This is a genomic window from Sphingobium lactosutens DS20 (assembly GCF_000445105.1).
GTDB lineage: Bacteria > Pseudomonadota > Alphaproteobacteria > Sphingomonadales > Sphingomonadaceae > Sphingobium > Sphingobium lactosutens.
In genome coordinates this window covers 1-112484 of record NZ_ATDP01000098.1, presented here as the reverse complement: position 1 = coordinate 112484, position 112484 = coordinate 1, and the positions used below count along the sequence as shown (strand labels likewise).

The following is a 112484-nucleotide window of genomic DNA, read 5'->3' as shown; positions in this document are numbered from 1 at the left end:
GGCGGCGCTGGGCATCGTCCGCTTTCGCGAAGGGCGCTCGGAACTCATGCTGGGCGGGCGGTTCGCGGATGTGCCGCTGCTCATCCCCGCCGGCATCGACCGCGACGCCGTGCAGATTGACCCGGTGCAGGGCCTGCTGGGCCTGGCGGTGGTCGGCACCGGCGCGATGCTGGACGATGACAATGTGCGCGCCGCGATCAACATGGCGATCGACCGGAGCGTCCTGCCCACTCTCTTCCCGCTTGGCGGCTGGACCACGACCGATCGCATCGTTCCGTCGGACCTGGACCTCGGCCGCGCCCCGACTGCGCCCGTCTGGGCCAGTCAGTCGATGGATGAACGCCGCGCCCGCGCCAGCGCGACGATCACGCGCTGGCGCGCCGATCATGACGATGTCCCCGCGCTGCGCATCGCCTTGCCCGAAGGCCCTGGCGCCACATTGCTGTTCGGGATGCTCCGCCGGGACCTGGGGGCGATCGGCCTTGCCGTCGATCGGGTCGCCATGACCGCCTCGGCCGACCTGCGCCTCATCGACGAAGTCGCCCCTTATGACAGCGCGCTCTGGTATCTTGGCCGCGTCGGTTGCGCGCGCAAGGTGCATTGCAGCGCCGCCGCCGATGCTGCCTTGCAGGCGGCCAGCCTTGCCAGCACGGCGGAAGAACGGGTGGCCCGGATCGCCGAAGCCGAAGCGCTGATGCAGGGGCATAATGGCTATATTGCGCTGGGCGCGCCGGTGCGCTGGTCGCTCGTCTCGCGCCGCCTTGGCGGCTTCATGCCCTCCCAGCGCGCGCGCCACCCATTGAACCACCTCCTTGCCTCCCCCAATTAGGGGAGGTGGAGGAGACGATTGATGGCGTTATCGCAGGACCAGTTCGACCATATCGTGCGGGACATGCCGGGCTTTGGCCGCGACCCCGCATCGGTGCGCCGCCGGATCGAGGCGATGGAGGCGATGCTGGAGGGGCTGTTCGTCATCCCCGGCACCAACCGCCGCGTCGGGCTGGACAGTCTGGTCGGCTTGGTTCCCGTGGTGGGCGACATCGCCACCGCGGCGATGGGGGCATGGATCGTCTGGGAAGCGCGCAACCTTGGCATGTCGAAATGGCATCTGACGCGCATGGCCGCTAATGTGGGCGTCGATACCCTGATCGGCGCGATCCCGTTCGCCGGCGATATCTTCGACTTTCTCTACAAATCGAACACCAAGAATCTGCGCATCATCCGTAAGCATCTGGACCGCCATCATCCCGCGACGGCGGTGATCGACCAGTAATCAGTCCGCCTCGCCATCCTTGGCAAGTGGCTGGACCTTGGGGTCGAGGTCCAGGATCAGGCCGGGCTTGCGCGCGGGGGCAGGGCCGGGTTCACCGCGCCGCGCCGGACGCGCGACAGGGATGCTCGGCCCCGGCTCGATCCGCAAATAGCTGGGTCCGGGCGCACCGCCCTGATGCGCGGGGCAGCGCGTATATTCCATTGCCCGGTCCATGCAGATCCACACTTCGCTCAGCCAATTGCCACGCACCGTGGTCACGCGCAGCATATCGGGCTCCAACCGCTTGTTCGCGGCGGCGAAGGCGGCGGCGAACTGCGCCACCGTCAATGTCTTGCGCCGCGCCAGCGCCCCCATGTCGGGATAGCGCAGCGATTGGTAGAAAGCGCGCGACAGGTCGAAATACAGCTCCGGCCTGGTCGTCATGCAGGTGCCATGCTTGGCCCATTCATGCTGGATCAGCTGCACCGACGGGGTGGCGCACAAATTGTCCCGCACCACGTCGCGCGGCACCAGGTCGGCCGGTCGGCAATATTGCGGCCATTGCTTGCCGACGCCATCGGGCCACAGGCCATGCAGGGTGAAGCCGAACGTGCCGTTGCGCCCGCCGCATTGCAGGCTGCCGCGATCCCGCGCGGTCGAACAATATTGCGGCGTCCAGCTGATCGCCAGCGTGTAGCTGCCGATCGGCAGCACGCGCTTGGGTTCCTTGGCGGTCGGCCCTTCGGCCGTGGGCCGGGGCAGGGTGGCGGGCATCCGGCATTGCGCCGACTGGGCCAGCGCCGCCGATGGCGCGAGTATGAGCAGCAGGGCAAGGATCAGCCTAGGCATAGTCGAAATCCAGTCCGATGTCGGCCGCCGGCGCCGACTGGGTCAGCCGCCCGACGCTGATATAGGTGACGCCGGTCTCCGCCTTGGCGCGGATCGTGTCCAGCGTCACGCCGCCTGACGCTTCGGTCGGCACCCGTCCGCCCACCAACGTCACCGCTCCCCGCAGCACGGGCGCGGCCATATTGTCGAGCAGCAAATGGGTCGCACCTGCGCTCAGCGCCGGTTCGATCTGGTCCACCCGGTCGACCTCGACGATGATGCGCTCGACCCCGGCAGCCACCGCGCGGCGCACCGCTTCCTCGACCGTCCCCGCGACCGCGACATGATTGTCCTTGATCATCGCCGCGTCCCACAGGCCCATGCGGTGATTGGTCGCGCCGCCCATGCGCGTCGCATATTTCTCAAGGCAACGCAGGCCCGGAATCGTCTTGCGCGTGTCGAGCAGGGTCGCGCCCGTGCCCATGATCGCATCGACATAGGCGCGCGTCATCGTCGCGATCCCGGTCAGATGCTGGACGGTGTTCAGCGCCGATCGCTCCGCCGTCAGCATCGCGCGCGCCTTGCCCCGGATTCGCATCAGGTCGGTGCCCGCCGCCACCTGATCGCCATCCCGGTGCAGCATTTCGATGTCGACCTGCGGATCAAGCGCACGGAAAAAAGCGACAGCGATCGGCAGGCCCGCCAGCGTCACCGCGTCGCGGCTGTCCATCACGCCGTCGAACATCGCGTCGGCCGGGATTACCGCCTCGCTGGTGACGTCCCGGCCATCGGGGCCAAGGTCTTCGGCCAGGGTGGCGGCGACAAAGGCGTCAAGGTCGAAGCCGGGAAGCGAAAATGCGTCAGGAAGAAAGCCGTTCATGGGTGCCGTCTTTCATGGCTGCCAGGAAATCGCAATAGCGCGCCTCCAGTTCATCGAGCGATGGCCCGGCCAGGTCCAGCCGCGCCTGCGCCATCAGCAGCGCGCCTTCCTCGCGCAGCCGCGCCCGCCGGCCGGTCAGGCTCAGCGTCGATCCCACGCCCAGCAGGCAATCGAGGAACTGCATCGCCGCGATCGGGCTGGTCGCCGCCGCCGCACGGATGCCGCCAAAGCCGCGCCGCACGAAATGATCGAAATCGTCGTTCATCGGCACGATCCGGTTCCAGTCATAATCGCCCCGATCCGGCCCGCCGCGCAGGTCCCGCGCGCCAATCTGCGCGGTCGCCGCGCCCAGCCAGTGCAGCGCGGTAACGGCGGTGAAGGGATCGTTGATGCCCGGCGACAGCGCCCGCAGCGCAATCTCCACCAGCTCGTCGATCAGGAATTCTATATCCTGCGAGGGCGATCGCATCGCGCCCAATGAAAAACAGTCGCGCAGCCGGTCGGCCATCGCATCATCCGGCTCCGCGCCGACGACCGCCAGCAACACCACGTCGGGATGGACGAAATCGCCCGGCCGCAGTCGCAACTCGATCCGGCATTCTATGTCCCGCGCGATCCGGTCTAGCCCGGCGAAATCGATGATCTGGATATAGCCCGTGCCGGTCGCCGCCACTGGCGTCCCCTGTGGCGGCTGGTCCTGCTGCTCGGCGTCGCAATGTCTGGGGAAGCGATCCCGCACGCTGCGGAGCAGCCGCTCGCCAATCCCTTCCAGCACTGCGTTGATGCGGATGGAGGCCGGCACATGATTGAGGAAATAGACCAGCACGACGATCGACGCCGCCATCAGGCCCGTGGCGATCAGCAGCGACAATTGCGGCACGAAGCCGGGGTCGCCCGCCGTTTCATAGGCGTCGCGCACCACGCGCAGCACCAGCACCGAATAGACGAAGGTGGCGATGAAGGTCGCCAGCGACAGCTGGTTGCCGCGATCCTCCATGAAATTGGACAGCAATCGCGGGCCATAGCTGCCCGATGCGTAAACGACCGCGGCGATGGTGATCGAAAAGACGGTCGATGCGACGCCGATCATCGACCCGGATATGACGTTCAGGACATTGCGCGCGCCCTCTGGCCGGGCTTCATCCACCCAGTCATGGCTTGTCAGCCATTGCGCCGCGCCATGGCGATCGAGCCAGACCGTCAGGATCGCCAGCAGCGCGGCGTTGGTGGTGAACAGCGCGGGGTAGAACCAATAGCTGGCCCGCGTCCCCTGCCAGAGCGCGCGCAGCCGCGCGATCATCGCGGATCAGGCCTCAGCTACGCGGGCCGACATCGCCCTGGCCCACCGTGCCGCTCGCCATGTCCAGCATCCGGTCCAGGCTCTTCTTCGCCTGCAACCGCAACGTCTCGTCCATTTCGATGCGCGGCTGGAGGTCGCGCAGCGCCAGATACAGCTTCTCCATCGTGTTGAGCGCCATATAGGGGCAGATATTGCAGTTGCAGTTGCCGTCCGCGCCCGGCGCGCCGATGAAATTCTTGTGCGGCACCGCCTTTTGCATCTGGTGGATGATATGCGGCTCGGTCGCGACAATCAGCGTGTCGCCCGGCATGGTCTTGGCGAAATCCAGGATGCCGCTGGTCGATCCGACATAATCGGCATGATCGATGATATAGGGCGGGCATTCGGGATGCGCGGCGATCGGCGCGTCCGGGTGCTGGGCCTTGAGTTTCAGCAATTCGGTTTCGCTGAACGCTTCATGCACAATGCACACGCCCGGCCACAGCAACATGTCGCGACCCAGCTTGCGCTTAAGGTAGCCGCCCAGATGCTTGTCAGGGCCAAAGATGATCTTCTGGTCGGCGGGGATCTGCGCCAGTATCTTTTCAGCGGATGAGGATGTCACGATGATGTCGGACAGCGCCTTCACCTCGGCCGAACAGTTGATGTAGCTCAAGGCGATATGATCGGGATGCGCCTCGCGGAACGCCTTGAACTGGGCGGGGGGACAGCTGTCCTCCAGGCTGCACCCCGCGTCCATGTCGGGCAGGACGACGATCTTTTCGGGCGACAGGATTTTCGCGGTTTCCGCCATGAAGCGCACCCCGCAAAAGGCGATGACGTCCGCGTCCGTCTCCGCCGCCTTGCGCGACAGCTCCAGGCTGTCACCCACGAAATCGGACAGGTCCTGAATCTCGGGCGTCTGGTAATAATGGCCCAGGATGACGGCGTTGCGTTTCTTGCGCAGCCGGTCGATTTCCGCGCGCAGGTCGATGCCCTGCGGGATGCCTGAAAAAGCGTTCATACCCTGTAACTCCTGCGTCCCGTTTGGCCGGGGTCTTGGGCTTGTGCCCTAGCGTTGCTGGCGCTTGTTGGCCAGCACCTCGTTGATCGGCGTGGTGACGTCCCATCGCTCGCGATTGTCGCCCTTGCGTTCGGGCGGGAAGGTGACGATTACGCGCGCGTCGCCATAGCCCATGGCGGCGAGCGGCGCGCTCATAAGCCTGGCGAGCGCGGTCCGTCCATATTCGCGCGCCTGCGCCATGCGTTCGGGCGACCGCGCCGACGCCTTCGCCCGCGCCTCGGCATGCGCCGACGCCCGGCGGCTCAGCGCCTCGCCAGCCTCGCGCGTGACGAACAGGCCGCTGGTGCGCACCAGCGTGCGGCGCGCCTCGTCCAGATTGGGCGTGTCGGCCTTCACGTCGGGGGCGTTGACGATTAGCGTGCGGCGCTGCTCGTCCCATTCCAGGTCGTTGGCGGACAGGCCCGACAGGTCGACGAAATAGTCCACCGTATAGGGCATCTTGACCACCTGGTCGGATTTCAGCCAGCCAAAGCCACGGACATCGCGCGCGGTGCTCTGGATCGTGCCGTTGAGCCGCGACACGCGCAGGCTGCTGCTGCCGGCGATCCGCTCGGCGATGATCTTCGTCACCGCCGATCCATCATCCTCCACGCTCACGACATAGTCGCGATTATAGCGTTGCCAGCCCACCAGCATTGCCGCCCCGACGATCAGGATCAGCAATGCCGCGCCCACCGGCCCGGCATAGGCTTTCAGGCTGCGCGCCACAGCCCGTCCTCCGCCGGGGCCGCCAGCCCCCGGCCGTTAAGGTCGATGAGATGCGCCAGCACCGACCGGCCTGCCGCGCCATAAAGGCGCGGATCGACGCCCTTGTACATTTCGGCCACCATGTCGGGGATCGCGCTGTCGCCATGGCGGGCCAGGAACCGCAAAATCTGCCCTTCGCGCTGCTTGCGATGGCCCATCATGCCGCGCACCAGCCGCTGCGGATTGTCGACGGGATCGCCATGGGCCGGGTAGTAGATCGCGTCGTCCCGCTCGACCAGCCGCTGCATCGAGCGCATATAGGCGGTCATGTCGCCATCGGGCGGGGAAATCACGCTAGTCGACCAGCCCATGACATGATCGCCGGTGAACAGCGCCTGTTCCTCGCGCAGAGCAAAGCATAAATGGTTGGACGTGTGGCCCGGCGTCGCCACCGCCTCCAGCGTCCAGCCCGGCCCTTCCACCGTCTCGCCATCGCCCAGCACCCGGTCGGACCGATAGTCCGCGTCGAACGCCGCGTCCGCGCGCGGGCCGTCATCCTCCAGCGTCAGCGGCGCGCAGCCGATGACCGGCGCGCCCGTCGCCGTGCTCAGCGGCCGCGCCGCCGGGCTGTGGTCGCGATGGGTATGGGTGCACAGGATCGCGATGACCGGCCGTCCGCCAATCGCCCGCGCGATCGCGGCGAGATGGTCGGCGTCGTCCGGTCCCGGATCGATCACCGCCACCGCCTCGCCGCCCACCACATAGGTCTGCGTGCCGGTATAGGTGAAGGGCGACGGATTGGGCGCCAGCACCCGGCTCACGAGCGGCGACAGCGTCATCGAAACGCCTATGGGCAGGTCAGCCGGATCGAAAGGGGATGCCATGGGACCCATGTGCCCATTTCGCACCCGATTTCAAGGGCCGCGCGTCGCCGCCCGTGCTCAGCGATTGCCGCCGATCAGGTCGCCAAATTCGCCCAGCAACGATCCTTCGCCCCTATTCTGCCCGCCCCGGCTGCCGGCCGCCGCCAGCATCCGTCCGGCGAGGCGCGAAAAGGGCAGGGACTGGATCCACACATGCCCCGGTCCGCGCAGCCGCGCGAAGAACGCGCCTTCGCCGCCAAAGATCATGGATTTGACGCCGCCCGCAGCCACCAGGTCGAAATCGACGCTGGGCGTCATCGCCGCCAGGCAGCCTGTATCGACATGCAGTTCCTCGCCCGGTGCCAGTTCCTTTTCCACCAGCGTGCCGCCCATCTGCACGAACACCCATCCATCGCCCGACAATCGCTGCATGATGAAGCCTTCGCCGCCGAACAGGCCGGTCATGATCCGCTTCTGGAAATGCACGCCGATCGCCACGCCCTTGGCGGCGGCCAGGAAACTGTCCTTCTGGCAGATCAGCGCGCCGCCATATTGGTCGAGCTTGAGCGGCAGGATCGACCCTGGCGTGGGAGAGGCAAAGGCGACCCGCGCCTTGCCATGGCCCTGATGGGTGAAGACGGTGGTGAACAGGCTTTCCCCCGTCACCAGCCGCTTGCCCGCGCCCAGCAGCTTGCCCATGAAGCCGCCGTCCGCGCCGCCGCTGCCGTCGCCGAACACCGTCGTCATGCTGATCGCGCCGTCCTTCCATACCATCGCACCCGCTTCGGCAACCGCGCTCTCGCCCGGGTCCAGCTCGATCTCCAGAAACTGCAATTCCTGGCCCTTGATCTCGAAATCGATGTCGTCGGACAGGCTGGCGCTGCGATGATGGCTCCAGGGGGAATTGGGCATGGACAGGCACTCCGTTGGATCGCGTCTTGGCCCTTCTTACCGGATCGCGTCGTGCGCGAAAACCATTCAGCTTTGGCCCCGCGCCTGTGCCATTTCAGGCCAGTCGCCGTGGCGGCGTTCGCACCCGCTTGGCGGCGCGCCTGCAAGCCTCTAAGGAGCGCGCCATGCGCTTCCTGTCCACCGCCCTGCTTCTGTCCGCCGCCGTCGCCGCGACCGCGCTCGCGCAGGGGCAATCCGCGCCCTTCACGCTGAGCGACTCGGGCCGCGGCTATGCCACCCTGTCGGACGCCCTGAACGCGATCGGTGATGGGCAGGGCACCATCCTCGTCGCCCCCGGCACCTATCGCCAATGCGCGGTGCAGCAGGGCGGCGTCGTCACCATCCGCGCCGCAAAGCCCGGCACCGCCATCTTCGACGGCGTGCCGTGCGAAGGGAAGGGGGCGCTTGTCGCGCGCGGCCGCGCCACCACCGTCGATGGCATTGTTTTCCAGAATATCCGCGTGCCCGACGGCAATGGCGCTGGCATCCGCCTCGAAAGCGGCGACCTCACCGTCACCAACAGCCTGTTCCGCAACAGCGAGGAAGGCATTTTGACCGGCGATTATGCCGGCGGCCGCGTCAGCATCGACAAATCGACCTTCCGCAAGCTCGGCCGCTGCGACCGCGATCTCGATTGCGCCCATGGCATCTATATCGGCCGCCTCGCCAGCCTCAGCGTCACCAACAGCCGGTTCGATGAAGGCAATGGCGGCCATTATCTCAAAACCCGCACGCCGCGCGTCACCATCACCGGCAACAGCTTCGATGACAGCGCCGGGCACCTGACCAATTATATGATCGACCTGTCCAACGGCGCGACCGGCACGATCAGCGGCAATGAAATGGTGCAGGGCAAGGACAAGGATAACTGGTCCGCCTTCATCACTGTCGCGCCCGAAGGCCGGGAAAACAGCAGCGCGGGCCTTGTCATCGACGGCAATCGCGCCGGTTTCGTGCCGGGGCTGGAGCGCGGCTCCACCTTCGTCGCCAATTTCACCGATGATGCCGTGCGCATCGGCCGCAACCAGCTTGCCCCCTCGATGAAGGTCAGCGACCGGCGCTGACTTGCGTCGCACTCGTTCCGCCGCGATAAGCCTCTGATGCGTAGCACCTATGACGGCGCGACCGTGCGCCTCTATCATCTGGGTGATGACGGTGGTGTCACCACTCTGCTTTATGGTCCCCTGACGGAAGCGCTGCGCGTCGCCGATCAGCAGCCGGCCGAGATGCAGGACGGCCTTTTCATCGCCACCGACAATGATGTCGTCGCCTATCTCGACCTGATCGAGCAATGAAGATTCACGCCTCCGGCCGGCTCCAGATCCAGCTGCCGCCGATCAGCGCGGCGGCGACCGGGATCAGGAACCAGGGCCAGGGCGACAGGATCAGCGCCAGCGCAATGCTGAAGCCGAACGCTGCCACCGCTGCGATTTTGCCGCGCCGGCTGATCGCGCCACGTTCGCGCCAGCGGCGGATATGCGGCCCGAACTGCCGATGATTGAGCAACTTCGCCTCCAGCCGCGGACTGGACCGCGCGAAGCAGAAGGCCGCCAGGATCATGAACGGCACTGTCGGCAACAGCGGCAGAAACGCCCCGATCGCGCCTAGGCCGATCGAAAGAAACCCCGCGATAAGATAGAGCTGCCGCCGCATGGGATTTTTATGTGGCCTTCTTCTCCCCTCCCCTCCCTGGAAGGGAGGGGAGGACGGTTGTTGCTCATCCCTGTCACGCCGCCGGCAGCCGCAGCCGCACCAGCAATCCGCCCAGGTCCTCGCTTTCCTCCAGAGCGACGGTGCCGCCGTAAATCTCCGCCACATCGCGCACGATGGCGAGGCCAAGGCCAGTGCCGGGCTTGCCCGAATCAAGCCGCACGCCCCGGTCGAAGATGCGCACGCGCTCCTCTTCCGGAATGCCCATGCCGTCATCCTCGACCTGGACCTCCACCATGCCGCCGCTGCGGGCGACCACGGTCGCGAACACGCTGCCGCCGCCATATTTGGCGGCATTCTCGATCACATTGCCCAGCATCTCGTCCAGGTCCTGCCGCTCCACGCGGACGGCCGCGTCCTTGTCGCCATCCATGTCGATCCGCGCGTCGGGGTAGAGGCGCTGGACCGCGCGCTCCACCGCGCCCAGGCTTTTCCACACATCGGCCCGGCTCTGCGCCGCGCCGCGGCGGCCGACGGCGCGCGCGCGGGCCAGATGATGGTCCACCTGCCGCCGCATCGTCGTCGCCTCGCGGATCACCGCGTCGCCCAGGTCCGGCGCCTTGGCGGTCGCGGCGTTCATGATGACGGTCAGCGGCGTCTTGAGGGCGTGGGCCAGGTTGCCCGCATGGGTGCGCGCTTCCTCCGCCTGCCGCTCATTATGGGCAAGGAGCGCGTTCAGTTCCTCCACCATCGGCAACACTTCGGCGGGCATCGGCTCTGTCACCCGGCTCTTCTCGCCCCCTCGCATCCGGATGATTTCCAGCCTGACCTTGCGCAGCGGCCGCAGCCCGTAGATCGTCTGCAACGTCGCCAGCACGAACAGCCCCAGCGCCAGCAGCGCGAAGCTCTTGAACAGGGTGGACCGCAACGTCTTTATCTGGGCGTCCAGGCCCGATCGCGCCTGCGCCACCATGAACAGCCAGCGCGTGTCCGATCCGGGCAGCACCACGGTGCGTTCCATGATGCGCAGGTCCTCGCCGGGAAACTGCTTGCTGTTGTAGACATGCAGGTGGCGGTCGTCATGCTCGGCCGGCGCCTTCAATGCCCGGTCCCATAGCGACCGCGACCGCCAATCCTCATGTCCTTTGGCGCTGATCTGATAATATAGCCCGCTATTGGGCTCCAGGAATCGCTGGTCGGCCAGTTCCCGGTTGAACAGCACTTCGCCATCGGGGCCGATTTCCGACGCGGCGATCATCGCCGTCAGCACATAATTCATGCCGTCGTCGAAATTGCGGGTGATCGCGTCCGACAGTACCCGGTCCAGCGCCACGCCACCGCCGATCAGCAGCACGCTGATCCACAGCGCGGCAATACCGATCATGCGCCGGCTGATGGAGCCGGTCGAGCGGACGGGGGGAGGGGATATCGCGTCGCTTGCCAAAAGGCCGTTCGCCCTGAGTAGCCACTGAGCGAAGTCGAAGTGGCCTATCGAAGGGTTCGTGCGAGGTGCTTCGATACGGGATTTCGACTTCGCTCAATCCCTACTCAGCACGAACGGTGGATTATCTGCCCGGCTCGTCCAGGCTGTAGCCCAGGCCCCGGATGGTGGTGATGACGTCGGCGCCCAATTTCTTGCGGATGCGCGTCACGAACACTTCGATCGTGTTGGAATCGCGGTCGAAATCCTGATCGTAGATATGCTCGATCAATTCGGTGCGGCTCACCACCTTGCCCTTGTGGTGGAGCAGATAGCTCAGCAGCTTATATTCCTGCGCCGTCAGCTTCACCGGATCGCCCTTCAGCGTCACCTTGCCCGACCGCGTGTCCAGCCGCACGTCGCCCGCCGTCAGCTCGCTCGACGCATTGCCCGACGCGCGGCGGATCAGCGCGCGCAGCCGTGCGATCAGTTCCTCGCTCTGGAAGGGTTTGGCTAGATAATCGTCCGCGCCCGCGTCCAGCCCGGCGACCTTGTCGGACCAACTGTCGCGCGCGGTCAGCACCAGCACGGGGAAGGTCTTGCCCTCCTTGCGCCATTTGTCGAGCACGGTCAGCCCGTCGATCGTGGGCAGGCCCAGGTCCAGCACCACCGCGTCATAGCTTTCGGTGGACCCCAGGAAATGTCCGTCCTCACCGTCCGTCGCCAGGTCGACGGCATAGCCCGCGCCTTCCAGCGTGGTTCTGAGCTGATGGCCCAGGCTCGGTTCATCCTCGACGATCAGCAGGCGCATGGGCGTGTATTTCCGTTTCTGTTATGACCAGTATGCGACGCGGGGTCAGCGCGCCATGCCGATAATATCGCCTGTCCGGCCGTCGGCATCAACCCACATGACCTTTCCGTTCTTCACATATTTCAGGCGATAGCGGTTGGATGACGGGTTGAACTCGCTGCCGACATAGGTTGCGCCGCCCACGGCGGCGTCGACACGGCGCTTGATCATGGAAAAGGGCATGACATGACCGTCCAGCATCGCGCGGCGGGCGGCATCCTGTTCATCGCGGCGTCCACCGGCGTCGGCGGCGGGGATCATCAGCATCGCGGCCATCAGCATGCCGGCACCGGCTGTCAGGCTTTTCCACTTCATCATCATGGGCATGCCATAGGTGCAGGCCATTGAACAGGTGGTGAATGATGGCATCGCGGTGGCGGCTGGAAAGCCGCGCCGCGCTCGATTATGGCGCTGTGTCATGAAGATGCAGGACGAAAGGCCCGTTGCCGATCCGCCACTCTGGCGCGCCGTGCCCCGCTGGTGGCGCGGCCATGTGATCCGCGAAATCGACCATCAGGCGGTGGTCGATCGCGTGCGCGAAGATGATGGGTGGAGCCCGCGCTACGCCTTCATGATCCTCATGTCGGCGGGCATCGCGGTGCTGGGGCTGTTGCTCTCCTCGCCTGCCGTGGTGATCGGCGCGATGCTTATCTCCCCGCTTATGGGGCCGATCGTTGGCCTGGGCTTCGCGCTCGCCACCGTCGATTCGCGCGAGATTCGCCGCACGCTTTTCACCCTTGCCGTCGGCGCGCTCATCGCCATCCTCTTCACCGCCTTCATCGTTCTGCTGTCCCCGCTTCAGACCGTGACGGCGGAAATCGCCGCGCGCACCCGGCCCAATCTCTTCGACCTCATGGTCGCGCTCTTTTCCGCGCTGGCGGGCGCCTATGCGATGATCCGGGGGAAGGCGGGCACCATCGTGGGCGTCGCCATCGCCACCGCGTTGATGCCGCCGCTCGCAACGGTCGGCTTTGGTGTCGCGACGCTCAACGCCACCGTGGCGGGCGGCGCCTTCCTGCTCTTCTTCACCAACTTCGTGACGATCGCGCTGGCGGCGGGCATCATGGCGCGGCTCTATGGCTTTGGCCGGGAACTCTCGCCCCGGCAAAGCTGGATGCAGAGCGTCTTCATCGGCGTCATCTTCTTTGCCCTCGCCGTGCCGCTCGGCCTGTCGCTGCGCCAGATCGCCTGGGAATCCAATGCCGCCCGCGAGGCGCGCGACGTCATCCGCCGCGAATTTGCCGATGATGCCCGCATCTCGCAGCTCGACATAGATTTCGACGCCCGGCCGCTGTCCGTTACCGCCAGCGTCCTGACCAGCCGCTATGAACGCAACGCGACGACGCGCGCCAGCCGCGTGCTCAGCGACATGCTGGGCCAGCCTGTCGCGCTCGATATCGAACAGATTCGCGTGGGTGAAGGGACCGACACCGAAAATGCCCAGCTGCTCGCCGTCCAGACCGCGCGGCGCGAGGTGCAGGGCCAGGTCGATCGCCTGACCGATCGGCTCGCGCTCATCGCCGGGGTCGATCCCGACGCCGTCACCATCGACACCGGGCGCAAGCGGGCGCTGGTGCGCGCGCGGCCGCTGCCAGAAGCGGGCCTTGCCACCTATCGCGTGCTCGAACAGCGCGCCGCCGCCATGGCGCCGGGCTGGACGATAGAGGTCGAACCGCCGGTGCTGCCCTTGCCCGATATTACCCTTGATGAGGATGGCGCGCCGGCCAATGCTGAAACGCTGGCGCTGGCGCTATGGGCGGCGCAGCGCGTCGGCCTGCCCATCGACATGGCCGTGCGCGGGGACGATCATCCCGCCCTGACGCAGCCCTTCGCCGATCGTGGCGTCGACGTGCGCCTGACGCAAGGCGCCAGCGCGGACCGGGCGGCCCTGCGCTGGCGCATCACGGAATAAGGACGGGTTCAGCGCCTTATTTTTCCAGCGCATATTGCACGGTCAGCGTCACCGACGCACTGACCTGCCCCGGCTCCACCGGCGTCGCCGGCGCGGCATCGGCCTTGAACCGGGCGCTTTGCATCATCGGCATGGGCGGCTGGCCGCCGCTGTTGCTTTCGCTGATCGACACCAGCCGCGCGGAGCGATAGCCGGCCGCCTGCGCATAATAGTCCGCCTGCGCCTTCGCGCTCTTCATCGCCGCGCCGCGCGCCTGCACCAGCATGGGCGACGGGTCGTCGATCGAGAAGGTCGGCCCGCTGATATTGGTCGCGCCCGCCGCCACCATGGCGTCCAGCGACGCGCCGACGCGCTTGATGTCGCGCAGCTTCACCGTCAGCTGGTTCGACGCCTCATAACCGATGAAGCGCGGCCCCTGCGGCTGGCCATTTTGATTGTTATAATCATATTGCGCGCTGAGATTAATGCCGCTGGTCTGGATATCCTTCTTGGCGATGCCGGCCCTGGCCAGCGCCGCGATCAGCTTTTCCGTCTGCGCCGCATTCTGCTGCATCGCCGCTTGCGCCGTCTGCGCGCGGGTCTGGACGCCGGTGCCCACCGTCGCGACATCGGGCGCGGCTTCGACGCTTTCGGTCACGTTCAGCGTCACGACCGGCGCTGTCTCGGCGATGGTGACGCTGGTCTGCGCCAGGCCGGCTGCGGGAATCGCGGCGGCGCTAAGCGCCATCAGGGCGAGGGCGGATTTCATCAACGGGTCTCCTCTGCAAAAATTCGCTGCATCCGTGATTGGCCGGGATGCGATGAACGGACGCTGTGCACCGGTGAAAGCCGTGCGACAGCTTTCGGGTTCCCCACTTGCTCTGTCGCCCCTTACCCCCTAGCTGCACCGCCATGGCGGCTCCCATCCTCTCCTTCGAAAATCTCGGCCTCAGCCAGGGTACGCACTGGCTGTTCCGCAACATAGACATTCATGTCGGCCAGCGCGACCGGCTGGCGCTCATCGGCCGCAACGGCGCGGGCAAGACGACGCTGCTCAAACTCATCGGCGGCCAGATCGAACCGGATGAAGGCACCCGCTCGGTGCAGCCGGGCGCGCGCGTCATCACGCTGGAACAGGACCCCGACGTCACGCCCTTCGCCACGCTGCATGATTTCGCATTGGCCGGCGATTATGCGCCCCCGGCGCATGAGGTGGAGGCGATTGCCGATCAACTGGGCATCGACCTGTCGCGCGAGGCGAAGACGGCGAGTGGAGGCGAGCGCCGCCGCGCCGCCATCGCCCGCGCGCTCGCCAGCGAACCCGACCTGCTGTTGCTCGACGAACCGACCAACCATCTCGACATCGCGGCGATCGACTGGATCGAAAACTGGATGGCGCGCTATAATGGCGCCTTCATCGTCATCAGCCACGACCGCGCGTTTCTGACGCGCCTCACCCGCCAGACGCTCTGGCTCGACCGCGGCTCGATGCGCCGCAACGAGATCGGCTTTGGCGGTTTTGAACAATGGATGGAGGCGGTCTACGCCGAAGAGGCGCGGGCGGCCGAAAAGCTGGACGCCAAGCTCAAGATCGAGGCGCACTGGCTGGAACGCGGCGTCACCGCCCGGCGCAAGCGCAACCAGGGCCGGCTCGCGAAACTTTGGGAGATGCGCGCCCAGCGCGCCGCCATGCAGGGGCCGCAGGGCACCGCCAAGATCGCCGTCGCCAGCGACGACAGCAAGACCAAGAGCGTCATCAAGGCCGAGCATGTCACTAAGGCCTTTGGTGATCGCACCATCATCAGGGACTTCACCCTGCGCGTGCAGCGCGGCGACCGCATCGGCATCGTCGGCGGCAATGGCGCTGGCAAGTCGACGCTACTGAAATTGCTGACCGGCCAGCTTGCGCCCGACAGCGGCGACGTGACGCTCGCCAAGACGCTCGACATGATCTTCATCGACCAGCAGCGCAGCCTGATGCAGGGCGACAAGTCCGTCCGCGACGTGCTGGCCGAAGGGGGCGACTGGATCGACGTGCGCGGGGTGCGCAAGCATGTCCACGGCTATCTGAAGGACTTCCTGTTCGATCCGTCGCTTGCCGAGGCGAAGGTCGGCACATTGTCGGGCGGCGAACGCTCGCGCCTGCTGTTCGCGCGGGAATTTGCCCGCGAATCCAACCTGCTCGTACTCGACGAACCGACCAATGATCTCGACCTCGAAACGCTCGATCTGCTTCAGGAAGTCATCGCCGATTATGACGGCACCGTCCTGATCGTCAGTCACGACCGCGATTTCCTCGACCGCACCGTCACGGTCACACTGGGCCTCGACGGATCGGGGACGGTCGATGTGATCGTCGGCGGCTATGCCGACTGGATCGCCAAGCGCGATCCGCGCAAGGCCGCGAAGGCGGAAAAGAAGGACGCCGCGCCCCCGCCGCCGCCCAAGCCTGCGTCCGCCAAGCTCAGCTACAAGGATCAGCGCGACCTTGATCTGCTGCCCGGGCGGATCGAGGCGCTGGAAGCCGCGATCGCCCGCGATGAGGCCGCGCTCGCCGATCCCGCCCTCTACACCCGCGATCCCGGCAAATTCGCCGCGCTCACCAAGGCCATAGAACAGGCCCGCGCCGACAAGGATGCGGCGGAGGAACGCTGGCTCGACCTAGCGGAAAAGGCCGAAGGCCTGGCGGGCTGACGCTGCCTCTTCAACGCTTGCTGGTCGCCGCCTGGCCGCGCCCGGTCGCCGTCCAGTAAATGCCGCCCATCAAATGCGTCAGATAGGTATAATCGCGGTACATCGCCCCTTCATGCCCCAGCGTGGTCACGAACACGCGCCCCTTTTCATAGTCATGATACCAGGCGATCGGATGGTCGCGGCCCATCGGCCGTGACACCTGGCCGGGCCAGATCTTGGTCGGGTCGTAACTGCTTTCATCCACGCCCAGCACGGTGTTGATCCGCACGTCAAAGGGATTGGTCGTGACGTAGAATTCGTCGCTCCACACCCATCGGTCGGGCAGGGCGAAGGTCGCGGGGAAATTGCGGTCTTCCACCGTGACGACGCCGGTCTGCACCATCGGATGCACGCCGACGCGCCGGCCCACCAGCTTTTCATACCAGGGCCATTCGCCCGGCGGAGTGATCGCGGCGCGGTGGACGATCATCGCATTGCCGCCTGCGCGCATATAGGCTTCGAACTTCGCCCGCTGCCCGGCGTTCAATTCCTCACCGGGCGAATTGAGGAACATGATCGCCGCATATTGACTCAGGTCTTCGTCGAAACTTTCCGGGTGACGCGTCCAGACAAGCTCGAAGCTGTGCAGCCGCGCCATCTGCTCCAGGCTCTCGCGCGCGATCGGGATATACTCATAATGATAGGTATTCGCCTTGGCGAAGACGAGCAGCTTGAACTGGCTTTCGGCTATGGCGCTCGGCGCGGCGAAAAGGGCGGCGATCGCCAGCAGGAGCCGCATCATCATTCCCATGGCCGTCCCTCCATCCGCCGCGTGAAGAGCGGGGCTTATCGCGCCCCATCGGACCGGCGCAATCGGCATGGGCCTCTTCTACGACTATGGTCGGAGGCTCTTTGCGCTCCATGCCATCGCGGGATCGACTTCGCACGTGCGTCGCGGCACTGTGCGCCTCCGAACCAGAAGGAATCCGATGGACAGCAGCACCACCGCCTCGCCGCATCACGCCGTCCATTATGTCAACCGCGTCGGCTGGCTGCGCGCGGCCGTGCTGGGGGCCAATGACGGGATCGTCTCGACCGCCAGCCTGATGACCGGCATCGCCGCGTCGGGCGCCACCGGCCAGTCCGTGCTATTGTCGGGCATCGCCGCGCTGGTCGCGGGCGCCATGTCGATGGCGGCGGGCGAATATGTCTCGGTCAGCGCCCAGTCCGACACCGAACGCGCCGACCTTGCCAAGGAGGAGAAGGCGCTGCGCACGCAGCCCCATGCCGAATGGGTCGAACTGCGCGACATCTATGTCGATCGCGGCCTGACCCCCGATCTCGCGGGGCAGGTGGCGCAGCAATTGATGGATGCCGATGCGCTGGGCGCCCACGCTCGCGACGAACTGGGCATTTCCGACCTTGCGACCGCGCGCCCGGTGCAGGCCGCGCTCGCTTCGGCCGCCAGCTTTGCCGCAGGCGCGACCCCGCCAGTGGTCGCCGCCGCTCTGGTCCCCGCCGCCACGGCGATTCCCGCCATCGTCGGCATCTGCCTCGCTTGCCTGGCGCTGCTTGGTTTCATCGGGGCGCGGCTGGGCGGGGCCAGTCCGCCGCGCTCGGTCCTGCGCACGCTCCTGTGGGGCGCGCTCGCCATGGCGGTTACGGCGGGCGCGGGGCATCTGTTCGGCGCGGCCATTTGATGCCAAGGTCGCGCCCATCATGATCTTACAGGAGACAGGACATGGCCGATATCCAGCAAATACCGCTCAAGACCATCAAGGGCGACGACGCCAGCCTGGCCGACTATGCGGGCAAGGTGGTGTTGGTCGTCAACGTCGCCTCCAAATGCGGCCTCACCCCGCAATATGAGGGGCTGGAAAAACTCTATCGCGATTACAAGGACAAGGGGCTGGTCGTCACCGGCTTTCCCGCCAATGATTTTGGCGCCCAGGAACCGGGCAGCAATGACGAGATCGCGACCTTCTGCACCACCAATTTCGGCGTCGATTTCCCGATGTTCGAAAAGATCGTCGTGACCGGCCCGGACAAGCATCCGCTCTATGCCGCCCTCACCAGTGCCCAGCCGGCCGCCCAGGGGGAGGGCGATGCGTTCCGCGAAAAGCTGGTGGGCTATGGCATCACGCCGGGCGATGCGCCCGAAGTCCTCTGGAATTTCGAAAAATTCCTGATCGCAAAGGATGGCAGCGTTGCCGCGCGCTTCGCGCCGACTACCAATCCCGACGACCCCGCCCTGATCGCCGCGATCGAGGCGGAACTGGCGAAATGATCCGCACGCTCGTTTGCGCCGCCCTGCTGCTGGGCGGCGCGCCGATCGCCCATGCCGCGCTCAGCCCCGCCGAACGCAAAATTGGGGAGAGTGTCGAGGCGGGCTATGAACCGTCCGTCGCGCTGCTTGAAAAGCTGGTGAACCAGAATAGCGGATCGATGAACATGGCGGGCGTGAAGGCCGTGGCCGACATGCTCCGCCCGCAGTTTGAGGCGCTGGGCTTTGCCGTCGCATGGAAGCCCATGGACGCGGCCAAGCGCGCCGGCCATTTTATCGCCACGCACAAGGGGCGACCGGGCACGACGAAAATGCTGCTGATCGGCCATCTCGACACCGTGTTCGAACCCGATTCGCCGTTCCAGCGCTTCACGCGCGACGGCGATTTCGCCACTGGTCCCGGCGCCGCCGACAATAAGGGCGGGGTCGCCACCATGCTGCTCGCGCTCCAGGCGATGCAGGCCGCAGGGACGCTCAAAAATGCGAATATAGAGGTGGTGCTGACCGGGGATGAGGAAGATTCGGGCGAACCGATCAGCATCGCCCGTGGCGACCTCATCGCGGCGGGCAAGCGCGCCGACGTCGCGCTCGATTTCGAAGGCCTCTCGCAGGAGGATGGCAAGGATATGGGCGCGATCGCCCGCCGCTCGTCCAATAGCTGGACGCTGACCGCCACCGGCAAATCGGGGCATAGCTCGGGCATCTTCTCGGCCAAGGCGGGCGATGGCGCGATCTATGAAATCGCTCGCATCATCACCCGCTTTCGCCAGGACCTGCCCGAACCCAATCTGACCTTCAATGTCGGCCTGATCGGCGGCGGCCAGAGCGCGGAGGTCGACAAGGACGGCGTGCGCATCGCCGTCACCGGCAAGACCAACATCATTCCGCCCATCGCCGTCGCCAAGGGCGATTTCCGAACCTTGAGCGAGGAACAAACCAAGCGCGTGCAGGCGAAGATGCAGCAGATCGTCGGGCAGGATCATCTGCTCGGAACATCGGCCACCATCGCCTTTGACCTTGGCTACCCCGCCATGGCGCCGACGCCGGGCAACCGCGCGCTGCTCGACCGGCTGAACGTCGTCAATCGCGACCTGGGCCTCGCCGACATGCCCGCGCTCGATCCGTTGAAACGTGGCGCGGGCGATATCGCCTTCGTCGCGCAGGATGTGGACGGGCTGGTCGGCCTTGGCCCTGCCTCGACCGGCGATCACAGCCCGGCCGAACGCGTCGACCTCGCCAGCATGAAACGCCAGGCCAAGCGCGCCGCCATCCTCATGAGCCGGCTCGCCAGCGAAAAGGGTGGAAAATAAACGCCATTCCCGGTCGGGCTGATCGCCGTCAGAGCCCTGTCCTATCCTTAAATAGGCAGGGGCCGAGCGGTCAGCCCGACCGGACCTAGTTGAAAGCCTATATGCTCCCGCCCACCCCCTCGCTTGCCACGTCCATCGGCCCGGTGCTCGAAACGCTCAGCATCGTCGGCACCTTCGTCTTCGCTGCGTCCGGTGCGCTGGCCGCTGCGAGGCTGCAACAGACGCTCGTCACCTTCGCCTTCTTCGCGCTGGTGACGGGGGTAGGGGGCGGCACGGTCCGCGACCTGCTGATCGGCGCGCCGGTCTTCTGGGTGGTCGATGCCGTGCCCGCGATGGCCTGCATGAGCGCGGCGGTCATCGTCTGGTTCACGCCGCGCCGCTGGTGGAGCGACCGCGCGCTCGACTGGCTCGACGCCATCGGCCTTGCCGCCTTTGCCGTATTCGGCGCGGCCAAGGCGTTGAGCTTCGGCGTCCCACCCTTCGTCGCGGGCATGATGGGCGTGGTCACGGGCTGCGTCGGCGGCATCATGCGCGACCTGCTGGCGGGCGAGCCGTCCATCCTGCTGCGCCCCGAACTTTACGTCACCGCCGCCGCCTTCGCTTCCGGCCTGTTCGTGGCGCTGCGCTGGATCGGCCTTGACGTGCCCGTCGCCGGCCTCATTGCCGCCACGCTGGGCTTTGCCCTGCGCGCCATGGCGATCGCTCGCGGCCTTGGCCTGCCCCTCTACCGCCAGCCAGCCGACTAAGCGCGTAGAACCTCACCCCTCACCAAAACCGAACGGCGCGCGCGTGCGGCGATAATCGTCGGGCATCATCTCGCGGCCGATCGGCGGGGCAGATCGCGCCATGCATTGCGCCCGATGGCACAGGCGACATGTGACACCGATCGGCGTTGGATCGCTCACCCCCATGTCGCGCGCATAGACCAGTCGATGCGCATGCTCGGCGGCGCAGGCCAGCGCGATCGCGCGATCGACTTTAGGCACGCCCCAGCCGCCGCCGCCCGCCGTCACCGTCCGCGCGATCGAGAAGAAACGCTGCCCGTCGGGCAGTTCCAGCCATTGGGTGATGACCTCGCGCGGCCGCTCGAACGCGCGATGCACCGACCAGAGCGGGCAGGACCCGCCATGCCGCGCAAAGGGAAATCCCGCCCCGTCCAGCCGCTTGCTGACATTGCCCGCCGGGTCGACCCGCAGGAAGAAGAAGGGCACGCGCTCCTGCCCCGGCTTCTGCAAGGTCGTCAGTCGATGCGCGGTCTGTTCGAAACTGGTGCCGAACTGGCGGCTGAGCGCCTCGACATCATAGGCGCGGGCCTCCACCGCCTTGGCGAACGCGCCATAGGGCATCACGATCGCCGCCGCGCCATAGCTCGCCAGCGCCCGCCGCGCCAGCCGTCGCCCGCTGTCTCCGCTGAACTGCCCCTCCTTCAGCAGCGCGTCGAAACTCTTGCGCATCTCCAGATAGGCGATCTGCAACGCCAGCTGGAATTGCGCGCTCGCCCCGTCCAGCGCATCGTCCAGCAGCACCGCGTCGCGATGCCGGTCCAGCCGCCGCACCGATCCTGCCATCACGTCGGACGGCAGCCGCCGCACGCGCAGGCCATGCCGCGCCTTCAGCCACGCCGCCAGGCCGCCTTCCGCCTCCGCCTCGCCTGCCAGTCGCTCGGCGGCATCGTCCAGCAGGGGAAAGCTGTTGCGTCGGGCCGCGAGGAACCGGCGCGATTCCGCCACCGGGTCGGGCGCATCGGCCGTATCCGCCCGCGTGACGCTGCGATCGGCCAGCGCCAGATGCTCCTCGCGATAGGCGGTGTAGAGACGCAGCAGCGCCTCGGTAACGCCGGGATAATTGACCGCCACATCCTCGCTGGCGAGCGGCGGCAGGTCGATGTCGGCGAACATCGGGTCTTTGAGCACCGCGCTTAGCCGCGCCGTCTGCTCCGCGCCGCCGTCGCCCGCCACTTCCGCCATGTCCAACTTGTAGGTGCGCGCCAGCCGCAACAGCATGTCGGCGGTCAAAGGGCGCTGGTTGCGTTCCAGCAGCGCGACATAGGATGCGCTGATCTCCAGGTCGGCCGCCATGTCCGCCTGGGTCAGCCCCAGTTCACGGCGCAACCGCCGCAATCTTGGCCCCATATAGACCGGCCGATCTTTCGCCACAAAGCCTCTCCGCTACAGACTTTACAACTATACACAGAAAATCTGTAAAGTTCGACAACTGAACGTCATGCCCCGTCCCGCATCCTGCTTTGCCTGTCTATGTCGCTGTCCATGATGTTCAGGTGAAGGGATGAGGACATGACCTATCATAGCGAGATTGCCAAAGCGGATGATCTGATCGGCGGCCAGACGGGATGGGATGGCATCGCCCCCGAATCCGTCGCTCGCATGCGCCTCCAGAACCGGTTCAACACCGGGCTGGACATCGCCCGCTACACGGCCAAAATCATGCGCGCGGACATGGCCGCCTATGATGCCGACCCGGCCGCCTACACCCAGTCGCTGGGCTGCTGGCACGGCTTTATCGGTCAGCAGAAGATGATCTCCATCAAGAAGCATTTTGGCAGCACCAAGGGGCGTTACCTCTATCTGTCGGGCTGGATGGTCGCCGCGCTGCGGTCCGAATTCGGGCCGCTGCCCGACCAGTCCATGCACGAAAAGACCAGCGTGCCCGCCCTGATCGAGGAACTCTACACCTTCCTCAAGCAGGCCGACGCCCGCGAACTGGGCATGCTGTTCCGGGATCTCGACGCGGCGAAGGCCGCGAAAGATGCGGTCAACACCCATCGGCTACTGCACAAGATCGACGACTATGAAACCCATGTCGTCCCGATCATCGCGGACATCGACGCAGGCTTCGGCAATGCCGAGGCGACCTATCTGCTGGCCAAGAAGTTCATCGAAGCGGGCGCCTGCTGCATCCAGATCGAAAATCAGGTGTCGGACGAAAAGCAGTGCGGGCATCAGGACGGCAAGGTGACGGTCCCGCATGAGGACTTCCTGGCGAAGATACGCGCGGTCCGCTACGCCTTCCTAGAGCTGGGCGTCGATGACGGCATCATCGTCGCGCGCACCGACTCGCTGGGCGCGGGCCTCACCAAGCAGATCGCCTATGTCCGCGAGGCCGGCGACATTGCGGATCAGTATAACAGCTTCCTCGACTGCGATCCGGTCGATCCTGCCACGATCGGGCATGGTGACGTGCTCATCACCCGCGACGGCCAGTTGCTGCGGCCCAAGCGCCTGCCCAGCAACCTCTACCAGTTCCGTCCCGGCACGGGCGAGGACCGCTGCGTGCTCGACTGCATCACCGCCCTGCAAAATGGCGCGGACCTGCTGTGGATCGAAACCGAAAAGCCGCATATCGGCCAGATTGGCGGCATGGTCAGCCGCATAAGGGAGGTCATCCCGAACGCCAAGCTGGTCTATAACAACTCGCCCAGCTTCAACTGGACGCTGAACTTCCGCCAGCAGGTCTATGACGCCTGGGCGCAGGACGGGCGCGATGTGACCGCTTATGATCGCGCACGGCTGATGAGCATCGATTATGATGATACCGAACTGGGCCGCGAGGCGGATGAGCGTATTCGCACCTTCCAGCGGGATGCCGCGCGCGAAGCGGGCATCTTCCATCACCTCATCACCCTGCCGACCTATCACACCGCCGCGCTCAGCACCGACAATCTGGCCAAGCGCTATTTCGGCGAGGAAGGGATGCTGGGCTATGTCAAGCAGGTCCAGCGAGAGGAAATTCGCCAGGGCATCGCCTGCGTCAAGCATCAGAATATGGCCGGTTCCGACATTGGCGATGATCACAAGGATTATTTCGCCGGGGAAGCGGCCCTGAAGGCTGGCGGCGCGCATAACACGATGAACCAGTTCGCCGCCTGATCCCTTACGGCGCGATCCCACCGCGCCCGCATCCACCGTTTCGCTCTGTCTGATCCCGATGACATGGCGGAACGGTGGATGCCCTCGCCGAAAGGCGCCCTCATTCGCGGCCACTTGCCCGCGAGACCGACCATCGCGCGGAGACATGCACACGGTCTTCGCGCGCGTGGGTGGAAGCACTGGACGGCCCGGCCACTACGCCGGGCCGTTTTTTTGCCCGATGCCGGCATCTGTCCCGGCGTCCTGCGCGCTCATCACCGCCGCCGCGGGCCGCGCCGACCGAAAACCCCTTTCAATGTAGGATTTCGTCTGATCTACCCTTGGCGATGCAACGCCGCGCCTCCCTCCGTCTCTCCTGCGCCTCCCTTCGCCATCCCCGCGCCTTCCCCCGTCATCCCCGCGCCTTCCCCCGTCATCCCCGCGCCTTCCACCGTCATCCCCGCGCAGGCGGGGACCCATATGTGGCCCGCGCCTTCGATCGCGTTGTCGTGAGCACTCCCGCCATCCGCCCGAATAGAGACGATGCCCGCAATTCCGGCCCGGTCCCGCCGCTGTTCGCCCTGCCGCGTCAGTGTCGCTTCGTGGTCGCCTTGCGGTCGCCTTATGGTCGCTTCGGCCCCGAAAATGCCCGACGACACTGTGAACTTCGCTCCTGTCGCCTTGTCGCCCTCTGCCGCCTCATCGGCATCGCATCAAAGCAGTCTGGGCGCGTCCGTCTCCAGCGGCGGCAGCGCCCAGTCGATGCCCCCGCGCCCCTTTGCCTCCAGAAAGACGTTGGCCCGCGAAAAGGGCCGCGATCCCAGAAAGCCGGCATGGGCCGACAAGGGGGAGGGGTGGGCGGATCGGATCACCAGATGCCGCGTCTCGTCGATCGCGCCCGCCTTGCGCTGCGCATGCGCGCCCCACAACAGGAACACGCTCGGCGCCGCTCGCTCCGCCACCTGGCCCACGATCGCGTCGGTCAGCTTTTCCCAGCCCTTGCCCTGATGCGACGCGGCCTTGCCCATCTCGACCGTCAGCACGCTGTTGAGCAGCAGCACGCCCTGCCGCGCCCAATGGTCCAGATGCCCGTGGCCGGCCGGCGCGATCCGCAGGTCCGCGTGCAACTCCTTGAAAATGTTGCGCAGCGACGGCGGCGTGCGCACGCCCGGCTGTACCGAAAAGGACAAACCATGCGCCTGTCCTTCGCCATGATAGGGGTCCTGGCCCAATATCACGACCTTGACGGCATCGGGCGGGGTGAGGGCAAGGGCGCGAAAAATATCGTCCGGCGCTGGAAAGACGCGCTTGCCCGCCGCCATTTCGTCTTCCAGGAACCGGGCGATGGCGCTGAGGCCTATGTCGTCGATCCGGCCGGCGAGCGCGGTGGCCCAGGCATCGGGCAGCAGAAGGGGGGCGTTCATGCCGCCGGGTGATGATCGGCCAATCGCGGCGCGTCAACCATCGGGCGCTGCGCAGGGGCTTGCCATGCGGCCCGGCTTGCGCAAGGACAGGGCCATGCCCTCCGCCTCTCGCTTTTCGCTGCCCGGCCTCTCGCTCCGCGGCCTGTCGCGCGTCAACCTTAGCCGCTGTGGCGCAGCGCTCGCCGGTCTTGGCCTTTTCTTCGCGCCCTTGCCCAGCGCCGACGCCTTCGGGCCGCCGCCGCGCCCGCTGATCGAACAGACGGCGCAGGCCAAGCTGCTGGGCGAATTTGAACGCTTCGCCACCCTGTCGGACGGCACGGTCGGAATAGCCGTGCGCGATTTGCAGACCGGCGAGACGCAGGCGATCAATGGCGACACGCTGTTTCCCATGGCCAGCGCCTACAAGGTGGCGGTCGCCGGGCGCATCTTCGCGCTGATCGACGCGGGCGATGTGCGGCTGGACGATCAGCTTACGCTCGACCCGGCGCTGGCGAGCGAGGGCGGCATCGCCTGGATGTTCTCCCGCCCCGGCGCGTCGCTGTCGGTCCAGCGGCTGCTCGAACTGATGCTGCAAAAAAGCGACAATAACGCCACCGACGTGCTCGTTGCGCGCGCCGGCGGGCCTGCGGCGATCACGCAGTTCGTCAGGGGGCTTGGCGTCGACGGGCTGCGCGTCGACAGCGACACCGCGCATCTTCTCTATCGCGCCATGGGCATCCATCCGCTGTCGGGCCGTTTCCGCGAGAATGCCGACGCCGCCCGTCGCGCTGATCCCTTGCTCGTCACCCGCGACCTGCGCGACCTCCCCAATCTCGCTTTCGCGGCTGAGATCGAGGATACGTCCACCCCGCGCGCGATGCTCGATCTGCTCACCGCCTATGAATCGGGCAAGGCGCTGTCGGCCGACAGCACGCAGCGGTTGTTCACCATCATGGCCCATTGCGAAACCGGCAAGGCGCGGATCGTCGGCATGCTGCCGCCCGGCACCGCCGTCGCGCACAAGACCGGCTCGCTCAACGGCACCGGCAATGATGTCGGCATCGTGCGCCTGCCCGATGGCCGCCGCTTCGCCGTCGTCGCCTTCGTCATGAAGGACAGCAAGGGGCACAAGTCGCGCGACCGCATCATCGCCGAAGCCGCGCGCGCGGCCTATGATTATTTTCTCTACGCCCCGGAAAGGGCGCACGGATCGGCGCAAAAGACTTAACGCCGCACGCCGGACGGCGTATCGAGGGGACAGAAAAGATCGGGGGAGAGTGATGCGTCATTTTCGCGACTTCTGGCCCTATTATCTTCAGGAACATGCGCGCCCCGGCACGCGCGCGCTGCATTATGCGGGCACCAGCCTGGTGATCGCGATGGTGGCCAGCGCGCCGCTCACCGGGGGCTGGTGGCTGGTCCTGGCACTGCCGCTTGCGGGCTATGGCTTCGCCTGGGCGGGCCATGGCCTTATCGAACGCAACCGGCCCGCCACCTTCCGCTATCCGCTCTGGTCGCTGGGCGCCGATTTTCTGATGCTGGCGCGCTTCCTGACCGGCCATATGCGCGCCGACCTGGCCCGCGCGGGCGTGCGCAGCGACGGCACCGTCGATCCGGCCCGGCGCATCACGGTCTGATCGGCCGCTTGACCCAAGGGCGCGCTCTGCCACAAGGGGCGCCATGTCCTATCATGCGAGTTTTTCCCGGCCCGACCGGGCTGCGCTGGCCCGCCGCTGGCAGGCGCTGGAGGCGCGATCGGATGCCTCCTTCTTCCTGCGTTGGACCTGGATCGGGGCCTGGCTCGACAGCTATGGCCTGGAACCCGAACTGCTGGCGGTGGTCGATGATGATGGCCGCGACATTGCGCTGGCGCTGGTGGGCCATGCCATGCAGCCGCGTCTGCTGGGACCGGTCGCGACGCTCAGCCTCAACCAGTCCGGTGATCCGGCCGCCGACCGGCCCTATATCGAATATAACGGCCTGCTCGCCGACCGCGACCGCGCCCCCGAAGCTGCCAGCGCCGCCATCGCCGCGCTCGCCGCCCGCCGCGACTGGCGGGCGCTGCGCCTCAGCGGCATGGCACCGGGCAGCCCCTTGCTCGACCTCCCCGCCCGCCGTCGCGTCCGGCGCGACGAATCCCCGGTCTATCAGGTCGATCTCGACGCCGTCCGCGCCGCCAATGGCAATTATCTCTCGCTGCTCAGCGCCAACAGCCGCAGCCAGATCCGGCGCGCGCTCAAGGATCGGGGCGGCGCGTTGCCCCGGATCGCTCACGCTGCACTGGACGATATCGGCCCCTGGGTCGAAGACATGGCGCAGCTCAATAGCGGCCGCCATGCCGACAATGCCTGGGACGATCCCGCATTCCGGGCCTTTGTCGAAACCCTGGCATCACGGGGCCATGCCAATGGGCAGGTCGACCTGCTCCGCCTCACCGACGGCGCGGATCTGGTCGGGCTTCTCATCACCTTCATCCACGCCGGCGTCGCGATGAACTACCAGTCCGCCTTCGCTCCGCCGCGCGGGGCCAAAGACAAGCCAGGGCTGCTCTGCCACGCCGCAGCGGTCGATCATTATGCCGGTCGGGGGCTGGGGCGCTATTCCTTCCTCGCCGGCAAGGATCGCTACAAGCAGAGCCTCGCCACCTGCGAGGAACGACTGGAATGGTGGATGATCGAGCGTTTTTCGCCCCGGCTGGAGCTGGAAGCGCTGCTGCGCCGGATGCTCAGGCGCCCAGCTTCCGCATGATGCGGTAGACCAGCCGGCGCAGGCCCTGCCGTTCCGGCCGGTCGCTGACCGCCCCGGTGGGCAGTCCGCGCTTGCGCAGCAGGGCGTTGAAACTGTGCAACTCGCCCTCCGCCACCGACCGGTCCGACCGCCAGGTGACGGACAGGCTGACCGATACGGCCGGGCCATTTTCGACGAAATGCGGCGCCTTCACCGGCACATGCACCGCGTCTCCCGGCGCGAGCGGGAAGGGGGTGCCCCGGGCCTTGAACCCGTCCTGCCATTCCAGATTGCGATGCCCGCCGCCGTGAAAATCCTCGCTTTTCTGCGCCGGGACAAGCACTTCGTCCCGCGCCGGGAAGATCATCATCGTCTTGTTGCCGATGATCTGAAGCAGGATATTATGTTCCGGGTCCATGTGGAACGGCGTCACGCTGCCCGGCGAACTTAAGAATATGAATGCCTCTCGGTGCAGCATCGGGCCGGTCTGCGCCACCACGATCGGCTCGAGTTCGGCCAGCGCCGCGTCGAGCAAAGCGCCATAGGCCGGGTCGCGCTCGACATTCTTGAGCACGGCCCAGCTGCCATTGGTTTCGATCGTGCGGATCGTTTCGCCCAGCGTCAGTCCGTTGGACGGCGTGTCTTCGGGTCGGACGCCCAGCGGCAGCTTGCCCAGATTATACTCGACCGATGCCGCCGGCATCCGTTCGGCCAGCGTCGCAAGCGCGTCCAGCGTCAGCAGGCTGTGACCGACCAGATCGTGGCTCAGCTTGACCGGCTGGTCGGGATAGGCCTTGGCAAAAGCCGCGCGCGCAGTTTGCGGGAAGGTGGCGGGATGGTGCGCGATGGCGGAATCCATGCTGGTCATGGCTGTCCTTTCAATGTCCTTGCGAGCGCTTCGCTCTTGTTTGCGAGCATGAACGCGGCTTTGCGGCGGAGGCCTTCCATGCCGGTTCCCCGCAACGCTACGCGATATTGCACGATTGTTCGCCGTTCTGCCCACAGGCTGTCGATCATGGGGTGGCCGGGCGCGGCGCAGCTGTCCATCCAGGCAATGGTGGGATCATTCTGAACCGCGTGGAGATTGGCGATTTCTATGAGCACGCCGGGTGAAAAGCGGCCCAGCGCCTCGTCGATGGCAATCTTGAAGGAAAAGGCGCCCTCGCCATGACGAAAGTTCACCAGCATCGCGATCGGCTGCCCATCCAGGTCGATGCGCAACATATGCAGGCGGCCGCCCCGGAATGCGTTGACGCAGGCCGCACGGAAAAAGGCGCCATCGCTTGGTGAGCATGACAGTGCGGTTCCCTGCTTGCCTTTCCAGCCCGCGGCCTCCAGCGCCAGAAAGGCGTCGATCCATTCAGGAAGTTGCGTTTCCTCGCTCAACAGACGCTGCTCGACCGTCCCGAGTTCGCCCAGCCTTTTTTGCAGGCGGCGCAACTCCTTGCGCTTCTTCGCGCGCACCTGGGTGTCCCAATAGCGCTCGGCGTCAAGGTCGGAATGCAGCATCGCGCGTTCGTAGCGATGGACCTCGCGCCAGCCCCGCCGCTGCTGGCCGCACATCGCTTCTAGGGCCGCAGCGTTTGCCCCGGCCGCATCCATCCCCTGAAGGTGCAGAAATCCCTGCGCCCACTGGGCGTCGTCCAGTTGCGCCAGAAAGGATCGCCAGGCTTCCTGCTCCAAGCCGCGCCGGACGATTGGCGCACCCAGGAAACAATGGTCATGCATCCAATTGCCGACGCAGCCGATCGGCAGCCGACCGTGCCGCGCGTGCCGCACGACAGGGAGGAGGCCGATCAATTCTTCACCCGCTACCGCTTCGACCACATGCACCTGATGCTTGCCGTCGAGATGATCCAGCGCCGCCACCAGCATATCGGGCGCATAGAAGGCGTTGGCCTCAGCGGCATCGAGCGCGAGAGCCATCCACCGCGCATCTCGCGATGCGCGTTGCCGGTCAGTGTCCGGATCGGCGGGATGGGAGGCCAGAAGCATAAGGGTGCGATAGCGGCGAATTGTTAGGGAATGGCTAAACCCCATCCTCTATGGGCAAGGCGGCGCATGGCGCTATACAGCAGCCGGCAGGACAGGGAAGGGTTCGGCGATACCCGTGTTGGAGACATTGGCATGACGATATTGGTCACGGGCGCGGCGGGGTTTATCGGCATGCATGTCGCCGACCGCCTGATGGAGCAGGGCCACGCCGTCGTCGGTATCGACAATCTCAATGACTATTATCCCGTCGCCTTGAAGCGGGCGCGACTCGACTTGCTGCGCGAACGTCATGGCAGGCTCTTCACCTTCCACGAGCTGGATTTCGCCGACATGGGCGCGGTGCAGGCGGCACTGACCGATCAGGTGATCGAGGCGATCGTCCATCTAGGCGCGCAGGCAGGCGTCCGTTACTCGCTCATCAATCCCCACGCCTATGTTCGGTCCAACCTGGCCGGGCATGTCAACATGCTGGAACTGGCGCGGGACCGTCATGTCCGCCACCTGGTCTATGCATCGTCCTCCTCTGTCTATGGCGGCAATGAGAGCCTGCCGTTCCGGGTGGAGGACAGGGTGGATCATCCTGTGTCTCTCTATGCCGCGACCAAGCGAGCCGACGAGCTGATGAGCGAAACCTATGCGCATTTGTTTCGTATCCCGATGACCGGCCTGCGCTTTTTCACGGTCTATGGGCCGTGGGGGCGGCCGGATATGGCCATGTGGATCTTCACGTCCAAAATATTGGCCGGGGAGCCCATTCCCGTATTCAACCATGGCAGGATGCAGCGCGATTTCACCTATATCGACGATATTGTCGAGGGCATCATCGGCTGCCTCGATCATCCGCCGGCCGATGACGGCGCGCTGAAGGCGGGAGGCAGTCGCGCGCCGCATCGACTCTATAATATCGGCAATAACCGGCCCGAAGAACTCATGCATCTGATCGCGGTGCTGGAGGAAGCGATCGGCCGTAAGGCGCAGCTGGATTTTCAGCCGATGCAGCCAGGAGACGTGCACGCCACCTATGCCGACATCAGTGCGATCGCGCGGGACATCGGCTTTTCCCCCAGCACCGCGATAGAAATTGGTGTGCCCCGATTCGTGCAATGGTATCGGCGTTACAATGATCTCGATTAAGTGCACGCGCGAATGCCCAAAAGGTTGCGCTGTTCGTCGCCCTAACTCTTCACCTCGTCTCACGGGCAAATTGTGATTTCCTGTTTTTTCGACGCTTTACCTCTTCGCACCTGCAAAATAGATTGCCATAAGTTGCTGAAACGGCGTAGACAGTCGCGTCACGCCGATAACTGATCGGCAGAAGGGTCGCGGAACGAGGAGAGATCACTGACCGAAAGCGGCAGATGATCGGCGCCTTTGTGCCGGCGAGACAGGGCTCGCGGCATCGGGCGGAACTAAAGGGCGAGCGCGTGTCGACATTAGCATCCAAGATTGTGCCATTTGGCTCGGGCAGCCGTATTGTCGATACGGCATGCCGAAGCCTGTCCATCGCGGCTGGCGGCTTGCAGGCGCTTGAGGCGCGGTTCAGCGAGCGGGAATTTGCCGCGACCTTCCTGCGTATGGTCGGCATGCTGATGAAAGTGCGTGGCCGCGTCATCGTGACGGGCATCGGCAAGAGCGGCATCGTCGCGCGCAAGATGACGGCAACCCTGACCTCGACCGGCACGCCGGCCATCTTCCTGCATCCGGCGGACGCTGGCCATGGCGATCTGGGCATGGTGACGCCCGATGATGTCGTGCTGATGCTGTCGCACTCGGGCGAATCTACGGAACTCGGTCCGATCATCCAATATTGCAAGCGATTCGCCATACCCTTGCTGGGCATGACGGCGCAGCCGCAGAGCACCGTCGCGCAGGCCGCCGACATCTGCATCTTGATGCCGGACGTGCAGGAAGCCTGCCCCAACGCCCTGGCGCCGACGACATCGACCACGGTGCAGATGGCGTTCGGCGATGCGCTGGCGGTTTCCCTGATGGAAATGCGTGGTTTTTCCGCGGATGATTTCCATAAATTCCACCCCAATGGCCGTCTGGGCGCGCAGCTTATCAAGGTACGCGAACTCATGGCGCGCGATGAGCAGGTGCCGATGGTGCGCGAAGACGCGTCGCTGCTTGATGCGACCATCGAAATGACGCGCGCGCGCCTGGGTGGCACGGCAGTGGTCGATCGCAATGGCCGCCTGATCGGCGCGTTCACGGACGGCGATCTGCGACGTACTGTCACGGGCAAGCAGAATTTGACCGAGCCGGTTGGCCGTTTCATGACCCAGACGCCGCAAGCCGTCGGACCCGATGAGCTGGCGTCCGAAGCGCTGCACATGATGCATGAGCGCAATATCATGCTGTTGTTCGTCTGCGAAAATGGTCGACTGACCGGGGCGCTGCATATGCATGATTTGTTGCACGCAGGGGTTGCCTGAACCATCTTGTCGTCATTCCCGCGCGCGCCGGATCGACCCGGCTGGCGCGCAAGCCGCTACGGCTGATCGCCGGGCGCACACTGCTGCATCGCACGATCGCCATGGCGCGCGCGGCGATCGCGGGCAGGGATGACGTTGCCTTGGTCGTCGCCACGGACGATGACGCTATTGCGGCCCATGCCCGTGAGGCGGACTGCCCGGCGGTCATGACCGACAGCGCCATTGCAACCGGCTCCGGCCGCGCCCTGGCTGCGGCCCTGTCACTGGCCGAAGCCCCGCGCTTTGTCATCAACCTTCAGGGCGATTCGCCGTTTCAGCCGGAGGGCGCGCTTACTGCCGTGTTGGGCGCGCTGGAGCGGGGCGCTCAGGTCGCGACTCCGGTGATCGCGCTCGATTGGGCGGCGCTGGACGCGCTGCGCGATCACAAGCTACGATCGCCCTTCAGCGGAACGACCTGTGTCCGGGCGCCCGATGGTCGCGCGCTCTGGTTCTCCAAAACGATCCTGCCTGCAATCCGGGATGAAGACCGATTGCGTGCGGCCCATCCGCTGTCTCCCGTATGGCGGCATGTGGGGCTATATGGCTATAGGCTCGATGCGCTGCGGCAGTTCGAGGCAAGCGCGCCGACGATGCTGGAGCGTCTGGAAGGGCTGGAGCAGCTGCGGCTGCTGGAATTGGGGATAGACATCATGACGGTCCCTGTCGATTCGCCCCGTTTCGACAGTTCCGGCATCGACACCGAAGCCGATATTATCAGGGTCGAGCGGCTGATTGCCGAACATGGTGACCCGACGCCGGCGCTCTGACGTCCATGCGCCGCATCTTCGTCATCCGACATGGCAACACCTTCGCTAGTCACGAGGCGCCCCGACGCATTGGGTCCGCGACCGACATTCCGCTGGTCGACAGCGGCCATGCCCAGGCGGCGGCGCTGGCGGACTTTTTTGGCGGGACGAAACTTCGCCTATTGCTGGCAAGTCCGCTGCGGCGTGCGCGTCAGACAGCGGCGCCGATTGCCGCCGCGACGGGCCATGCATTGGATGAATGCTGCGACTGGCTGGGCGAAATCGACCACGGCCCGGATGAGGGCCAGACCGAGGACGCCGTCATCGCTCGCATTGGCGCTGCGGCGCTGGCGCGATGGGAAGAGGACGCTGTCCCGCCGGACGGCTGGCACGTGGACGCGCCCGCGCGGATCGCCGCATGGCGCGCCTTTTTCGCTGAGTCGGGGGAAGGGGCCGACCTGCTCGTCACCAGCAACGGGGCGGCCCGATTCGCGCTGATCGCCCTCGGCCTGCCCCCCGCCAAACTGCGCACAGGCGCGTTTGGCGAATTTTCCGTCGATGGTGATGGCAGGGTGCGATGCGTGCGCTGGAATGTGCGTCCGCCTGAAGCCGCTTAGCTGACCGCCGGCTCCAGCAGCCTTATCGTCCCTGCCGTCGCGTCCATTTCCGCCGGCACGCCCAGCGGCAGGCTATATTGATTGGCGACATGGCCGAATTGCCCGCCCTGGAACGCCGGGATGCCCAGGGGGCCAAGATGCTGTTGCAGCACTTCCGACAGGGTGAAGCCCCCATAGCTGGGACCGGCAGCTCCGCAATCAGTGCATTGGCCAAAGACGACGCCCGCCAGCTTGTCGAGGATACCGCCCAGTTTAAGCTGTGTCAGCATCCGGTCGATTCGGTAGGGCGCTTCGCCAATATCCTCGATGAAGAGGATCGCGCCCGAAAAGTCGGGCAGCCATGGCGTGCCCATCAAGGCGGCAAGGACCGTCAGATTGCCGCCCAGCAACCGTCCGCGCGTTATGCCCGAACCAAATGTTCGGACCCGGCCGATCCTTTGCGCCAGGCGGTCTTCATGTCCCTGCGGATTGGTCAGCGTCGGCGTGCCCGCGTCGAACGCGACGGCGCGGAACGCATCCCAGCTATATTGGCCCCAGCTGCTCGATGCGTTGGGGCCATGAATGGTCGTGAAGCCGGCCTTGGCCGCAACGGCCAGATGCAAGGCAGTAATGTCGGAAAAGCCGATGAGCAGCTTGGGGTTGGCGCGGATGGTTCGCCAGTCGAGCAGCGGCAGAATGCGCGCGCAACCCCAGCCGCCGCGCACCGCGAAGATCGCGCTGACCGCCGGGTCGGCGAACATGGCGTTCACGTCCGACGCCCTGTCCGCATCCTTCCCCGCCAGATAGCCATAGCGATCGACCAGATGCGGCGCGCGTTTGGGTTTCAGGCCCATGGCCCTGATCGTGTCTTCCACCAGATCCAGGTCGAATGCGTCATCGGTAAATCCTGCCGGCTCGATCAGGCCGACGATATCGCCTTCCCGCAGCCTGCGCGGCTTGATGAGGCCTGGGGTGGTCGCGGCGCCGGCGGAGGATGCGTAAGCCGCCATCATCATGCTGCCTGCGCCCGTAACCAGAGCGCGGCGGTTCATCTCGATCGTCAATATCGTCTCCCATCCTTGTGCCGGAAGGCACCGCCAGACCATAGCAGGTCTACATCCGGATAATGGCAATCGCCCGATGGCGGCCGGCCAAAGGCCATGAAGGCGCAATCGGCGTCGCTTTCATTCACCAGATGATGGCCATTGGGCTCGCCCTTGGGGAAGGCGGCACAGTCGCCGGCATGCAGCACTGTTCGCCCGCCTTCTTCAACAAGTGTGGCTTGCCCGGCCAGCATCACCACGAATTCATCCTCATCCTCGTGCCAATGGCGCTGGGACGAAGCGGCCCCGGGTTTCAGCACGACATGGCTGACGCCGAAATCGGCGAGGCCGATGGCTGGCGCGATGCGCCGGACCCAACGCTGCTGGACCGGACCCGCATGATCAGCGGGATAGGTTGTGCCATTGCTCTGGACGATATCGTCCAGATCGATGCGGGGCATGGCGTCCTCCTTCCTGTGCGGCTGGCCAAGGGGCAGGGCATTCGCTAACGCGTCGCCATGAGCATGACCAGCACCAATGATGATGTCGTGGCCCTGGCGCAGCGCCTGCTGGCCTGTCCGTCCATAACTCCTGCGACCGGCGCGGTGTTTGACGAACTGGAATCGATGCTCGTGCCGCTCGGCTTCACGGTCGATCGGTTCACGGCCGGGAAAGCGCCCGATGGCCCTGTGGAAAATCTGCTGGCGTGGCGCACGACCGGCGCAGGCCCGCATTTTGCCTTTGCCGGGCATCTGGATGTCGTTCCGCCGGGCGCGGGGTGGAACAGCGACCCATTCTCTCCGGACATTCGTGGCGACCTTCTATACGGGCGTGGGGCCGTTGACATGAAAGGCGCGATCGCAGCCTTCGTCGCCGCGCTTGCCGATCTGCCGGACGATTTGCCCGGTACGATCAGCCTGATCATCACGGGCGACGAGGAAGGTCCCGCCACATATGGAACATTGGCCCTGATGGAGCGGATGGCGACGCGCGCGCTACGGCCGGACCTGTGCCTGGTGGGCGAACCGACATCGTCGCACCGCCTGGGCGATGTGATGAAGATTGGACGGCGGGGCTCGGTCAATATGTGGATCAGCGTCGCCGGATCACAGGGGCATGTCGCTTACCCGCATCTCGCGGATAATCCGATACCCGCCCTGGTCCGCATCCTAACGGCGGTCGAGGCGGAGATACTGGACGAGGGGACCGAGTGGTTCCAGCCCAGCAATATCGAAATCACTGATATCGAGGTCGGAAACCCCGCGCACAATGTCATTCCCGGCAAAGCCACGGCGCGCATTTCGATCCGGTTCAACGATCGGCATAGCGGCGCATCGCTGATCGACCGGATCACCGCGCTCGCCGCGCCGGAGGGCGGAACGGTGGAGGCCCGGATTAGCGGCGAATCCTTTTTGACGGCGCCTGGCATTTTATCGGATATTGTCGGCGCGTCGATCAGGGATGTGACGGGTGTCGAGGCGGAATTGTCGACCACGGGCGGCACGTCCGACGCCCGTTTCCTGTCGCGCCTCTGCCCGGTGGTCGAATTCGGCCTCAACAATGCGACCATGCATAAGCTGGATGAAGCCGTCGCGGTTCAGGACTTGCGCGATCTTCAACGCATCTATGCACAGATCGTGGATAGGGCGCTGCGGCTGTCCTGACGCTTAGCCGATAAGGCGTTCCTGCACGATCAGCGGAACGGCAAAACGGGTGAGATAGCTTTGCTCATCCATCGGCCGCGCAAGATGATAGCCCTGGAACAAGGTGCATCCGATGACGCGCAGCACGTCCATCTGCGCCTCATTCTCCACCCCTTCGACCACGACTTCCATGCCAAGGCCCTGGATCAGGCCGACGACGGCGGAGCAGATGGTGCGGGCTTCGGCCGAACTGGCGATGTCACGCACCAGGCTGCGGTCGATCTTGATGCGGTCGACTGGCAATTCGCGCAGGCGGGCGAGGTTGGAATAGCCCGTGCCGAAATCGTCTATCGCAATGCATACGCCCTCGGTTCGCAGGGCGATCAGTTGCTCCAGCACGCGGGGGTCCATGTTCATGGCGACGGATTCGGTGATTTCCAGTTCCAGCATCGACGCCGGCGTCTGATGAGTCGCCATGGCATGGCGAAATCGCAGGAAGAAATCGGCCTGCGACAGCTCCCGCGTGCTGATGTTGATGGCGATCCGCTGCCTTTGCCCGGCCTCCGCCCAGCGCGCGGCCGTTTCGCAGACGCGGCTCATCACCCAGTCGCCCAAGGCGACGATGGTGCCGCTCTCTTCAGCAACCGGGACGAAAGCGCCCGGCATGACCAGATCGCGTTCCGGGTGCGCCCATCGGACCAGGGCTTCGGCGGCGACCGCCTGGCCATTGGTGACGTCTATCTGAGGTTGGAACTCCAGCAGGAATTCCTCCCGCTGCAGGGCGAGCAACAGGTCGCGCTCCAATTCGGCGCGATCGGCCGCCTCCAGCGCCAGGTCGCTATTATAGATTTCCGCCCGACCGCGCCCCTGATGCTTGGCGTGATACATGGCGACGTCGGCCGCACGCAGCAACGCCGACAGGGTGTCGCCATGATCGGGATAGCAGGCAATGCCAATGGATGCGCCCAACTGAACATGCTGGCTGCCGAGGTCGAACCGTTCGCCCAGGGCAAATTGCACGGCGCGCGCGATCCGTGCCGCCGCGCTGGGGCCGGGCAGGAAGGGAAAGAACATGGTGAATTCATCGCCGGCGAGGCGGCCGATCACGGCGTCGCCGGTGCCCGCGCTCACCTGCGCCATGACCACTTCGCGCAACCGCCCGGCGACACGGGCCAGCAACTGATCGCCCGCAGCGTGGCCCAGGCTGTCGTTGACGCCCTTGAACCCATCCAGGTCGATGAAGAATAGCGCAGCCATGGCATCCGATGTTCGGCCCGTCAGATGCCGTTCCACCTGACGGCAGAAGCTGGTGCGATTGGCAAGGCCGGTAATCTGATCGAATAGCGCCAGGCTCTGCACATGATCCAGGTTCGTGCGCACCTGGGAAAACAGGCTTTGCATCGCGACGGACAGGTCCGGCAATTCAGCGCCGATATCGGGCGACACGGGGGATTGCAGATCGCCATGTGCGGCGGAGAGGAGCCGCTCTGTCGCGCTGTCGACGGCGGCGGCGGTCGAAGCCATGGATCGGCTGGTCGACGCCCAGCTCAACGTGCCGCACAAAATGGCGATGATCAGGGCGCGGCCGACCTGAATCAGATCATCCTGCTGGCCCGGCGTGTAGCCCAGCACCAGCGACAGGGTGAAGACCAAAGCCCCCGCAGCGCAGGCGAAGGCAGTGGCGCGGCTTTTCAACGTCACCCCCCGCATATGTCTCCTGCCTGCTTTACGCTCCGGTCAGGGAGCACCAATCCGATGCATATGGGACATGCTGGTTAAGAAACGGTCAGCGTTTGAAGCGGGCAGCAGATTATTTTGCGCGACGCAATATCACATAGAGCGCGCCGTCACCCCCATGGCGCGGATGGGCGATCCGCACGCTGGCGATCCGGTGGGCGTGGGGACTGGTTTCCAGCCAATGGCCAATCTCGCCGCGGATCGCGCCCCGGCGTGACGAGCCGGATTTTTCCGCCGTCTTGGGCGGCTTTCCCGTCACGACCAACAGCACCCGCGCCTGGTTCATCACGGCCGAGGCAAGCGCCTGGTTCAAGCGCGCGTGCGCGGCCGACAGGCTGTGCCCGTGCAAATCGATGCTCATGTCCGGGTTGATATTGCCGCCGCGAATGCGCCTTTCCCAGGTGCCGTCCAATATGGCGGCGGGCGCCGGGCGCGATGATGGCGGGGGGGCGGGAGGAGGGAGCGGCCGGGGACGGCTCGGGGGGGTGTGATCGACTGCCTGTGACGCGTCAGGGACGAGGACCGGGGCGGCTTGCGGTCGCAAAGGGCGGACGGATCGGATCAGCGCCGCCCAGAGCGCTTCCTCCTCCGCATTGAGCCTCCGCCTGGTCATGGCGGCGCCCGTCAGCGCCCGGTGAGGCGGGCCGCCGATCCGATCGGCAGCAGGATGAGGGCGCTGCCCCGCGCCGACATGCCCCCGGCAATCGCCCGGGCCCGCGCGCCCGCACCCCAGAAACTGTCGAAGCGATTCGCCCCCTTGATCGCACCACCTGTGTCCTGGGCGATCCAGATGCCGTTGGGTTCGGCGCGATCGAGCGATAACAGCACCGGCGCGCCCATGGGGATATATTTGGGATCGGCGGCGACGGTAGCTTCGGGCGTCACCGGCACGCCCATCGCGCCCAGCGGCCCTGGGCCGGTGAGCTCACGAAAGAAGACAAAACTTTTATTCTCATTCATGATCGCCGCGCCCTTTTCCGGGTTGGCGCGCAAATATCCCATAATGTCCTGCATCGACCCGGCCTGGATCAGTCCGCGATCCTTCATCAGCTTGCCGATGCCGGTATAGTCGCGGCCATTCTGCCCATCATAGCCGATGCGCATGACGCCGCCGTCAGGCAGCAGCAGGCGGCCGCTCCCCTGAATCTGAAGGAAGAAAAATTCCACCGGGTCCGCAGCCCATGCGAGTTCCAGTCCCCGGCCCGTTAGCGATCCCGCGACGATCTGGCTGCGCTCGTCATAGGGGATGAATTTGGTGCCCTGCACCTTGCCGCGAATCGAGCGACCTTTCAGGCTGTCGCTGAACAGGCCCAGATCCACGTCGACAAGGTCGGACGGACGACGATAGATCGGCACGGCATAGCCCGGCTGACGACTGCGCGACCCGGCTATTTCAGGCTCATAATAGCCTGTGACGAAGGCTGCGCCGTCGCCGACCTGAACGGCCTCGAAATAGCGGGAGAAAAATTCGCTTGCTGATGAATCGGGCCAGCTTGAAGCGGCCGAGCAGGCGGTGTTCCAGTCCGATCCGCGCGTCAGGCCGCTCTGGTCGGTGCGCCGCATCAAGCTGGGGCAGGACAGGCGAAACGCGACGAGCGCCTGCCGCGAGCGCGCGCCAGACGGCAGCAAGTCGGCGATGGCCGGCCCGCGCGTTACGCCCAGGCCCGCCGCCGTGGTCGTGTCGATGCCCGGCGGCGTCGCCGCGTCGACGGACAAAGTGGGGCGGGGCGTAGCCGGTGTGGGGCGCGCGGCGACTTCAGCCGCGGGCGAAGGACTTGTTGGCGTGGGTGCGGGACGGCCAGGCGCCGGGCCACCAGCGGATGGCGGAATGACGCTTCCGGCACAGGCAGACAGCAGCAATGCCGCCGCCACGACGCCCCCCTTGCGATGCCCCCTCATGCGCCGGTCAGGCCCGCAATCACGCTTCGTCGGTTTCGCTGAGTTTCCAGTTGGGATCGGCGCTGCGAATATCGCGCGTGAAGGTCCAGATGTCCTTCGTATCGATCGCATCCGTCATCGATCCGGCAATCACATTGCCGTCACGGTCGCGAGTGACAGCCGCAATATCAGCTTCGAAACGCATCGCGATCTCAGCGACGCGATCGCGGACGGTCGCCTCGACAATCTGTGCCTTCTCGATGCGGACCAGGCGGTTGTCGAGCACATGCCCTTCGGCCTCGCGCGTCGCGATCGCTTCTTCGAACGACGCCAGCACATCAGCGTCGCACAGCCAAGCCAGTTCTTCACGATCGCCGCGCCAGAAGGCCTCCAGCACCATCTTGTAGGCGCTCTTGGCGCCCTCGACGAACTGGGGAACGTCGAAATTACGATCGACGGAAATCAATGTCCGAACGCCGGTTTCCGCGCCGGGGGCAATCAGCCCTTCGGCAAGGCGGACCGTATCGCTACCCCCCTGGCTCATGGGGCCGGGCTGCAACACCGTGACTTTCGCGCGATCCTCGGCAGGACGCAGCGCGGGCTCCTGCTCGTGGCCCGTGCGCTTGCCGAGCACGGAATAGAGCCGAAGCGCCAGGAAGCCGGCGATCATGGCGAGGATGACGATCACATACACGGAAGCAAATACCCTTTGTTCGGGACGATGTTCCCGACAACATAGGCATGTTTCCCCCCAACTTCAAATAGACTGTGGCCGGCGCGGCATTGCCCTTGTTCCGCGCCCCTGCTAAGCGCGCGGGCACTGATATTCCGGGGGCCTGCGGCCGCCGGCCAACTGGGAAAGTCAAGGTAGGGATATGGCCGACGAAGCCGACATCAACAGCACCATCAACGTCCAGCCCAATGGCGCGGACACCGGGCCGCAGATCGCGCTCATCAGCCAATATGTGAAGGACCTGTCCTTCGAAAACCCCAATGCGCCGGCGGTCTATCAATGGCCCGACCAGCCGCAGATCGACGTCCAGTTCAACATCGGCGCCGACAAGGTGGGCGAGGAAGTGCTGGAAGTGTCGCTCAAGATCGAGGTGAAGGCAATCGCCCCGCAGGGCACGGCTTTCGCCGTCGAACTGCTTTATGCCGCCATTTTCGGCATGCGCAACGTGCCCGAAGACCAGATCCAGCCCTTCATGCTGGCCGAAGCGCCGCGCCTCATCTTCCCCTTCGCCCGCCGCGTATTGGCCGACGCCATCCGCGACGGCGGTTTCCCGCCGCTGCTGCTGGACCCGATCGATTTCGGCTCGCTCTACATGCAGCAGGCGCAGCAGATGCAGACGACCGCGGGCGAACCGGCCGGTCACGCCTGACCATAGGGCGATGAGCCTCGCTCCCGTTCGGGCTGAGCCCTTTGCAGTCCTGCCCCTGTCTGTCGCAGACGGGGATGGGCGGGCGAAGGGGGCTGTCCGGCGGGACGGGGCGGCATGATATGAAACTTGTCCGCGCTCTGGGATCGGTCGGTGGGCTGACGCTCGCCAGCCGGGTGCTGGCGCTGGTGCGCGATTCGCTGGCGGCGCGCTATGTCGGTGCGGGTTTTGCGTCCGACGCCTTCAACGGCGTCGCCTTCCGCCTGCCCAATATGTTTCGCGCGCTCTTTGCCGAAGGGGCGTTTTCCGCAGCTTTCATCCCGCTCTTCAACAAGAAGGCGGCGGGGGATGGCGGGCTTCCCGCCGGCTATGATTTTGCCGAGCGTGCGCTGGCCGTGCTGCTGCCGGTGCTCATCCTCTTCACCCTGATCCTGCTGGCGGCGGCCTGGCCGATCACATGGGCGCTGTCAGGCGGTTTTGCGCGGCAGAACCCGACGGCGGATCAATTCGCCTATGCCGTCACCCTGTCGCGGATCACCATTCCCTATCTGGCGCTGATCTCGCTCGCCTCGCTGTTGGGCGGCATCCTCAATTCGCTCGACAAATTCTGGGTCAATGCGGCCGCGCCGATCCTGCTCAATGTCGCGATGATCGTCGGCCTGTGGTTTTTCCATGGCGCCGACGAATATGAAACCGCCCGCGTCCAGGCCATCTCCGTCACGATCGGCGGCGCGTTGCAATTGCTGTGGCTGATCTTGGCCTGCCGCCGGGCTGGCGTCACGATCCGGCTCAAGCGGCCGCGCTTCGACAGCGACGTGCGCGAATTATTGCGCCGGGTCATCCCCGCAGCGGCGGGCGCGGGCGCGTCGCAGATCAATCTGCTCATTTCCACCGCCTTGTCCGGTTGGCTGCTCGCCTCCGGGTCGATTACCTATATTTATTATGCCGACCGGCTGAACCAGCTGCCTTTGGGCCTGATCGGCATCGGCCTTGGCACCATCCTGCTGCCCACCATTTCGCGCATGCTCTCGAAAGGGCAGGACGCGCAGGCGATGGAAACACAGAATCGCGGCATCGAACTGGCGCTGTTCCTGACGCTTCCGGCCACTGTCGCCTTCCTGGTCGTGGCGGAGCCGATCGTGCGCGGCCTGTTCCAATATGGCCGCTTCACCGCCGAGGATGCGATGCGGTGCGGATGGGCGCTGTCAGCCTTCTCGATCGGCCTGCCCAGCTATGTGCTGGTGAAGGTGCTGACGCCCGGCTATTATGCGCGCGGCGACACGAAAACGCCGGTCCGCTACGCGATGCTGTCGATCCTCATCAATATCATCGGCAATCTGGCGATGATTCCGACGCTGGGCCATGTCGGCCCGCCGCTGGCCACGGCGCTGTCCTCGACCGTCAATGTCGCGATGCTTTACACCACGCTGGTCAAGCGCGGGCATTTCTCTGCGGACGAAGGTTTGCGGCGTCGTATCCCGCGCCTTGCCCTCGCCGCGCTGATTATGGGCGCGGCGCTATGGGCGGGGGAGGACCTGCTCGACCCATGGCTGACCGGCTCCATGGTCCAGCGTTACCTCGCACTGGCGCTGCTGGTAGGCGCAGGTGTGGCGCTTTACGGGCTGGCCTCCTTCGTCACGGGGGCTTATCGGCTGTCCGACATCCAGGCGCTGATGCGCCGCAAACATGCACACTGAAGACAAGAACGGATCAACTATGCGCGTCCTTTCCGGCATCCAGCCCACCGGCAATCTGCACCTTGGCAATTATCTGGGCGCGATCCGCAACTGGGTGCGGATGCAGGATGAGATGGACGGTGAGAGCCAGTGCTTCTTTTTCCTGGCCGATATGCATTCCATCACCATCCATGAAGGGCGGGAGGCGCGCATCCGCAATGTTCGCGACATGGCTGCCGCCCTGGTCGCGGCTGGCATCGATCCGGATCGGTCTGTCCTGTTCAACCAGGCGCGCGTGCCGGCCCATGCCGAGCTGTGCTGGCTGTTGAACGGCACCGCCCGGATCGGCTGGCTGAACCGCATGACCCAGTTCAAGGACAAGGTCGGCAAGGATCGCGAGGGCGCCTCGATCGGGCTGTTCGTCTATCCCGTGCTCCAGGCGGCCGACATTTTGCTCTATAACGCGACTCATGTCCCGGTGGGCGAGGACCAGAAGCAGCATCTGGAACTGGCGCGCGACATCGCGACCAAGTTCAATACCGATTTCGGCGTCGACCTGTTCACCATGCCCGCGCCGATCATCCCCAAGGAATCGGCGCGAATCATGTCATTGCGCGATGGCAGCGCGAAAATGTCGAAGTCCGACCCGTCCGACATGAGCCGGATCAACCTGACCGACGACGACGACGCCATCATGCAGAAGGTCAAGAAGGCAAAGACCGATCCTGAACCGCTGCCTGAAACGGCCGAGGGTCTGACGGGCCGGCCAGAGGCAAATAATCTGGTCGGCATATTCGCGACGCTGGCCGGCAGGACGCCCGATGCCGTCTGCGCCGACTTTGCCGGCAAGGGGTTTGGCGCTTTCAAGCCCGCGCTAGGCGAAGTGCTGGTGGAAACGCTGCGTCCCATCCGCGAGCGGTTTCTGGCTCTGCGTACCGATGACGCCGCGCTCGACGCGATTTTGAACAAGGGCGCGGCGCGGGCAGCCGCGGCGGCCGAGCCAACCCTGCGCGCGGCCTATGACGCAATGGGCCTGATGCGCTGAGAAGATTAGGAGGAGGCGGCCTTCAGTCGCCTTCTTCGACCCTCTCCAATTTCGTCGTGATGCGCATTTTCTGCCGGATAGGATTGCCTGATGTGTCCTTCTGAATCGGAAAACGCTTGCCCATTATCGGCAGGCAACTTGACTGGTCGGGCGCTATATTTCCGTCGATCATCGTGCGGCAGTCGGACGGGCTTCCGTCCGGATTGATTGTGAACGTCGTTTCCGTGATGCTGGGAGATGAAAATAGAGCTGAGGCGTCGGGCAAACGCCAGTTAATCCGTGCTGTGAAGGTGCCGCTGACGGCGCTTCCGCTGGCATCCTTGGCCGGACTGAAGCGAGCCCGCTCCATCGCCTTCGCACAGGCCGTTTCGTCCAGAAGGGCCGATCCACTGCTGGATGTTGTCGTGCAATTCGTGGGTATGCCATCGCGATTGATGTCCAGTCGAAAGCTCGTGGACCCCTCGATTTCCTGCCGCATCGCTTCCATCGGATAATCGTCACTGGTCACCCAGGTTCCGGGGTTGCCAACGGGCGTTGCCCGCTGCGCTGGCTCGGAGGCGCTGGCTGCCACCGGAATGGCAAGCGAAGCGCATATGCAGAAGAAACGGAGCATCGGTCATCCTTGCCGCAAGCTCTGGATATTTGCCAGTGCTACGACGGGTTTACGCCTCCCCTGCCGTCCAAGGCCATGAGAACATGGTTTGCGCCCATTCGGTCTCTTCAAGCGTTCAAACGATGTTCAGTTGCCTTTTGCTACAGCAGGGCGCAAGAATGAACCCAGGCTTCATGCCTGTCACAGGACGCAGAAAAATGACCCGTATCAAGAAGTTCGGTCTGTTCGCGGCGCCCGCTCTGGCGCTGGTGGCGCTGTCGGGCTGCGCCACGTCGTTCAAAGCCGATGTCGCCCGTTTCCAGCAACTTCCCGCGCCGGCGGGGCAGAGCTTCACGATCGTCGCGGATGATCCCAAGCTCGCCGGGGGCCTCGAATTCGCGCATTATGCGGATCTCGTCGGCCAGCGGCTGGCGCAGACCGGCTATGTGCCAGCCAGCGACCCGGCCAGCGCCGATCTGATCGTTCGGGTTGCCTATGATGTCGACAATGGCCGTGAAAAGGTCCGCTCGACCGGCTTTGGCGACCCCTTTTATGGTGGGTGGGGCTGGCGCGGTCGCTGGGGCCGGCCATGGGGCTATGGCTTTTATGACCCGTGGCTGTTCGGGCCCAGCGGCTATACCGATGTGTCGAGCTATACGGTCTACACCAGCGATCTGAGGATGAAGATCGATCGTGCAGCCGACAATCGCCGTCTGTTCGAGGGAACTGCCAGCGCGCAATCCCTGTCGAACAAATTGACCTATCTGGTGCCCAATCTGATCGACGCGATGTTCACCAATTTCCCCGGTCAGAATGGCGAGAATGTGAAGATCACATTGCCGCCCGAAGGCCGCGGCTGATACACGGGCCTTAAGGTGACAAAAGCCCGGCGTTCCCTTGCGAGCGCCGGGCTTTTTGCTGTCTGCGGACATGGCATTAAAAAAAAGGGCTCGCCGTCTGCCCGGCGAGCCCATGCTAGGGAGGGGTCGTCAAATAGCGGAGAATTTAGTCCGCGGCATCTTCCACGGCCTTGCCAGCGCTCTGCACGTCACGGCCAGCGCCTTCGACGGTGTTGCACGCGGCAACCATCAGCGAACCGGTGAGCAGCAAGGCGGTAATGATTTTCTTCGCCATCGAAAAATCTCCTCAAGAAACGGTTGCCGCCTGATCGTTCAGGGCGGCGACGATGGGAAAAACCCGTGTTCCGAAAATCCGTTCCGGGGGCCAAACAATAAAGATCTTGTGGGAAAAACCGGCGCAAAAAAGTAGAGCCCGGAACGCGTCGGGGGGAGAAACGTTCCGGGCTCATATTTTGTGGATAGCAAGAGCGGGGGGCAAAAGATTTGCTATCCGGGGTAGAGAACCAACCGGAATGCCATTCGGTTCCAGCGGTCCCTCACGCCCTGCAAATTTTATTTTTCCGTCATTTCAATTGGGTGGATGGTAGCCCAGTTATTAACCGCAAGAAAATCAGATAAGCGGGCGGCCGCTGTTGCGATATTCGGGCTTGATCGTCGATTGCGGCAGCCGACTGTCCGCTGACGCGTCGCCCGGACTGCCCGGTGACGACCATGACGGCGCAGTCGCTGGGGGCAGCGCGCCATTTGGCAGAGGTATCGGCATCGCCTGCGCCTCGGCCGGTGCGACTGGTTTCGCGGGCCAACTGGTGCGCGCCGGACCGGAAATCAGTTCGCGACCGGCATAAGGGGCGTTGAACGCCGCCACCGTGCCGTTGAAGCCGTGATTGCGGTAGAAGATATGCGCGCCCACGACGGCGACAGCCTGCAAAGACCCCGACCAGTCCGGGCGAACGGCAAGCGTATGATAATGGGTGGCGAGGCCGACGGGGGCATAGACTGATCCAGCCAGCGCCTCCTGCGCGATTCGCCGCGCGCGCGCCCAGGCACCGGGCGCAGGCGCCCGCGTCATGGAGCCGTCGCAGCTGAAGGTGAACTGGCATTTGGCGTCGATCCGCTCGGACCCCTGATAGACGACGCCGCACACGCTGTCGGGCCAGAGGCGGCTGCGCACGCGGTTCAAGACGACTTGGGCGACTGCCCGTTGGCCTTCTTCGGGTTCGTTACCCGCCTCATAATATATGGCGTTGGTCAGGCAGTTGGCAGCGCGATAACCATCCAGAGCCGTAAGCCCGCGAAAGACGGCGGCCGGCGCCGCCTTGACCGCATCCAGCCCAAGCACATGGCGGCTCTGAACGATCTCCACTCCGGGCACCGGGGCGAACGCGCCTTCGGCGTAGAAAAAGGCGGAGCCCGGGAAATTGTCACCAGGTTGTTCGGCGGGGTCGACCGGCGCCGCGCTGCCTTCCAGCAAATCGAGCGGCGCGGCCGTAATCAGGCGCGGGGCGACCAGCGCGCATAGCGCCAGCAGGGCCATGCCGCCCTTTGCTCTTCTGCCCATTGCCTGCACGTCATTCGTTCCCAAGCCGCGCGCGTCATGCCGCGAAGACGCGCCCATACGCGAAATCCCGGTGCTTGGCTTCCCTCATTTTGGCGCGTGCCGGAATGAGACGGCCGGCCATGTAGAGGTTAACGTCGCGGCGAAAACACGACCTTTGGTCTGCGCATCATTCGCTTGCTTGGCAAAGCCGCGCCGGCTCCGCTATGCGTTGCGCCATGCTGCTTTCTCCCAATAGTCTCGCGCTGATCGGCAACACGCCGCTCGTGCGCCTTACCGGCCCTTCTGATGAGACGGGCTGCGACATTTTCGCCAAATGCGAATTTGCCAATCCTGGCGCTTCGGTCAAGGACCGGGCGGCGCTGTTCATCGTCAACGATGCCGAGGAAAAGGGGCTGCTGAAACCGGGCGGCACGATCGTCGAGGGGACGGCGGGCAACACTGGCATCGGCCTTGCCCTCGTCGCCAATGCCAAGGGCTATAAGACGATCATCGTCATGCCTGAAACGCAGAGCCGTGAGAAGATGGACACGCTGCGCGCCCTGGGTGCGGATCTGGTGACGGTGCCGGCCGCGCCCTATTCGAACCCCGGCCATTTCGTTCACACCTCCCGCCGGATTGCGGAAGAAACCGACAATGCGATATGGGCCAACCAGTTCGACAATATCGCCAATCGCAAGGCGCATATCGTCGGGACGGCCGAGGAAATCTGGACGCAGATGGAGGGGCGGGTCGACGGTTTCACCTGCGCGGCGGGCACGGGGGGCACGATCGCGGGCGTCGGCCTCGGCCTCAAGGCGCGGGACGAGACTGTCACGATCGCGCTCAGTGACCCGCATGGCGCGGCGCTGTACAATTATTACGCCCATGGCGAATTGAAGGCAGAAGGGTCCTCGGTCGCCGAAGGCATCGGGCAGGGGCGCATCACCGCCAATCTGGACGGTGCACCGATCGACACCCAATTTCGCATCTCGGACGAAGAAGGGCTTTATTGGGTCCGGCGCTTGCTGAGTGAAGAGGGCCTGTGTCTGGGCCTGTCGTCCGGTATCAACGTGGCCGGCGCCGTCGCGCTGGCCAAGCAACTGGGGCCGGGCAAGCGCGTCGCCACCATATTGTGCGACACCGGATTCCGCTATCTGTCGACCCTCTATAATCGCCAGTGGCTCGAATCGAAGGGCTTGACGGTCTTCCCCTGGCTCGCGCACACTGCATGATCGCCGACACGGGTCGCGGCGATGATGGGACCAAGAGCGCGAACATGGCCGATACGCCCCGCCGTCAGGAAGGGTTGCAGCGCGTCCAGATCGGATTGACCGGCCTGGCCGGCGTCGTCCTGCTCGTAGGCCTCGCCAATATCGTCATAGAAAAGGCGCGGGTGGACGACGCGGCATTAGCGCCGCCGACCGTGCCGACGCTGGAAACCAACGCCGTCGCGCCCAAGGAGCCGCTGGCTGAACTCGGCGTTCAGCCAGCGGCTGAGCAGGCCCCCGTCGTGCCGGATCTTCAGCCCGACCCCAATCTCAAAAAACCGATGGATCAGGACCCGGCGCAGCCGCTTAATTCGGATTCCGACGGTCAGCCCAACTGATCCCATGTCCGGGGGCAGGACGGGTCGCGTCATGGCGGCGGCTGCGAAGGCATTTCTTGGGTTATGGCTTCCGGCCATGGTCGTGCTGGTCGCGGGATTGGGGCGGGCTTGGCAGACCGGACAGGCCGATCCATGGGATTGGAGCATCGCTGTCGCCGCATTGATGGCGGCGGCCGGCTTTCTGTTGGCGCATCGCGGCATCATCGTACTGCTATGGGCGGCGATCGGAGCCTCTGCGCCGGTCCTCATCTTTTGTGTGCTGGCCGCAGGGCGGCTGGCGCTCTGGTCGGCGTTGGGCGTGACGGTCATTGCGCTGCTGCTCGTCGTTGCGGCCGCCTGGTTGCGCCATTCGCCGATCAGGCGGGGGCGGGTCGCCGCCCTGGGCATGATCGCCGTCGCGGGACTGATTTTCAACTTCGGCTCTGCGCCGCCCCTGGCGCCGGTCGATGCCAGGCCCAGGCTTGCCGTACTGACGGGGCTGCCCTTGTTCTGGGAAGAGCTGGGAGCGGTCGGGAAAGGACCGCGCGATGCACCCATCATCACGGTCCTGCGCACCCGCTTCACGATCCTGCCGCTTGACGACCCCCGCGATCTGCCTGGCACGGGCGCGCGCCAGCTTTTGATCGCGCAGCCGCGCGCACTTTCGCCCGAACAGCTGGTCGCGCTTGATGGTTGGGTGCGGGCCGGGGGCAGGGCGTTGGTCCTTGCCGATCCGCTGTTGCGCTGGCCCTCCGCTCTACCCCTCGGCGATCGCCGCCGGGCGCCGTCGACGACCCCGCTTGCGCCATTGCTGGCCCATTGGGGCTTTGTTCCTGGCCGGTTGCAGCCGCTGGAGGTGCGTCATTTCCTGGCCGACGGTCGGCTGATGACGGTATCGGGCGCCTGGTTGCCGCATGGTCAAGCAGTACCGCCACAGCCAGTGGGGCGCGGGTGGGTGCGGATCATGGGGGACGCTGATATGATCGACGACCGGCTCTGGCTGGCCGACCCGGCGCAGCCCCTCAATCCCCGCTTCTGGTCGGCCGATACACCGGCCGTCATGCTCCACTGGCTCGGCGCCTCCGCTCCTGAGGCCCGTCCCTGGATGCGTGGGCCAGCCGACCTGACGATCGCGCTGCGATGGGCGACTCTGGTCGGGACAGGCTGGGCATTATTGGGTGGGGCATTGCTGCGCCAGCATTTTCGCCGTAGAGATCAGGAACAAAAAGTGAAAACTTGGTCAGGAAAGCGAGCAAAATCAGTCTAACCCATTTTTGACCAGCTTTTCCCATCCTCTCCCGACTTTTCCCTTTTCAGTCGGCCCCATGCTTGGTAGGAAAACCGGCATTGGGGTTCGTCAGGCTTTGTGCAGTCCTGTGGTGTCGGATTGTCTGTTCGCGATTCCGGCAAAGGGCGGCCTGCGTCCCAGTCAAAAGGGGCCAATTTCAGGGTGTCGGACGTCATTCTCTATTCGGGCAACGCGTTCAGCGTCGCGGACGGCAAAGGCCGTTTCGTGCTGCCCCTGGAGATGCGCAAGCTGGTGGCCCAGGCTAGCGGCGGGCAGAACCGCCTGTGCCTGTCCGTCCACTTCGACAATGGCTGCGCCACCGGCTTTGGCCTGTCGCACAAGCAATTCCTGTTCGACGAGGTCGAGAAGCTGGAGCGTCAGGCCTATGAGGCCGGTCGCGATTTCAATGCCGACCTGGAGCGCGAAAACCGACTCGGCACGATCGAGGACGTAAATTTCGACGATGGCGGCCGATTCTTCCTGCACCCCGATATCAAGGAAGAGGCCGGCATCACGGACGCGGTGTTTTTCTACGGCGTGGGTCGCTATTTCCAGATCTGGAAGCCCGAGGCTCTGGTCGAAAGCCCCGATCGTCCTGCGCTGATCCGCAACAAGGTCCGCCGCTGGCTGGACCAGCGCACGGCCGGAGGCGGCAAGTGAGCGCCGCGCCCCATATCCCCGTACTGCTCGACGAGGTGCTGGACGCCCTGGCGATTGCGCCGGGGGAAATTCATGTCGACGGCACCTTCGGCGCGGGCGGCTATAGCAGTGCCATGGCCAAGGCCGGGGCGCGGGTCTTTGCCTTCGACCGCGATCCCGACGCGATCCGCGAGGGGAAGGCGCTGGCCGACGCGCATGGTATCACGCTCATTCCCGGCGAATTTTCGCGCATGGCGCAATTGCTGGCGGAACGCGATGTCGATCGCGTGGCGGGCGTTACGCTCGACATTGGCGTATCCTCCATGCAGCTCGACCGGCCCGAACGCGGCTTTTCCTTCCAGGCTGACGGTCCACTCGACATGACGATGAGCCAGGGCGGCATGAGCGCGGCCGATTTCCTCAACACCGCCCCGGAAGAGGATATTGCCGACGTCATCTACCGCTATGGCGAAGAGCCGCGTTCGCGCCGGGTCGCGCGCGCCATCGTGGAGGCCCGTCCGCTGGAGCGCACGGCGCAGCTGGCCGCGGTGGTCCGCAAGGCGCTGGGGCACAAGCCGCATGACAAGAAGGACCCGGCGACCCGCACCTTTCAGGCGATCCGTATTCACGTGAATCGCGAGCTGGAGGAGTTGGAGCGCGGACTTGAGGCGGCTGAAGAGCTGCTGGAGGAAGGCGGGCGCCTTGCGATCGTGACCTTCCACAGTCTGGAGGACCGTATCGTCAAGCAGTTCCTGCGCAATCGCAGCGGTGGCGAGGGTGCGGGATCGCGACATCTGCCCGAACGCACCGCCGGGCCGCAGCCGACCTTCGCCAAGCCGGCCAAGCCCGTGCGCGCTGGCGACGCGGAACTGGCGCGCAACCCCCGCGCCCGTTCCGCCACGCTGCGCAGCGCCGTCCGCACCGCCGCGCCGTCCCGGCTTTCACCCGCCCCCTCGTCGCCCCGGAGTAGCCACGCATGATCGCCGTCAAGAGATTGCAGAGCCTCATCTGGGTGATTCTGGTCGCGCTCGGCGCGCTGGGCGCATATATGGTGTCGCTCAAGGTTGCGACTGAACGCAACGAATTGATGCGCGTGCGTTCGCAGATCGCCGCCACGAAAGCCGACATTCGCTATTTGGAAACGGAATTCAGCGCGCGCGCTTCCATGCGCCAGCTTGAAAGCTGGAACCAGCATGACTTTCTCTACGCCACGCCCACCGCGCAGCAATATCTGGAGGGGGAAAGGGCACTGGCGCAGCTGGACGGCGTGCAGCCCAATGGCCCGGACTATGTCGCGCCCCCGGTGATGGTGGCGATGGTTGAAACCCCGGCCGATCTTCCGTCCGCTCCGCAAAAGACCCCCGAAAGTCCTGCGGCGACCCAGATTCGCAGCGACATCGCGATCATTCGCGAAGCCCATGCGGCCGATAATGTCGACAAGTTGCCCAAGCCTGCCCCAAAGCCCGCCGTAGTTCAGGCGAAGGCGGACGCCGATGTGTCGAAACCCAATCCGATCGCGCGCAAGGCGGAGCGGATGGCGATGCTGGACGCCAAGCTGCTGGACGACAGCACTTTGGGGGATCTGACGGCGCGGGCCGACCGCGAAAAACGCAAAGGCGCGCGCTGATGGCGACGATCATCGTTCAGCCCGGCGGCCCGCGCGCAGGGCGGCAGAGGGTCAACCTCACCGCCATGGCGCATAACCGGTTGATGCTGTTGCTCATCCTGTTCCTCGCCATCACCACCATATTGATCGGCCGGCTCTTCTGGGTCGGTATTTTTGCGCATGGGACGGGCGGGGACGGGGCGCTCGGGCCATTCGTGCCCGCGCGCGCCGACATCGTGGATCGCAACGGCGTACCGCTGGCGCGGACCATGGACGCCTATTCCGTTTCGGTGCGGCCCTCGAAGCTGATCGGCGAACCCGTCGAACTTGCCCGCAATTTGCACGAAATCTTCCCCGATGAATCCGAAGCGACCTTTTACAAGAAGCTGACGGGCAAGGGCTGGGCCTATCTGCGTCGCCGTGCTCTGCCCGAACAGGTGGCGGCGGTGAACGCGCTGGGGGAGATCGGCATCGAATTTCCGCGCGAGAAGGAGCGGCTCTACCCACAACGCACGCTTGCAGCGCATATTCTGGGCTTCGCCCCCAATAGCAAGGGCGTAGGCGGCATGGGCGCGGAGGCCGCCTTCAACGATCGGCTGATCGACCCGGCGCTGCGCGGCAAGCCCTTCGCCCTTTCCATCGACAGCCGGGTTCAGGGCGCGCTCGAAAGCGAGCTCTACACCCAGCTGGTCCAGACCCGCGCCAAGGGCGCGGGGGGCATCATCCTGGACGTCAATACCGGCGAAGTCATCGCCATGGCGTCGATCCCGGTGTTCGATCCCAACAAGCTGCAAAATTACGCGGGCAAGCGCTGTTCCGAATCACCGCTCTGCAACCATATGGTTCAGGCGCGTTACGAGCTTGGTTCCGCCTTCAAGCCGCTTTCGATCGCCGCGGCCATGGACGCCGGCGTCGTCACCTCGATGAGCGAGCGGTATGACGCCACCGCGCCGCTCGCCGTCGCCGGCTTCCGGATCAAGGACGACCATCCGCTCGGTCGCTGGATCAACGTGCCGGAAATTTTGGTGCACAGCTCTAACATCGGCACCGCGCGCATCGCTGACAAAATGGGCGCCGAGCCGCTGCAGAAGTTGTTCCGCAGCCTAGACTTTGATCAGCGCGCGCCGATCGAATTCAATGAGCGCGCAGGCGGGCTTTGGCCGTCCAACTGGGGGCGCATCACCAGCATGACCGTGTCCTATGGCCATGGCATCGCTGTGACGCCGCTGCACCTTGCCACCGCCTATGCAGCGCTGGTCAATGGCGGCATGTGGCGCCCCGCCACCGTGCGCAAGCTGCGCCCGCAGGATGTACCGCAGGGTCGCCGCGTCTTTTCCGCCGCCACCAGCGCGCGGATGCGGCAACTGTTGCGGATGATCGTGTCAGCCGGTACGGGGCGAAGCGCCGACGCCAAGGGATTCCGGGTGGGCGGCAAGACGGGTTCGGCCGAAAAGCCCCAGGAAGGCCGCTATAACAAGACTTCGCTGGTGACGACTTTTGCTTCTGCTTTCCCGATGGACAATCCCCGCTATGTCGTCGTCGCCATCATGGATGAGGCGACGGGCCAGTTCGGCCTGCGCACGGCTGCCTGGACGGCCGCACCCGTGGTGAAGCGCGTGATCGAGCGGACGGGGCCGATGCTGGGCATCATGCCGGACGAGCGGCGCGACGTCGATATTTCCGATCTGATGCCGCTGCTTCACGGTCAGAAGGAGAAGGAATAATGCGCCTCGGGTCGCTTATCGAGGAGCTGGATGCCGAGGTCGCCAAAGCGGTAAGCGCCGCTGGCGGCCTCGACACGTCCGTGACGGGTTTTGCCATCGACAATCGAAAGGTCGCACCGGGGACCATCTTTGGCGCTTTCCAGGGCCAGCGCGTCAACGGTGAAGACTATATTCCCGACGCCGTGCGGGCCGGCGCCATCGCCGTCGTCGCGCGGCCCGAAGCTCTTGTCGACGGGGCGATCCATATCGCCGCCGCCAATCCCCGTCAGCTGTTCGCCCAGCTTGCGGCGCGCTTCTTTGCGCCGTTCCCCGATGTGACGGTCGCCGTCACCGGCACCAATGGCAAGACCAGCACGGTCGAACTTGCCCGTCAGCTCTGGCGCATGATGGGCCATAATGCGGCTTCGATCGGGACATTGGGCGTCACCACCTCGGTCGATCAGGTGTCGACCGGCCTTACCACGCCCGACATCGTCACCTTCCTCGCCAATATGGCCGGGCTGCGCCGCGAAGGCATCACCCATGCCGCGTTCGAGGCATCGAGCCATGGCCTCGACCAGTATCGCACCGAAGGACTGCCTGTGCTCGCCGGCGCCTTCACCAACCTGTCGCGCGATCATCTCGACTATCATGGCGACATGGACAGCTATTTTGACGCCAAGATGCGGCTGTTTGACGAGGTCGTCGCGCCGCAGGGCAGCGCCGTCATCTGGGCGGACGACGACTGGTCGGACAAGGCGATCGCGCGGGCTACGAAGCGGGGGCTTCGTGTGCTGAGCGTCGGGGTGCAGGGGCGTGCTTTGCAGCTTGCCAACCGCACCCCGACTCAGTTGGGCCAGACGCTGGAAGTCGAGGCCGATGGCACGCTTTACAAGGTGAACCTTCCGCTGATCGGCGCCTATCAGGCCGCCAATGCCCTGACCGCTGCCGGCCTCGTGATCGCGACCGGCGGCGATACCGCCAGGGTCATGGAACTGCTCGGCCGGGTGCAGCCCGTGCGCGGCCGGCTGGAGCGTGCGGTGATCAGCCGGACAGGCGCGCCTGTCTATGTCGACTATGCGCATACGCCCGATGGGCTGCGCGCCGCGGTCGAGGCGCTCCGCCCGCATACAAAAGGGCGGCTCATCACCCTGTTCGGCGCGGGCGGCGATCGCGACGCCGGCAAGCGCCCGCAAATGGGCAAGGTCGCGGCCGACCTGTCCGATCATGTGATCGTCACCGACGACAATCCCCGGTCCGAAGAGCCGAGCGCCATTCGCGCCGCCGTGCTGGCGGGCGCGCCGCACGCGCAGGAAATTGGCGGCCGCCGCGACGCCATTGCCGCAGCCATCGCGCAGGCGGGCGCGGACGACATCGTGCTATTGGCCGGCAAGGGCCATGAGCAGGGCCAGATTATCGGCGACCGCGTCCTGCCGTTCGACGATGTCACCGTCGCGCGGGAGTGCGCGGGGTGAGCGACCTCTGGACCTCTGCTGAGATTGCCGAGGCCACAGGCGGCGCCGCGTCGGCGCCGTTCGTCGTTTCGGGAGTCGCGTTCGACAGCCGCGAAGTGAAGCCGGGCGACCTGTTCGTCGCGATGAAGGGGGAGGCGACCGACGGTCATCGCTTCGTCGACCAGGCGTTCGCGCAAGGGGCGGCAGGCGCGATCGTCAGCGACGCGATCGGCCATCCCCATATTCGCGTGACCGACAGCACCGCCGCGCTTCAGGCACTCGGCGTCGCGTCGCGCCGGCGCATGGACGGCAAGGTCATCGGCGTCACCGGATCGGTCGGCAAGACCGGCACGAAGGAGGCGCTGTATCTGGCGCTGGATCGCGCCGCGCCAGGGCAGGCGCATCGGTCGGTCAAAAGCTACAACAACCATGTCGGCGTGCCGCTCAGCCTGGCGCGCATGCCGCGCGAAAGCGCCTATGGCATTTTCGAGATGGGCATGAACCATGCCGGCGAATTGTCCGCGCTGACCCGGCAGGTGCGGCCCCATGCCGCGATCGTCACGGCGATCGCACCTGCCCATATCGAATTTTTCGGGACCGAGGCGAAAATTGCTGAGGCCAAAGCGGAGATTTTCGAGGGGCTGGAGCCGGGCGGCACCGCCATCATTCCCTATGACAGCCTGCATGTCGCGACGCTGTATAACAAGGCGGAGCGCCACGCGGCGCGCATCCTGACCTTTGGCATGAGCCCGCAGGCCGATGTGCATGCGCTTGAAACGGTGCCTGCGCCCAATGGCGGCACGCTGGTGACGGCGCGCCTACCCGACGCGGAGTTGTGCTTTACCGTCGCTGCGCCCGGCGATCATTGGGTGTCCAATGCGCTTGCCGTGCTGGCGGCGGTCGAGGCGGTGGGCGGCGATCTGGCGGCGGCCGGGCTTGCGCTCGCCGAAATGCCGGGGCTGCCGGGCCGGGGGGAGCGCCGCATCCTGCCGGTCGCGGGCGGCGAAGCCTTACTGATCGACGAAAGCTATAACGCCAACCCGCTGTCCATGGCCGCAACGTTGAAGCAACTGGGCCGCGAAGCCGCCGATCGGCGCATCGCGGTGCTGGGCGGCATGCGCGAACTGGGCAGCGCCAGCGCCGATCTTCATGCCGGGCTGGCCAAGCCTCTGGCCGATGGCGCGGTTGATTTTGCGGTGCTGGTGGGCGCGGAAATGGCGCCGCTGGCCGACGCGCTCGAAGGCACTATGGCCTATGCCCATGTGCCTGACGCTGCGAGCGCCATCCCCCTCATTGAAAAAGAAATGCGCGCGGGCGACGCGATATTGGTCAAGGGGTCCAATGGCATCGGGCTGTCGCGCCTGGTCGCCGCCCTGGGTCAGGCCGTCCGCGACGGAGAAACGAACTGATGCTCTACTGGCTCGCCCAGACCCTTGACTTCGCGGGTATCTTCAACCTGATCCGCTACCTGTCCTTTCGCGCGGGCGCGGCGATCGCGACCGCGCTTGTCATCGGCCTGGTGATCGGTCCCAAATTCATCGGCTGGCTGCGCGTGCGCCAGGGCAAGGGGCAGCCGATCCGCGACGACGGGCCGCAGACGCACCTCGCCAAGCGGGGCACGCCGACCATGGGCGGGCTCATGATCCTGACGTCGATGGTGGCGTCCGTGCTGCTGTGGATGGACCTGTCGTCCATCTATGTCTGGGCGTGCCTGTTCGTGACATTGGGGTTCGGCGCGATCGGCTTTCTGGACGATTATGACAAGGTGACGAAGGCCAGCCACAAAGGGCTGTCGGGCAAGATGCGCCTGATCTTCGAATTTCTGATCGCGGGCGTCGCGGCTTGGATGATCGTCAATCAGCATGGCAATACCGCGCTCTATGTGCCTTTCTACAACGGCCCCGCGATCGAGCTTGGTCCCTTCTATTTCTGTTTTGCCGCCTTCGTCATCGTTGCCTTCGGCAATGCGGTGAACCTCACCGATGGCCTGGATGGCCTGGCGACGATGCCGGTCATCATTGCCTGCCTCGCCTTCCTGTTGATCGTCTATCTGGTCGGCCGGGCGGACTTCGCCGAATATCTGGGCATCCCCCATGTTCCGGGCGCGGGCAACCTCACCATATTGTGCGGCGCGATCATCGGCGCGGGCCTCGCCTTCCTCTGGTTCAACGCGCCGCCCGCCGCCGTTTTCATGGGCGACACCGGCAGCCTGGCATTGGGCGGCACGATCGGCGTGATCGCCGTCACCGCGCATCATGAAATCGTGCTGGGTATCATCGGCGGCCTGTTCGTGGTGGAGGCGCTCAGCGTCATCATCCAGGTCTTCTTCTACAAGCGGACCGGCAAGCGCATCTTCCGCATGGCGCCGATTCATCATCATTTCGAGCAGCTGGGCTGGGCCGAGCCGACCGTTGTGATCCGATTCTGGATCATCGCTTTCGTGCTGGCGCTCGCTGGCCTGGCGACATTGAAGCTGAGGTAAGCGGATGATTGTTTCCAGCGCCTTTGCAGGGAAGACCTACGCCGTCCTCGGCCTCGCCCGCTCAGGCCTCGCTACTGTGGAGACGCTGGTGGCGAGCGGCGCGCGCGTCGTCGCCTGGGACAGCCGCGAAGAGGCGCGCGCGCTGGTCGAAGGAAAGGCTGAATTGGGCGATCCGATGGAGATCGACCTCGCCGGTTTCGATGGCATCGTCGTGTCGCCGGGCGTGCCGCTCAATCGGCATCCCATCGCCATGCGGGCCAGACTGGCCGGCGTGCCGATCATTGGCGACATCGAATTGTTCGCGCTCGCCCGCCCGACGCTGCCGCCGCACAAGGTGGTCGGCATCACTGGCACCAACGGCAAGTCGACCACCACCGCGCTCATCCATCACATCCTCGAACAGGCGGGCTATCCCACGGTCATGGGCGGCAATATCGGCCTGCCGATCCTCAGCCAGCCACCGCTGGAACCCAACCTCCATGGCGTGGGTATCTATGTGCTGGAATTGTCCAGTTACCAGATCGACCTGACCCACAGTCTGGACTGCGACGTTGCCGTGCTGCTCAACATCACGCCGGATCATCTGGATCGCTACGATGGGTTTGAGGGCTATGTGGCGTCGAAGGCGCGGTTGTTCTCGATGCAATCGGCCTGCCAGACAGCGGTGATTACCACAGAGGATGAGCCAAGCCGGTCCATCTTTGCTTCCGTCCAGCGCGCCGGCGAAGGGGCAGGCGTCATCGCAGTTGCCTCATCGGACATCGAAACCACCGACCAGCTCGGGTGGCCCTCGCTCCAGGGGCCACATAACGCACAAAATGCAGCTGTCGCCATCGCCGTCGCAAAAGCGCTCGGGATTGACGAGTCGACCATCACCAACGCGCTAGCCAGCTACGCCTCGCTCCCCCACCGCATGCAGGCGGTCCGTACCCTCAACGGCGTGCTCTACGTCAACGACAGCAAGGCGACCAACGCCGCCTCCACCGCGCCGGCGCTCGCCGCATGGCCGGCCAAGGATGGAAAGCCGCGCATCCACTGGATCTTGGGCGGGGTCGCCAAGTCCGACAATCTCGACGAATGCGCCCCCCATTTCGGCAACGTCGCCCACGCCTACACCATCGGCGAAGCGGGGCATATGTTCGCCGATCTGCTGCGCCCGCATATGGCGGTGGAAGACAGCGAAATGCTAAGCGCCGCCGTCCGCCGCGCGGCGCGCATCGCGCAGCCGGGCGACGTCGTGCTGTTGTCGCCGGCCTGCGCCAGTTTCGACCAGTTTCGCGATTTCGAAGCGCGCGGCGATGCCTTCGCCGCGGCCGTCGCGGCGCTGGAATAGGAAAGACTTAAGGGGCGATGAGCAAGAGGGGAACAGGGATGTCGAAGGCCGGTGAACTGGTGAAGGGTTTTCGCACCCGCACGGTTCCGCGCGAACGCACCGCGCTTGCCATCTGGTTCTGGGAAATCGACCGCGTTCTGTTGTCGCTGATCGTGACGCTGATGGCGATCGGGCTGGTCGCGGTCGCCGCCGCGTCCCCCGTCGCCGCGATCGACCGGTCGACGGCCGACATCGCGGTCAATCCGCTTCTCTATTTCTATCGCCAGCTGATGTGGGTGATGATCGGCCTGCCGATCATGCTGGTCATTTCCATGCTGCCCCGGCCGCAGGCGCGGCGGCTCGCCATTTTCCTCTGCGCCTTCTTCTTCCTGATGCTGCTGTTCGTGCCGATCCTGGGGTCGACCGTGAACGGCGCGCGGCGCTGGATCGACCTGCCAGGTTTCCGCTTCCAGCCGTCCGAATTTCTGAAACCCGCCTATGTGGTTACGCTTGCCTGGCTGCTGTCGCTGCGGGCGAAGGACCAGAAGCTTCCTGTCATTCAGCTGACCGGTGCTCTGACGCTTCTGATTTCCGCCGTCCTGATGCGCCAGCCCGACTTCGGGCAGACGGTGATCTTCATGGCCTGCTGGGGCGCGCTCTTGCTGCTGTCGGGTCTGGAAATGCGCTGGATCGCGATGCTGGGCGGCGCGGGCCTCGCGGGTTTGGTCGCCGTCTACATGTTCTATGAGAATGGCCGCCAACGCATCAACGACTTTCTGGGGATCGGCGTTCAGATGGACACCGGCCCGGATCAGACCGATCTGGCCTTCCGCACCATTACCCATGGCGGTTTCACCGGTGTTGGGCCGGGCGGTGGCCTCAACAAGTTCCGCCTGCCCGAAGCGCATACCGACTATATCTTTTCCGTCATCGGCGAAGAATTCGGTCTGCTCGCCTGCATCGCCATCGCCTGCGTGTACCTCGCCATCATCGTGCGCGTGCTGCTGCGCCTGCTGGACGAAGAAGACGTCTTCACCATCCTGGCCGCGGCCGGCCTCACCACCCAGTTCGGGTTGCAGGCGATCATCAACATGGGCGTCAATGCGCAGATATTTCCGTCCAAGGGCATGACGCTGCCCTTTATCAGCTATGGCGGCTCCTCTATGCTGGCGCTTTGCATCGGGGTCGGCCTGCTGCTCGCCTTCACGCGGCGCAATCCCTTCATGGGCCGGCACACGGTGGTCAAATGGAGTGGTCGATGAGCATTTCCCGTCACTTCGTCCTCGCCGCCGGCGGGACGGGGGGTCACATGATACCCGCCCATGCGGTGGCACAGGAACTGATGGCGCGCGGCCATCATGTCGCCCTCGTCACCGATGAGCGCGGCGCTAAGATACCCGGCATTTTCGAAAGCGCGCAGGTCCATGTCATGCCGGCGGGCCGGATGACGAAGAACCCGGCAAGCTGGCCGGGCGCGGTGAAGGCGATCCTCGCCGGGCGCGCCATGGCTCGCCGCCTCAACGAAACCTTCCGCCCGACCGCCGTGGTCGGCTTTGGCGGCTATCCCGCCATGCCCGCGCTGCTGGGAGCCTTGGCGGACGGCATTCCGACCGCCATCCATGAACAAAATGCCGTACTGGGCCGGGTCAATCGCCTGCTTGCCGGGCGAGTGGATGCCATCGCCACCGCCTATCCTGATGTTGCGCGCCTGAAATCCCGGCACGCCGGCAAGGTGCATCTGATCGGCAATCCCGTGCGCGAGGAAGTCAAGCAGTTGCGCGAGGAGGAGTTTCCCGCGCTGACCGACGAAAGCGTGTTTCGCGTGCTCGTCATCGGCGGCAGCCAGGGCGCGTCCATCCTGTCCAGCGTGGTGCCCGAAGGCCTGTCGATGCTGCCGGTCGCGCTGCGCCGCCGCTTGCAGGTGACGCAGCAATGCCGCGCCGAGGATATTGAGCGCGTGCGCAAGACCTATGCGGAGATGGAAATCCCCGCCGACCTGGCCACCTATTTTAACGATGTGCCCGAAAAGCTGGGCTGGTCGCATCTGGTGATCGCGCGCGCCGGCGCGTCGACGCTGGCGGAACTGACCTGCGCGGGCAGGCCCGCCATCCTTGTCCCGCTGCCGAGCGCCATGGACGACCATCAGACCGCCAACGCCCGTGAAATGACGCAGGCTGGCGGTGCGCGGACGATCCCGCAAAGCCGCTTCACCGCCATCGAGCTGGCCAAGCAGATGCAGAAGATGGCGATGGAGCCGGGCGCGCTCCAGAACGCGGCCAAGCGCGCCTGGAATTGCGGCCGCCCCGACGCCGCGCGCGACATGGCGGACCTGCTGGAAAGCATTGGCCGCGCGCCGATCATGAATGATCCGGTCAAGGTCGGCCCCACGCCCACTACGCTCAATCTCCAGGGAGTTCCCGCATGAAGGGTGTCGGCACCGACATCGGCACGATCCATTTCATCGGCATCGGCGGCATCGGCATGTCCGGCATCGCCGAGGTCATGCATAATCTGGGCTATAGCGTGCAGGGGTCCGACGTCGCCGAAGGCTATGTCGTGGAAGGGCTGCGGGCCAAGGGGATCAGGGTGATGATCGGCCACAAGGCCGAAAATCTGGGCGATGCCGCCGTGGTCGTGACCTCGACCGCGATCAAGCGCGGCAATCCCGAAGTCGAACTGGCGCTCGAAACCCGGGTGCCCGTCATCCGCCGCGCGGAAATGCTGGCCGAATTGATGCGCCTCAAATCCACCGTCGCGGTTGCCGGCACGCACGGCAAGACCACGACCACGTCGATGATCGCGGCGCTGCTGGATGCGGGCGGCGTCGATCCGACCGTCATCAACGGCGGCATCATCAACAGCTATGGCTCCAACGCGCGTCTGGGCAATAGCGACTGGATGGTGGTGGAAGCCGACGAAAGCGACGGCAGCTTCCTGCGGCTGGACGGCACCATCGCGGTCGTCACCAATATCGATCCTGAGCATCTCGACCATTATGGCAGCTTCGATCGCGTGAAGGACGCCTTCGTCGAATTTGTCGGCAATGTGCCCTTCTATGGTGCGGCGCTGCTATGCCTCGATCATCCCGAAGTGCAGGCGATCCTGCCGCGCGTGCAGGACCGGCGCATCGTCACCTATGGATTTTCGGCGCAGGCCGATATTCGCGGGGAGAATGTGCGGCCGGTGCCCGGTGGCAACCTGTTCGACGTGCTGATCCGCGACCGCGACGGACATGTCGAAAAGATCAGCGACATAATGTTGCCAATGCCGGGCAAGCATAATGTGTCGAACAGTCTGGCCGCGATCGGCGTCGCCCTGCAACTGGGCATCACGCATGGCGTCATCTGCACCGGATTTGAAAAATTCGGCGGCGTGAAACGGCGCTTCACCAAGGTGGGGGAGGTCTCGGTCGGCGATGGCGTCGCAACCGTGATCGACGATTATGGCCACCATCCGGTCGAGATCAAGGCCGTGCTCGCCGCCGCGCGCGAAGGGGCGCTGGGCCGCGTCGTCGCGGTCGTCCAGCCGCATCGTTTCACCCGATTGCGCGACCTGATGGATGAGTTTCAACAGGCGTTCAATGACGCCGACATCGTCTATGCCGCGCCCGTCTATGCCGCGGGCGAGCCGCCGATAGAGGGCGTCGACAGCGCGGCGCTGGTCGCGGGTCTGAAGCGGCGCGGACATCGCCATGCCGCGACCGTTGCCGATGCGGATGACCTTGCCACGCAGCTTGCCGCCGATCTTCAGCCCGATGACATGATCGTCTGCCTGGGGGCGGGCGATATCACCAAATGGGCGGCGGGCCTCGCCCCCGCCATTGCGGCTAAGTGCAAGGAAACCGCCTGATGTTCGAGCTTTTTGCCGTGGGCCTGGAAATGCAGAAGCGCATGATCGACGCGCAGATGCAGGGCGTGGAAGCCGCGCGTGACATGGTGGAGGCGGCGCAGCGCCAGGTCGAAGGCAATATCGCCGCAGCCCAGGCGAATGAAGCTGGCCTCAGCGCCATGAAGAAATGGATGAGCCTGTGGGGCATGCGGCCTTGATGACGGCTCTTGCCCTTCCTGCTGTCCGCGGCGTGCTCAAGCCTGATGCGCCGCTCGCGCCGCTCGTCTGGTTCAAGACAGGCGGCACGGCGCAGTGGTTGTTCGAGCCGCAGGATGCCGACGATCTGTCCGACTTTCTGGCGCAGCTTGACCCCGACATGCCGGTCATGGCGCTGGGCCTTGGCTCCAACCTGATCGTGCGGGACGGCGGCGTGCCGGGCGTCGTCGTGCGCCTTGGCAAAGCCTTCGCGAAGGTCGATCGGCAGGACGAAACAAGCCTGGTCTGCGGTGCGGGCGCATCGGGCATCCTCGTGTCGTCAACCGCGCGCGATGCGGGCATTGCGGGCCTTGAATTTTTGCGCTCCATTCCCGGCACGGTGGGAGGCTTCGTCCGCATGAATGGCGGCGCCTATGGGCGCGAAACGGCCGATATCCTGCTGGAATGCGAGGTGGTGTTGCGATCGGGAGAGCAGGTGACGCTGCTCAACCGCGACCTTGCCTATAGCTATCGCCACTCCAATCTGACCGACGGCGCGATCGTGGTCAGCGCGACCTTCCGCGGCCATAACGGCGAACCGGCCGCGATCCAGGCGGAAATGGACCGCATCGCCGCCGCGCGCGAGGAAAGCCAGCCGCTGCGCAGCAAAACGGGCGGCTCGACCTTCAAGAATCCCGATGGTCACAAGGCCTGGCAATTGGTGGACGAGGCCGGCTGTCGCGGGCTCCAGATCGGCGGCGCGCAGGTGAGCGAGAAGCATACCAATTTCATGCTCAACACCGGCGACGCCACCAGCAGCGATATCGAAGCGCTGGGTGAGGAGGTCCGCCGCCGCGTCCGGGACAAGAGCGGGATCGAGCTGGAATGGGAAATCCAGCGCGTGGGGTTGAGCAAATGAACGATACTCTCAACCCGTTCGCCCTGAGCCTGTCGAAGGGTTGCACTTTTCTTCGAGAAGGGCAGGGCTTCGACAAGCTCAGCCCGAACGGTTTTAGTCTGGAGCAAATCGCATGACGCGCGGCCCATGGCATGTCGCCGTCCTGATGGGTGGCTGGTCGGCAGAGCGGCCGGTGTCGCTGTCGAGCGGCGAAGGCGTCGCCAAGGCGCTGGAATCGCGCGGCCATCGGGTCACGCGGATCGACATGGACCGCAACGTGGCGCAGCGGCTCGCGGAAACGCAGGCGGACGTGGTTTTCAATGCGCTGCACGGCGTTCCCGGTGAAGATGGCACGGTGCAGGGCATGATGGACCTTATGGGCCTCATCTACACCCATAGCGGCCTTGCCACCTCCGTCATCGCGATCGACAAGCAGCTGACCAAGCAGGCGCTGGTGCCGCATGGCATTCCCATGCCCGGCGGCCATATCGTGGAGAGCGAAAGCCTTTTCACCGCCGATCCGCTGCCGCGTCCCTATGTGCTCAAGCCCGTCAACGAAGGCAGCTCCGTGGGCGTCGCCATCGTCACGGACGAAGGCAATTATGGCAATCCGATCGCCCGCGATGCCGTGGGACCGTGGCAGGATTTCCCCGAACTCTTGGCCGAACCCTATATTCGCGGTCGCGAGCTGACTACCGCCGTACTGGGGGATGAAGCGTTGCTCGTTACCGAATTGCGGCCCAAGAGCGGCTTTTACGACTTTGACGCCAAATATACCGATGGCATGACGGAGCATGTCTGCCCGGCCGATATTCCCGCCGAGATCAGCGAAGCCTGCAAGGCGATCGCGCTGCGCGCCCACCAGCTGCTCGGCTGCAAGGGTGCATCGCGCGCGGATTTCCGCTGGGATGATGAACGCGGGCTGGAGGGCCTCTTTCTACTGGAAGTAAATACGCAGCCGGGGATGACGCCGCTCAGTCTGGTGCCTGAACAGGCGGCGAAGCTGGGCATCGACTATGCGACACTGGTCGAAACGATCGTGGAGGAGGCGCTGAACCGCGCCGGGGCGGCAAACAGGACGGGGCAGGGGCATGGCTGAAGCACGAATAAGGCGCGGCGGCACTGCCCGCATGAGCAGCAAGGGCAGTGTCGCTGGCCGTGGCGGCCGCGGGCGATCGCTCAAGCGGCAAAGCTGGGTCGACAAGCTGATCGAGCATCTTCCGGTCAGCGAAGCTACGCTCCAGCGCATGGCGAGCTGGGCCATTGTGGGCATTTTCGGCGCGATCCTGGTCGCCATCTCCATCTATCTGGGCCTGCCGGACGTCGCGCGTCAGCAGGCGGCCGACATGGCCGCGCGTGCCGGGTTCGAGGTGGAGAAGGTCGAGGTGCGCGGGGTCGAGCGCATGGACGAACTGCCGGTCTATAATATCGCGCTGGGCCAGGTGGACCGATCCATGCTGTCGCTCGACCTGCCCCATGTGCGCCAGCAGATGCTGAAACTCGGCTGGGTCAAGGATGCGCGCATTTCGCGTCGCCTGCCCGACACGCTGGTAGTCGATATCGTCGAGCGTGATCCGGTCGCCGTGTGGCAGCATGACGGGCAGTTGCACCTGATCGACGTCTCGGGCGTGGTGCTGCAATCGGTTTCCGCCAGCGCGATGCCGGACCTGCCGCTGGTCGTTGGGCCGAACGCGAACCGGCAGACCGCCGGCCTCAACAAGCTGATGGAAAATGCGCCCGCGCTTAAACCTATGCTGGCTGGCGCGACCTGGGTCGGCAATCGCCGCTGGGACCTGCGCTTCCAGTCGGGCGAGACGCTGTCCCTGCCGGAAGGTGACACGCAATCGGCGTCCGCGCTGGTCAATTTCGCCCGGATGGACGGGGTCAATCGGCTGCTCGGACGGGGCATCGTCCGCTTCGATATGCGCGACCCCGATCGGTTCGTCCTGCGCCTGCCGCAGGGCCGCGTGGAGGAAAAGCCGATGGAGGGTGCCGCCAGCGCCGCCGCATCGTCGAGCGGCGAGGAGGGCTGAGCGCCATGCCGCAGCCCAAGGTCGAAAAGCTTATCACGGCCGTCGACATCGGTTCCTGGAAAGTGTCCGCGCTGATCGCCGGGCGCACCGATACGGGTGAACTGGCGATATTGGGCACGGGCCAGCGGGAAAGTCGGGGCGTCCGGCGCGGCTTCATCGCGGATATGGAGCGCACCGAACTGGCCGTGCGCGAAACCGTCGAGCAGGCCGAGCGCGTCGCTGGCACCAATATCGAGGATGTGTGGGTCAGCTTTTCGGGTGGCAGCCTAGTCAGCGACGTCGTCACGGTCGAACGCGACATGGGCGGCTATCGCATTGAGCAGCCCGATATCGACGATCTGCTGACGACCGGGCAACAGGGCATCGACCCTGACGGCCGCATCGTCCTCCATGCCCAGCCGACCTGCTTCACCATCAATGGCAAGGTGCCGGTCAAGAAGCCGCTGGGCATGCATGCCGACCTGCTGGGCGTCGATATCCACGTCGTCCTGGCCGATGGCGCGCCTCTCGCCAATCTCGACCTGTGCGTGCGCGGGGCGTATCTCAACGTCAATTCCATCGTCGCCTCGCCCATCGCGACGGGCCTTGCCTGCCTGTCTGAGGAAGAACGCGACCTGGGCGTCGCGCTGGTGGAAATGGGCGCGGGCGTAACCAATGTCTCGCTTTATGCAGGGGGCATGCTGGTCGGATTGCATTCGATCCCCATGGGTGCATCGGACATTACCGACGATATCGCTTCTTCCTTCGGCATTCGCCGTAGCCAGGCGGAACGGATCAAATGTTTCTACGGCTCGGCAATGCAGAATCCGCGCGATTTTCGCGAGATGATCGAGATCGCGCCGCCCCATGGCGACGTCGCCGTTCCGGGTCAGGCGGCCGGTCCCAATGCGGAAGGCGGCAAGATCACGCGCGCGGCGCTGGTCGGCGTGATTTGCGAACGACTGAACCAGATCATGACCGAAGTGAATGCGGCACTGGCCGGCATGGGCTTCAATTCGACCGGTCGGCAGGTGGTGCTGACCGGCGGCGGCGCGGAAATGAAGGGCATTGCCGACTATGCGCAGGGCGCGCTGGGGCGCGCGGTGCGGATCGGTCGCCCCCGCGGCCTGTCCGCCATGCCCGAAGCGCATAGTGGTCCGGCCTTTGCAACCTTGGCGGGGCTGGCGCTTTACGGTCATTCCAACCCGGTTGATCTCCGCACGATGGCGCCCGCGCCGCAGACCGTGCATCGGCTGGGAACGCCGCTCTGGTGGCAACGCATGATGCGCGCGATCAAGGCGAACTACTGAACGATTTTTGGCGAAGACGAAATTAGGTGGTGAATCCCCTATTTTCTGGTGTTAACGAATGATGACGATGTCGCTTCCTGACGAGGAAGCTGAGGGAGCAGAATATATGAGCATTGAGATCAGCCCGCCCCATGTGGACGAACTGAAACCGCGCATCGCGGTAATCGGTGTCGGCGGCGCGGGTGGCAATGCCATCGCCAACATGATTGCCGCTTCGGTCGAGGGTGTCGATTTCATCGTCGCCAATACCGACGCGCAGGCGCTTAACAGCTCGCCCGCCGAACGTCGTATCCAGCTTGGCCCGCAGATCACCGAAGGCCTGGGCGCGGGGTCGCGTCCGGAAATCGGCAAGGCGGCCGCGGAAGAAACCATCGCCTCGGTCGAAGAGGCGCTCAACGGTGCGCATATGTGCTTCATCACGGCCGGCATGGGCGGCGGCACCGGCACCGGCGCTGCCCCGGTCATCGCGAAGGCTGCGCGCGATCGCGGTATCCTGACCGTTGGCGTCGTGACCAAGCCCTTCACCTTCGAGGGCAATCGCCGCATGAAGTCGGCGGAAAGCGGCATCGAGGAATTGCAGAAGCATGTCGACACGCTGATCGTCATTCCGAACCAGAATCTGTTCCTGATCGCCAATCCGAACACGACCTTCAAGGAAGCGTTCCAGATGGCGGACGAAGTGTTGCAACAGGGCGTGCGGTCGATCACCGACCTCATGATCATGCCGGGCCTCATCAACCTCGACTTCGCCGACGTGCGGTCGGTGATGGGCGAAATGGGCAAGGCGATGATGGGTACTGGCGAAGCGGAGGGCGATGGCCGTGCGCTTCAGGCGGCGGAAAAGGCGATCGCCAATCCGCTGCTCGACGGCGTGTCGATGCGCGGCGCGAAGGGCGTCATCGTTTCCATCGTCGGTGGCGACGACATGCGCCTGATGGAAGTGGACGAAGCCGCGAACCATATCCGCGAACTGGTCGATCCCGATGCCAACATCATCTGGGGCAGCGCCTTCAACGACAATCTCAACGGCAAGATCCGCGTGTCGGTGGTCGCCACCGGCATCGACAATGAGGTGGGGAGCCAGGCCGCGCCGCTGACCCAGCCGTTCAGCTTCGCGAGCCGTCCGTCGGTTTCCGTTCCGCAACAGACGGCGCGCCCGGCAACTGCCGCTCCGGCCCCGACGTCCGCGCCGCAGCAGGCCGCGCCGACGCCGCCGACCGAGCCGGAGACGCTGGAACTGGACGTGCCGGCAGCACCGACTCCAGCGCCTGTCGCGCCTCAGGCTGCGCCGACACCCGCTGCGACGCCTTTCTCGCCGCCCAAGCCGGCTGCTATATTCTCCGACGACAATATGGAGGAGGACGAGCTGGTGCTGGGCGCCGATAATGCCGAACCGCCCGCACCGACACCCCCGCCTGCCCCGACGCAACCTGCGCCGCGCGTAGCCACCGGCGGCACGCTGTTCGAGCGGATGGCGGGCCTGACGCGCGGGTCGGAAAAGCCGGCCGGCGCCGGTTCGGACGATGCTGCACCCGGTGTCGATATTCCCCGGTTCCTCAACCGCCAGAACAACCAGTAACGCCAGGGGCGGCGACGTCCGCCTCCTGTGCAGGAAAGCGCGTCGTCGGCCAACCAGTGCGGCCCGGCGCGCTTTTTGTTCGCGTTGATTTCCCATTCAGCATGGCATCGGTTAAGGGGGAAATGTGACTAAGTCTCTTCCCTGGATTCTCTGCGCGCTTCTGCTTGCGCCCCCCGCCATTGCTCAGACCGATCAGGCCGACCTCGTCCGGCCGCTGGGTGCTGCCGACCTCAATAGCAATCTTGCGCGGCTGGCCTCCAACCCGCGCGATGTCGATGCGCTGATCGGCGCGGGCGAAGCCGCGCTCGCGCTGGATGACCCGCACGGGGCCGCCGGTTTCTTTGCCCGCGCCGATGCGATTGCGAGCGGAAACGGCCGCATCAAGGCAGGGCTGGCGCGGGTCATGCTTAAGCTCCAAAATCCGGCAGAAGCCGTCCGCTTGTTCGACCAGGCGCAGCGGCTGGGTTTTCCTGAGGCAAGCATTTTGACGGAACGTGGCCTTGCGCGCGATCTGACTGGCGATCAGGCGGGTGCGCAGCGGGATTATCAGGCCGCCCTGGCGCGGTCGCCCGACAATGCCGAATTGCGCCGCCGTTATGCCGCCTCCCTCGGCATTTCCGGGCAGGTGGATGCGGCGGAAAAGATGCTGGAGCCGCTGCTCTACAAGAGCGACCGCGCCGCATGGCGATACCGCGCGTTCATCTATGCCATGAACAATCGTCAGGCCGATGCCCGGAAAGTGGCGGAGCAGGCAATGCCCGCGCAGCTTGCCGCAGCGATCACCCCCTATATGCAGAAAATGCCCTATCTGACCGCGCAGCAAAAGGCGGCGGCGGTGCATTTCGGGCAGTTCCCCTCGCAGGTCGGCACCGCCGTCGCGGCCGTCACGCCAACTGCGCCGCCCCCCACGATGGCATTGGCAACACCCGCGACCAAGCCTGCCACGCAAGTCGCACAAGCGTCCGCGCAGACCGCACCGACGCGCGCTCGTCCCCTTAGTCGCGCCGAGCAGCGGCGGCAGCGCCGGGAGGCCGCGCGTCTGGCGCGCGCCGGAGCACAGAGGACGCCGACGCCTGCGCCGACGCCAGGCTTCTCGACCGCCGGCCAACCAGCCTCTACCGCTGCCGCCAGTGCGACGAACAACGCCCCTGCACCTGACGCGCCGACGCAAGTTGCGCAGGCGCAGACTGTCCAGCCCCTGCCGACGCGCGCCGCGCAGCCCGTGGTGCAGCCCTTGCCTCAGGCGCAAAGGTCAGCATCCGCATCCGCATCCACGCCGCCGCCGCAGCTGACGGCGCGCGTTGCTGCTTCGGCGGTGCAGGGGCCACCTGCGCCGGGCTTCGACACGATCGACGGCAGGACGCCCGCTGCCGCAACGCCGCCCCCCGCAACCAGCGCACAAAGCGATTCCGCCGCACTGGCCCAGGCGTCGCCGCCGCCCGCTGCGGCATCCACGCCGTCCGCGCCTCCCGCGCCCGACCCGCAAGCCACGCGCACGCTCGCCGACATCATTCGCGCGATCGATGTGCCTGATGCGGAACGGCAGCCGACCGTGGCGGCGGTAGACCTGAACGAGATCGCGGCCATGCAGGCAGCCCGCCGCGCCGAGCGACAGGCTGCCGCCGCGGCTGCTGCGGCCAAGGCGAAGAAGGAGGCGGCCGCCAAGGCAAAGGCCGAAGCCGACGCCAAGGCCAAGAAAGAGGCCGAGGAGAAAAAGCGCCTTGCCGCCAATCCGTCGCGCAACTGGTTGCAGGTGGGGGTAGGGCAGAGCAAGTCCGCGCTCGCCTTCACGATGAAGCGGCTGCGCGGCAAATATGACAGCATCGCGCCGCAGGATGCGTGGACGGCCGGCTGGGGCCAGACCAACCGGCTGCTGGTCGGGCCATTCCCCAGTTTCACTCGCGCCAAGGAACTGGAAACCAAGCTCAAGGCCGCTGGCGCCGACGTGTTCGCGTGGAAAAGCGATGCGGGAGAGGTAGTCGAGAAGCTGGCGGGCGAGTAAGGCGCAGGGCATGACGATGCTCGCCCCCTATGCCTGCCACCCCGCCGCCAGTCGCGGCCGCCTACATGCCGAACCGGGCGGGGAGATGCGCGGGCCGCGCGACATTTTCCAGCGCGACCGCGACCGCATCATTCATTCGATCGCTTTCCGCCGCCTGCGTCACAAGACGCAGGTGTTCGTGTCGCCCGATGGTGACCATTATCGGGTCCGCCTGACTCACAGTCTGGAGGTTGCGCAGATCGGGCGCACCACCGCGCGGACGTTGGGCCTTAACGAGGATCTGACGGAAGCGTTGTGCCTGGCGCATGACATCGGCCATCCGCCCTTCGGCCATGCCGGGGAGGATGCGCTGGAGGCTGCGCTGGATCAGCATGGCGGTTTCGATCACAACGCCCATACGCTGCGCACGCTGATGCTGCTGGAAAGTCCCTATCCGCGGTTTCGTGGGCTGAACCTCAGCTGGGAAATGCTGGAGGGCCTGGCCAAGCATAATGGCCCGGTCGTTCGTCCGGGCTGGGCGATGCGGGAATTGAATGCGCTCTTTCCGCTTGACCTCACAAGCCACGCCTCATTGGAGGCGCAGCTTGCGGCGATTTCCGACGACATCGCCTATGACAATCATGATATCGACGATGGCCTGCGCGCCGGGCTTTTGACGCTGGAGCAGTTGCTGGAGGTGCCGTTCGTCCAGCTTTGCTGGGACCGTGTCCGCGCCCGCTATCCCGACGTATCGCAGGACCGGTTGCTGCGCGAACTGGTGCGCGAACAGATTGGCGTGATGGCCAATGATCTGCTGGAAACGACCCGGCTGAATATCGCGGAGTCGCGGGTTGAAACCGTTGACGATGTGCGCGCGCTCGGCCGCACGCTCGTTGGTTTTTCGCCCGACCTCGCCGCGCAGGAACGCGCACTCAAGCGGTTCATGTATGCAACGCTCTATCATCATCCCGACCAGTTGGCCGCCGCTGATCGGGCGCGGGTGATCGTCACCGACCTGTTCCGGGCCTATCAGGATGATCCTGCGCTGATGCCGGCCGAATGGCGCGACGAGTGCGCGCTGGAAGAACCGACCCGCAGCCGCCATATCGCCGATTTCATCGCGGGCATGACCGATCGCTATGCGGAAAAGCGGCATCGGGAAATCTTCGGGGCGCTCGCGCTCGCCGATTGACGCGCCCCGTCCTTTGTCGCAATGCGCTGTTTGTCTCCGGCGGATTCGTCCGTCGGGCATGATGCGGGAGAGCATGGGGGGCCTTTTAGGCACAGCCCGTCGCCGAAGGAGCAACCGCCCCGGAATCTCTCAGGCCAAAGGACCGCATCGCGCGCAAGGCACTCTGGAAAGCGGACGCGCTTCTCGCCCGTCCCACCGAAGGGGTAAGCTGGTCGGCCACAAGGCCGCTGGTCAAAGCTCTCAGGTTCCGTGACAGAGGGGGTGCAGCAATCCGGCCTATCGAGCAGGATGACGCTGTCGCCATATCCTCATGCACGGAGGCCGCATCCATGTCCGGCACTGACGACGTCACCCATATCGAAGAAGAGCTGCCGTTGCAGACATTGCCGCTCGATGCCTGGCATCGCGACAAGGGTGCGCGCATGGTCGGCTTTGCCGGCTATCACATGCCGATCCAGTATGAAGGCATCATGGCCGAGCATGGCTGGACCCGTGAACATGCCGGCCTGTTCGATGTCAGCCACATGGGCCAGCTGACATTCACGGGCGAGGGCGTCGACGCCGCGCTGGAGCATCTGCTGCCCAGCGACATCAAGGGATTGAAGCCCTTTCGCCAGCGTTACTCGATGCTGCTGGACGACGAAGGCGGCATATTGGACGACCTGATGGTGTCGCGCCTGGGTGACGGCGCGTTCGACGGGGCGGACATCTACATGGTCGTCAATGGTGCGACCAAATATGACGATATCGGCTGGATGATCGAGCATCTGCCTGACGAAGTCACCATGAACCATATGGACGAGCAGGCCTTGCTGGCGCTTCAGGGGCCAGAAGCCGGCGAAGCGCTGGCCAGCCTGATCCCGGATACGGCCGACCTTCTGTTCATGCAATCAGGCCTGTTCATCTGGCGCGGCGTGTCGCTGTGGATCAGCCGGTCCGGCTATACTGGCGAGGACGGCTTTGAGATCAGCGTACCGGGCGAGGATGCCAGGTTGCTGGCCGACGCGCTCTGCGCGCTGCCTCAGGTCAAGCCAATCGGTCTTGGCGCACGCGATTCGCTGAGGCTGGAGGCGGGTCTGCCGCTATACGGCCATGACCTGACGCCCGCCATCAGCACGATCGCGGCGGATCTGGGCTTTGCCATCCAGAAGCGCCGGCGTGAGGAAGGCGGCTTTGTCGGCCATGCCCGCGTGATGAAGGAACTGGCCGACGGACCGGGCGCGCGCCGGGTGGGGCTGCGCATCGATGGCCGCCTGCCCGCGCGCGAAGGCGCCAGGATATTTGCCGGGTCGGTCGAGGTCGGCGAAGTCACGTCGGGCGGTTTTGCCCCTACGATCGGCGCGCCGATTGCCATGGGCTGGGTCAGTACGCCTTATTCGGCAATCGACACGGCGTTGGAAATAGATGTGCGCGGCAAGCGTATTGCCGCTGTGGTCGCACCGATGCCGTTCGTTCCGCACCGGTATCGCCGCAAGCCCTGATTTCATCACCTTTGCGAAGGGGAACATGCATATGAGCCGTTATTTTACCGACGAACATGAATGGATCGACGTAGAGGGCGAAATCGCCACGGTCGGCATCACCGACTATGCGCAGGAGCAACTGGGCGACATCGTCTTCGTCGAACTGCCCGCCGAAGGCACGACGTTTGAAAAGGGCGACGATGCCGCCGTCGTCGAATCGGTGAAGGCCGCGTCGGACGTCTATGCGCCGATCTCGGGCGAAGTCGTGGAAACCAACAGCGCGCTGGAGGACGAGCCCGCGCTGGTCAACAGCGACGCCGAAGAAGATGGCTGGTTCTTCAAGCTGCGGCTGACCGACGCCAGCGAGCTGGAAGGCCTGATGAACGAGTCCGCCTACAAGAAGTTCGTGGCCAGCCTTTGACGCCTGGATAAGCCTCTCCCAACAGGGAGGGGGAAGGGGTGGGTGGCAAGCGAGGCAAGCCTTGCGACCTGACCTTACAGGCAATGCCAGCGATTGCCGGGCAATCGCACCCACCCCTGGCCCCTCCCCGCAAAAGGGAGGGGAGTGGAGAATGACATGCGCTACCTACCCCTTACCGACAGCGACCGGCAGGCGATGCTGGCGACGATCGGCGCGGCATCCATTGACGATCTCTTCGTCGATGTACCCGCCGAAGCGCGTTTGGCCGGCACGATTCCCAACCTCCCCGACCATGCCAGCGAAATGGCGGTCGAGCGGCACATGGCCGCGCTCGCCCGGAAAAACCTGTCGGCCGGGGAAGCGCCCTTCTTCCTGGGTGCGGGTGCGTATAAGCATCATGTGCCCGCCAGCGTCGATCATCTGATCCAGCGCGGCGAGTTCCTGACCGCCTATACCCCTTATCAGCCGGAAATCGCGCAGGGCACGCTCCAGGTGCTGTTCGAATTCCAGACGCAGGTCGCGCGACTGCTGGGCTGCGACGTTGCCAATGCGTCCATGTATGATGGATCGACCGCCTGCTGGGAAGCGATCGTCATGGCGCGGCGCATCACGAAGCGGGGCAAGGCACTGCTCTCGTCCGGGCTCCACCCCCATTATGTCTCGGTCGCGCAGACGATGGCCAAGTTCACGGGCGACGATCTGGCCTATGAAACGCCCGAACTCGACAGCAAAACCGACAGCCAGAAGCTGATCGCGGCGATCGACAAGGACACAAGCTGCGTTGTTGTCCAATATCCCGATATTCTCGGCCGAATTGAGGACCTTACCGCATTGGCGGACGCGGCGCACGCCGCCGGCGCGCTGTTGGTTGCCGTCGTCACCGAACCGGTCGCTCTTGGCGCGATCAAGGCGCCAGGTGCCATGGGCGCGGACATCGTCGTTGGCGAAGGCCAGTCGATCGGCGTCGGGCTGCAATTTGGGGGGCCCTATCTTGGCCTGTTCGCGTGCAAGCAGAAATATGTGCGCCAGATGCCCGGCCGCCTGTGCGGCGAGACGGTCGATGCGGCTGGCAAGCGCGGCTTCGTGCTGACGCTATCCACCCGCGAACAGCATATCCGCCGCGAAAAGGCGACATCGAACATCTGCACCAATTCAGGCCTCTGTGCCTTGGCGTTCAGCATCCATATGACGCTGCTCGGCGAAAAGGGGCTGCGTGCCTTGGCCAGCCTCAATCACGCGATGGCGGTAGAGGCTGCCGACCGCCTTGCCGCGCTGCCCGGCGTGACGCTGATGAACGACAGTTTTTTCAACGAATTCACGCTGGTCCTACCCAAGGACGCCCGGGACGTAGTCCGCCGTCTGGCCGACCGGGGCGTGCTGGGCGGCGTATCGCTCGGCCGCCTTTTCCCGACCGCGCCGCAGATCGGGAACGGCCTGGTCGTCGCCGTGACCGAAACCGTGACGGCGGAGGATATCGACATCTTTGCCAAGGCGCTTGAGGAGGAACTGGCATGACCATGCTCAAGGAAGGCCGCCCCACCGCCCCCACGCCCGTTGAGGAAGCCCATATGGCCCCCGCCACCGCCACCGGAAACCGCGCGCTGATGCTGGAGGAAAAGCTGATCTTCGAGATCGGCTCGACTGACACCACAGGCGTCGACTTCGCTGTCGCTCCCAAGGGCGAAAATCGCCTGGGCGACCTTGCCCGCGCAGATGCGATCGGCCTGCCGGGCCTTTCCGAACAGGAAACGGTGCGCCATTATACGCGCCTTAGCCGCCAGAATTACGCCATCGACCTTGGCCTGTTCCCGCTCGGCTCCTGTACGATGAAGCACAACCCGCGCCTCAATGAAAAGGTCGCGCGGATGCCTGGCTTTGCCGACATCCACCCGCTCCAGCCGCAATCAACGGTGCAGGGCGCGCTGGGCGTCATCAACGAACTGGCCGTCTGGCTCATCAAGCTCACCGGCATGCACGGCGTCGCCATGACGCCCAAGGCGGGTGCGCATGGCGAACTGTGCGGCCTGCTCTGCATCCGCGCGGCGCTTGAAGCGCGCGGCGACGCGCGCCAGGTCGTGCTGGTGCCCGAAAGCGCGCACGGCACCAATCCCGCCACGGCGGCCTTTTGCGGCTACAAGGTCGAGGATATTCCCGCCACCCCCGATGGCCGCGTCGACCTTGAAGCGTTGAAAGCCCGGCTCGGTCCCGATGTTGCGGCGGTGATGATCACCAACCCCAACACCTGCGGCCTTTTCGAGCGCGACATGAAGGTGATTTCCGATGCGGTCCATGCCGCCGGTGCCTTCGTCTATTGCGACGGCGCGAACTTCAACGCCATCGTCGGCCGCGTCCGCCCCGGCGACCTGGGCGTCGACGCGATGCACATCAACCTGCACAAGACCTTTTCCACCCCCCATGGCGGCGGCGGGCCCGGCTCAGGCCCGGTCGTGCTGTCCGAAGCGCTCGCGCCCTTCGGCCCGCTCCCTTACACTGCGCGCGTGGAAGACGGCTCGATCCACCTTATCGAGGAGGAGAATGTCGGCGAGGAAATGCCGCAGAGTTTCGGTCGCATGTCCGCCTTCCACGGGCAGATGGGCATGTTCACTCGCGCCCTCGCCTATATCCTGTCCCATGGCGCTGACGGCCTGCGGCAGGTGGCGGAGGACGCGGTGCTCAACGCCAACTATGTGCTTCGCAGCCTGGACGATGTGCTCGACGCGCCCTTCGGTGGCAGCGGCCCGTGCATGCATGAGGCGTTGTTCAGTGACAAGGGGCTGGCCGATGGCTTCACCACGCTCGACATTGCCAAGGGGCTGATCGACGAGGGCTTCCACCCCATGACCATGTATTTCCCGCTGGTCGTCCATGGCGCGATGCTGGTCGAACCGACCGAGACGGAGAGCAAGGCGGCGCTCGACCAGTTCATCCTGGCGCTGCGCAGCCTGGCGGAGCGGGCGAAGGCGGGGGACGAGGCGCTGAAGGGCGCGCCCTATCATGCGCCGCGCCGTCGCCTGGACGAGACACTGGCCGCGCGCAAGCCGGTGCTGAGCTGGAGTGAGCCGGATTTGGCGGCTGCCGCCGAGTGACGATCTGGGTTCCCGGTGAGGCGGGGGCGGGGGGCGCTGAACCATGCGATCCCCGCCGTCATGCCCCCGCCACGCTGCGGAACCGTGACGATATCGTAACGAAATTGCGCGATATGCTGCCGTCCTCCGGCCTAGTGCTGGAAGTCGCCAGCGGCAGTGGCGAGCATGCTGTCCACTTTGCTGCCGTCTTTTCCGAACTTGACTGGCAACCAACAGACCCTGATCCCACCGCACTGGCGTCCATCGCGGCCCGGCGAGCGGATGCGGCGCTTCCCAATCTACGCCTGCCCCTGCAACTGGATGCAAGCGAGGCCAGCTGGCCAATCGACCGGGCGGACGCGGTCCTGTGCATCAACATGGCGCATATCAGCCCGTGGGACGCGACGGTCGGGCTGTTCACGCACGCCGCGCGCCTGTTGCCGCCGGGCGCGCCGTTGATCCTGTACGGCCCCTGGATTCGCACCGACACGCCGACCGCGCCCAGCAATCTGGCGTTCGATGCCGACTTGCGCGCGCGCGATTCCCGCTGGGGGCTGCGCAGGGCCGAGGATGCCGGCCTTCTCGCGGAGCGCCACGGCTTTGGTCCATGTCAGCTGTCTGCCATGCCCGCCAATAATGTCATGCTGCTCTATCGCCGGACGACTGCCAGCGTCAGCGACCTGCCATAAGTCGCAGCTTCCGCGTGGCAGGGCGGGCGATAGGCTCTGCCTTCGTCGCGAGGGAGAGGAGCATGGACGCTGCGATACCGGCGCATGTGCCAGCGGATCGAGTGGTCGATTTCGACATTTTCAATCCGCCGGGCGTGGAGGAGGATTATTTCGCCGCCTGGCAGGCGTTGGCGCGCCCGGGTGGGCCGGGCATCGTCTGGACGATCGCCAATGGCGGCCACTGGATCGCGACGGCTGGACCCATCGTTCGTGACCTCTGGGCCGATAATCGACGCTTGTCGAGCGCGGTGCTGGCCGTGACGCCGGGCTTGGGGGATGTCATGCGCTTCATCCCGTTGCAGCAGGACCCGCCCGTGCATCAGCCATTCCGCATGGCCGTGATGAAGGGGTTTGCATCCCGCCATATTGTCGCGCTGGAACCCCAGGTGCGCGCGGTCGCGCGGGAACTGGTGCGCGATCTCGCGCCGCTGGGACAATGCGAATTTACCGAGCAATTTGCCGAAATCCTGCCGCTCCATATCTTTCTGACATTGATCGACGTGCCGCTGGAGGATCGCCCCCGCCTGCGCGCGCTGGGCGCGCAGTTGACTCGCCCGGACGGGTCGATGACCGTCGAGCAACTGCGCGACGCGGCCGACGCCTATCTGGCGCCCTATATTGCCGAGCGCATGGCTGCGCCGGGCGAAGACCTGTTCAGCCGCATCCTGTCAGAGCCGGTCGCGGGTCGTCCCTGGACGCTGGACGAGGCGCAGCGGATGTGCCGCAACCTGCTCTTTGGCGGGCTGGACACGGTGGTCGCCGCCGTCGGCATGGCGGCGCTTCATCTGGCGCGCTATCCTGACGATCAGGCGGCGTTGCGCGCCGACCCCGCGCTGATTCCCGATGCCGCTGACGAATTGCTGCGCCGCTATCCCACGGTGTCGGTCAGCCGCAATCTGGTCGAAGATGTCGACGTGGACGGCGTGACGCTCAATCGAGGCGACATCATCTATCTGCCCAGCCTGTTCCACAATCTGGATGCGACGGCTTTCGATGCGCCCGATGAGGTGCGGTTCGACCGGCGCTTGAACGCCACCCGCCACAGCACGATGGGCGCGGGCGCGCATCGCTGCGTTGGCGCGGGGCTGGCGCGCATGGAAATGATCGTCTTTCTGGAGGAGTGGCTGGCGGGCATCCCGTCCAACCGCCTGGACCCGGCGCATCCTGTGCGGATGAAGGGCGGCAATGTCGGGGCCTGCACCCGTCTGCCGCTTCGGTGGGACTGAACGCGCTTCATTTTCTACATCGGCCACGATAGGGCCGGCATCATGACCCGCCGCCTTATCGACCTTGTGCGTGACGAATTGCTCCAGCCCGCCGATCCGCGCGCCGCTGCGATGGCGGGCGCACTGGCTGCGCGCTATCCCGACGCGTCTCGCGCCGTCCTCTTTTACGGATCGTGCCTGCGGGAGGCCAATCTCGATGGGCTGATGCTCGATTTCTACCTCATCGTGTCCGACTATCGGGCGGCCTATGGGAAAGGTTGGCTCGCGCATGCAAATTCCCTGGTGCCGCCTAATGTCTTTCCGTTCGAACATCATGGTCTGGTCGCCAAATATGCCGTGCTGTCGGAAGCGGATTTCGCGCGCCTGAACAGTCCCGCCGCCGACAATGTGTCGGTGTGGGCGCGCTTTGCCCAGCCCGCGCGACTGCTCTGGGCATCGGACGATCTGGCGCGGCAGCGCGCCGTCGCGGCGGTGGCACAGGCGGCGCCGACCTTGCTGTCGCTGGCGCAGCCGATCGCGTCAGCCGGGGAAGGCATATTGGGCCTGTGGCGTACCGGTTTTGCCCTGACCTATGGTGCGGAACTGAGGGCCGAGAGGAAGGGGCGATCCCTGTCCATCGTGGACGCCGACCCCGAACGCTATCGGCGCTTTGGCGAAGCCGCGCTTGCCGATGGACTCCCGCCAGTGCCGGCCGATGCGCCTGACCGCTGGAAGCACCTGCAGCGCCGGGGCAAGCGCCTGTCCGTCATTCGCCTGGCCAAGGCGAGCTTCACCTATGCCGGCGGGATCGATTATCTCGCCTGGAAGATCAATCGCCATGCCGGCACGCAGATCATGATCAAGCCCTGGCAACGGCGCTGGCCGATCCTGGGCGCGATCACTCTGCTGCCGCGGCTGTTGCGGGGCGGTGCGATCCGTTGAGCGCGGTGCCAACGGCCTGGGCGAGGGCGGCAAGGGTATAGGGCTTGCGCAGCACGGCATGGCCGCCGAAGTCGGCCTGATCATTGCCGTCGCCGGTGAACCCGGTGACGAACAGAACCGGCAGATGATGGAAGGCCGCCGGCAGGGCGCGGACCATTTCCGGCCCGGTCATGTCCGGCATCAGGACATCGCTCAGGATCAGGCCAATGTCACTATTGTTGCCGAGCAGCCGGGCCGCCTTGGTCGGGTGGTCGCAGGCGATGGGCAGATGGCCCAATTCGCTGAGCGCCGCCATTGTATGCCGCAGAACGCGTGGATCATCCTCCACCACCAGGATGCGCGTGGGCGGATGCTCGACGGGCGCGCGCGCCAGTGCCAGGCTATCGTCCGCCAGAGGCTCCGCCTGCGTGATGCAACGCGGCAGATAGAGGGTCACGGTGCTGCCGCGCCCCGGTTCGGATTGGATGCGAATGTCGCCTTCGCTTTGTCGAACCAGGCCGAAAATCTGGCTGAGGCCAAGGCCCGTGCCTTTGCCCACGGGCTTGGTCGTGAAAAAGGGTTCGAACACGCGCGCCATGATTTCGGGCGTCATCCCACAGCCATCGTCCGTCACGCTCAGGCAGACATAGTCGCCCGCCGCGCATTCGCCGATGTCGCCTTGCGCCAGAGAGACGCGCCTGGTGGCGAGCGTCAGGCGACCGCGCCCTTCCATGGCGTCACGGGCATTGACGCACAGGTTCAGGATCGCATTTTCCATCTGATGCTGATCGACGAAAATCTGCCAGCCCTGCGCTTCATGCTGGAAGGTAACGGTGATCTGATCGCCGATCGTGCGGTCGATGAGGTCCGCCATGCCCGCGATCAGGGCATCAGGGTCCACGGCGCTGGGCAACAGCGGTTCTGACCGGGCGAAAGCCAGCAACCGGCGTGTCAGCGCAGCGGCGCGGTTGGCGCCTTCCGTCGCATTGTCGAGATGGCGTAACGCTTCCTCGGGCTGCGCCTGCATCTTGCGCCGCGCCAGTTCCAGACCGCCCACCACGACCGCCAGCATATTGTTGAAATCATGGGCGATGCCGCCTGTAAGCTGGCCGATGGCGTCCATTTTCTGCATCTGGCGCAGGCTGTCCTCAGCGGCTGCGCGCTCGGTCGCCTCGCGCTTCAGCTGCTCATAGGCGGCGGACAGTTCGGCGGTGCGCGCGCGCACGGCCGCGTCGAGCGCATCGGCCCGATCAGATTCCAGCTCCGCCTGCCTTCGGGCCTTGCGCCGGTCGGTGATGGCGATATGTGCGAACCAGGCGGCGAACAGCACACAGACCAGCAGCACCAGGCCGAACAGCCGCCATGTCTTGCCGATCCATTCGGTCCGATCGCCGGCCAGCGACACGGCAAGGCTGCGTTCGCGCAACCGTGCATTCTCCGCCGCGATCACGCGGTCGAGCAGGCTGGTAATGCGCTGCAAATCCTCGCTCTTGCCCGCTTCGTGAAATTTGGCGAGCGCCGTCATCTTCTGGTCGTAGGTGGTGCGAAGGCCGATCTCGCTCAGCCTTTTGCCCCGGTCCGCAAAGGCGCGCCGCAGCGCTTCGACATTGCCCCTTTGCCAGTCGGCGCCCCGGGTCGCGTAAAACAGCGCGCGAAGCTGACTGTTGGCGCTGCGCCATTGTTCCTGGAACAGGCGGCCGGTGTCGGGTTCAAGGCTGATGACATAGCGGGCCAGCGTCACTTCCGCCCGTGCGATGCGCGCTTCGAACCCACGCGCCAGCGCGATGACCTCGAAACTACGCTGCTGCTCCGCCAGCGCCAGCGCGTGATCGCGCGAGGCCGTCCGGGCGGTATAGAGCAGCGCGCCCAGCGAGCCGACAAGCAGGATGACAAGCAGCCACGGCACGATGCGACGCAGCGCGGCAGGCCAGTCCATGCCGCGCTGATCGGGTTGCCGGGTGTCGAAAATGCCGTCCGCCATGGCTGCCGACCTTAGCCCAACAGAATCGAAGGCGAAATATCCTGCGCTGCATTTCCGGCCGTTAGCGTTTCACCTATTGGCCGGAGGCGCAGCGTCAGGTGCCGGGCCGGGTCAGCCGATCGCGCCCGTCGCCTTGCCCGCGGCATCGAACATGGCGATGATCTGTTCAACCTGATCGTCGCTATGGTCGGCGCACAGCGAGCAGCGCAGCAGGAAAGTGCCGGCGGGCGTTGCCGGCGGACGGGCCATGTTGACGTAGAGGCCCAGCTCCAGCAGCGCTTGCCACATTGCGACGGCCTGAGCCTGATCGGTCAGGATGACCGCGATGATCGCCGATTGCGGCGTCTTGGTCCCCAGCGTGAAGCCCAGATCGGTCAGCCCCTTGTGCAGGCGCTGGCTGTTCTTCCACAGATGCGCGCGCTTTTCGCCCGCATGCATCAGCTTGCGGATGCTGGTCGCGGCGGTGGCGACGACGCTGGGCGGCAGCGACGCGGTAAAGACATAGGGGCGGCAGACGAGGCGCAGCACTTCGAACTTGGGGTGATTGGACACGCAAAAGCCGCCGACGGTGCCGACCGACTTGGAAAAGGTGCCGACGACGAAATCGACGTCCTGCTCGACGCCCTGTTCCTCGTACACGCCGCGACCATTGGGACCGAAAAAGCCCATGCCATGGGCTTCGTCGACCAGGATCATGCAATTGGGATGCTTGCGGATCGCGGCGACCATGTCGGGCAGGGGGGCGATGTCGCCCAGCATCGAATAGACGCCCTCCAGCACCACGAGCTTGAGCGCATCGGCGGGCAGGCGGCCCAGCCGCTTGTCCAGATCCTCGACGCTGTTGTGGCGGAACCGGACGATGTCGGCGTCGCCCAGGAAACAGCCATCATAGATGGACGCATGGCTGTCGGCATCGAGCACGACATAGTCGCCCTTGCCCGCGAGCGTAGAAATGATGCCAAGGTTCGCCTGGTAGCCGGTCGAAAACACCATGGCGCCGCTGGTGCCGTAAAAGTCCTTGAGCGCGTCCTCGACCTGCTTGTGCCCCTGATAGGTGCCGTTCAGCACACGGCTGCCGGTCGTGCCCGCGCCGAATTCATCGAGCGCCTTCTTGCCCGCTGCAACCACATCGGGATCGAAGGTCATGCCCATATAGTTATAGGTGCCAAGCAGGATCGTGTCCTTGCCCTTGATGACCGCTTGCGTCGGGGATTTCACCTCGTCCATCACGATGGCGAAGGGATCGCGCACGCCGGTTGCCAGCAGCGCCTCGCGCTCCGCGATCAGCGCGTCGAATTTGGAAAACAGGTCGCGCGCGGCGGGTGTTTCCACCGGAGTGCGCGCGTCGTTCGCGGTTGCGGCTGCGTCGGTCATATGTCTATCCCTCAACCCGTTCGTGCTGAGTAGGGACTGAGCGCAGTCGAAGGCCCATATCGAAGCATCCCGCTGTGCCCGATCCTTCGATACGCCGTTTCGTCCTTCGACAGGCTCAGGACTTTCAACGACTACTCAGGACGAACGGAGGTTCAAATTTTCAGGCGGCCTTGAGCTTCTGCACCGCGTCGACCAACTGGCCCACGGTTTCGATCTCGGCCTGCATGTTCATGGTGATGATGATGTCAAATTCATCTTCGATCGCCGCGACGAAATCCATCACGGTCAGGCTGTCCCATTCCAGATCGCCGGCAAAGCTGGTTGTCTCGGTCAGCGCGATACCCTTTTTGTTGAAGGGTTCGATCTGCGCGGCGACGCTGTCGAAAATTGCGGTGCGATCCGTCATTATCGTGAAAATCTTTCCGTCAAAACGCGGCTTGTGCCGCCTATGTCCGCCCCTTGGCAAGCGAATAAGGCGTCAATCGGGCAGCATCGCGCCCGATTGTGCAAGCAAAATGCGATGGCTCAGCGGAAATTGTCGGCGTAGGCCTGAATTTTCAGCGTCTTGGGCGGGGTGGGGATGAGCGTATAGGCAATGCCATATTTGTCAGCATAGGCGATGGCGGCGTCCTGCGTGGCGAAGGTCAGCTTGACCTGGCTTTGCGTATCGCCAGACCCTGCCCAGCCGGTCAGCGGATCGGGCGTCTTGGCTTCGGCCTGCGCGAATTCCAGCACCCATTTATGGGTCAGCGCCTTGCCCGACTGCATGGCGTTTTTCTGGATCTGATAAATGCGCGCGCTCATCGCGTGGAAACTCCGTTCAAGACCGTGCTGCGTTGCACCAGCCGCGCGGTTCAAGTCAAGACTTGGCGCGGGCATCGGCCCTTTTGGTGCGCAAAGTCGCACTGGCGGCGGCGGGATCGTCGGGCCAGGGGTGGCGGGGGTAGCGGCCGCGCATTTCCTTGGCCACGTCGCGCCAGTTGCCCGCCCAGAAACTGGGCAGGTCGCGGGTCGTCTGGATCGGTCGTCCGGCAGGCGAGGTGAGCGAGAGGACAAGCGGAATATGCTGGCTGCCGATCGTCGGATGCGTGGCCAGGCCAAAGAGCGCCTGCACCCGCAATTCGACGCGCGGGCCGCCGTCGGCCGCATAGTCGATGGCATGGGTCGAACCGGCAGGAGAGCGAAAGTCGGCGGGAGCAAGACGGTCGAGCTGCTGCTTGCCGTCCCAGCCGATCAGCCCGTCGAGCACGCCGGACAATGAAGACCGGTCTATGTCCGACAGGCGCCGTTTGCCCTGGAGCAGTGGCGGCAACCAGTCATCCAGCGTCGCCAGCAGCGCCTCGTCCGACAGCGCGTTGACGCCGGCAAAGGCGGCGCGCGTCCGCAGGGATATTGCCGCATCGGACCAGGGGAGCAGCGACAGGCCGCCTTGCCGGACGCCATCAGTCAAGGCGGCGGCAACAGCGTCCGGATCGGGCCGATCATCCGACCCCGAAGACAGGCGCACGGAGCCCAGCCGCCGTTCCCGCAGCGCCTCGATACCGCCATTGGCGCTGCGGAAGCGCACGGTGCGATGCTCTTGCAAGCGATGACCAAACAGCGTCAGAATATCGGCTTCCGCGATCGGCGCTGCCGACAGGATGCGTGCGCCCGCGGCGCTGCCCTGCACTTCGCCCACCGCCAGCCATTCCTCACGTGCAAGCGGGGAGAGCGGATCGAGCCGAAAGCCGCGCCCGCCTACACTGGCCCAGTCCGCGCCGTCGGCGGAGCGGCGTCGTGCCACGCGATCGGGGAAGGCGAGGGCGAGACACAGACCGACCTGATGGTCGGATGAGGCGGGAAAGGATGGGCGGTGACCGTCCGAAACACGCGTGTTGGAACCTCTTTCGCCCTCGTCGGCCGGGACGAGCCTGGCCCAGCGGCGCGCCATCGCACGGGCGGCGTCCGCTCGTTTGCCGCTTTCTCGTCGCCAGCGTTGCCGCCGAAGCGTCAGGTCGATGTCCTGCCCGCCAATGCCGCGCTCGCTCAGAAGCACGGCCACATCGGCGGCGATGTCGGCCAGCCCCATGTCGCCCGCGCGCACGAGCATATGCGCGATGCGGGGCGACAGCGGCAATTTCGCCAGCGTCTTGCCATGTGCGGTGATGCGGCCATCGCCATCCAGCGCATCGAGCGTGAAAAGCCGCCGGCGGGCTTCGTCAACCGCCGCAGTCGGCGGCGGATCGAGCCAGCGGAGCGAGGCGGGATCAGTCACGCCCCAGAGCGCGCAATCGAGTATCAGACTGGAGAGGTCGCTTTCCAGGATTTCGGGCGGATCGAATGGCGGCATGCCGGCAGTCGCGGCCGCTTCCCACAGGCGATAGGCGACCCCCGGCCGCTGCCGCGCCGCGCGACCGGCGCGCTGGGTCGCTGACGCCTGGCTGGCCCGTTCGGTGACAAGGCGTGTCACGCCCGCCGCCCGGTCGTAACGCGGGCGGCGGGCCAGGCCGCTGTCCACGACGATGCGGACCCCGTCGATGGTCAGGCTGGTTTCGGCAATCGACGTCGCCAAGATCACCTTGCGATGCCCCTCGCGCGATGGACGGATGGCGAAGCGCTGGGCTGCCGGATCGAGCGAACCATGCAGCTTGTGCACGTCCGCCGGCGCGCCCTCCACCCGCTCGGCCGTGCGCTCGATTTCCGCAACGCCCGGCAGAAAGGCGAGTAGATCGCCTTCTTCCTCCTCCACCAATGCGCGGCGAATGGCGGCGGCCATGTCGTCCTCGATCCGTTTCTCAGGGGTGCGGCCGATATGGCGCAGATCAAGCGGCTGGATGCGGCCTTCACTTTCGACCACCGGCGCGCCGCCCAGCAGGTCGGCGAAGCGCGCGCCGTCCAGCGTTGCCGACATCGGCACGATGCGAAGGTCGGGTCGCAACGCAGCCTGCGCGTCGAGCGCGAGGGCAAGGCCGAAATCAGTATCGAGACTGCGCTCATGCACCTCGTCGAACAAGACAGCGGATATGCCCGTCAGTTCCGGGTCATCTTGGATGCGGCGGACAAATATGCCTTCGGTCAGTACCAGCAGGCGGGTGCGGGCCGACTGCCGGCTGTCCATGCGCGTGGCATAGCCGACCGTGCCGCCCGGCTGCTCGCCCATCATCTCGGCAATGCGTTCTGCCGCTGCCCGCGCCGCCAGCCGGCGCGGCGACAAAAGCAACACCTGGCCCGAGCACCATGTCTCGGCCAACAGGGCCGGCGCGACGGCCGTCGTCTTGCCCGCGCCAGGCGGTGCCACAAGCACCGCGCTGCTGCCCGCCCGCAGGGCGGCGAGCAGGTCGGGCAGCACGGCGTGGATGGGCAGCGTCGTCATCGCTTCAGCCTCTCGCGCCGAAATGGCGTCAGCGCAAGCGGCGCAAAAAATCCGGAGGCCAAGGAAAGAGTTGCGTGCGGGAACGTTGCAGCGGCACGGGTTCAACTGAACGTGCGATCAGTCGGCATATGATAGTGAACAGGTGGTGGAGACGATGCCCAATTTGACGGGGAATGCGGAACGCTATCGCACCCTGTTCGAATCGATGGATGAAGGTTTTTGCATCATCGAATTTCTGGACGGGCCACATGGTCCCTTGAGCGACTATATTCATGTCGAAGCCAACGCCGCCTATGAACGGCATGCCGGCATCGCCAATGTCGTGGGCCAGAAAGTCCGCGACATGGTGCCGGACGAGGCGGATGGCTGGGTGGAGCTTTATGGCGGCGTTCTCCACAGCGGAAAGCCGATCCGGTTTCAGCGGGAACTGGTCGCGACCGGTCATCATCTGGAGGTGCACAGCTATCGCATTGGCCCTTTCGAAAGCCGGCAGGTGGCGGTGCTGTTCAAGGACATTACCGATCGCATCCAGGTGGAACGGGCGCAGCGCGAATTGCAAGAGACGTTGGAAGCGCGCATCGCCGAGGCGCTGGCCGAGCGTGAGGAAGTGGAACTCGCCTTGCGGCAAGCGCAGAAAATGGAGGCGGTGGGTCAATTGACCGGCGGCCTGGCCCATGACTTCAACAATCTGCTGGCCGGCATCACCGGCGCATTCGAGATGATCAGCGTGCGCTTGGCGCAGGGGCGGGTGGGCGACGTCGAAAAATATCTGGCGGCGGGGCAGGGAGCGGCCCGACGCGCGGCCGCACTGACCCATCGGCTGCTTGCCTTCTCGCGGCGGCAGACATTGTCGCCCAAGCCGATTGTCGTGAACCGGATGCTGGGCGACCTGTCCGAACTGGTGCGACGCACGGTCGGCCCGCAGATCGAGGTGCAGACGATTGCCGCCGGCAGCCTGTGGCCCGCAATGGTGGACGTCAATCAGCTCGAAAATGCTTTGCTCAACCTGTGCATCAACGCGCGCGATGCGATGCCCGATGGCGGCAAGATCACGATCGAAACCGCCAATCGTTGGCTGGATGACCGCACCGCGCGGGAGCATAATCTGACCGCCGGCCAATATGTGACGGTCTGCGTCAGCGATACGGGCACCGGCATCGACAAGGCACTGCTGGACAGGGTGTTCGATCCTTTTTTTACCACCAAGCCGATCGGGCAGGGGACGGGCCTTGGCCTGTCCATGGTGTATGGCTTCGCGCGGCAGAGCAATGGCCATGTCCGCATCTATTCCGAAGTCGGGCAGGGCACGATGGTGTGCATCTACTTGCCCCGCCATCTGGGCGATGAAGAGGCAGAGGTCGTCCTGCCGATGGATATGCCGGCGACCGTCGATGCCGGGGAAACGGTACTCATCATCGATGACGAGCCATCGGTGCGGATGCTGGTCAGCGATGCGCTGACGGAGTTGGGCTTTTGCTGTCTGGAGGCGGGCGATGGCTCGGCGGGCCTGCGCGTGCTCGAATCGGAGACGCGGATCGACCTGCTGGTGACGGATGTCGGGTTGCCGGGCGGCCTCAATGGCCGGCAGGTGGCGGACGCGGCGCGGCGATTGCGCGGCGACCTGCGCATCCTGTTCATCACGGGCTATGCCGAAAATGCCGTGCTGAACCACGGCCATATCGAGCCGGGCATGGAAGTGCTGACCAAGCCCTTCGCTGTGGACGACCTTCGCCGGCGCGTCGCTACGCTATTGCAGGCGCAGTGAGGCGCAGGCTCAGCTAAACAGATAGAGATGGATCGGGTTTTTGGGGTCGATCAGCATCTTGGCCGTCAGGGCGAGCGACATCAGGACAAGCAGCGGCTTGATGAGGCGCGATCCGAAGCGCATCGCCAGATGCGATCCGATCTGCCCGCCGACGATGCTGCCGCACGCCATGGCGAGGCCGGCGATCCAAATGACATGGCCGCCCGCCAGCATCGTCAGCAAACCCGCGATATTGCTCGCGAAATTCGCCGCCTTGGTCTGCGCAGTCGCGCGCAATATCGACAGGCCGCCCAGCGCCAGGAAAATGGTCGTGTAGAACGCCCCCGCGCCGGGACCGAAAAAGCCGTCGTAAAAGCCGATCACGCCGATCAGGCCGGACAATCCCGCTATGCCGATGCGGGCGTGGCGGTCGGCATCGCCCAGCTTGGGTGAAAAGGTGAAATAGGCCGCCATCGCGACCAGCAGCGCAGGCATCAGCCCGGCCAATATCGACGGGTCGACCCGTTGCAACAGCCATGCGCCGCCCACCGACCCGATGAATGCGGCGATCACCGGTCCCTTGTAGCTTTTAAGGTCCATATGCCCGCGCCGGGCATAGGCGACGCAGGCGCCGAACGTGCCAAAGCAGCTTTGCAGCTTGTTGGTCGCGACAGCCTGCACCGGTGGGATGCCGGCCGCCATCAGCGCGGGCAGGGTGATGAGCCCGCCACCGCCCGCCATGGCGTCGATACACCCCGCCATCGATGCGGCCGCGACTAGGAAGGCAATCGTTTCGAGGGAGAGGATCATGGCATGTCCGGTTCAGCAAATTGCTCGGAGGGACCAAGCATGTCGCACGGGATTGTCGGGGACGGACAGGCCAAATGGATCGACCAATCCGCGTGAAGGGGGCTGTGGGAGAAACGAACGGCAATGCCGCCCGTTCAATAGGCCCTTGCTATCGCAAATTCCACGGCTTCGGTAAGAGCCGCTTTGGCCCGGCCGGCATCGAACATCCCCAGCGCGTCGATCGCCCGCTGGCCATAATGACGCGCGCGCGCCAGCGTGTCGGCGATGGCGCCCGTCTGGCGCAGCAGGCCGGTGGCGTGAGCGAGATCGGCGTCGCTGACGCGGTGCCCGGCAATCGCCGCCTTCCAGAAAGCGCGATCCTCCTCGCTGCCCCGCGCATAGGCAAGGATGACGGGCAACGTCACCTTGCCGTCGCGGAAATCGTCGCCCGCATCCTTGCCCATCGTCGCTTCGTCCGATTCATAGTCGATCGCATCGTCGATCAGCTGGAAGGCGATGCCAAGGTTACGGCCATAGACGTCCAGCGCCTGCTCCTCGGCCTCGCTACGATCGGCAACGACGGCGGAAATGCGGCAGGCGGCCGCGAACAAGGCTGCGGTCTTGGCGCCGATAATGTCGAGATATTGCTCCTCGCTCGTGTCGATCTTGCGCTGTGCGGTCAACTGGTTGACTTCCCCCTCGGCGATCACGGCCGATGCGCCGGACAGGATTTTCAGCACCTTGAGCGATTCCGCCTCGACCATCAACTCGAAGGAACGGGAGAAGAGAAAGTCGCCGACCAGCACGCTGGCGCTGTTGCCCCAGATGATATTGGCGGTCTTGCGGCCCCGGCGCATGCCAGACCCATCGACGACATCGTCGTGGAGAAGCGTGGCGGTGTGAATGAACTCGACGGCGGCCGCCAGCTTGTAATGGCGCGCACCGGCATAGCCGACCAAGTCCGCACAAGCGAGGGTCAGCATCGGCCGCAGCCTCTTGCCGCCACCGGCGATCAGGTGCCCCGCCAGTTCCGGGATCAACGGGATGCGGGACTGCATCCGATCCAGGATCACGGCATTGACCTGATTCATGCCATCGGCGACCAGGTTCATGATGGGGTCGAGCGACGGCGCGCTGAACGCGCGGCCGATCGGATGGACGTTACCGGGGGCAGGTGCTGTCATGACCGCGATCATGTGGCGGTGCAAAAGCGCAAAGGCAAGCGGGAATAGCTTGCACGCCGGCCCGCAAGCGGCAAAAAGCGCCGCGACCGACAGGAGGAGCCGCCAGATGGACGAGACGTTGAAACGCTATCGCGAAAGCATCGATAATATCGACGCGGCGCTGGTGTTCATGCTCGCCGAACGGTTCAAGGTGACGCAGGCGGTGGGCGAGTATAAGGCGACCCATGACCTGCCGCCGGCCGATCCGGGTCGGGAGGAGCGGCAGATTGCGCGGTTGCGGCAATTGGCGGCCGACGCCAATCTGGACCCCGATTTCACCGAGAAATTCCTGCGCTTCATCATCGACGAGGTGATCCGCCATCACGAACGCCTGCGCGAGGGCTGATTAGCCCGCGGGATAGCTTTCATGGCCTGCATTGGGCCAATGAAACCCTGTATAGGTCAGCATGGTCGAGAAGCTCTCCGATCGCACCTGATGCCACCAGCCGATGGGGATGAAGAGCAGGTCGCCAGGCGTCAGCAGCACCTCATAGCGCAGCACGTCGCGGGCCTGGGGGAAGCGCGCGAGCTGGGCTTCATCGGTAATATCGCGCACATCGCTGAAGACATGGGCGCGGTGCGCGAGCCGGCGTGTCTGCGACGGCGGGATCAATATCAGCCGCTTGGTGCCGGTAATCTGTGCCAGCAGATTATTGGTGAGGTCGAAATGCAGCGGCGTGAACGCGCCGGCTCCTCCGATCCAGAGCATGCCTTCGGGCCTGCGCAGATAGGCGCTCAAATGGCCAAGATCGGCATTTAGGGGCATGAGCGCGGGTGCATTGGTGGCGCTGTTCGACGCGGTGAGATAGGCGTCGTTGCCGCCCGCCTGCGCCAGCTGGATGAAGCGGCGAAAGGGCGCGCGCTTGCGATGACGGTCCTTTTTCACTTCATAATCGGACGCGCGGGATCGGCCGCCCTGATATTCGATTTCCGTGTCCCCAATCATGTCGGCGAGATAGTCCGGTGTCCAGCGGCGAAGCGCCGGCCAATCGGCCATCGCGCCTTTGATCAGCACAGGCCTGCCCGGCGCGTAGAAACTGTGGAGAAACTCCTCGCTCGACAGATTTTCCGCCGTCAGCAGGCCGGAGGCGATCGGCGACAAGGCCCGCTGCGCTTCCTGCACATCACTCAACCATTGGTGCCGGCGCAGCGCCAGACGATGCTCGTCGGTGGGGGATGTAGACGCTGCCGGCTTTGCGGGCGTAGCAGTTGAACGCGGCGCAGGCGCGCGATGGAAGTCGATCTGGCGCAGCGCCATCTGCATCGCCATATCGGCGGCCTGAGCGGGAAGGGACTGCGGAGGTTTGCTCATAGCGTCCCATAATAAGCGATCATGACGGCGATGTTGCAGATCTTGACGCTATGATGACGGTCAGGCTGGTTCAACCAACGCGGCAGGCGTTTTCGGCTTGGCCCGACCGCGTGATCGACCGAGTAGCACGCCGCCCAGCGCCAGCACGAACCCGACTAGCTGCACGGGACCGAGTCTTTCGCCAAATAAGGCCCATGCTTCGATCGCGGCGAGCGGCGGAACGAGGAGGAGGAGCATGGACATGGCGGTTGGCCCCTGATGCCGGACCAGCCAGACCAGCAGGCTGAGGCCTGCGGCGGACAGGCCGAATATGGACCACCCCAGGCCGATCCACAGAACCGGGTCATTATCCCATCGCCATTCACCGACGATTAGCGTTGCCGCCGCCGCCACGATGGCACCGCCCAGATTTTGCGCAGCACCCGACATCAGGATCGGGTCCCCCGCAATCTGGCCGCGCTGGATGAGCGTGCCCCCGGTCATGGCGATGATGGCGAACAGCCCGGCGAGCACGGGAATCACTGGAACGGCGGTTGCGCCGCTGCGCTCGATCGCGGGCATCAGGACGCAGGCCACGCCGACGATGGCAATGAACAGGCCCAGCCAGCTGCGCATCGGCAGGCGATCGCCCAGCAACGCAACGCTCGCCACCGCAACCATCAGCGGCTGGGTGGCTCCCAGAAGCGACATGATCCCGGCCGGCATACCCCGGCTGACCGCCCACCAGCTGACCGTCAGATACAGGCCGTGCAGCATCGCGCCAGCGGCCAGATGCAGGCCCAGCCGCCGGCCGCGCGGCCAGCTTTGCCCGGCAAGGGCGGCCGCTCCGGCGAGCAGGAGCGTCGTCGCGGCAAGCCGAACCGCCAGCACCAGTTCGGGCGCGCCATGGGTTACGACCGCCCGCGCGACGATGAATCCGGTGGACCAGATGAGGACGAACAAAAGCGAAGCAACAAGGCCGATCATCCGTCGCCCTTGGCGCAACCGACCGTTCCTGTCGAGGCGCACCAGTCCGACCGATCGCGCCTAACGTCTTTTCGCGATCGCGTCTGTTAGCGCACGGGCGTCCAGGTCTGCGTCTTGCAGAAGAAGGCGATGCAACCTTGCACCTTGAGCGTGCCGTCCTTGTTGCGGCTGACCTTGCTGCTGTAGCTCTTGCCGCTTTCCGGGTCGTAGATCGTACCCTTCCAAAGATCGCCGGCGTCGGTGAAGCCCGACAAGAGCGCAAGGCCGACCAGCGGCTTGGACCGCAGCGCGGGGTCGGGGTTCTTGATATCGGTTTGCGGGCGGCCGGGCGTCGGCTTCACGATCTTGTCGATCCGGCCGCACATCTGCTTGCCGCAGGGTGCGATAGCAACGATCGCCTTGCCATCCACGGTGGCCCAGCGGCCCGTGATCGGCTGCGCCGCCTGGGCGGGCAGCGCGGCGAGGGCGCCCAGCGTCAGTGCGGCGAGGGGGGCGATGGTGCGAATGATGGACATGCAATCCTCTCTTCTTTCCTTTTACGTTAGCGTAAAATAGAGGAGGAAATCGCGACGCGCCAGCGCTTTATCCGTGAGCCGGCGACGGCGCGGCCTGACGCTACGGCAACCCGGCCACGACCGGCGCGCCTTAAAAGGCGGCGCTGATCGAGCAGGCGGCCGGGCCCAGGATGACGACGAACAGGGTCGGCAGAATGAAGAGAATCAGCGGGACGGTCATGATGGCCGGCAGGCGCGCGGCCTTTTCCTCCGCGCGCATCATGCGTTCATGGCGGAATTCGGCCGACAGCACGCGCAGCGCGGACGCGAGCGGCGTCCCGTATTTTTCCGTCTGGATCATCGTCGTGACGACGCCCTTCACCGCGTCCAGCTTCACGCGCGACGCGAGGTTTTCGAACGCCATGCGCCGTTCGGTCAGGAAACTGAGCTCAATCGCCGTCAGGTGGAACTCGTCACCCAGCTCGGGGTATGCCTTGCCCAATTCGCGGGCGACGCGGGCGAAGGCTGCGTCCACGGTCAAGCCCGCTTCGGCGCAGATGACCAGCAGGTCGAGCGCATCAGGCAGCCCCTTGCGGATGGCGGCCGACCGTTTCTGAACCTTGTTGTCGATGAACAGGTCCGGCGCCTTGTAAGACAGGAGAAGCGCGACCGCGAAGGCAAAGAAGCGCTTCATCGGGCCCCATTCGGGCAGGATGCCAACGCCATAGAGCAGGATCGCGGCCATGCCGCCAATCACGATCGGCAGGATCATCCGGCCGAAAATCACCGCAACAGCCAGATCCTTCGAGCGGATGCCGGCCTGCGCGAGGCGCACCTGCACATCCTTGAGCTGGTCGTCCTGCAGCACCTTGAGGCTGGAGAGGAAGGACCGCATATGGTCCGTCGTCTGGTTGGTCTTGACCAGCTTGGCGCGGCGCTTGGCGGTCGAGGCGGTGATGCCGGCCTTCAGCTGTTCGCGCCGTTCGTTCAGCGCCTTGACCCGCTTGGCCATGGGATCGCGCACCGTCATCACGGCATAGAGCGCGAACAGTACCGCGAGCGTCGCCAGGCCAGCCAGCAGCGTTCCGAAATCGGTGGCGGTCATGCCGAACAATGTGCCGGCGGGGGTCGGGGCTTCCATATCCTAATGCCTCGCCATCAAATTTCGAAATTGATCATCTGGGCCATGATGAATGCGCCGATGCCCATCCAGCACATGCCGCCGATGCCAATGACCTGCATCGTGCTCAGCCCGAAAATCCCCGCCGGATCGGGCGTGAAAAAGGGCTTCATATATTCAAAGTTGATGTAGCAGATCATGCCGAACACCAGGAATGGCAGCACACCGATAATATAGGCCGACGCCTTGGACTCCGATGACATGGCGCGGATCTTGAGCTTCATCTGCGACCGCTGGCGCAGCACGGTGGCAAGGTTCGACAAAGTTTCGGCCAGGTTGCCGCCCGTTTCGCGCTGGATCGACAAGGTGATGACGAAAAACTGGAATTCCGCCGTGCCCAGCCGATCGGCGGTTTCCTGAAGCGCCTGCTCCATCGTCCGGCCGATCTTGATGCGTTCGGTGATAAGCTTGAATTCCTCGCCCACCGGGCCGGGAATTTCATTCGACACCACGCCCAGCGTCTCGGCGATGGGCAGGCCCGACCGCAGACCGCGCGTCAGCAATTCCAGTGCATCGGGAAATTTCGCATTGAATTGGCTGACTCGCTTGGTGATCAGCCGTCCGACCCACCGGTGCGGCAGGCCCAAGCCAGCCGCCGCGCCGACCAGCAGGGCGAAGAAAAACGGAAATCCGCGCAGTGCCAGCAGGGCGGTAATCAGCAGGAAGATGATCGCGCACGCCGTCATATACTGGCTGAGCGTCCACTTCTTGCCGGTCATCTTGATGCGCTTGGCCAGATTGTCCGGGTTGGGAACCAGGGACACCAGCATCTTGGCTTCGGCACCGGTGGGACGATTGGAAATCGCCCGGCGCATGCGCGCCTCCAGCAATGCTTCGGCCGATTCACCATAGCGGCCGCGGATCGTCGCGACGCGGCGCTTGCGCGCCTTTTCGGGCGACGGACCGGCAAAGGCCATCGCCACCATCCCCAGCATCGCTGCCAGCAGCACCGCGATCAAGATGACATTGCCGTCCATGCATTCGCCCCGTCCGCTATCGGCCGCCCTTGGCTAACAGGCCGTTGACGAAGTCGGCGGTGGCTGATTCAGTGCGGCAGTGGGATTGTCTGGCGGGTTAGCGGCGATGGCGATGGGGCGTGATAGCGAGGTCCAGTCCGATTTGATCGTGACGTGGGCGGAGATACCGCGTTCACCGGGGCATGTTTTCTACGACAAGCTCCAGAAGCTGCTGGCCGAGGCGGGCTTCGATGGCTTTGTCGAGAAGACGTGCAAGCCCTATTATGCGCCGCGGATGGGAGCCCCGTCGCTGCCGCCGGGCCGCTATTTCCGCATGCTGCTGATCGGCTATTTCGAGGGCATCGACAGCGAACGCGGGATTGTCTGGCGCTGTTCGGATTCGCTGTCGCTGCGGGAGTTCCTGCGACTGTCGAGCCGCGACAAGGTCCCTGATCATAGCTGGTTGTCGAAGACGCGGAGCCGCCTGCCGCACGAGGTACATGACCAGATCTTCGGCTGGGTACTGGCCCTCGTCGCCGGGCACGATCTGGTGAAAGGCGAGCGGATCGGCGTCGATGGCTCGACCATGGAGGCGAACGCCGCGCTGCGTACCATCGTGCGGCGTGACAATGGCGAGACCTACCGCGAGATGCTGGTGCGCATGGCGCAAGAGAGCGGCATCGACACGCCGACGATCGACGACCTTGTCCGGCTCGATCGCAAACGCAAGGGCAAGAAGCTGTCGAATGCGGACTGGGCGAGCAAGACCGATCCCGACGCGAAGGTCGCGCGGATGAAGAACGGCTCGACGCGTCTGGCCTACAAGCCCGAACACGCGGTCGATCTCGACACGGGTGTTATCGTGGCAGCGCCGATCCACCCGGCCGACAAGGGCGACACGACAACGCTCGACGCCACGCTGGAGACGGCAGCACGCAACCTCGCCGACATTGGCCTGGCGCCGACGTCCGGGGATCCCTGCGATCTTGTGACCGATAAAGGCTATCATTCGCGCGAGCTCCTCAAGGGTCTCGACGGCGACATCTGGAAGACGCGCATCGCCGAGCCGGCACCGCCGAATGGATATCTGCGCTGGCACGGCGACGAGGCTGCCCAGAAGGCCGTCTACGCCAATCGGTCTCGCCTGAAATCCGCCGTCGGACGCAAGGCGATGCGCAAGCGTGGTGAGATGGTCGAGCGTAGCTTTGCCCACGTCCTGGATCGCGGCGGCATGCGCCGCGCGTGGCTGCGCGGGCGCGAGAATGTTCACAAGCGTTATTTGATCCACGTCGCCGGGTTCAATCTTGGCATTCTCATGCGCGCCCTGTTCGGTTGCGGCACTCCGAGGGGCGCCAGGGGCGCATCCAAGGCATTCTTGTTCGTAGTTCAGACCGATGTTGCGCTCGTCATCGCCCTCGTCGCCGAGTTCGACGGAGAAAGGGCCATGCTCCTCATCGTTTTTACCCCTGAAGGCGCTGACAGACCCGGCTGAAAACCGACTTCGTCACCGCGCTGCTAAGGGCGGCGCGCATTCTTCAGTCTTCGCTCGCGACCTTGTCCTTGCGGCGCGCGGCCAACATGCCCTTGAGGTCGATCTTGTTCAGCAGGGATTCGCCCTTGCCTGACGGACGCGCATCGCCGTCCTTGTCTTCGGAACCCAGCGCTTCGTTGAGCAATGCAGTGCAGGCCGCGCCCACCTTGCTGCCCTTGGCGACTTCGGCCAGCGTCTTGCCCAGCTTTGCCGCCTGCGACGCGACGCGCAGATCGAACGGGATCAGGATATCGACCTTGCGCTCGATCGACTGCTCGAAATCCTTGCGGCTGATTTCCGGCGATCCGGTCTGCACCTTGTTGGCGACGACGACCGCGCGCGCCTGGGGCGCATTGGTCTTGAGCCAGGACAGGATGCGAATGGTGTCGCGCGCGGCCGCCAGCGTCAGTTCGGTCACGATCAGCGCGGTGTTCACATCGCCCATCAGGTGCGGATGCTGAATAAGCATGCCGCGCGGCAGGTCGATGACGCTGCATTCGAACGCGGTGTGGAATTCCTCCAGCAATTGGTAGAAAGCGCCGCCATCGGTCAGCATCGGCTGGCTGATCGGCGCCTCGGCGGACAGGATCGCCAGCGTGTCGCTGGCGCGGACCATCGCGCGTTCAATGAACAGGCCGTCGATGCGGCTCGGATTTTCGATCGCGTCGGTCAGGCCGCGACCCGGTTCCAGGTCCAGCGCCAGCGCGTTGGTGCCGAAATGCACGTCCAGGTCCAAAAGGGCGGTCGCCCGCTTCTTCTTGTCCGACAGCATCCAGGCGAGCGAGGTGGCGATGCTGGACGCGCCGACGCCGCCGCGCGTGCCGATGACCGCCATGGTGCAGTGCGGCCGTTCCGGGCCCGTGTCACGGGGCGCCATGAAGACGGCCTGTGCCTGCGCCAGCGCATCGCGCAGCTGGTCAGCGCCAAAAGGTTTCAACAGATAATCCTGAATGCCGCTGGCGACGAGATCGCGATAGAGGCGGACGTCGTTTACCTGACCGGCCGCGATCACCACAGTGCCGGGCTCGCACACTTCGGCAAGGCTGTTGATGTCATTGAGCGGATCGCCGCTCTCTGACATGTCGACGAACAGGATTTGCGGCGAGGCTGTGATGGACAATGTCTGGACGGCATTGCGCATGCCGCCCTTGTTCACCTTTTCAGGCGCCCAGCCCATTTCGGCGGCGACGGCGCGCAGCACGTCGAAGCTGTGATCGTCGCAGACAAAGGCATGAAACGGATCGCGCAGGGCGCCGCCCGGTTTCCAGGGTGCGTTCATGTTATTGCTGGCCTCCCGCCTGAAGCTGCTTGAGATCACCCGCGCCCGTGGGCGCCTTTTCGCGATAGGTGGAAATGGCGCGGTTGGACGTCGCTGTCCGCAGATCGCTGTCGCTCGACTGGCCGCGCACCAGATCTTCCGGGTTGGCGACCATGGCGGCCAGATTGCTGTTCACGCCGCAGCCGAAGTTGGACGAGGTGCCTAGCGTCATTTCGCTTTCCTGCTTGGCGCTCCAGTCGGGGCAGCCCGGCACGCTGGCGGTGGCGCGGCGCACGATCAGGCGGATGCTCCCCTGTGGCGCTGCACCAGCGACGGCCGAGCTGTCCTCGCCGACCAGCAGGCCGTGGCGCGCCACGACATTGGCGATGCCTTCGCGCAGCGCCGGGCCATGATAGCCGTCGTTCACAATGGCGACCTGATCGCCATAGCCAAGGCCGATCGACACGAACCAGTCGTTGAGGCGCGCGGCTTCGGCCGGGGGCAGAGTGTCGCCGGACCCCGCCATCACATCGAATGTGTATGCGGCGTGGCTTACCACCGGTTGATGGACCGATTCGACGCCGCGATTGGGGCTGTCGGACGTGCAGGCCGCCAACGGCAGCGCCAGCACGGCCAAGGCGCCCAGGGTCTTGAGGGACAGAGAGGTCATTTCCTTGGTCCTTCCGTCAGAAACTGAAGCCGGGAGCGGCATCGCCATCCTTGCTGGCGACGACCGGCGGCGATGCGGCCGATGCTTCCGGGCCGGGTGTCGGCATCGGAGCGCCGGGCGCGCGGCTGGGCATCGGGCGGCGCGCGCCGCTGGTGCCGCTATGGCTGCGTTGCAGGAACAGGCCTTCGCCAAGGTCGGCGTTGCGATAGCCGTCGGTCGGCAGGCGCACGTCCGACGCATTCATCGGCTTCACCAGATAGGGGGTGACGACGATGACCAGCTCGGTTTCATTACGCTGGAACTGGCGCGACTTGAACAGGCTGCCCAGGATCGGCAGGTTGCCAAGGCCCGGAACCTTGTTGACGTTGTTCGACGCTTCGTTGTTCAGCAGGCCCGCGATCATGAAGGCCTGCCCCGAGCCCAGCTCGACCGTCGTTTCGGCGGTGCGGCTCTTGAGCGCGGGCACATTGGCGTTGATCGAAAAGTCGAGGCTGGACACAGTTGGGCGGACGCGCAGTGAAATGCGGCCGTCGGCCAGCACCGTTGGCGTGAAGGCCAGCTGCACGCCATATTGCTTGAATTCGATGCTGTTGCCCTGAAGCCCGTTGGACACGGTGTAGGGATATTCGCCGCCCGCCAGGAAGCTGGCGGTTTCGCCCGACAATGCGGTCAGGTTGGGCTGCGCCAATGTGGAAGCAAGCCCGCTCGATTCGGCAAGGTCCAGCGCGCCGGCAATGTCCATACCAAGGATGCGAGCCACCCCGCCCAGGCTGTAGCCGCCATCGGTCGGGTTTGTGAATTCCCAAGTGTTGTTGTCAGCGTCGAATTGCGCGAAGTCGCGCAGGCCGCCGCCGACATTGCCCAAGACCTTACCGCCGCTTCGATCTATGCTCGCGAAATTGGTGCCGATCTTATGGCCGACATCCTTGGCGACTTCGGCGATCTTGACCTGGAGCATGACCTGCAGGGGCGTCGCCATGCGCAGGCGGCTGACGACCGTCACATCCTTGCCGACAAAGGCCTGGGTCAGCCTTTCGACCTCGGCCGCATCCTCGGGCGCCTGGATCGTGCCGGTGAGCAGCACCATGCCGTTCATCGTGTTCACGGCGATATTCGCGCCAGGCATGGCGATGCGCAGCATATCGTCGATGCTGGTGATGTTGTTGCCGACCCGGACGGTGCCGGAAAAGAGCACCTTGCCGTTGGGAGCAGTAGCGAAGACCGTGGTTTCACCCGCCTTCTTGGCGATCAGATACAGCTGGTTCTGCGAGCGGACATGGACGTCGACCACTTCGGGGTCGGCGATCACAACGTCCGACATCTTGGCCGGCAAGTTGATGACGCGGCTGCCGCCCACGGACAGCAGGATCGCGTTGTCCTGCATGCTGGAGGTCGCGGCATTCAGCGCGCTGGTGGGTGCCGCGGCGCAGGCGACCGCCAGGCCGATCGCGATCGCGGGACCGGCAAGCTTGTGCATAGGCTTCATCTTACTTCCCCCCGACCGGAACTTCGGTCACTGTGGTGCCACGCGCCACTCGGATCGTCGGCCCCTTGAAGGCGACGGTGCCGACCGGCGCGCCATTGGCGGCCATGGCGGGCGGCACGGGTGCCTCGGCCTTGGCGGGCACGGAGCTCCGCTGATAGCGTGATACGTCGGCGCCCGTAGAATAGGTGCTGCCCCGATCGACCGGCCGCGCCGCGAGCTTGGCGAGGATGGCCTTTTCAGCAGCCGGGCTCGCGCCCTCGGGCAGGTCGACGTCAGCGCCGGCGATGGCGGCGTCCAAGTCTGATGGCGTGTCCGCCATGGACCGCAGCGACATCGACAGTGAACCGACCGTCTGCGCCACCGCGATTTTCTCGGCGATCTTGGGCGTGACTTCCAGCGTGACGTTGGAATAGGTCTGGACAACGGGTTTTCCGTCGGGGCCAAGCGCATCCATCCGCTGATCGGTCGCCAGCACGCGCAGGTTGCGCAGGATGGTTTCCGACACTTTGAGCGGTTCGCCATCGCCGCCGCCCGCAACGCTTTGCGTCAGGACCAGGTCGATGCGGTCGCCCGGAAAGACGAAGCCGGCAACCGAAGTCTGGGCCGACACCGGCACCGTGACCGCGCGCATGCCCGGCGCCAGTGCTGCCGCCAGGAAACCGCGATCGCCGGGCTTCACCAGTGCGCCTTGCGTCAAGGGCTGACCGGCCGTGATGGCGGTGCGTACGACGCTCCCCGCCAGCTTGGTCGGATCGGCTTGGCCACGCAGATAATAGGCCTGCTCGACCAGATCCTTGGGCCAGGGCTGGAAGCGGAAGCTTTCCGCATCGAGGATGGTCCCCACCGGCAACGCCTTGACGGCCACCAGCACATGCGGCTGATCGGCCTCGACCGGCATATTCGCAGCATTAACAGATGGCGTGCTCGACGAACTCAGCATGTTGCGCGCGAGCAGCGCTGTTGTAACGGCTATGATCAGCGCGCCAACAAGCAGCACGATCTTCTTAGCATCCATGACGAAAAACGCCTCCCTCGAGCGGGTGCCATGCCCCCATTGCCCCACTCATCACGCAAATTGGTTAAGATATCGTTCGCCAATTACCCACAATCCTGCGAGCGATATGGCGACACCGTAAGGAATCTCGGGTTGTCCCGGCTTTTTGGCGATCCGGTGGTGGATCAGGACGACAAGCGTCACCGCACCGCCCAGTACCGCCATCAGCATCACCAGCGCCAGCAGCGCCTGCCAGGGAAACCATAGCGCCAGGGCACCGAGCAGCTTGACGTCGCCCCCGCCCATCATGCCGAGCGCGAACAAGGCGGCGAACAGTGCGAAGACGATGAGGCCAAGCAACAGCTGGGTCGCCATGCCCGGCCAGACGTCCAGCCCGCATGCCAGCCACCAGAGTGGCGCAAGCAAGGCGACGGCCAGGTTCAGGCGATTGGAAATGATGCGCGCGCGCATGTCGGTGATCGCCGCAGCGACCAGCAGCGCGCAAAGAGCGATCATAAGCGCCCACTGGAAATATTGCCCCGACATGCGCACTATTCCCTAGACCGCATGGCTTACCAAACCTTTACCAAAATTGGCTGTTTTTCGCGGCTGGTCGGGTTTCCAATCGCAAAACCACCCCGATAAATATCAATATGATGGCCTGAAACTTTCAAACTTTTTGACGTCGGATTTTATGTCGCCGACGGCATATGCATGGCTGCGAGGCAGGATCGGGAAGATGCTGCCGAAGTCGTCGCGAGGCGGCGCGGCTGGAACCTGGGCGCGTGGTTCAGACTTGCGGGACGGGGCAGGGAGGACGGGCGTTGATCCATCCACAGTGATGTGCACAACGCATCCATAAGTATCGGCGCTTCGAAAGATCGCGCGGGCGACTGCCACCAGCCCAGCGACCTCTTGCGACCGGTCAGGAAAGATATAGCCCAGTTCATCGCCGTTCTCTGAATAGACCCCCACCATCGGCCGGCCGCCTCGCGCACCTGATTCTCGGCGTAGGATGATGGTATCGCCAGGATGCATAAGGCTGATAGCGGCGCGGCGCTGAGCAGCGCGCGCGCTCGATCCGTCGGCGCCGACCACCGGCAAGGAAAATGCACTGTCGAACATATCAAGAACATATGCCCAAGCGCAGGTCAACCGGCAAGCGGGGTTGATGCAGTCAGTCTTCTGGCCCTCTGATGCCCGGCGCTCCCTCAATCTTGAGGCGATCCGACAGCGCATCCAGCATCATTGCCCGTTCCTGTGTAAGGCGATGCAGGTCAATCCAAATGCCATCCGGCGGATCATTTACCCCTGCCGCCCAGCGCTGGATCGTCCGCACGTTGCAGCCTAGATCGCGGGAAAGGGGCGATTGCCATTGAGGCCCATAAAGGGCCTCGCCGGTTTCTGTGAGCAGACGGCTCATCAGTAGCCGTTGGCGGCATCAGTCGCCGCGCTCGTGACATCCCGGCCGTTGCTGTCAATCACGCGGCGGAGGTTGCCGGTATGTGCGGCCTGATAGGCCTTCCCTGCAGCCTTGAGCGTTCGATGGCGCGAGACCAGCGAAGTGTCCTGCTGATCGATGTTGGCGAAAACCGAGTAGATCATGATGGCCTCCTTGCCATTTTCGAGCGGCCCAACGCCGTCTCTATGTCGTAGATTTACGACATTGCATCACCACCGTCAACAGGAAATTTAGTCGATCAACCCGAAACGCCGGAGAACCCAAGCGCACACCCATGCAACCGGCACGCGCCCTGCAAACAAACGCGAAAATATTGGAAGGCACCGGTCACGCCGCTTGACCGAATCGAGAACATTGCGCGAACAGGCTGCATGCCCGTCCTGCCCGATCATCACCCGCTGACCGCTGAAATGAACGCGCTGATGAAGCAGATCGACGCGGGAGTTTACGTCCACCCGATGGAGATATGGGAGCTGGCGCAGGCGTTGCGGGAGGAAGGCGCGGAAACGTGGGCGGACAGACTTGCGGATTATCTGCCTCGGTGACAGGTTCGCCCCTAACTTAATGAATGGCACGATCGCGATAGCGGCCGGTTTTCCAGACGTAAGTCAGGTAAGGTCCAACAGCACATTATTTGCCAGGTCTCTCCGACCATGACGGCACTAAGCCCAAGAAGGCCTGAGCGTACCGCCGCCCCAATTCTCGCTCACTGGCTGCATCGAAATGGAGCGCGTCTTTTTGTTTCAATCCGGCGGATGATACCACTGCCACGTTACTCATTCGATTTGGCAAGCTGTTGATCTGAGCGTTTATCGTTCGAGCATAAGGCTTGCGGAGAAATGTGCCGACCTCACCTGCGATAATCGGCACATTTCCGGCCCTCGCATCCCTGCGAAGCTGCCTCATCATCGCCACCCATTTCTCGGCATACGCATTCGCACGTCGGGCGTTGCCAGCGTCCGATTCTCCCTGGTGCCAAAGAATGGCGACCAGTTTTCCCGATCTCTTTGCCTTCCGCAGAAATAACAACGCCCTGTTGTAAATCCTTCCACCGGGTGCCCATTGCTCCAAAGTCGTACCACCCACAGCAGCGTTTACCAGCCCGATGCGGGCCGACGGGCGTGCGCGAAGAAGTTCCTTGGCAAAAGCACGGCCTGGGCCGACACCAATTGCGCGAGGGCCATCATGGTTTATGGGGTCCTTTGCCGGCGCCCAGGCAAAATGACTATTCAGCTTGTATGCACCTTTGATCGGCTCCAAATCCTGTGGCTCTATTTTGCCTTGCCCAGTCATATTGGACTGACCGATCATCAGCACGATATCATATTTAGCGGGTTGTTCGGCCTGCGCAGGCGAGGCGAACAACGCTAACAGAAGAACGATCCAAACCTTCATGCCGTTCGCAACCCGGGTGTTTAGCGTTGAAACATGCCACCGACACGCCTCCGCGCGGCAACAACGATATCGCCGATAACGCCAGAGCGGATATCTGTTTCCAAAGGCGACACATCTGAATCCGGATCATTGATTTCGTCTCGCCACTCCAATGGCAGTTCATCCAGGTCGGCATCGCGTGTCCAATGCACTGACTCACGCACCTTTTTCGCGGGGATGCCGGCATAGATGCAGTTATCATCAAGCCGACCAGACGCTATGGCGCATTGCCCAATAATCGAGCCGGAACCTATCGTGGCCCCCTTATTGACCCTTGCGCCATTACCCAGCCAGACGTGATGACCGATGGACACGTCCGCGGGAAGGTTAAGCCTTCGCCCGGTTTTCTTGTCCCATATGCCATGACCATCACTTGTGCGAACCACAATATTGCTCGAAAACATGCAATCATTCCCGGCGACTATGGCTCTGCCGCGATCACAGATGAAGGCTCCACTCTCCCAGGTGGTGCCGCCACCGATCGCGACGAGGCAATTGTCTTTCGCAAGCACAATCCGCGCCGCTTTCAGCTGCACATTAGGCCCGATCAGGACTCGACACCCATTGCCCTTGATCCGAATTTTCGAACCGAGAAGTTTTGAATTATCGCTAAGTATTATGAGGTTATCGCTGCCGGCACTCTCAATGTCGGAATAAGCAATCGCATCTCTGCCAACCAGAAAATCACATTGCCCTTCGACCTTTATTTTCATCCTAGGATGTACTGGCGGCGGCTTGAGATTGTCGTGGCAGCCTAAGTCGAGGCTGGGACATAATTCCATCGCGCGGCCATGTTTGAGATCGAGCACGCCATTCTCCGAATCGTTTCTGGCATTTCAATAAGCATAACGATCACGCGCGTTCGCTGATAGCGCGGGAATGCGAGGGCGATGAGTATTGGCTAAACACGGCCCAAGGCACAAGGGCGGCTAGAGGAAGACCCAGAAACCTGGGCAAGCCGGCTTGCGGATTTCCTCCCTCGATGACAGGTTCGCCGCATGCTCAACGAATGGTCCGATCGCGATCCTGATCCGCCCCGTTCGGCATGGCGCGACAGGATTATCATGGCCCTTGCCGCCTTGACCGGCATCACCTTGCTAGTGAATATCGCTCAACGCTTCGGCCTGCTGTATCGGGCAAACCCGATCGAGCGCGCGCAGCGCCAGAGCCGCCGCCGCGCGCACCCGGTCGGCATTCTCACAATTGACCGCCGGCATGGATTGGCATGCGGTGAGCAGAAATAGCGGCGCCAGCCAGCGCGCGGCCTTCATTCCTCGCCCCAGCTGAATGGCGGCAGCGGAACCGTCTGACCCGCGAGCGCATGGCTACTATCGGCCAGAAACAGGATACGCCCATCGGTGACGAAGGAGTGGCATACCTCCGGCGGATCGCCAGGCTCGGGCTTGAAGTTCGGGTCCACGGCGCGACCCGTGGTTACCAGAATCGACGGGGTGAATGTCGGCGCGTCCGGATTGCCGTTATAGCCCCAGCGCGGCCCAGCGCCTTCGCCCACCTTGATGCCGTGGACGGCTTTGCAGCCGGGGCACATGAACAAAATGCCGCCATCGGCCGAGCCGCGCAGCGTCGACGAAAGCGCGTTCACTTCGCCACCTCGCCCGTTTTCGCTTTCAGCCAGCCAATGAAATCCCCGACCGTCTTGTCTTGCAGGATCGACGGATTGGCCTCTGTCGCTGCCTTCCCGGCGATCAGGTCCGCGCGCTCTTCCTTGCCCGCCGCCAGGATCGATCCGGCCGTGACCGCGCCCAGGAAATGCGCGGCATAGAGCGTCGCCCGATTGATCGGCACGCCACGCGACCGCAGATAGGCGGCATTCTTTGCAGTGAAGGTCCGCGCGCGCATCAGCTGCTCCGCAGGCGATGGCTTGAGGCCGCCAAATGCCGGTCGCAGGGTCGGCCCCCATGTGCCGCCCTCACCGATCCAGGTCGACCGAATGAACTGATATAGGCCTGATGCGCTGGACGTCGGCGCCTGCGCATAGGGCTTGTCGCTGCTCTCGATCCGGGAGAGCATCGGCCAGTAACTGTCCGGGATGCCGGCCGCGTCGATGGGATCGATTACGGGCGGCTTGAGGCTGTCCAGCATCGCGATCGTATCGCGACCCGCCCAGCCGTCGATCTTCAGGCCATGCTTACCCTGGAACAGACGTACGAAGGCATCGTCATCGACGGGCAGGCGACCGGGCGCTTTGACGCCCAGATGGCCGATCGTCACAGTCCCGGCGATGCCGTCCTGTTCAAGTCCATAGCGCGCCTGATACAGGCGCACGAAAGCGTCATCAGAAATGATGGTCATAAGTTCCTCGCAATGTTGAAGGAGTTCTTCGGCGTCAGGACTTCATGCCGAAGAAGGCATCGATCGCGGCGCGCACCCGGCCGCCAACCGCGCCCTTGGCGATGCCAATGATGCCCGCGCCCAGGCTGCCGACGCCGATGCCGGTGATGCCGGCAGCCAGCAATTCAAGCTGCTGATCCTGCACCCACAGAATCGCGACCAGCAGCGAGAGAAGCGTGATGGAGATATCCAGCGCCACCTGCGCGCGCCCCTTGGCCTGGAGGCCGATGATGACGCGGGTGATGATGACGGCGCAGATGCAGACGATGGTGGGGCCAGCGTGAAATGGCTCGCCGAAGATCCACCAGATCACCGGCTCGCGAGATGCTACAGAGGTCATTGCGGCTGCCCCCAGCGCCGCGCCCAGTCTCACCGCAGACATACGGCAGCCAGCGCGGCCACGAAGCTTAGAAGGATGACAGCGCCCGCACGGACCAGGACGGGCCAGCGCGACCACATATCGACGGGCAGAGGGGCCTTGCGCAGCTGATGCTCGATCCCAGGTTCGCCGAGGATGACGATCGTCATCCACATCAGGCCAAAGCCGATGGCGATAGGGTCGATCCAGCGTTTCGCCATGGACACCCGCGCGGAGGTGACCACGTCCGCGGGGTTCCAGCCCCACAGGAACATGGCCTCCGCCCCACAACGCAGCGTGATGCCCACGCCCGCGCAGAAGGTGACGGCGCGGTAGAGGGTGACGGGATGCAACGGATGATCCCAGAATCGCTGGGTCCAGATGCGGCCGCCCTGCTTGCCGACCAGCATCGCGCCCAGGAAAGTCGTTGCCGTCATCAGGAACAGGTTGAAGAGATACAGCGACGCGCCATTGTCGAAACTCGGCGGCGTCGCTGTAGGCGGGCTCCGCTCGATCATGTTGGCGATGGCGCTACCCGCCGCGCCGAGGATTGCGATCACCATGGGCGGCTTCCAATTTCAGGCATCGCAGATGCTCCCTGTTGTGTGTTCGTTTTTGGAGGGCAGCGAGGGTCAAACATTTGCCACGGTGCCGCTGCTGTTTTTCGACTTCAGGACACCGCCTTCGAAAAACAAAGCGAAAGAATTGGCGGCAGGAGTAGGAACATCAGCCGATGCGAGCACTGGGATAACAAGCGCCTTCTGGCACTTCACCTGATCTGAACGCGCGTCGAGAATGACCGCGCCGTCCACTTGGATGGATGCTGCGACTGCGGAGCCATTTGTCCCGGTCGCCCGCGCACCAATACGCACGCGCTCGCCCGTCGGTCCGCTGGCGTCGTCAGTTTCGTAAATCTGTCCGCCCAGCCAGCTATCTTCGCCTGTCCATCCGCTGTCATTGGCGGTCGCATGATAATAGTCGAACAGTTTGCGTTGCGCACGGCGATATCGGGCGCGGTCGTAGGGCACGCCATCACGGCTGAAATTATAGCGTGTGAGCGCCCCGGTGGTGGTCCCTTGATTGGGCACTTCGATCATCTTGAGGCTGATTTCGTTGCGATCACATAGTTCGCCTTCGATTAGGCCGGTATTCACCCGCCTGACGGTGCCAAAGATGACATTATCCGTAGCGCCTTCATCCTGGCCAGTGTCTTCGTTGACCGTCCGCTCGATCCGCACGGCGGTCGTCGTTGCAACGATGCTCGGATCTTCGTTGTCGATTACGAAATCTATCCGCGAGCGGCTTGTGCCCAGCAGCTTGACGATATTGACCTCTGCTGGCGACGTGCCGTCAGGGTAGCGGCCAATCGTCCCGGATATGACCGCATCGACATGGCTATCATAAGCGCGGCGGAGGTCGATGGCCGACGAAATCGGATTGTCGATCTGCGCGCCCTTGACCGAGACTTTGCGCGCCGCGTTGGTGAAGCCGGTCACCGGGTTGGAGGATGACGCCGGCGCGGTAGAGAAGCTGTTGAAGCAGTTATCGAAATACTCGCCGACCGACCGGATATATTCGAAAGCCCGTTTTGCAGCCCAGCCACCGCGACAGCCATAATAGTTATTGCCAAGGAAGAGCGCGCTGGTGTTGTCGAGCGTCCCATCCGGATTGGCGGTCAGGTAACAGCCGGCGTCAAGGAAACCGTAAAAGTTGGAGCGCGACACAACCACGCGGGCGCCGCGAATGCCGACACCAGCATCCCCCTTGGTGCTGCCATAAAAATGGTCCGCCGCGTATAAATCGCACTGGTCGATATGCGTGAGGCGGAAACCATTTAGATTGAGGCAATCTGCGCTGGTAAGGTTGCCACCTGGTACGAAGCGAGCGTCAAACTTGATATTGTTAACGATGGCGTCGATTGAGCGGGCGAAGGTCTCTCCGACATCCGCAATGTTTGACGCTTTGACGATAGGACCTACAACACCAGGACCGCCGATAATGCTGCCCTCGCCCATGCCGATGATTTTTAACAACGTGCCCTCGGCGGTAACAACAGCGCCAGTGTTGCACCAGATAGGCTCGGTGACGATTAAGTCGCGCCCCTTCCTGAGCGCATCGAATATCGCAGATGTCAGCCGCGGGCCGTCATCAATCAGCGAATCACCAGCAATATGCGCGGCAATCAGCGCCCGCTTGGTGCGGTAGATATTGCTCGATCTGAAATGGATCGGCAGGACCGCCTGCGCACCTGTGAGAATGGCACTGGGAGAGAGTGAAAGGCCGTTGCCGTCGATGGGGATAACATTCGCGCCTTCACTTGGTATCCGCCCAATCGCCTCAATATTGTCGGGATCGCCCAGCGCGCCGATCGTGTCATAGGCTGCCTGTACCAGATCGGCCGCCTGATCGACGACATCCTGCCCATCAATCTGCGTGCGAACCGCGACCGTCCACAGTCCCGCGCCCAGCGAACCACGAACGACCGGCAGGATGCCCGACCCACTGACGTTGTTGGACAGGACATAGCCAGGCTTGGCAGGGTCGATCGCGAATGTGGTACCAAGGTTCGGGCTGCCGCCATCCGAACGCAGCAGGTCGGCCGTGGGCAACCACCCATCCGTTTTGACCCGGCCATGCGCGCCGGGGCGAATATCCTCCCAAGCAACGCCGGCGAACGCGGTGGGCAGGTCGGTCGCGGTCATCGGCCGCACCGTGCCCGCGCCATCGCTGTCGACGGCCAGCGCCATGCCCATCAGGATCGTCGTGCCGCTGCTGTTCTTCAGCTGCCGCTCTTCGTCGCTAAAGAAGGGGCGATAGCGTTCGCCAACCGCATATTCAGAGACGATGGCGACGCCGCCCAGCGCCGCGTTCATGTCGGCGATGATTTCGGCATTGGTCATCGCCAGATAATTTTTGTTGAGGACGATATCGATCGGCGCCAGCGCATCGACATGCACCGTCAGCGTGATCGGCGAAGCGGTGCGGTTGCCCAGCTTCGCCTTCAATGCGGTGATGTCCGCCTTGGTGCTGGCGTCGGAAATGTCGATATAGCCATAGGCGTAGCCCGAAAGGCCGACATCGCCATCGACCTGGGTGACGCCCTCCGTTCCGGTCTTGCCGAACAGGATCGGCGTTGCGGCGTTGGAAACGGCCACCTTCGATCCCGGGCCGGTCGTCGCTGACGTGATCCGCAGCGCACGGCCGAAATCTTGGATCCGGAACGCGGCGGGGCTGTTTCCATAGCCCGTCAGTTCCCAGCAGCGATGATCCGCCGGCTGATTTTCCGGTTCATCGGGCAGCCATGGCTGCGCCGCCATGCTGATTTCCCCGCCCAGCGACGCATGCGCCAGCAGCGCGCGGTTCATGACCATCGACCCGATCGATTCGAGGCGATAGCTCCAGCCTGTCGTATCGACGGCCGTCAGGGGGCCGCCGACCCATTCGACCGTCGACGGCTGCTCGAAATTGCGCTGGTCATGCGCGGAAAAGGCGGCACGACGACCCTTCAGCCGGCATTCGTAATAGCCGTAGAAGGACCCTGACGTGGTGCCGATCGCGATCGGGTGCTGCGATGGCCAGACCGTCGTGCCATGATAGGCGTCGGCCGCGTCATTGCCGCGATGCTCCACCTCGACATGTCGCCAGATCAGGCAGGTATTTTTCTTGTAATTGGCATTGTCGACATGGCCGCCATAGCGCTCGCCCTCGGCGATCAGGGTCACGCCTTCCAGATACTGGTTCGCGTTAAAGTCGATCGTGCTGGTCGCGCGGATCTCGTCGATCGGCGTGTTGGCGGGCAGCGACCCGTCGATCCGCGTGCGCCCCATGCCCTTGCCGCGAAGGCCGATGAACGCGCCATCCTGGCCGGGCAGCACCCCATCGGTGCCGTTGGTGATCTTGCCCAAGCTGTGTTCGAAATAGGTCCCTTCGTCCAGTTCGACCATCGCGATCGCGCCGGGCCCCGCCAGCGCGGTCGCCGCCTTCAGCGCTTCTGCAATGCTGCCATAGTCCGACACGGGCAGCTGCGCCCCGACCCGCTTGCCCGTGCCATAGACGGTGGCCAGCGCCTGTTCGACGGCCGATGCGCGCGACACCTCGCCGGCCAGCATCAGCGTGCGCGGCACCGGCAATTCGCCATTGCCGCGCGTTCGGAACATCTTGATCGAATAGCCGGTCAGGCGGATACGCTCAGCAACCGTCGCCGGCGTCGCGTCAGTAAGGGCGATATAGGCGCGCAGGTCCGAAAATTCCGACAGGTCGTCGGGCGCCAGGAAGGAAAAGCCCATCACCCGCTTGGTGCGTTGACCGGTCGCCAGGTCGATCGTTTGATAATCGCGCCGGTTGGCGGTCAAGAAATCGACCCAGGTCAGGTCGAACTTGCCGGCCTGCATGTTGATGGCATGGGCCCGGTCCCATCCCGGACTCGTCTCGAACACCAGCTCCAGTTCGGGCTGCCCGCCCTGCATTGCTTCGCGCAATGCGCCGGTCAGTGGTAGTTTCCATTGGAGGATGGTGCCCGCGCCCGTGGCGCCGATCTCCACGGTCGCGCCCATGTCGCGGCCCGCCGCGTCCAGCAGGACCTGCGCGCCGCCATTCATCTTCAGCGCGGGCTCGATCGACCGGAACACATCGACCTTGGGCGCCGTCGCCGCGAAGCGATTGTCCAGTACCGCATCCGCACCCGTGGTGGCGGTAGACGCCGGCGTGGCGACGACTTCATAAACGCAGGACGTCACCTTGAAATAGCGCACGGCGCTGGTCGGCGCATTGGGCGCGATCTGCAGCGTCGGCCCGACCCAAATTTCGTCGCCCTGCATCACATAGAGATAATCGCGGGTCAGGACCGTGCTGCCCTCGGCTTGCTCCGCCGCCAGCGCCGATCCTTCGTTCAGGTCGATAAAGCCAGTGTCGCGATCGGCCCGCACGGCGTTGCCGCCAAATGGCGTCGCCGCCCGGAAGCCGACACTGGCTTCCATCACGACGGGAAAGCGGATGGTGCAACCCTTCAGGCGCTGCGCCTCTTCCTTAGTGAAGAAGGTGCGCGGCAGCGTGAAGGAGCCCGCGCCCGTCTGCCCTGCGGGGATGGTGAAACCGACGACCCGCCCGCCTTCGACGATCGCCACGGCCCCACCGTTCGCGCCATTGAGCGCGGAAGTGAACGGCAGCTGCTCGCCCGACGTCGGCCGAATATTGGGAATGGCCTCGCCGGCCGCGATCGCTTCTTCCACCTGCGCTTCCTGCTCGCTGGTCAGGCCAGGACCGCGCAGACCGCGCGCGCGGTCCCTGATAGGCGTCTGCAAATTCATGTGTCGTCCACTCCGGGCTCAAGGAAGAAGGCGCCGGTCCAGAGCGTGTCTTGCGCCCCGTCCGCATAGGTCAGCTTGATTTCGTGGAAATGCCGGTCCGCTTCCCCGACTTCGGGCGCATTGAGCCCGGTCGGCATCGCTTCCAGCGTCGCGCGCGACAGGGCTGGCTCCACGCGCAACGTGCGAAGGCCAGGCTCGCTTTCATGCGCGGCATCGGTAAAGGGCACATCGACATGCTCGCCGATCGGTTCGCCGGGCTGACCGGCATATTGCCGCACCTGCATCGAAATGCTGGC

112 protein-coding genes and 1 riboswitch (1 of these 113 running past the window's edge) are annotated in these 112484 nt (G+C 64.7%); of the genes, 56 read left to right on the top strand and 56 right to left on the bottom strand.

Annotated elements, in window-relative coordinates; genetic code table 11:
- Nucleotides 1-829 carry the 3' portion of an ABC transporter substrate-binding protein gene (locus tag RLDS_RS45520; protein WP_021227117.1) on the top strand. Its footprint begins 665 nt before the window's first position, so the window shows 829 of its 1494 coding nt (coding positions 666-1494); its start codon lies beyond the left edge, outside the window; its stop codon occupies nucleotides 827-829.
- A gap of 21 nt (nucleotides 830-850) precedes the next feature.
- A complete protein-coding gene (locus RLDS_RS45515) occupies nucleotides 851-1273 on the top strand; it encodes a DUF4112 domain-containing protein (protein WP_021227116.1) in 423 nt (140 codons plus the stop codon).
- On the opposite strand, the gene RLDS_RS45510 is transcribed toward RLDS_RS45515, so the two are convergent.
- The 7 genes from RLDS_RS45510 to RLDS_RS45480 are packed head-to-tail and all read right to left on the bottom strand — an operon-like array spanning nucleotide 1274 to nucleotide 7785.
- Nucleotides 1274-2101 carry a ribonuclease T2 family protein gene (locus tag RLDS_RS45510; RefSeq protein WP_021227115.1) on the bottom strand — a complete coding sequence of 276 codons (828 nt, stop codon included), beginning with the start codon at nucleotides 2099-2101 and terminating at the stop codon, nucleotides 1274-1276.
- Complete coding sequence (nadC, locus tag RLDS_RS45505) at nucleotides 2094-2960, bottom strand: carboxylating nicotinate-nucleotide diphosphorylase (protein ID WP_021227114.1); 867 nt, start codon at nucleotides 2958-2960, stop codon at nucleotides 2094-2096. Before nadC ends, RLDS_RS45510 begins: the two co-directional genes overlap by 8 nt.
- On the bottom strand, nucleotides 2941-4260 hold the full coding sequence (locus RLDS_RS45500; RefSeq protein ID WP_021227113.1) for a DUF2254 domain-containing protein: 1320 nt from the start codon (nucleotides 4258-4260) through the stop codon (nucleotides 2941-2943). Before RLDS_RS45500 ends, nadC begins: the two co-directional genes overlap by 20 nt.
- 13 nt (nucleotides 4261-4273) lie before the next feature.
- Nucleotides 4274-5263, bottom strand: coding sequence for a quinolinate synthase NadA (gene nadA / locus RLDS_RS45495; RefSeq protein WP_021227112.1), 990 nt, complete (start codon nucleotides 5261-5263; stop codon nucleotides 4274-4276).
- A gap of 48 nt (nucleotides 5264-5311) precedes the next feature.
- Nucleotides 5312-6031, bottom strand: coding sequence for a DUF4230 domain-containing protein (locus RLDS_RS45490; RefSeq protein WP_021227111.1), 720 nt, complete (start codon nucleotides 6029-6031; stop codon nucleotides 5312-5314).
- Nucleotides 6016-6894, bottom strand: a complete 879-nt coding sequence (locus tag RLDS_RS45485; protein WP_021227110.1) for an MBL fold metallo-hydrolase — start codon at nucleotides 6892-6894, stop codon at nucleotides 6016-6018. Before RLDS_RS45485 ends, RLDS_RS45490 begins: the two co-directional genes overlap by 16 nt.
- A gap of 57 nt (nucleotides 6895-6951) precedes the next feature.
- Nucleotides 6952-7785: a TIGR00266 family protein gene (locus RLDS_RS45480; protein ID WP_021227109.1), complete on the bottom strand. Its 834-nt coding sequence runs from the start codon at nucleotides 7783-7785 to the stop codon at nucleotides 6952-6954.
- 164 nt (nucleotides 7786-7949) lie between these two features.
- Between RLDS_RS45480 and RLDS_RS45475 the strand changes: the two genes are divergently transcribed.
- The gene (locus tag RLDS_RS45475; protein WP_021227108.1) at nucleotides 7950-8888 is read left to right on the top strand and encodes a right-handed parallel beta-helix repeat-containing protein; all 939 of its coding nucleotides are present in this window, start codon (nucleotides 7950-7952) and stop codon (nucleotides 8886-8888) included.
- Between the two features lie 36 nt (nucleotides 8889-8924).
- On the top strand, nucleotides 8925-9119 hold the full coding sequence (locus RLDS_RS45470; protein WP_021227107.1) for a hypothetical protein: 195 nt from the start codon (nucleotides 8925-8927) through the stop codon (nucleotides 9117-9119).
- A 4-nt stretch (nucleotides 9120-9123) separates the two neighbouring features.
- Here the strand turns inward: RLDS_RS45470 and RLDS_RS45465 are convergent, their stop codons facing one another.
- From RLDS_RS45465 to RLDS_RS45450, 4 genes are all read right to left on the bottom strand, one after another.
- The gene (locus RLDS_RS45465; RefSeq protein ID WP_021227106.1) at nucleotides 9124-9477 is read right to left on the bottom strand and encodes a YbaN family protein; all 354 of its coding nucleotides are present in this window, start codon (nucleotides 9475-9477) and stop codon (nucleotides 9124-9126) included.
- Between the two features lie 73 nt (nucleotides 9478-9550).
- On the bottom strand, nucleotides 9551-10858 hold the full coding sequence (locus tag RLDS_RS45460) for a sensor histidine kinase (RefSeq protein WP_021227105.1): 1308 nt from the start codon (nucleotides 10856-10858) through the stop codon (nucleotides 9551-9553).
- Between the two features lie 181 nt (nucleotides 10859-11039).
- Nucleotides 11040-11705, bottom strand: a complete 666-nt coding sequence (locus RLDS_RS45455) for a response regulator transcription factor (RefSeq protein ID WP_021227104.1) — start codon at nucleotides 11703-11705, stop codon at nucleotides 11040-11042.
- Nucleotides 11706-11750: 45 nt separating this feature from the next.
- Complete coding sequence (locus RLDS_RS45450; RefSeq protein ID WP_021227103.1) at nucleotides 11751-12089, bottom strand: hypothetical protein; 339 nt, start codon at nucleotides 12087-12089, stop codon at nucleotides 11751-11753.
- Nucleotides 12090-12162: 73 nt separating this feature from the next.
- Between RLDS_RS45450 and RLDS_RS45445 the strand changes: the two genes are divergently transcribed.
- Nucleotides 12163-13656, top strand: coding sequence for a DUF389 domain-containing protein (locus tag RLDS_RS45445; protein WP_031298569.1), 1494 nt, complete (start codon nucleotides 12163-12165; stop codon nucleotides 13654-13656).
- A 16-nt stretch (nucleotides 13657-13672) separates the two neighbouring features.
- Here RLDS_RS45445 and RLDS_RS45440 read toward each other — a convergent pair whose 3' ends face one another.
- The gene (locus RLDS_RS45440) at nucleotides 13673-14404 is read right to left on the bottom strand and encodes an SIMPL domain-containing protein (protein ID WP_021227101.1); all 732 of its coding nucleotides are present in this window, start codon (nucleotides 14402-14404) and stop codon (nucleotides 13673-13675) included.
- Nucleotides 14405-14547: 143 nt separating this feature from the next.
- On the opposite strand from RLDS_RS45440, the gene RLDS_RS45435 reads away from it, so the two are divergent.
- Nucleotides 14548-16329, top strand: coding sequence for an ABC-F family ATP-binding cassette domain-containing protein (locus RLDS_RS45435; protein ID WP_021227100.1), 1782 nt, complete (start codon nucleotides 14548-14550; stop codon nucleotides 16327-16329).
- A gap of 10 nt (nucleotides 16330-16339) precedes the next feature.
- On the opposite strand, the gene RLDS_RS45430 is transcribed toward RLDS_RS45435, so the two are convergent.
- A complete protein-coding gene (locus RLDS_RS45430) occupies nucleotides 16340-17119 on the bottom strand; it encodes a ThuA domain-containing protein (protein ID WP_021227099.1) in 780 nt (259 codons plus the stop codon).
- Nucleotides 17120-17297: 178 nt separating this feature from the next.
- Between RLDS_RS45430 and RLDS_RS45425 the strand changes: the two genes are divergently transcribed.
- The 4 genes from RLDS_RS45425 (at nucleotide 17298) to RLDS_RS45410 (ending at nucleotide 20648) form a co-directional block, all read left to right on the top strand.
- Nucleotides 17298-18008 carry a VIT1/CCC1 transporter family protein gene (locus RLDS_RS45425; protein ID WP_021227098.1) on the top strand — a complete coding sequence of 237 codons (711 nt, stop codon included), beginning with the start codon at nucleotides 17298-17300 and terminating at the stop codon, nucleotides 18006-18008.
- A gap of 41 nt (nucleotides 18009-18049) precedes the next feature.
- Nucleotides 18050-18595: a glutathione peroxidase gene (locus RLDS_RS45420; protein ID WP_021227097.1), complete on the top strand. Its 546-nt coding sequence runs from the start codon at nucleotides 18050-18052 to the stop codon at nucleotides 18593-18595.
- On the top strand, nucleotides 18592-19902 hold the full coding sequence (locus tag RLDS_RS45415) for a M20/M25/M40 family metallo-hydrolase (RefSeq protein ID WP_021227096.1): 1311 nt from the start codon (nucleotides 18592-18594) through the stop codon (nucleotides 19900-19902). The genes RLDS_RS45420 and RLDS_RS45415 overlap by 4 nt, the downstream gene beginning before the upstream one ends.
- 101 nt (nucleotides 19903-20003) lie before the next feature.
- On the top strand, nucleotides 20004-20648 hold the full coding sequence (locus RLDS_RS45410) for a trimeric intracellular cation channel family protein (protein ID WP_021227095.1): 645 nt from the start codon (nucleotides 20004-20006) through the stop codon (nucleotides 20646-20648).
- Between the two features lie 12 nt (nucleotides 20649-20660).
- Here the strand turns inward: RLDS_RS45410 and RLDS_RS45405 are convergent, their stop codons facing one another.
- Complete coding sequence (locus tag RLDS_RS45405; RefSeq protein ID WP_031298568.1) at nucleotides 20661-22058, bottom strand: helix-turn-helix domain-containing protein; 1398 nt, start codon at nucleotides 22056-22058, stop codon at nucleotides 20661-20663.
- Between the two features lie 138 nt (nucleotides 22059-22196).
- Here RLDS_RS45405 and RLDS_RS45400 point away from each other — a divergent pair, with 138 nt between their 5' ends.
- Nucleotides 22197-23789, top strand: a complete 1593-nt coding sequence (locus RLDS_RS45400) for an isocitrate lyase (protein WP_021227093.1) — start codon at nucleotides 22197-22199, stop codon at nucleotides 23787-23789.
- Nucleotides 23790-24103: 314 nt separating this feature from the next.
- Here RLDS_RS45400 and RLDS_RS45395 read toward each other — a convergent pair whose 3' ends face one another.
- The gene (locus RLDS_RS45395) at nucleotides 24104-24427 is read right to left on the bottom strand and encodes a hypothetical protein (RefSeq protein WP_021227092.1); all 324 of its coding nucleotides are present in this window, start codon (nucleotides 24425-24427) and stop codon (nucleotides 24104-24106) included.
- A gap of 54 nt (nucleotides 24428-24481) precedes the next feature.
- Nucleotides 24482-25192 carry a uracil-DNA glycosylase gene (gene ung, locus RLDS_RS45390; RefSeq protein ID WP_021227091.1) on the bottom strand — a complete coding sequence of 237 codons (711 nt, stop codon included), beginning with the start codon at nucleotides 25190-25192 and terminating at the stop codon, nucleotides 24482-24484.
- 94 nt (nucleotides 25193-25286) lie between these two features.
- Between ung and bla the strand changes: the two genes are divergently transcribed.
- The 3 genes from bla to RLDS_RS45375 are packed head-to-tail and all read left to right on the top strand — an operon-like array spanning nucleotide 25287 to nucleotide 27919.
- Complete coding sequence (bla, locus tag RLDS_RS45385) at nucleotides 25287-26399, top strand: class A beta-lactamase (protein WP_084514888.1); 1113 nt, start codon at nucleotides 25287-25289, stop codon at nucleotides 26397-26399.
- A 52-nt stretch (nucleotides 26400-26451) separates the two neighbouring features.
- The gene (locus RLDS_RS45380) at nucleotides 26452-26808 is read left to right on the top strand and encodes an Mpo1-like protein (protein WP_021227089.1); all 357 of its coding nucleotides are present in this window, start codon (nucleotides 26452-26454) and stop codon (nucleotides 26806-26808) included.
- Between the two features lie 43 nt (nucleotides 26809-26851).
- Nucleotides 26852-27919 (top strand): GNAT family N-acetyltransferase, encoded by a 1068-nt coding sequence (locus tag RLDS_RS45375; protein WP_021227088.1) that lies wholly within the window; start codon nucleotides 26852-26854, stop codon nucleotides 27917-27919.
- Here the strand turns inward: RLDS_RS45375 and RLDS_RS45370 are convergent.
- Together RLDS_RS45370 and RLDS_RS45365 are read right to left on the bottom strand one after the other, a co-directional pair.
- Nucleotides 27897-28757 (bottom strand): cupin domain-containing protein, encoded by an 861-nt coding sequence (locus RLDS_RS45370; RefSeq protein ID WP_031298565.1) that lies wholly within the window; start codon nucleotides 28755-28757, stop codon nucleotides 27897-27899. The two genes, RLDS_RS45375 and RLDS_RS45370, sit on opposite strands and share 23 nt — an antisense overlap.
- A 5-nt stretch (nucleotides 28758-28762) precedes the next feature.
- A complete protein-coding gene (locus tag RLDS_RS45365; RefSeq protein WP_021227086.1) occupies nucleotides 28763-29893 on the bottom strand; it encodes a GNAT family N-acetyltransferase in 1131 nt (376 codons plus the stop codon).
- Between the two features lie 132 nt (nucleotides 29894-30025).
- Between RLDS_RS45365 and RLDS_RS45360 the strand changes: the two genes are divergently transcribed.
- The 4 genes from RLDS_RS45360 to RLDS_RS45345 all read left to right on the top strand — a co-directional run bounded on the left by RLDS_RS45360 (nucleotide 30026) and on the right by RLDS_RS45345 (nucleotide 33730).
- Nucleotides 30026-31027, top strand: coding sequence for an NAD-dependent epimerase/dehydratase family protein (locus tag RLDS_RS45360; protein ID WP_031298563.1), 1002 nt, complete (start codon nucleotides 30026-30028; stop codon nucleotides 31025-31027).
- 224 nt (nucleotides 31028-31251) lie between these two features.
- Nucleotides 31252-32328, top strand: coding sequence for a KpsF/GutQ family sugar-phosphate isomerase (locus RLDS_RS45355; RefSeq protein WP_021227084.1), 1077 nt, complete (start codon nucleotides 31252-31254; stop codon nucleotides 32326-32328).
- Nucleotides 32325-33134: a 3-deoxy-manno-octulosonate cytidylyltransferase gene (gene kdsB / locus RLDS_RS45350; protein ID WP_031298560.1), complete on the top strand. Its 810-nt coding sequence runs from the start codon at nucleotides 32325-32327 to the stop codon at nucleotides 33132-33134. The genes RLDS_RS45355 and kdsB overlap by 4 nt, the downstream gene beginning before the upstream one ends.
- 5 nt (nucleotides 33135-33139) lie before the next feature.
- Entirely contained in the window at nucleotides 33140-33730 is a 591-nt protein-coding gene (locus RLDS_RS45345) for a histidine phosphatase family protein (RefSeq protein WP_021227082.1), read from the top strand.
- On the opposite strand, the gene RLDS_RS45340 is transcribed toward RLDS_RS45345, so the two are convergent.
- A complete protein-coding gene (locus RLDS_RS45340; protein WP_040603849.1) occupies nucleotides 33727-34722 on the bottom strand; it encodes a S66 peptidase family protein in 996 nt (331 codons plus the stop codon). The two genes, RLDS_RS45345 and RLDS_RS45340, sit on opposite strands and share 4 nt — an antisense overlap.
- Nucleotides 34723-34769: 47 nt before the next feature.
- Complete coding sequence (locus RLDS_RS55410; RefSeq protein WP_021227080.1) at nucleotides 34770-35213, bottom strand: cupin domain-containing protein; 444 nt, start codon at nucleotides 35211-35213, stop codon at nucleotides 34770-34772.
- Nucleotides 35214-35270: 57 nt separating this feature from the next.
- Here RLDS_RS55410 and dapE point away from each other — a divergent pair, with 57 nt between their 5' ends.
- Nucleotides 35271-36416 carry a succinyl-diaminopimelate desuccinylase gene (gene dapE / locus RLDS_RS45335; protein WP_021227079.1) on the top strand — a complete coding sequence of 382 codons (1146 nt, stop codon included), beginning with the start codon at nucleotides 35271-35273 and terminating at the stop codon, nucleotides 36414-36416.
- A gap of 3 nt (nucleotides 36417-36419) precedes the next feature.
- On the opposite strand, the gene RLDS_RS45330 is transcribed toward dapE, so the two are convergent.
- From RLDS_RS45330 to RLDS_RS45320, 4 genes are all read right to left on the bottom strand, one after another.
- A complete protein-coding gene (locus RLDS_RS45330) occupies nucleotides 36420-38105 on the bottom strand; it encodes a putative bifunctional diguanylate cyclase/phosphodiesterase (protein WP_021227078.1) in 1686 nt (561 codons plus the stop codon).
- 100 nt (nucleotides 38106-38205) lie between these two features.
- On the bottom strand, nucleotides 38206-38745 hold the full coding sequence (locus RLDS_RS0128510; RefSeq protein WP_031298558.1) for a Smr/MutS family protein: 540 nt from the start codon (nucleotides 38743-38745) through the stop codon (nucleotides 38206-38208).
- Between the two features lie 11 nt (nucleotides 38746-38756).
- Nucleotides 38757-40031 (bottom strand): murein transglycosylase A, encoded by a 1275-nt coding sequence (gene mltA / locus RLDS_RS45325; protein ID WP_031298556.1) that lies wholly within the window; start codon nucleotides 40029-40031, stop codon nucleotides 38757-38759.
- A gap of 19 nt (nucleotides 40032-40050) precedes the next feature.
- On the bottom strand, nucleotides 40051-40704 hold the full coding sequence (locus RLDS_RS45320; protein WP_021227075.1) for a Tim44/TimA family putative adaptor protein: 654 nt from the start codon (nucleotides 40702-40704) through the stop codon (nucleotides 40051-40053).
- A 181-nt stretch (nucleotides 40705-40885) separates the two neighbouring features.
- Between RLDS_RS45320 and secB the strand changes: the two genes are divergently transcribed.
- The 3 genes from secB (at nucleotide 40886) to trpS (ending at nucleotide 44110) form a co-directional block, all read left to right on the top strand.
- On the top strand, nucleotides 40886-41392 hold the full coding sequence (gene secB / locus RLDS_RS45315) for a protein-export chaperone SecB (protein WP_021227074.1): 507 nt from the start codon (nucleotides 40886-40888) through the stop codon (nucleotides 41390-41392).
- A gap of 119 nt (nucleotides 41393-41511) precedes the next feature.
- Nucleotides 41512-43086 (top strand): murein biosynthesis integral membrane protein MurJ, encoded by a 1575-nt coding sequence (gene murJ, locus RLDS_RS45310; protein WP_021227073.1) that lies wholly within the window; start codon nucleotides 41512-41514, stop codon nucleotides 43084-43086.
- A 19-nt stretch (nucleotides 43087-43105) separates the two neighbouring features.
- Nucleotides 43106-44110 carry a tryptophan--tRNA ligase gene (gene trpS, locus RLDS_RS45305; RefSeq protein WP_021227072.1) on the top strand — a complete coding sequence of 335 codons (1005 nt, stop codon included), beginning with the start codon at nucleotides 43106-43108 and terminating at the stop codon, nucleotides 44108-44110.
- 22 nt (nucleotides 44111-44132) lie between these two features.
- On the opposite strand, the gene RLDS_RS54630 is transcribed toward trpS, so the two are convergent.
- Entirely contained in the window at nucleotides 44133-44723 is a 591-nt protein-coding gene (locus RLDS_RS54630; protein ID WP_021227071.1) for an energy transducer TonB, read from the bottom strand.
- A gap of 197 nt (nucleotides 44724-44920) precedes the next feature.
- Between RLDS_RS54630 and RLDS_RS45300 the strand changes: the two genes are divergently transcribed.
- Complete coding sequence (locus RLDS_RS45300; RefSeq protein ID WP_021227070.1) at nucleotides 44921-45562, top strand: DUF4136 domain-containing protein; 642 nt, start codon at nucleotides 44921-44923, stop codon at nucleotides 45560-45562.
- Nucleotides 45563-45707: 145 nt separating this feature from the next.
- On the opposite strand, the gene RLDS_RS45295 is transcribed toward RLDS_RS45300, so the two are convergent.
- Both RLDS_RS45295 and RLDS_RS45290 read right to left on the bottom strand, forming a co-directional pair.
- Complete coding sequence (locus RLDS_RS45295; protein ID WP_009822535.1) at nucleotides 45708-45836, bottom strand: entericidin A/B family lipoprotein; 129 nt, start codon at nucleotides 45834-45836, stop codon at nucleotides 45708-45710.
- A gap of 336 nt (nucleotides 45837-46172) precedes the next feature.
- Nucleotides 46173-47120, bottom strand: a complete 948-nt coding sequence (locus RLDS_RS45290) for a cell wall hydrolase (protein WP_031298553.1) — start codon at nucleotides 47118-47120, stop codon at nucleotides 46173-46175.
- A 215-nt stretch (nucleotides 47121-47335) separates the two neighbouring features.
- On the opposite strand from RLDS_RS45290, the gene RLDS_RS45285 reads away from it, so the two are divergent.
- From RLDS_RS45285 to RLDS_RS45145, 29 genes are all read left to right on the top strand, one after another.
- The gene (locus RLDS_RS45285) at nucleotides 47336-48331 is read left to right on the top strand and encodes a cysteine synthase A (protein WP_021227068.1); all 996 of its coding nucleotides are present in this window, start codon (nucleotides 47336-47338) and stop codon (nucleotides 48329-48331) included.
- A 44-nt stretch (nucleotides 48332-48375) separates the two neighbouring features.
- Nucleotides 48376-48705 (top strand): hypothetical protein, encoded by a 330-nt coding sequence (locus RLDS_RS45280; protein ID WP_052034156.1) that lies wholly within the window; start codon nucleotides 48376-48378, stop codon nucleotides 48703-48705.
- Nucleotides 48706-48736: 31 nt separating this feature from the next.
- Nucleotides 48737-49951 (top strand): Gldg family protein, encoded by a 1215-nt coding sequence (locus RLDS_RS45275; protein ID WP_021227066.1) that lies wholly within the window; start codon nucleotides 48737-48739, stop codon nucleotides 49949-49951.
- 183 nt (nucleotides 49952-50134) lie between these two features.
- Complete coding sequence (locus tag RLDS_RS45270; protein ID WP_021227065.1) at nucleotides 50135-50632, top strand: division/cell wall cluster transcriptional repressor MraZ; 498 nt, start codon at nucleotides 50135-50137, stop codon at nucleotides 50630-50632.
- Nucleotides 50629-51591, top strand: coding sequence for a 16S rRNA (cytosine(1402)-N(4))-methyltransferase RsmH (gene rsmH / locus RLDS_RS45265; protein WP_021227064.1), 963 nt, complete (start codon nucleotides 50629-50631; stop codon nucleotides 51589-51591). Before RLDS_RS45270 ends, rsmH begins: the two co-directional genes overlap by 4 nt.
- Nucleotides 51588-52238 (top strand): hypothetical protein, encoded by a 651-nt coding sequence (locus RLDS_RS45260; protein ID WP_021227063.1) that lies wholly within the window; start codon nucleotides 51588-51590, stop codon nucleotides 52236-52238. The genes rsmH and RLDS_RS45260 overlap by 4 nt, the downstream gene beginning before the upstream one ends.
- Complete coding sequence (locus RLDS_RS45255; protein ID WP_021227062.1) at nucleotides 52238-53941, top strand: peptidoglycan D,D-transpeptidase FtsI family protein; 1704 nt, start codon at nucleotides 52238-52240, stop codon at nucleotides 53939-53941. The genes RLDS_RS45260 and RLDS_RS45255 overlap by 1 nt, the downstream gene beginning before the upstream one ends.
- Nucleotides 53941-55395, top strand: a complete 1455-nt coding sequence (locus RLDS_RS45250; protein WP_021227061.1) for a UDP-N-acetylmuramoyl-L-alanyl-D-glutamate--2,6-diaminopimelate ligase — start codon at nucleotides 53941-53943, stop codon at nucleotides 55393-55395. Before RLDS_RS45255 ends, RLDS_RS45250 begins: the two co-directional genes overlap by 1 nt.
- Nucleotides 55392-56783 carry a UDP-N-acetylmuramoyl-tripeptide--D-alanyl-D-alanine ligase gene (locus RLDS_RS45245; RefSeq protein ID WP_021227060.1) on the top strand — a complete coding sequence of 464 codons (1392 nt, stop codon included), beginning with the start codon at nucleotides 55392-55394 and terminating at the stop codon, nucleotides 56781-56783. The genes RLDS_RS45250 and RLDS_RS45245 overlap by 4 nt, the downstream gene beginning before the upstream one ends.
- Nucleotides 56783-57856 (top strand): phospho-N-acetylmuramoyl-pentapeptide-transferase, encoded by a 1074-nt coding sequence (gene mraY / locus RLDS_RS45240; protein ID WP_021227059.1) that lies wholly within the window; start codon nucleotides 56783-56785, stop codon nucleotides 57854-57856. Before RLDS_RS45245 ends, mraY begins: the two co-directional genes overlap by 1 nt.
- Nucleotides 57857-57860: 4 nt before the next feature.
- Nucleotides 57861-59189 carry a UDP-N-acetylmuramoyl-L-alanine--D-glutamate ligase gene (gene murD / locus RLDS_RS45235; RefSeq protein ID WP_021227058.1) on the top strand — a complete coding sequence of 443 codons (1329 nt, stop codon included), beginning with the start codon at nucleotides 57861-57863 and terminating at the stop codon, nucleotides 59187-59189.
- Nucleotides 59190-59227: 38 nt separating this feature from the next.
- Complete coding sequence (locus RLDS_RS45230) at nucleotides 59228-60430, top strand: FtsW/RodA/SpoVE family cell cycle protein (RefSeq protein ID WP_021227057.1); 1203 nt, start codon at nucleotides 59228-59230, stop codon at nucleotides 60428-60430.
- Nucleotides 60427-61593: an undecaprenyldiphospho-muramoylpentapeptide beta-N-acetylglucosaminyltransferase gene (gene murG / locus RLDS_RS45225; RefSeq protein WP_021227056.1), complete on the top strand. Its 1167-nt coding sequence runs from the start codon at nucleotides 60427-60429 to the stop codon at nucleotides 61591-61593. Before RLDS_RS45230 ends, murG begins: the two co-directional genes overlap by 4 nt.
- Complete coding sequence (murC, locus tag RLDS_RS45220; RefSeq protein WP_021227055.1) at nucleotides 61590-63017, top strand: UDP-N-acetylmuramate--L-alanine ligase; 1428 nt, start codon at nucleotides 61590-61592, stop codon at nucleotides 63015-63017. The genes murG and murC overlap by 4 nt, the downstream gene beginning before the upstream one ends.
- Entirely contained in the window at nucleotides 63017-63214 is a 198-nt protein-coding gene (locus RLDS_RS45215; RefSeq protein ID WP_021227054.1) for a hypothetical protein, read from the top strand. The genes murC and RLDS_RS45215 overlap by 1 nt, the downstream gene beginning before the upstream one ends.
- Nucleotides 63214-64110 carry a UDP-N-acetylmuramate dehydrogenase gene (gene murB, locus RLDS_RS45210; RefSeq protein ID WP_031298551.1) on the top strand — a complete coding sequence of 299 codons (897 nt, stop codon included), beginning with the start codon at nucleotides 63214-63216 and terminating at the stop codon, nucleotides 64108-64110. The genes RLDS_RS45215 and murB overlap by 1 nt, the downstream gene beginning before the upstream one ends.
- A 112-nt stretch (nucleotides 64111-64222) precedes the next feature.
- On the top strand, nucleotides 64223-65188 hold the full coding sequence (locus tag RLDS_RS45205) for a D-alanine--D-alanine ligase (protein ID WP_021227051.1): 966 nt from the start codon (nucleotides 64223-64225) through the stop codon (nucleotides 65186-65188).
- Nucleotides 65181-66122 (top strand): cell division protein FtsQ/DivIB, encoded by a 942-nt coding sequence (locus RLDS_RS45200; RefSeq protein WP_031298550.1) that lies wholly within the window; start codon nucleotides 65181-65183, stop codon nucleotides 66120-66122. Before RLDS_RS45205 ends, RLDS_RS45200 begins: the two co-directional genes overlap by 8 nt.
- A gap of 5 nt (nucleotides 66123-66127) precedes the next feature.
- Nucleotides 66128-67411 (top strand): cell division protein FtsA, encoded by a 1284-nt coding sequence (gene ftsA / locus RLDS_RS45195; RefSeq protein ID WP_021227049.1) that lies wholly within the window; start codon nucleotides 66128-66130, stop codon nucleotides 67409-67411.
- Nucleotides 67412-67517: 106 nt separating this feature from the next.
- Complete coding sequence (gene ftsZ, locus RLDS_RS45190; RefSeq protein WP_031298549.1) at nucleotides 67518-68990, top strand: cell division protein FtsZ; 1473 nt, start codon at nucleotides 67518-67520, stop codon at nucleotides 68988-68990.
- A 124-nt stretch (nucleotides 68991-69114) separates the two neighbouring features.
- A complete protein-coding gene (locus RLDS_RS45185) occupies nucleotides 69115-70992 on the top strand; it encodes an SPOR domain-containing protein (RefSeq protein ID WP_021227047.1) in 1878 nt (625 codons plus the stop codon).
- Between the two features lie 10 nt (nucleotides 70993-71002).
- A complete protein-coding gene (locus RLDS_RS45180; RefSeq protein WP_021227046.1) occupies nucleotides 71003-72163 on the top strand; it encodes a deoxyguanosinetriphosphate triphosphohydrolase in 1161 nt (386 codons plus the stop codon).
- A gap of 54 nt (nucleotides 72164-72217) precedes the next feature.
- Nucleotides 72218-72318, top strand: a riboswitch (glycine riboswitch).
- Between the two features lie 174 nt (nucleotides 72319-72492).
- Nucleotides 72493-73644 (top strand): glycine cleavage system aminomethyltransferase GcvT, encoded by a 1152-nt coding sequence (gene gcvT / locus RLDS_RS45175; RefSeq protein WP_021227045.1) that lies wholly within the window; start codon nucleotides 72493-72495, stop codon nucleotides 73642-73644.
- Between the two features lie 31 nt (nucleotides 73645-73675).
- Nucleotides 73676-74047 carry a glycine cleavage system protein GcvH gene (gcvH, locus tag RLDS_RS45170; protein ID WP_021227044.1) on the top strand — a complete coding sequence of 124 codons (372 nt, stop codon included), beginning with the start codon at nucleotides 73676-73678 and terminating at the stop codon, nucleotides 74045-74047.
- Nucleotides 74048-74203: 156 nt separating this feature from the next.
- On the top strand, nucleotides 74204-75562 hold the full coding sequence (gcvPA, locus tag RLDS_RS45165; RefSeq protein WP_031298547.1) for an aminomethyl-transferring glycine dehydrogenase subunit GcvPA: 1359 nt from the start codon (nucleotides 74204-74206) through the stop codon (nucleotides 75560-75562).
- The gene (gcvPB, locus tag RLDS_RS45160) at nucleotides 75559-77133 is read left to right on the top strand and encodes an aminomethyl-transferring glycine dehydrogenase subunit GcvPB (RefSeq protein WP_021227042.1); all 1575 of its coding nucleotides are present in this window, start codon (nucleotides 75559-75561) and stop codon (nucleotides 77131-77133) included. Before gcvPA ends, gcvPB begins: the two co-directional genes overlap by 4 nt.
- A complete protein-coding gene (locus RLDS_RS45155) occupies nucleotides 77130-77801 on the top strand; it encodes a DUF938 domain-containing protein (protein WP_021227041.1) in 672 nt (223 codons plus the stop codon). Before gcvPB ends, RLDS_RS45155 begins: the two co-directional genes overlap by 4 nt.
- A gap of 62 nt (nucleotides 77802-77863) precedes the next feature.
- Nucleotides 77864-79066 carry a cytochrome P450 gene (locus tag RLDS_RS45150; protein WP_021227040.1) on the top strand — a complete coding sequence of 401 codons (1203 nt, stop codon included), beginning with the start codon at nucleotides 77864-77866 and terminating at the stop codon, nucleotides 79064-79066.
- 42 nt (nucleotides 79067-79108) lie between these two features.
- Nucleotides 79109-79987: a hypothetical protein gene (locus RLDS_RS45145; protein WP_021227039.1), complete on the top strand. Its 879-nt coding sequence runs from the start codon at nucleotides 79109-79111 to the stop codon at nucleotides 79985-79987.
- On the opposite strand, the gene RLDS_RS45140 is transcribed toward RLDS_RS45145, so the two are convergent.
- The 5 genes from RLDS_RS45140 to hrpB form a co-directional block, all read right to left on the bottom strand.
- On the bottom strand, nucleotides 79944-81947 hold the full coding sequence (locus RLDS_RS45140; protein WP_021227038.1) for an ATP-binding protein: 2004 nt from the start codon (nucleotides 81945-81947) through the stop codon (nucleotides 79944-79946). The two genes, RLDS_RS45145 and RLDS_RS45140, sit on opposite strands and share 44 nt — an antisense overlap.
- 111 nt (nucleotides 81948-82058) lie before the next feature.
- Nucleotides 82059-83321 carry a serine palmitoyltransferase gene (gene spt / locus RLDS_RS45135; RefSeq protein ID WP_021227037.1) on the bottom strand — a complete coding sequence of 421 codons (1263 nt, stop codon included), beginning with the start codon at nucleotides 83319-83321 and terminating at the stop codon, nucleotides 82059-82061.
- A gap of 160 nt (nucleotides 83322-83481) precedes the next feature.
- Complete coding sequence (locus tag RLDS_RS45130) at nucleotides 83482-83727, bottom strand: acyl carrier protein (RefSeq protein WP_021227036.1); 246 nt, start codon at nucleotides 83725-83727, stop codon at nucleotides 83482-83484.
- A 119-nt stretch (nucleotides 83728-83846) separates the two neighbouring features.
- Nucleotides 83847-84125, bottom strand: a complete 279-nt coding sequence (locus RLDS_RS45125; RefSeq protein ID WP_021227035.1) for an ETC complex I subunit — start codon at nucleotides 84123-84125, stop codon at nucleotides 83847-83849.
- 55 nt (nucleotides 84126-84180) lie between these two features.
- Nucleotides 84181-86673, bottom strand: coding sequence for an ATP-dependent helicase HrpB (gene hrpB / locus RLDS_RS45120; RefSeq protein ID WP_021227034.1), 2493 nt, complete (start codon nucleotides 86671-86673; stop codon nucleotides 84181-84183).
- A 154-nt stretch (nucleotides 86674-86827) separates the two neighbouring features.
- On the opposite strand from hrpB, the gene RLDS_RS45115 reads away from it, so the two are divergent.
- A complete protein-coding gene (locus RLDS_RS45115) occupies nucleotides 86828-88438 on the top strand; it encodes an ATP-binding protein (RefSeq protein ID WP_031298544.1) in 1611 nt (536 codons plus the stop codon).
- Nucleotides 88439-88447: 9 nt separating this feature from the next.
- Here the strand turns inward: RLDS_RS45115 and RLDS_RS45110 are convergent, their stop codons facing one another.
- Both RLDS_RS45110 and RLDS_RS45105 read right to left on the bottom strand, forming a co-directional pair.
- Nucleotides 88448-89227 carry a TSUP family transporter gene (locus tag RLDS_RS45110; protein ID WP_021227032.1) on the bottom strand — a complete coding sequence of 260 codons (780 nt, stop codon included), beginning with the start codon at nucleotides 89225-89227 and terminating at the stop codon, nucleotides 88448-88450.
- A gap of 134 nt (nucleotides 89228-89361) precedes the next feature.
- Nucleotides 89362-90390 carry a polyprenyl synthetase family protein gene (locus RLDS_RS45105; RefSeq protein ID WP_031298543.1) on the bottom strand — a complete coding sequence of 343 codons (1029 nt, stop codon included), beginning with the start codon at nucleotides 90388-90390 and terminating at the stop codon, nucleotides 89362-89364.
- Between the two features lie 106 nt (nucleotides 90391-90496).
- Here RLDS_RS45105 and RLDS_RS45100 point away from each other — a divergent pair, with 106 nt between their 5' ends.
- Nucleotides 90497-90775: a chorismate mutase gene (locus tag RLDS_RS45100; protein ID WP_021227030.1), complete on the top strand. Its 279-nt coding sequence runs from the start codon at nucleotides 90497-90499 to the stop codon at nucleotides 90773-90775.
- Here the strand turns inward: RLDS_RS45100 and RLDS_RS45095 are convergent, their stop codons facing one another.
- From RLDS_RS45095 to RLDS_RS45075, 5 genes are all read right to left on the bottom strand, one after another.
- Nucleotides 90776-91741: a cupin-like domain-containing protein gene (locus RLDS_RS45095; protein ID WP_021227029.1), complete on the bottom strand. Its 966-nt coding sequence runs from the start codon at nucleotides 91739-91741 to the stop codon at nucleotides 90776-90778. It lies immediately after the preceding gene.
- A gap of 60 nt (nucleotides 91742-91801) precedes the next feature.
- Nucleotides 91802-92707 carry a DMT family transporter gene (locus RLDS_RS45090; protein WP_021227028.1) on the bottom strand — a complete coding sequence of 302 codons (906 nt, stop codon included), beginning with the start codon at nucleotides 92705-92707 and terminating at the stop codon, nucleotides 91802-91804.
- 86 nt (nucleotides 92708-92793) lie between these two features.
- Nucleotides 92794-93222 (bottom strand): DUF2147 domain-containing protein, encoded by a 429-nt coding sequence (locus RLDS_RS45085; protein ID WP_021227027.1) that lies wholly within the window; start codon nucleotides 93220-93222, stop codon nucleotides 92794-92796.
- Between the two features lie 130 nt (nucleotides 93223-93352).
- Nucleotides 93353-94342 carry a type II secretion system F family protein gene (locus RLDS_RS45080; RefSeq protein ID WP_021227026.1) on the bottom strand — a complete coding sequence of 330 codons (990 nt, stop codon included), beginning with the start codon at nucleotides 94340-94342 and terminating at the stop codon, nucleotides 93353-93355.
- 17 nt (nucleotides 94343-94359) lie between these two features.
- A complete protein-coding gene (locus RLDS_RS45075) occupies nucleotides 94360-95358 on the bottom strand; it encodes a type II secretion system F family protein (RefSeq protein ID WP_021227025.1) in 999 nt (332 codons plus the stop codon).
- A 106-nt stretch (nucleotides 95359-95464) separates the two neighbouring features.
- On the opposite strand from RLDS_RS45075, the gene RLDS_RS45070 reads away from it, so the two are divergent.
- Nucleotides 95465-96829 (top strand): transposase, encoded by a 1365-nt coding sequence (locus RLDS_RS45070; protein WP_013039168.1) that lies wholly within the window; start codon nucleotides 95465-95467, stop codon nucleotides 96827-96829.
- A 43-nt stretch (nucleotides 96830-96872) separates the two neighbouring features.
- Here RLDS_RS45070 and RLDS_RS45065 read toward each other — a convergent pair whose 3' ends face one another.
- The 8 genes from RLDS_RS45065 to RLDS_RS45035 all read right to left on the bottom strand — a co-directional run bounded on the left by RLDS_RS45065 (nucleotide 96873) and on the right by RLDS_RS45035 (nucleotide 102881).
- Nucleotides 96873-98147, bottom strand: a complete 1275-nt coding sequence (locus RLDS_RS45065) for a Flp pilus assembly protein ATPase CpaE (RefSeq protein WP_021227024.1) — start codon at nucleotides 98145-98147, stop codon at nucleotides 96873-96875.
- A 1-nt stretch (nucleotide 98148) separates the two neighbouring features.
- A complete protein-coding gene (locus RLDS_RS45060) occupies nucleotides 98149-98796 on the bottom strand; it encodes a CpaD family pilus assembly protein (protein WP_021227023.1) in 648 nt (215 codons plus the stop codon).
- Between the two features lie 16 nt (nucleotides 98797-98812).
- Nucleotides 98813-100273: a type II and III secretion system protein family protein gene (locus RLDS_RS45055; RefSeq protein WP_021227022.1), complete on the bottom strand. Its 1461-nt coding sequence runs from the start codon at nucleotides 100271-100273 to the stop codon at nucleotides 98813-98815.
- A gap of 10 nt (nucleotides 100274-100283) precedes the next feature.
- Entirely contained in the window at nucleotides 100284-101297 is a 1014-nt protein-coding gene (gene cpaB / locus RLDS_RS45050) for a Flp pilus assembly protein CpaB (protein WP_021227021.1), read from the bottom strand.
- A 51-nt stretch (nucleotides 101298-101348) separates the two neighbouring features.
- The gene (locus tag RLDS_RS45045; RefSeq protein ID WP_021227020.1) at nucleotides 101349-101822 is read right to left on the bottom strand and encodes an A24 family peptidase; all 474 of its coding nucleotides are present in this window, start codon (nucleotides 101820-101822) and stop codon (nucleotides 101349-101351) included.
- Nucleotides 101823-101924: 102 nt separating this feature from the next.
- Complete coding sequence (locus RLDS_RS54625) at nucleotides 101925-102254, bottom strand: hypothetical protein (protein ID WP_152528076.1); 330 nt, start codon at nucleotides 102252-102254, stop codon at nucleotides 101925-101927.
- Between the two features lie 199 nt (nucleotides 102255-102453).
- Nucleotides 102454-102699 carry a hypothetical protein gene (locus RLDS_RS45040; RefSeq protein ID WP_021227018.1) on the bottom strand — a complete coding sequence of 82 codons (246 nt, stop codon included), beginning with the start codon at nucleotides 102697-102699 and terminating at the stop codon, nucleotides 102454-102456.
- Nucleotides 102699-102881 (bottom strand): hypothetical protein, encoded by a 183-nt coding sequence (locus RLDS_RS45035; RefSeq protein ID WP_021227017.1) that lies wholly within the window; start codon nucleotides 102879-102881, stop codon nucleotides 102699-102701. The genes RLDS_RS45040 and RLDS_RS45035 overlap by 1 nt, the downstream gene beginning before the upstream one ends.
- Before the next feature lie 228 nt (nucleotides 102882-103109).
- Here RLDS_RS45035 and RLDS_RS56335 point away from each other — a divergent pair, with 228 nt between their 5' ends.
- Nucleotides 103110-103283 (top strand): hypothetical protein, encoded by a 174-nt coding sequence (locus RLDS_RS56335; protein WP_021227016.1) that lies wholly within the window; start codon nucleotides 103110-103112, stop codon nucleotides 103281-103283.
- An 85-nt stretch (nucleotides 103284-103368) separates the two neighbouring features.
- Here RLDS_RS56335 and RLDS_RS45030 read toward each other — a convergent pair whose 3' ends face one another.
- From RLDS_RS45030 to RLDS_RS56325, 9 genes are all read right to left on the bottom strand, one after another.
- A complete protein-coding gene (locus RLDS_RS45030; protein WP_021227015.1) occupies nucleotides 103369-104133 on the bottom strand; it encodes a sialate O-acetylesterase in 765 nt (254 codons plus the stop codon).
- A 20-nt stretch (nucleotides 104134-104153) separates the two neighbouring features.
- Nucleotides 104154-104981 carry an acyltransferase gene (locus RLDS_RS0128495; RefSeq protein WP_084514886.1) on the bottom strand — a complete coding sequence of 276 codons (828 nt, stop codon included), beginning with the start codon at nucleotides 104979-104981 and terminating at the stop codon, nucleotides 104154-104156.
- 288 nt (nucleotides 104982-105269) lie between these two features.
- The gene (locus RLDS_RS56330; protein ID WP_161626741.1) at nucleotides 105270-105443 is read right to left on the bottom strand and encodes a hypothetical protein; all 174 of its coding nucleotides are present in this window, start codon (nucleotides 105441-105443) and stop codon (nucleotides 105270-105272) included.
- Nucleotides 105440-105775 (bottom strand): DUF6527 family protein, encoded by a 336-nt coding sequence (locus RLDS_RS45020; RefSeq protein WP_021227012.1) that lies wholly within the window; start codon nucleotides 105773-105775, stop codon nucleotides 105440-105442. The genes RLDS_RS56330 and RLDS_RS45020 overlap by 4 nt, the downstream gene beginning before the upstream one ends.
- The gene (locus RLDS_RS45015) at nucleotides 105772-106485 is read right to left on the bottom strand and encodes a peptidoglycan-binding protein (protein WP_021227011.1); all 714 of its coding nucleotides are present in this window, start codon (nucleotides 106483-106485) and stop codon (nucleotides 105772-105774) included. Before RLDS_RS45015 ends, RLDS_RS45020 begins: the two co-directional genes overlap by 4 nt.
- 34 nt (nucleotides 106486-106519) lie before the next feature.
- Nucleotides 106520-106906, bottom strand: coding sequence for a hypothetical protein (locus tag RLDS_RS45010; RefSeq protein ID WP_236616875.1), 387 nt, complete (start codon nucleotides 106904-106906; stop codon nucleotides 106520-106522).
- Nucleotides 106894-107445, bottom strand: coding sequence for a hypothetical protein (locus RLDS_RS45005; protein WP_021227009.1), 552 nt, complete (start codon nucleotides 107443-107445; stop codon nucleotides 106894-106896). Before RLDS_RS45005 ends, RLDS_RS45010 begins: the two co-directional genes overlap by 13 nt.
- Before the next feature lie 69 nt (nucleotides 107446-107514).
- Nucleotides 107515-112188 (bottom strand): hypothetical protein, encoded by a 4674-nt coding sequence (locus tag RLDS_RS45000; RefSeq protein WP_021227008.1) that lies wholly within the window; start codon nucleotides 112186-112188, stop codon nucleotides 107515-107517.
- A partial coding sequence (locus tag RLDS_RS56325) for a hypothetical protein (RefSeq protein WP_040603842.1) occupies nucleotides 112185-112484 on the bottom strand: 300 nt, incomplete at its 5' end. The genes RLDS_RS56325 and RLDS_RS45000, both read right to left, overlap by 4 nt.

Bases quoted from the DNA above. Each gene is read 5' to 3' on its own strand.
- RLDS_RS45300 (WP_021227070.1), top strand. From the start codon at position 44,921: ATGACCCGTATCAAGAAGTTCGGTCTGTTCGCGGCGCCCGCTCTGGCG.
- RLDS_RS45010 (WP_236616875.1), bottom strand. From the start codon at position 106,906: ATGTCTGCGGTGAGACTGGGCGCGGCGCTGGGGGCAGCCGCAATGACC.
- RLDS_RS45200 (WP_031298550.1), top strand. From the start codon at position 65,181: ATGGCTGAAGCACGAATAAGGCGCGGCGGCACTGCCCGCATGAGCAGC.
- trpS (WP_021227072.1), top strand. From the start codon at position 43,106: ATGCGCGTCCTTTCCGGCATCCAGCCCACCGGCAATCTGCACCTTGGC.
- cpaB (WP_021227021.1), bottom strand. From the start codon at position 101,297: ATGGATGCTAAGAAGATCGTGCTGCTTGTTGGCGCGCTGATCATAGCC.
- RLDS_RS45095 (WP_021227029.1), bottom strand. From the start codon at position 91,741: ATGAGCAAACCTCCGCAGTCCCTTCCCGCTCAGGCCGCCGATATGGCG.
- RLDS_RS45480 (WP_021227109.1), bottom strand. From the start codon at position 7,785: ATGCCCAATTCCCCCTGGAGCCATCATCGCAGCGCCAGCCTGTCCGAC.
- gcvPB (WP_021227042.1), top strand. From the start codon at position 75,559: ATGACCATGCTCAAGGAAGGCCGCCCCACCGCCCCCACGCCCGTTGAG.
- RLDS_RS45410 (WP_021227095.1), top strand. From the start codon at position 20,004: ATGCTCCCGCCCACCCCCTCGCTTGCCACGTCCATCGGCCCGGTGCTC.
- secB (WP_021227074.1), top strand. From the start codon at position 40,886: ATGGCCGACGAAGCCGACATCAACAGCACCATCAACGTCCAGCCCAAT.
- RLDS_RS45400 (WP_021227093.1), top strand. From the start codon at position 22,197: ATGACCTATCATAGCGAGATTGCCAAAGCGGATGATCTGATCGGCGGC.
- RLDS_RS45515 (WP_021227116.1), top strand. From the start codon at position 851: ATGGCGTTATCGCAGGACCAGTTCGACCATATCGTGCGGGACATGCCG.
- gcvH (WP_021227044.1), top strand. From the start codon at position 73,676: ATGAGCCGTTATTTTACCGACGAACATGAATGGATCGACGTAGAGGGC.
- RLDS_RS45455 (WP_021227104.1), bottom strand. From the start codon at position 11,705: ATGCGCCTGCTGATCGTCGAGGATGAACCGAGCCTGGGCCATCAGCTC.
- RLDS_RS45435 (WP_021227100.1), top strand. From the start codon at position 14,548: ATGGCGGCTCCCATCCTCTCCTTCGAAAATCTCGGCCTCAGCCAGGGT.
- RLDS_RS45140 (WP_021227038.1), bottom strand. From the start codon at position 81,947: ATGGCGGACGGCATTTTCGACACCCGGCAACCCGATCAGCGCGGCATG.
- nadA (WP_021227112.1), bottom strand. From the start codon at position 5,263: ATGAACGCTTTTTCAGGCATCCCGCAGGGCATCGACCTGCGCGCGGAA.
- dapE (WP_021227079.1), top strand. From the start codon at position 35,271: ATGAGCATGACCAGCACCAATGATGATGTCGTGGCCCTGGCGCAGCGC.
- RLDS_RS45340 (WP_040603849.1), bottom strand. From the start codon at position 34,722: ATGATGGCGGCTTACGCATCCTCCGCCGGCGCCGCGACCACCCCAGGC.
- RLDS_RS45500 (WP_021227113.1), bottom strand. From the start codon at position 4,260: ATGATCGCGCGGCTGCGCGCGCTCTGGCAGGGGACGCGGGCCAGCTAT.
- RLDS_RS45005 (WP_021227009.1), bottom strand. From the start codon at position 107,445: ATGGTGATCGCAATCCTCGGCGCGGCGGGTAGCGCCATCGCCAACATG.
- RLDS_RS54630 (WP_021227071.1), bottom strand. From the start codon at position 44,723: ATGCTCCGTTTCTTCTGCATATGCGCTTCGCTTGCCATTCCGGTGGCA.
- RLDS_RS45150 (WP_021227040.1), top strand. From the start codon at position 77,864: ATGGACGCTGCGATACCGGCGCATGTGCCAGCGGATCGAGTGGTCGAT.
- RLDS_RS45425 (WP_021227098.1), top strand. From the start codon at position 17,298: ATGGACAGCAGCACCACCGCCTCGCCGCATCACGCCGTCCATTATGTC.
- RLDS_RS45015 (WP_021227011.1), bottom strand. From the start codon at position 106,485: ATGACCATCATTTCTGATGACGCTTTCGTGCGCCTGTATCAGGCGCGC.
- RLDS_RS45365 (WP_021227086.1), bottom strand. From the start codon at position 29,893: ATGCTTCTGGCCTCCCATCCCGCCGATCCGGACACTGACCGGCAACGC.
- RLDS_RS45250 (WP_021227061.1), top strand. From the start codon at position 53,941: ATGCGCCTCGGGTCGCTTATCGAGGAGCTGGATGCCGAGGTCGCCAAA.
- RLDS_RS45110 (WP_021227032.1), bottom strand. From the start codon at position 89,227: ATGATCCTCTCCCTCGAAACGATTGCCTTCCTAGTCGCGGCCGCATCG.
- RLDS_RS45145 (WP_021227039.1), top strand. From the start codon at position 79,109: ATGACCCGCCGCCTTATCGACCTTGTGCGTGACGAATTGCTCCAGCCC.
- RLDS_RS45285 (WP_021227068.1), top strand. From the start codon at position 47,336: ATGCTGCTTTCTCCCAATAGTCTCGCGCTGATCGGCAACACGCCGCTC.
- RLDS_RS45100 (WP_021227030.1), top strand. From the start codon at position 90,497: ATGGACGAGACGTTGAAACGCTATCGCGAAAGCATCGATAATATCGAC.
- RLDS_RS45295 (WP_009822535.1), bottom strand. From the start codon at position 45,836: ATGGCGAAGAAAATCATTACCGCCTTGCTGCTCACCGGTTCGCTGATG.
- RLDS_RS45370 (WP_031298565.1), bottom strand. From the start codon at position 28,757: ATGGATTCCGCCATCGCGCACCATCCCGCCACCTTCCCGCAAACTGCG.
- RLDS_RS45060 (WP_021227023.1), bottom strand. From the start codon at position 98,796: ATGACCTCTCTGTCCCTCAAGACCCTGGGCGCCTTGGCCGTGCTGGCG.
- RLDS_RS45475 (WP_021227108.1), top strand. From the start codon at position 7,950: ATGCGCTTCCTGTCCACCGCCCTGCTTCTGTCCGCCGCCGTCGCCGCG.
- RLDS_RS45115 (WP_031298544.1), top strand. From the start codon at position 86,828: ATGCCCAATTTGACGGGGAATGCGGAACGCTATCGCACCCTGTTCGAA.
- RLDS_RS45055 (WP_021227022.1), bottom strand. From the start codon at position 100,273: ATGCACAAGCTTGCCGGTCCCGCGATCGCGATCGGCCTGGCGGTCGCC.
- RLDS_RS45465 (WP_021227106.1), bottom strand. From the start codon at position 9,477: ATGCGGCGGCAGCTCTATCTTATCGCGGGGTTTCTTTCGATCGGCCTA.
- RLDS_RS55410 (WP_021227080.1), bottom strand. From the start codon at position 35,213: ATGCCCCGCATCGATCTGGACGATATCGTCCAGAGCAATGGCACAACC.
- RLDS_RS45070 (WP_013039168.1), top strand. From the start codon at position 95,465: ATGGCGATGGGGCGTGATAGCGAGGTCCAGTCCGATTTGATCGTGACG.
- RLDS_RS45125 (WP_021227035.1), bottom strand. From the start codon at position 84,125: ATGAGCGCGCGCATTTATCAGATCCAGAAAAACGCCATGCAGTCGGGC.
- RLDS_RS45470 (WP_021227107.1), top strand. From the start codon at position 8,925: ATGCGTAGCACCTATGACGGCGCGACCGTGCGCCTCTATCATCTGGGT.
- RLDS_RS45275 (WP_021227066.1), top strand. From the start codon at position 48,737: ATGGCGGCGGCTGCGAAGGCATTTCTTGGGTTATGGCTTCCGGCCATG.
- RLDS_RS45290 (WP_031298553.1), bottom strand. From the start codon at position 47,120: ATGGGCAGAAGAGCAAAGGGCGGCATGGCCCTGCTGGCGCTATGCGCG.
- RLDS_RS56330 (WP_161626741.1), bottom strand. From the start codon at position 105,443: ATGAAGGCCGCGCGCTGGCTGGCGCCGCTATTTCTGCTCACCGCATGC.
- RLDS_RS45180 (WP_021227046.1), top strand. From the start codon at position 71,003: ATGACGATGCTCGCCCCCTATGCCTGCCACCCCGCCGCCAGTCGCGGC.
- nadC (WP_021227114.1), bottom strand. From the start codon at position 2,960: ATGAACGGCTTTCTTCCTGACGCATTTTCGCTTCCCGGCTTCGACCTT.
- RLDS_RS45420 (WP_021227097.1), top strand. From the start codon at position 18,050: ATGGCCGATATCCAGCAAATACCGCTCAAGACCATCAAGGGCGACGAC.
- RLDS_RS45085 (WP_021227027.1), bottom strand. From the start codon at position 93,222: ATGTCCATCATTCGCACCATCGCCCCCCTCGCCGCACTGACGCTGGGC.
- RLDS_RS45380 (WP_021227089.1), top strand. From the start codon at position 26,452: ATGCGTCATTTTCGCGACTTCTGGCCCTATTATCTTCAGGAACATGCG.
- gcvPA (WP_031298547.1), top strand. From the start codon at position 74,204: ATGCGCTACCTACCCCTTACCGACAGCGACCGGCAGGCGATGCTGGCG.
- spt (WP_021227037.1), bottom strand. From the start codon at position 83,321: ATGACCGACGCAGCCGCAACCGCGAACGACGCGCGCACTCCGGTGGAA.
- RLDS_RS45080 (WP_021227026.1), bottom strand. From the start codon at position 94,342: ATGGAAGCCCCGACCCCCGCCGGCACATTGTTCGGCATGACCGCCACC.
- RLDS_RS45440 (WP_021227101.1), bottom strand. From the start codon at position 14,404: ATGAAATCCGCCCTCGCCCTGATGGCGCTTAGCGCCGCCGCGATTCCC.
- RLDS_RS45215 (WP_021227054.1), top strand. From the start codon at position 63,017: ATGTTCGAGCTTTTTGCCGTGGGCCTGGAAATGCAGAAGCGCATGATC.
- mraY (WP_021227059.1), top strand. From the start codon at position 56,783: ATGCTCTACTGGCTCGCCCAGACCCTTGACTTCGCGGGTATCTTCAAC.
- RLDS_RS45330 (WP_021227078.1), bottom strand. From the start codon at position 38,105: ATGCGGGGGGTGACGTTGAAAAGCCGCGCCACTGCCTTCGCCTGCGCT.
- RLDS_RS45205 (WP_021227051.1), top strand. From the start codon at position 64,223: ATGACGCGCGGCCCATGGCATGTCGCCGTCCTGATGGGTGGCTGGTCG.
- RLDS_RS56335 (WP_021227016.1), top strand. From the start codon at position 103,110: ATGCCCGTCCTGCCCGATCATCACCCGCTGACCGCTGAAATGAACGCG.
- RLDS_RS54625 (WP_152528076.1), bottom strand. From the start codon at position 102,254: ATGGTGGGGGTCTATTCAGAGAACGGCGATGAACTGGGCTATATCTTT.
- RLDS_RS45430 (WP_021227099.1), bottom strand. From the start codon at position 17,119: ATGGGAATGATGATGCGGCTCCTGCTGGCGATCGCCGCCCTTTTCGCC.
- RLDS_RS45035 (WP_021227017.1), bottom strand. From the start codon at position 102,881: ATGATCTACTCGGTTTTCGCCAACATCGATCAGCAGGACACTTCGCTG.
- RLDS_RS45130 (WP_021227036.1), bottom strand. From the start codon at position 83,727: ATGACGGATCGCACCGCAATTTTCGACAGCGTCGCCGCGCAGATCGAA.
- RLDS_RS45255 (WP_021227062.1), top strand. From the start codon at position 52,238: ATGGCGACGATCATCGTTCAGCCCGGCGGCCCGCGCGCAGGGCGGCAG.
- RLDS_RS45000 (WP_021227008.1), bottom strand. From the start codon at position 112,188: ATGAATTTGCAGACGCCTATCAGGGACCGCGCGCGCGGTCTGCGCGGT.
- RLDS_RS45040 (WP_021227018.1), bottom strand. From the start codon at position 102,699: ATGAGCCGTCTGCTCACAGAAACCGGCGAGGCCCTTTATGGGCCTCAA.
- RLDS_RS45230 (WP_021227057.1), top strand. From the start codon at position 59,228: ATGTCGAAGGCCGGTGAACTGGTGAAGGGTTTTCGCACCCGCACGGTT.
- RLDS_RS45415 (WP_021227096.1), top strand. From the start codon at position 18,592: ATGATCCGCACGCTCGTTTGCGCCGCCCTGCTGCTGGGCGGCGCGCCG.
- bla (WP_084514888.1), top strand. From the start codon at position 25,287: ATGCCCTCCGCCTCTCGCTTTTCGCTGCCCGGCCTCTCGCTCCGCGGC.
- RLDS_RS45075 (WP_021227025.1), bottom strand. From the start codon at position 95,358: ATGGACGGCAATGTCATCTTGATCGCGGTGCTGCTGGCAGCGATGCTG.
- RLDS_RS45065 (WP_021227024.1), bottom strand. From the start codon at position 98,147: ATGAACGCACCCTGGAAACCGGGCGGCGCCCTGCGCGATCCGTTTCAT.
- RLDS_RS45510 (WP_021227115.1), bottom strand. From the start codon at position 2,101: ATGCCTAGGCTGATCCTTGCCCTGCTGCTCATACTCGCGCCATCGGCG.
- RLDS_RS45345 (WP_021227082.1), top strand. From the start codon at position 33,140: ATGCGCCGCATCTTCGTCATCCGACATGGCAACACCTTCGCTAGTCAC.
- RLDS_RS45260 (WP_021227063.1), top strand. From the start codon at position 51,588: ATGATCGCCGTCAAGAGATTGCAGAGCCTCATCTGGGTGATTCTGGTC.
- mltA (WP_031298556.1), bottom strand. From the start codon at position 40,031: ATGAGGGGGCATCGCAAGGGGGGCGTCGTGGCGGCGGCATTGCTGCTG.
- RLDS_RS45360 (WP_031298563.1), top strand. From the start codon at position 30,026: ATGACGATATTGGTCACGGGCGCGGCGGGGTTTATCGGCATGCATGTC.
- RLDS_RS45445 (WP_031298569.1), top strand. From the start codon at position 12,163: ATGAAGATGCAGGACGAAAGGCCCGTTGCCGATCCGCCACTCTGGCGC.
- ftsZ (WP_031298549.1), top strand. From the start codon at position 67,518: ATGAGCATTGAGATCAGCCCGCCCCATGTGGACGAACTGAAACCGCGC.
- RLDS_RS45355 (WP_021227084.1), top strand. From the start codon at position 31,252: ATGATCGGCGCCTTTGTGCCGGCGAGACAGGGCTCGCGGCATCGGGCG.
- RLDS_RS45460 (WP_021227105.1), bottom strand. From the start codon at position 10,858: ATGATCGGTATTGCCGCGCTGTGGATCAGCGTGCTGCTGATCGGCGGT.
- RLDS_RS45045 (WP_021227020.1), bottom strand. From the start codon at position 101,822: ATGTCGGGGCAATATTTCCAGTGGGCGCTTATGATCGCTCTTTGCGCG.
- ung (WP_021227091.1), bottom strand. From the start codon at position 25,192: ATGAACGCCCCCCTTCTGCTGCCCGATGCCTGGGCCACCGCGCTCGCC.
- murD (WP_021227058.1), top strand. From the start codon at position 57,861: ATGATTGTTTCCAGCGCCTTTGCAGGGAAGACCTACGCCGTCCTCGGC.
- murC (WP_021227055.1), top strand. From the start codon at position 61,590: ATGAAGGGTGTCGGCACCGACATCGGCACGATCCATTTCATCGGCATC.
- RLDS_RS45030 (WP_021227015.1), bottom strand. From the start codon at position 104,133: ATGAAGGTTTGGATCGTTCTTCTGTTAGCGTTGTTCGCCTCGCCTGCG.
- RLDS_RS45280 (WP_052034156.1), top strand. From the start codon at position 48,376: ATGGCCGATACGCCCCGCCGTCAGGAAGGGTTGCAGCGCGTCCAGATC.
- hrpB (WP_021227034.1), bottom strand. From the start codon at position 86,673: ATGACGACGCTGCCCATCCACGCCGTGCTGCCCGACCTGCTCGCCGCC.
- ftsA (WP_021227049.1), top strand. From the start codon at position 66,128: ATGCCGCAGCCCAAGGTCGAAAAGCTTATCACGGCCGTCGACATCGGT.
- RLDS_RS45375 (WP_021227088.1), top strand. From the start codon at position 26,852: ATGTCCTATCATGCGAGTTTTTCCCGGCCCGACCGGGCTGCGCTGGCC.
- murJ (WP_021227073.1), top strand. From the start codon at position 41,512: ATGAAACTTGTCCGCGCTCTGGGATCGGTCGGTGGGCTGACGCTCGCC.
- RLDS_RS45485 (WP_021227110.1), bottom strand. From the start codon at position 6,894: ATGGCATCCCCTTTCGATCCGGCTGACCTGCCCATAGGCGTTTCGATG.
- RLDS_RS45090 (WP_021227028.1), bottom strand. From the start codon at position 92,707: ATGATCGGCCTTGTTGCTTCGCTTTTGTTCGTCCTCATCTGGTCCACC.
- RLDS_RS45450 (WP_021227103.1), bottom strand. From the start codon at position 12,089: ATGGCCTGCACCTATGGCATGCCCATGATGATGAAGTGGAAAAGCCTG.
- murG (WP_021227056.1), top strand. From the start codon at position 60,427: ATGAGCATTTCCCGTCACTTCGTCCTCGCCGCCGGCGGGACGGGGGGT.
- RLDS_RS0128510 (WP_031298558.1), bottom strand. From the start codon at position 38,745: ATGACCAGGCGGAGGCTCAATGCGGAGGAGGAAGCGCTCTGGGCGGCG.
- RLDS_RS45105 (WP_031298543.1), bottom strand. From the start codon at position 90,390: ATGACAGCACCTGCCCCCGGTAACGTCCATCCGATCGGCCGCGCGTTC.
- gcvT (WP_021227045.1), top strand. From the start codon at position 72,493: ATGTCCGGCACTGACGACGTCACCCATATCGAAGAAGAGCTGCCGTTG.
- murB (WP_031298551.1), top strand. From the start codon at position 63,214: ATGACGGCTCTTGCCCTTCCTGCTGTCCGCGGCGTGCTCAAGCCTGAT.